88 protein-coding genes, 1 tRNA gene, 1 other RNA gene and 5 pseudogenes are annotated in these 108778 nt (G+C 71.1%); 53 read left to right on the forward strand and 42 right to left on the reverse strand.

Annotated features, from left to right (window positions below):
- Positions 1–37: 37 nt before the first annotated feature.
- Complete coding sequence (locus R6Y94_RS39460) at positions 38–232, reverse strand: CsbD family protein (RefSeq protein ID WP_318401968.1); 195 nt, start codon at positions 230–232, stop codon at positions 38–40.
- Between the two features lie 172 nt (positions 233–404).
- On the opposite strand from R6Y94_RS39460, the gene R6Y94_RS39465 reads away from it, so the two are divergent.
- On the forward strand, positions 405–2111 hold the full coding sequence (locus R6Y94_RS39465) for an SMI1/KNR4 family protein (protein ID WP_318401970.1): 1707 nt from the start codon (positions 405–407) through the stop codon (positions 2109–2111).
- A gap of 26 nt (positions 2112–2137) precedes the next feature.
- Here R6Y94_RS39465 and R6Y94_RS39470 read toward each other — a convergent pair whose 3' ends face one another.
- The 7 genes from R6Y94_RS39470 to R6Y94_RS39500 all read right to left on the reverse strand — a co-directional run bounded on the left by R6Y94_RS39470 (position 2138) and on the right by R6Y94_RS39500 (position 11855).
- Positions 2138–2914 (reverse strand): ABC transporter permease, encoded by a 777-nt coding sequence (locus tag R6Y94_RS39470; protein WP_318401972.1) that lies wholly within the window; start codon positions 2912–2914, stop codon positions 2138–2140.
- Positions 2915–3133: 219 nt separating this feature from the next.
- Positions 3134–3868: a cellulose binding domain-containing protein gene (locus tag R6Y94_RS39475; protein WP_318401974.1), complete on the reverse strand. Its 735-nt coding sequence runs from the start codon at positions 3866–3868 to the stop codon at positions 3134–3136.
- 71 nt (positions 3869–3939) lie between these two features.
- Positions 3940–4323, reverse strand: coding sequence for a DUF742 domain-containing protein (locus tag R6Y94_RS39480; protein ID WP_318401975.1), 384 nt, complete (start codon positions 4321–4323; stop codon positions 3940–3942).
- 6 nt (positions 4324–4329) lie between these two features.
- Entirely contained in the window at positions 4330–4737 is a 408-nt protein-coding gene (locus R6Y94_RS39485) for a roadblock/LC7 domain-containing protein (RefSeq protein WP_318401977.1), read from the reverse strand.
- On the reverse strand, positions 4721–6928 hold the full coding sequence (locus R6Y94_RS39490) for a nitrate- and nitrite sensing domain-containing protein (RefSeq protein WP_318401978.1): 2208 nt from the start codon (positions 6926–6928) through the stop codon (positions 4721–4723). Before R6Y94_RS39490 ends, R6Y94_RS39485 begins: the two co-directional genes overlap by 17 nt.
- Positions 6929–7818: 890 nt before the next feature.
- Positions 7819–10446 (reverse strand): helix-turn-helix transcriptional regulator, encoded by a 2628-nt coding sequence (locus R6Y94_RS39495; protein ID WP_318401980.1) that lies wholly within the window; start codon positions 10444–10446, stop codon positions 7819–7821.
- On the reverse strand, positions 10443–11855 hold the full coding sequence (locus R6Y94_RS39500) for an Hsp70 family protein (RefSeq protein WP_318401982.1): 1413 nt from the start codon (positions 11853–11855) through the stop codon (positions 10443–10445). Before R6Y94_RS39500 ends, R6Y94_RS39495 begins: the two co-directional genes overlap by 4 nt.
- Positions 11856–12291: 436 nt before the next feature.
- Between R6Y94_RS39500 and R6Y94_RS39505 the strand changes: the two genes are divergently transcribed.
- From R6Y94_RS39505 to R6Y94_RS39515, 3 genes are all read left to right on the forward strand, one after another.
- Entirely contained in the window at positions 12292–13203 is a 912-nt protein-coding gene (locus R6Y94_RS39505; protein WP_318401983.1) for an IniB N-terminal domain-containing protein, read from the forward strand.
- A 104-nt stretch (positions 13204–13307) separates the two neighbouring features.
- Positions 13308–15386: a GTPase gene (locus tag R6Y94_RS39510; protein ID WP_318402101.1), complete on the forward strand. Its 2079-nt coding sequence runs from the start codon at positions 13308–13310 to the stop codon at positions 15384–15386.
- Entirely contained in the window at positions 15383–16948 is a 1566-nt protein-coding gene (locus R6Y94_RS39515; protein ID WP_318401985.1) for a hypothetical protein, read from the forward strand. The genes R6Y94_RS39510 and R6Y94_RS39515 overlap by 4 nt, the downstream gene beginning before the upstream one ends.
- A 99-nt stretch (positions 16949–17047) precedes the next feature.
- Here the strand turns inward: R6Y94_RS39515 and R6Y94_RS39520 are convergent, their stop codons facing one another.
- Genes R6Y94_RS39520 through R6Y94_RS39530 form a run of 3 tightly spaced genes read right to left on the reverse strand, consistent with a single transcriptional unit; the run spans position 17048 to position 18241 of the window.
- Positions 17048–17242 (reverse strand): DUF397 domain-containing protein, encoded by a 195-nt coding sequence (locus R6Y94_RS39520; RefSeq protein ID WP_318401987.1) that lies wholly within the window; start codon positions 17240–17242, stop codon positions 17048–17050.
- A 19-nt stretch (positions 17243–17261) separates the two neighbouring features.
- Positions 17262–17453 (reverse strand): DUF397 domain-containing protein, encoded by a 192-nt coding sequence (locus R6Y94_RS39525; RefSeq protein ID WP_318401988.1) that lies wholly within the window; start codon positions 17451–17453, stop codon positions 17262–17264.
- The gene (locus R6Y94_RS39530) at positions 17450–18241 is read right to left on the reverse strand and encodes a helix-turn-helix transcriptional regulator (RefSeq protein WP_318401990.1); all 792 of its coding nucleotides are present in this window, start codon (positions 18239–18241) and stop codon (positions 17450–17452) included. The genes R6Y94_RS39525 and R6Y94_RS39530 overlap by 4 nt, the downstream gene beginning before the upstream one ends.
- Positions 18242–18604: 363 nt before the next feature.
- Between R6Y94_RS39530 and R6Y94_RS39535 the strand changes: the two genes are divergently transcribed.
- Together R6Y94_RS39535 and R6Y94_RS39540 are read left to right on the forward strand one after the other, a co-directional pair.
- Positions 18605–18838, forward strand: coding sequence for a hypothetical protein (locus tag R6Y94_RS39535; RefSeq protein ID WP_318401991.1), 234 nt, complete (start codon positions 18605–18607; stop codon positions 18836–18838).
- Positions 18839–18841: 3 nt separating this feature from the next.
- On the forward strand, positions 18842–19126 hold the full coding sequence (locus tag R6Y94_RS39540; RefSeq protein ID WP_318401993.1) for a flavin reductase: 285 nt from the start codon (positions 18842–18844) through the stop codon (positions 19124–19126).
- A gap of 114 nt (positions 19127–19240) precedes the next feature.
- On the opposite strand, the gene R6Y94_RS39545 is transcribed toward R6Y94_RS39540, so the two are convergent.
- The 3 genes from R6Y94_RS39545 to R6Y94_RS39555 form a co-directional block, all read right to left on the reverse strand.
- Positions 19241–20248, reverse strand: a complete 1008-nt coding sequence (locus tag R6Y94_RS39545; RefSeq protein ID WP_318401994.1) for a hypothetical protein — start codon at positions 20246–20248, stop codon at positions 19241–19243.
- A 69-nt stretch (positions 20249–20317) separates the two neighbouring features.
- A complete protein-coding gene (locus R6Y94_RS39550; protein WP_318401996.1) occupies positions 20318–20749 on the reverse strand; it encodes a type VII secretion target in 432 nt (143 codons plus the stop codon).
- Between the two features lie 81 nt (positions 20750–20830).
- Positions 20831–22030 carry a hypothetical protein gene (locus R6Y94_RS39555; RefSeq protein ID WP_318401998.1) on the reverse strand — a complete coding sequence of 400 codons (1200 nt, stop codon included), beginning with the start codon at positions 22028–22030 and terminating at the stop codon, positions 20831–20833.
- A gap of 119 nt (positions 22031–22149) precedes the next feature.
- Here R6Y94_RS39555 and R6Y94_RS39560 point away from each other — a divergent pair, with 119 nt between their 5' ends.
- Positions 22150–22731, forward strand: coding sequence for a hypothetical protein (locus tag R6Y94_RS39560; protein ID WP_318401999.1), 582 nt, complete (start codon positions 22150–22152; stop codon positions 22729–22731).
- A gap of 71 nt (positions 22732–22802) precedes the next feature.
- On the opposite strand, the gene argS is transcribed toward R6Y94_RS39560, so the two are convergent.
- The 3 genes and pseudogenes from argS to R6Y94_RS39575 form a co-directional block, all read right to left on the reverse strand.
- Positions 22803–24524 carry an arginine--tRNA ligase gene (argS, locus tag R6Y94_RS39565; RefSeq protein ID WP_318402001.1) on the reverse strand — a complete coding sequence of 574 codons (1722 nt, stop codon included), beginning with the start codon at positions 24522–24524 and terminating at the stop codon, positions 22803–22805.
- Positions 24525–24874: 350 nt separating this feature from the next.
- Positions 24875–25336: a hypothetical protein gene (locus tag R6Y94_RS39570; protein ID WP_318402111.1), complete on the reverse strand. Its 462-nt coding sequence runs from the start codon at positions 25334–25336 to the stop codon at positions 24875–24877.
- Between the two features lie 66 nt (positions 25337–25402).
- Positions 25403–25498, reverse strand: a pseudogene (locus tag R6Y94_RS39575) (transposase); the annotation flags it as partial.
- Positions 25499–25534: 36 nt separating this feature from the next.
- On the opposite strand from R6Y94_RS39575, the gene R6Y94_RS39580 reads away from it, so the two are divergent.
- The 11 genes from R6Y94_RS39580 (at position 25535) to ahcY (ending at position 37969) form a co-directional block, all read left to right on the forward strand.
- Entirely contained in the window at positions 25535–26068 is a 534-nt protein-coding gene (locus R6Y94_RS39580; RefSeq protein ID WP_318402002.1) for a DinB family protein, read from the forward strand.
- 139 nt (positions 26069–26207) lie between these two features.
- Entirely contained in the window at positions 26208–26942 is a 735-nt protein-coding gene (locus tag R6Y94_RS39585) for a MerR family transcriptional regulator (protein WP_318402004.1), read from the forward strand.
- 87 nt (positions 26943–27029) lie between these two features.
- Complete coding sequence (locus R6Y94_RS39590) at positions 27030–28493, forward strand: aldehyde dehydrogenase family protein (protein WP_318402005.1); 1464 nt, start codon at positions 27030–27032, stop codon at positions 28491–28493.
- Positions 28487–29197: a deoxyribonuclease V gene (gene nfi / locus R6Y94_RS39595; RefSeq protein ID WP_412102986.1), complete on the forward strand. Its 711-nt coding sequence runs from the start codon at positions 28487–28489 to the stop codon at positions 29195–29197. The genes R6Y94_RS39590 and nfi overlap by 7 nt, the downstream gene beginning before the upstream one ends.
- 154 nt (positions 29198–29351) lie before the next feature.
- Complete coding sequence (locus R6Y94_RS39600) at positions 29352–30734, forward strand: hypothetical protein (protein ID WP_318402008.1); 1383 nt, start codon at positions 29352–29354, stop codon at positions 30732–30734.
- Positions 30735–31020: 286 nt separating this feature from the next.
- Positions 31021–32406 (forward strand): phosphomannomutase/phosphoglucomutase, encoded by a 1386-nt coding sequence (locus R6Y94_RS39605; protein ID WP_318402010.1) that lies wholly within the window; start codon positions 31021–31023, stop codon positions 32404–32406.
- A 68-nt stretch (positions 32407–32474) separates the two neighbouring features.
- The gene (locus tag R6Y94_RS39610) at positions 32475–32693 is read left to right on the forward strand and encodes a Trm112 family protein (protein WP_318402012.1); all 219 of its coding nucleotides are present in this window, start codon (positions 32475–32477) and stop codon (positions 32691–32693) included.
- The gene (locus R6Y94_RS39615; RefSeq protein WP_318402014.1) at positions 32690–33883 is read left to right on the forward strand and encodes an SIS domain-containing protein; all 1194 of its coding nucleotides are present in this window, start codon (positions 32690–32692) and stop codon (positions 33881–33883) included. Before R6Y94_RS39610 ends, R6Y94_RS39615 begins: the two co-directional genes overlap by 4 nt.
- A gap of 67 nt (positions 33884–33950) precedes the next feature.
- On the forward strand, positions 33951–34922 hold the full coding sequence (locus R6Y94_RS39620) for a cation diffusion facilitator family transporter (RefSeq protein WP_318402016.1): 972 nt from the start codon (positions 33951–33953) through the stop codon (positions 34920–34922).
- A 3-nt stretch (positions 34923–34925) separates the two neighbouring features.
- Positions 34926–36101, forward strand: a complete 1176-nt coding sequence (gene manA / locus R6Y94_RS39625; RefSeq protein ID WP_318402018.1) for a mannose-6-phosphate isomerase, class I — start codon at positions 34926–34928, stop codon at positions 36099–36101.
- Positions 36102–36469: 368 nt separating this feature from the next.
- Complete coding sequence (gene ahcY / locus R6Y94_RS39630) at positions 36470–37969, forward strand: adenosylhomocysteinase (protein ID WP_318402019.1); 1500 nt, start codon at positions 36470–36472, stop codon at positions 37967–37969.
- 69 nt (positions 37970–38038) lie between these two features.
- On the opposite strand, the gene R6Y94_RS39635 is transcribed toward ahcY, so the two are convergent.
- Both R6Y94_RS39635 and R6Y94_RS39640 read right to left on the reverse strand, forming a co-directional pair.
- The gene (locus R6Y94_RS39635) at positions 38039–38182 is read right to left on the reverse strand and encodes a hypothetical protein (protein ID WP_318402021.1); all 144 of its coding nucleotides are present in this window, start codon (positions 38180–38182) and stop codon (positions 38039–38041) included.
- Positions 38179–39198 carry an RDD family protein gene (locus R6Y94_RS39640; RefSeq protein WP_318402022.1) on the reverse strand — a complete coding sequence of 340 codons (1020 nt, stop codon included), beginning with the start codon at positions 39196–39198 and terminating at the stop codon, positions 38179–38181. The genes R6Y94_RS39635 and R6Y94_RS39640 overlap by 4 nt, the downstream gene beginning before the upstream one ends.
- Positions 39199–39240: 42 nt before the next feature.
- Between R6Y94_RS39640 and R6Y94_RS39645 the strand changes: the two genes are divergently transcribed.
- On the forward strand, positions 39241–40203 hold the full coding sequence (locus tag R6Y94_RS39645; RefSeq protein WP_318402024.1) for a stage II sporulation protein M: 963 nt from the start codon (positions 39241–39243) through the stop codon (positions 40201–40203).
- Between the two features lie 192 nt (positions 40204–40395).
- On the opposite strand, the gene R6Y94_RS39650 is transcribed toward R6Y94_RS39645, so the two are convergent.
- From R6Y94_RS39650 to R6Y94_RS39670, 5 genes are all read right to left on the reverse strand, one after another.
- The gene (locus R6Y94_RS39650; protein WP_318402026.1) at positions 40396–40836 is read right to left on the reverse strand and encodes a hypothetical protein; all 441 of its coding nucleotides are present in this window, start codon (positions 40834–40836) and stop codon (positions 40396–40398) included.
- A complete protein-coding gene (locus tag R6Y94_RS39655) occupies positions 40820–41497 on the reverse strand; it encodes a hypothetical protein (protein WP_318402028.1) in 678 nt (225 codons plus the stop codon). Before R6Y94_RS39655 ends, R6Y94_RS39650 begins: the two co-directional genes overlap by 17 nt.
- Positions 41497–41754, reverse strand: a complete 258-nt coding sequence (locus R6Y94_RS39660) for a hypothetical protein (protein ID WP_318402030.1) — start codon at positions 41752–41754, stop codon at positions 41497–41499. Before R6Y94_RS39660 ends, R6Y94_RS39655 begins: the two co-directional genes overlap by 1 nt.
- A gap of 21 nt (positions 41755–41775) precedes the next feature.
- Entirely contained in the window at positions 41776–42039 is a 264-nt protein-coding gene (locus R6Y94_RS39665) for a hypothetical protein (protein ID WP_318402031.1), read from the reverse strand.
- A gap of 149 nt (positions 42040–42188) precedes the next feature.
- On the reverse strand, positions 42189–42419 hold the full coding sequence (locus R6Y94_RS39670; protein WP_318402033.1) for a winged helix-turn-helix domain-containing protein: 231 nt from the start codon (positions 42417–42419) through the stop codon (positions 42189–42191).
- 311 nt (positions 42420–42730) lie between these two features.
- On the opposite strand from R6Y94_RS39670, the gene R6Y94_RS39675 reads away from it, so the two are divergent.
- The 3 genes from R6Y94_RS39675 to R6Y94_RS39685 are packed head-to-tail and all read left to right on the forward strand — an operon-like array spanning position 42731 to position 45506.
- Positions 42731–43048, forward strand: a complete 318-nt coding sequence (locus tag R6Y94_RS39675; protein WP_412102987.1) for a DivIVA domain-containing protein — start codon at positions 42731–42733, stop codon at positions 43046–43048.
- Positions 43048–43302, forward strand: coding sequence for a hypothetical protein (locus tag R6Y94_RS39680; protein ID WP_318402034.1), 255 nt, complete (start codon positions 43048–43050; stop codon positions 43300–43302). The genes R6Y94_RS39675 and R6Y94_RS39680 overlap by 1 nt, the downstream gene beginning before the upstream one ends.
- Entirely contained in the window at positions 43299–45506 is a 2208-nt protein-coding gene (locus R6Y94_RS39685; RefSeq protein WP_318402036.1) for a hypothetical protein, read from the forward strand. The genes R6Y94_RS39680 and R6Y94_RS39685 overlap by 4 nt, the downstream gene beginning before the upstream one ends.
- A 66-nt stretch (positions 45507–45572) precedes the next feature.
- Here R6Y94_RS39685 and R6Y94_RS39690 read toward each other — a convergent pair whose 3' ends face one another.
- The 5 genes from R6Y94_RS39690 to R6Y94_RS39710 are packed head-to-tail and all read right to left on the reverse strand — an operon-like array spanning position 45573 to position 50935.
- On the reverse strand, positions 45573–46883 hold the full coding sequence (locus tag R6Y94_RS39690) for a DUF58 domain-containing protein (RefSeq protein ID WP_318402038.1): 1311 nt from the start codon (positions 46881–46883) through the stop codon (positions 45573–45575).
- On the reverse strand, positions 46880–47860 hold the full coding sequence (locus tag R6Y94_RS39695; RefSeq protein ID WP_318402106.1) for a MoxR family ATPase: 981 nt from the start codon (positions 47858–47860) through the stop codon (positions 46880–46882). The genes R6Y94_RS39690 and R6Y94_RS39695 overlap by 4 nt, the downstream gene beginning before the upstream one ends.
- Before the next feature lie 50 nt (positions 47861–47910).
- The gene (locus R6Y94_RS39700; protein ID WP_318402039.1) at positions 47911–49395 is read right to left on the reverse strand and encodes a DUF4350 domain-containing protein; all 1485 of its coding nucleotides are present in this window, start codon (positions 49393–49395) and stop codon (positions 47911–47913) included.
- Positions 49392–50093: a DUF4129 domain-containing protein gene (locus R6Y94_RS39705; protein WP_318402041.1), complete on the reverse strand. Its 702-nt coding sequence runs from the start codon at positions 50091–50093 to the stop codon at positions 49392–49394. The genes R6Y94_RS39700 and R6Y94_RS39705 overlap by 4 nt, the downstream gene beginning before the upstream one ends.
- A complete protein-coding gene (locus tag R6Y94_RS39710) occupies positions 50090–50935 on the reverse strand; it encodes a hypothetical protein (RefSeq protein ID WP_318402043.1) in 846 nt (281 codons plus the stop codon). The genes R6Y94_RS39705 and R6Y94_RS39710 overlap by 4 nt, the downstream gene beginning before the upstream one ends.
- A gap of 272 nt (positions 50936–51207) precedes the next feature.
- On the opposite strand from R6Y94_RS39710, the gene mtrA reads away from it, so the two are divergent.
- The 5 genes and pseudogenes from mtrA to hpf all read left to right on the forward strand — a co-directional run bounded on the left by mtrA (position 51208) and on the right by hpf (position 57440).
- Positions 51208–51897, forward strand: a complete 690-nt coding sequence (gene mtrA, locus R6Y94_RS39715; RefSeq protein ID WP_101369873.1) for an MtrAB system response regulator MtrA — start codon at positions 51208–51210, stop codon at positions 51895–51897.
- Between the two features lie 25 nt (positions 51898–51922).
- Positions 51923–53665: pseudogene (mtrB, locus tag R6Y94_RS39720) on the forward strand (MtrAB system histidine kinase MtrB); the annotation flags it as partial.
- 214 nt (positions 53666–53879) lie between these two features.
- Positions 53880–55697 carry an LpqB family beta-propeller domain-containing protein gene (locus R6Y94_RS39725; RefSeq protein ID WP_318402045.1) on the forward strand — a complete coding sequence of 606 codons (1818 nt, stop codon included), beginning with the start codon at positions 53880–53882 and terminating at the stop codon, positions 55695–55697.
- Between the two features lie 20 nt (positions 55698–55717).
- Entirely contained in the window at positions 55718–56428 is a 711-nt protein-coding gene (locus R6Y94_RS39730; protein ID WP_318402107.1) for a ComF family protein, read from the forward strand.
- Positions 56429–56786: 358 nt separating this feature from the next.
- On the forward strand, positions 56787–57440 hold the full coding sequence (gene hpf / locus R6Y94_RS39735) for a ribosome hibernation-promoting factor, HPF/YfiA family (protein ID WP_318402047.1): 654 nt from the start codon (positions 56787–56789) through the stop codon (positions 57438–57440).
- Positions 57441–57600: 160 nt separating this feature from the next.
- Here the strand turns inward: hpf and R6Y94_RS39740 are convergent, their stop codons facing one another.
- Positions 57601–58842, reverse strand: a complete 1242-nt coding sequence (locus R6Y94_RS39740; RefSeq protein ID WP_318402048.1) for a GNAT family N-acetyltransferase — start codon at positions 58840–58842, stop codon at positions 57601–57603.
- A gap of 171 nt (positions 58843–59013) precedes the next feature.
- Between R6Y94_RS39740 and secA the strand changes: the two genes are divergently transcribed.
- Positions 59014–61872, forward strand: coding sequence for a preprotein translocase subunit SecA (secA, locus tag R6Y94_RS39745; protein WP_318402050.1), 2859 nt, complete (start codon positions 59014–59016; stop codon positions 61870–61872).
- Between the two features lie 287 nt (positions 61873–62159).
- Here the strand turns inward: secA and R6Y94_RS39750 are convergent, their stop codons facing one another.
- The 3 genes from R6Y94_RS39750 to R6Y94_RS39760 form a co-directional block, all read right to left on the reverse strand.
- A complete protein-coding gene (locus R6Y94_RS39750; RefSeq protein WP_318402052.1) occupies positions 62160–62894 on the reverse strand; it encodes an Rv3235 family protein in 735 nt (244 codons plus the stop codon).
- 353 nt (positions 62895–63247) lie between these two features.
- Positions 63248–63475 (reverse strand): helix-turn-helix domain-containing protein, encoded by a 228-nt coding sequence (locus R6Y94_RS39755; RefSeq protein WP_318402053.1) that lies wholly within the window; start codon positions 63473–63475, stop codon positions 63248–63250.
- Positions 63476–63503: 28 nt separating this feature from the next.
- Positions 63504–63698 (reverse strand): hypothetical protein, encoded by a 195-nt coding sequence (locus tag R6Y94_RS39760; protein ID WP_318402055.1) that lies wholly within the window; start codon positions 63696–63698, stop codon positions 63504–63506.
- A gap of 253 nt (positions 63699–63951) precedes the next feature.
- Between R6Y94_RS39760 and R6Y94_RS39765 the strand changes: the two genes are divergently transcribed.
- Positions 63952–64464, forward strand: coding sequence for a DUF6912 family protein (locus R6Y94_RS39765; RefSeq protein WP_318402057.1), 513 nt, complete (start codon positions 63952–63954; stop codon positions 64462–64464).
- A 272-nt stretch (positions 64465–64736) separates the two neighbouring features.
- On the opposite strand, the pseudogene R6Y94_RS39770 reads toward R6Y94_RS39765, so the two are convergent.
- Positions 64737–65744: pseudogene (locus R6Y94_RS39770) on the reverse strand (hypothetical protein); the annotation flags it as partial.
- A 379-nt stretch (positions 65745–66123) separates the two neighbouring features.
- On the opposite strand from R6Y94_RS39770, the gene pruA reads away from it, so the two are divergent.
- The 9 genes from pruA to R6Y94_RS39815 all read left to right on the forward strand — a co-directional run bounded on the left by pruA (position 66124) and on the right by R6Y94_RS39815 (position 75579).
- Positions 66124–67752 carry an L-glutamate gamma-semialdehyde dehydrogenase gene (gene pruA / locus R6Y94_RS39775; RefSeq protein WP_318402058.1) on the forward strand — a complete coding sequence of 543 codons (1629 nt, stop codon included), beginning with the start codon at positions 66124–66126 and terminating at the stop codon, positions 67750–67752.
- A 363-nt stretch (positions 67753–68115) separates the two neighbouring features.
- A complete protein-coding gene (locus R6Y94_RS39780; protein ID WP_318402060.1) occupies positions 68116–69684 on the forward strand; it encodes a protein kinase domain-containing protein in 1569 nt (522 codons plus the stop codon).
- A 424-nt stretch (positions 69685–70108) separates the two neighbouring features.
- Complete coding sequence (locus tag R6Y94_RS39785) at positions 70109–70621, forward strand: PadR family transcriptional regulator (protein ID WP_318402062.1); 513 nt, start codon at positions 70109–70111, stop codon at positions 70619–70621.
- Positions 70622–70719: 98 nt separating this feature from the next.
- Positions 70720–71841 (forward strand): peptide chain release factor 2, encoded by a 1122-nt coding sequence (prfB, locus tag R6Y94_RS39790; RefSeq protein ID WP_318402063.1) that lies wholly within the window; start codon positions 70720–70722, stop codon positions 71839–71841.
- A 164-nt stretch (positions 71842–72005) separates the two neighbouring features.
- Entirely contained in the window at positions 72006–72686 is a 681-nt protein-coding gene (ftsE, locus tag R6Y94_RS39795) for a cell division ATP-binding protein FtsE (protein ID WP_318402065.1), read from the forward strand.
- Positions 72687–72787: 101 nt separating this feature from the next.
- The gene (gene ftsX / locus R6Y94_RS39800; protein ID WP_318402067.1) at positions 72788–73663 is read left to right on the forward strand and encodes a permease-like cell division protein FtsX; all 876 of its coding nucleotides are present in this window, start codon (positions 72788–72790) and stop codon (positions 73661–73663) included.
- Between the two features lie 135 nt (positions 73664–73798).
- Positions 73799–74275: an SsrA-binding protein SmpB gene (gene smpB, locus R6Y94_RS39805; protein WP_318402069.1), complete on the forward strand. Its 477-nt coding sequence runs from the start codon at positions 73799–73801 to the stop codon at positions 74273–74275.
- 205 nt (positions 74276–74480) lie between these two features.
- Positions 74481–74856: a transfer-messenger RNA gene (ssrA, locus tag R6Y94_RS39810) on the forward strand.
- Positions 74857–75072: 216 nt separating this feature from the next.
- Positions 75073–75579 (forward strand): hypothetical protein, encoded by a 507-nt coding sequence (locus tag R6Y94_RS39815; protein ID WP_318402071.1) that lies wholly within the window; start codon positions 75073–75075, stop codon positions 75577–75579.
- A gap of 69 nt (positions 75580–75648) precedes the next feature.
- Here R6Y94_RS39815 and R6Y94_RS39820 read toward each other — a convergent pair whose 3' ends face one another.
- Positions 75649–76452, reverse strand: coding sequence for an S-methyl-5'-thioadenosine phosphorylase (locus R6Y94_RS39820; protein ID WP_318402072.1), 804 nt, complete (start codon positions 76450–76452; stop codon positions 75649–75651).
- A 115-nt stretch (positions 76453–76567) separates the two neighbouring features.
- Between R6Y94_RS39820 and R6Y94_RS39825 the strand changes: the two genes are divergently transcribed.
- From R6Y94_RS39825 to R6Y94_RS39855, 7 genes are all read left to right on the forward strand, one after another.
- Positions 76568–76705, forward strand: a complete 138-nt coding sequence (locus tag R6Y94_RS39825) for a hypothetical protein (protein ID WP_318402074.1) — start codon at positions 76568–76570, stop codon at positions 76703–76705.
- A gap of 11 nt (positions 76706–76716) precedes the next feature.
- Complete coding sequence (locus R6Y94_RS39830; RefSeq protein ID WP_318402109.1) at positions 76717–77307, forward strand: YqgE/AlgH family protein; 591 nt, start codon at positions 76717–76719, stop codon at positions 77305–77307.
- 94 nt (positions 77308–77401) lie between these two features.
- Positions 77402–77474, forward strand: a tRNA-Ala gene (locus R6Y94_RS39835).
- 1413 nt (positions 77475–78887) lie between these two features.
- Positions 78888–84098, forward strand: a complete 5211-nt coding sequence (locus R6Y94_RS39840) for a LamG-like jellyroll fold domain-containing protein (protein WP_318402076.1) — start codon at positions 78888–78890, stop codon at positions 84096–84098.
- On the forward strand, positions 84047–85213 hold the full coding sequence (locus tag R6Y94_RS39845; RefSeq protein ID WP_318402078.1) for a carboxypeptidase-like regulatory domain-containing protein: 1167 nt from the start codon (positions 84047–84049) through the stop codon (positions 85211–85213). Before R6Y94_RS39840 ends, R6Y94_RS39845 begins: the two co-directional genes overlap by 52 nt.
- Positions 85214–85564: 351 nt before the next feature.
- Positions 85565–91603, forward strand: a complete 6039-nt coding sequence (locus R6Y94_RS39850) for an RHS repeat-associated core domain-containing protein (protein ID WP_318402079.1) — start codon at positions 85565–85567, stop codon at positions 91601–91603.
- Between the two features lie 148 nt (positions 91604–91751).
- Positions 91752–92981: a hypothetical protein gene (locus R6Y94_RS39855; RefSeq protein WP_318402081.1), complete on the forward strand. Its 1230-nt coding sequence runs from the start codon at positions 91752–91754 to the stop codon at positions 92979–92981.
- Between the two features lie 1677 nt (positions 92982–94658).
- Here R6Y94_RS39855 and R6Y94_RS39860 read toward each other — a convergent pair.
- Positions 94659–95195, reverse strand: a complete 537-nt coding sequence (locus tag R6Y94_RS39860) for a helix-turn-helix domain-containing protein (protein WP_318402083.1) — start codon at positions 95193–95195, stop codon at positions 94659–94661.
- A gap of 56 nt (positions 95196–95251) precedes the next feature.
- On the opposite strand from R6Y94_RS39860, the gene R6Y94_RS39865 reads away from it, so the two are divergent.
- From R6Y94_RS39865 to R6Y94_RS39880, 4 genes are all read left to right on the forward strand, one after another.
- Positions 95252–96784 carry an MFS transporter gene (locus R6Y94_RS39865; protein WP_318402084.1) on the forward strand — a complete coding sequence of 511 codons (1533 nt, stop codon included), beginning with the start codon at positions 95252–95254 and terminating at the stop codon, positions 96782–96784.
- A gap of 122 nt (positions 96785–96906) precedes the next feature.
- Positions 96907–97611 carry an SDR family oxidoreductase gene (locus tag R6Y94_RS39870; RefSeq protein WP_318402086.1) on the forward strand — a complete coding sequence of 235 codons (705 nt, stop codon included), beginning with the start codon at positions 96907–96909 and terminating at the stop codon, positions 97609–97611.
- Positions 97608–98090, forward strand: coding sequence for a PaaI family thioesterase (locus tag R6Y94_RS39875; RefSeq protein WP_318402088.1), 483 nt, complete (start codon positions 97608–97610; stop codon positions 98088–98090). Before R6Y94_RS39870 ends, R6Y94_RS39875 begins: the two co-directional genes overlap by 4 nt.
- Before the next feature lie 351 nt (positions 98091–98441).
- Entirely contained in the window at positions 98442–98915 is a 474-nt protein-coding gene (locus R6Y94_RS39880) for a MarR family winged helix-turn-helix transcriptional regulator (RefSeq protein ID WP_318402090.1), read from the forward strand.
- Positions 98916–99022: 107 nt separating this feature from the next.
- Here R6Y94_RS39880 and R6Y94_RS39885 read toward each other — a convergent pair.
- A pseudogene (locus R6Y94_RS39885) lies at positions 99023–99429 on the reverse strand (helix-turn-helix domain-containing protein); the annotation flags it as partial.
- A gap of 269 nt (positions 99430–99698) precedes the next feature.
- Here R6Y94_RS39885 and R6Y94_RS39890 point away from each other — a divergent pair.
- Positions 99699–100229 (forward strand): YceI family protein, encoded by a 531-nt coding sequence (locus tag R6Y94_RS39890; protein ID WP_318402091.1) that lies wholly within the window; start codon positions 99699–99701, stop codon positions 100227–100229.
- Positions 100230–100407: 178 nt separating this feature from the next.
- A complete protein-coding gene (locus R6Y94_RS39895) occupies positions 100408–101370 on the forward strand; it encodes an MBL fold metallo-hydrolase (protein ID WP_318402093.1) in 963 nt (320 codons plus the stop codon).
- Between the two features lie 324 nt (positions 101371–101694).
- Here R6Y94_RS39895 and R6Y94_RS39900 read toward each other — a convergent pair whose 3' ends face one another.
- The 5 genes and pseudogenes from R6Y94_RS39900 to R6Y94_RS39920 all read right to left on the reverse strand — a co-directional run bounded on the left by R6Y94_RS39900 (position 101695) and on the right by R6Y94_RS39920 (position 106284).
- Positions 101695–102549: an enoyl-CoA hydratase/isomerase family protein gene (locus tag R6Y94_RS39900; RefSeq protein ID WP_318402094.1), complete on the reverse strand. Its 855-nt coding sequence runs from the start codon at positions 102547–102549 to the stop codon at positions 101695–101697.
- A gap of 18 nt (positions 102550–102567) precedes the next feature.
- Positions 102568–103574, reverse strand: a pseudogene (locus tag R6Y94_RS39905) (thiolase family protein).
- A gap of 62 nt (positions 103575–103636) precedes the next feature.
- Positions 103637–104608 (reverse strand): alpha/beta hydrolase, encoded by a 972-nt coding sequence (locus R6Y94_RS39910; RefSeq protein ID WP_318402096.1) that lies wholly within the window; start codon positions 104606–104608, stop codon positions 103637–103639.
- 24 nt (positions 104609–104632) lie between these two features.
- Positions 104633–105478, reverse strand: a complete 846-nt coding sequence (locus R6Y94_RS39915; protein WP_318402098.1) for an MBL fold metallo-hydrolase — start codon at positions 105476–105478, stop codon at positions 104633–104635.
- Positions 105479–105558: 80 nt separating this feature from the next.
- A complete protein-coding gene (locus R6Y94_RS39920; RefSeq protein ID WP_318402100.1) occupies positions 105559–106284 on the reverse strand; it encodes a hypothetical protein in 726 nt (241 codons plus the stop codon).
- Positions 106285–106869: 585 nt separating this feature from the next.
- Between R6Y94_RS39920 and R6Y94_RS39925 the strand changes: the two genes are divergently transcribed.
- Together R6Y94_RS39925 and R6Y94_RS39930 are read left to right on the forward strand one after the other, a co-directional pair.
- Positions 106870–107328 carry a GNAT family protein gene (locus R6Y94_RS39925; RefSeq protein WP_318396684.1) on the forward strand — a complete coding sequence of 153 codons (459 nt, stop codon included), beginning with the start codon at positions 106870–106872 and terminating at the stop codon, positions 107326–107328.
- Between the two features lie 186 nt (positions 107329–107514).
- Positions 107515–108753: an IS701 family transposase gene (locus tag R6Y94_RS39930; RefSeq protein ID WP_318396683.1), complete on the forward strand. Its 1239-nt coding sequence runs from the start codon at positions 107515–107517 to the stop codon at positions 108751–108753.
- Positions 108754–108778: the final 25 nt, after the last annotated feature.

The raw sequence follows: 108778 nt of genomic DNA on the forward strand, positions 1-108778 counted from the left end.
GGGTCGAGGCATCCACCACCCGGGTCCGGGCTGGAACTCAGGGCCGGAACGCGTCCCGGGTGTCCCGCGCGGCGTCGCCCACGTGGTCACCGGCCTGCTTGACGTTCGCCTCGGTCTGCTCGGTGGCGCCCTCGGCGCGAAGCCGCTCGTTGCCGGTCGCCTCGCCGGCCTTCTCCTTGGCCGCTCCGGCCACTTCCTCGATCTTGTGCCGGATCTTGTCTCCCATGCCCATCGTGTCCTCCAGTTTCTCGCCGAGGTGCTCTCCGCACCTCGCCGACTCCTAAGTGCCCGCCGGTGTCCCGAGCGAAACGGGCGCGGGTGCCCTGGCGGCACTGCCGGCTGGCCCGAGCGGTCCCCGCGTACCGGGCGGTTCGGTAGGCTGCGGGCGACCTGGGGAGGCGTCGATGTCCTGGCCGGACGGTGGACCGTGGGTGGTCGCCACGACCTCGTCGACCACGAGTTGGGCCGTGGCCACCGCAGCCCTCTGCGCGGTGTCGACGGCCCGGGCGGCCGTGCTCCGGATCGTCGACGACGGTTCCGACGTACCGCCCGCACCGCTGCGGGACAACCTTGCCAGCTACCTCGAAATACGCGCCGGTGCCGTCGACCCGGTACGCGTGGACGACCTGGTCGGGCTCGTCGGGGCGCTGTCGCGTACCCATGGGCTGGTCCTGGTGACCGGGGCGCCCGGTCTCGTCGTACCGCTGGGTCGCGCTGGCTGGACCCTCGCGGACCTGGCCCGGGCGCTCGGCGCTCCGGTGGTGCTCGTCGCCGACCTGGGGCCCGACGCGGCCAACCACACCACGCTGGCCCTCGACGTCCTCGCCGGACGAGATCTCACCGGTGCGGTCGTCGCGGTCGGCGACGGTGACGAACTCGCCGGCCTGCCGGTCGGGCTGGCCGGCCGGATTCCGGCGGACGCGGCCGACCGGGCGGAGGCGCTCCGGGCGGAGGCGCTCCGGGCGGCGGCCCCGGGCTGGCTCGATCCGCTGCTGCACGCCGGCCGCCGCCCGACCCCGGCGCCGTCCGGGGGCGCACCACCAGCCACGCCGCCCACCGACCCTGCCGAGCGGTCGGCCGCTGGTGCCACGTCGGCTGCTGGGGCGGCGCCGTCGGCCGGCGGGTCGGGGCAGCCGCCGTCGGCCGGCGGGTCGGCGGAACGTTCGGCTGTCGGGGCGGAGCCGTCGGACAGCGGGACGGCGGCCGGTGCGGGGCCGGGGTCCGGTGCGGGGCCGGGGAGGCCGAGCCGCATCGTGGCGGAGCCGATGGGGCACCGCGCGGCCCGGACGCCCGTCCGGCGGACGGTCAGCGGCAAGCGGGTGCTGGTCGTCCTGCTGGTGGTCTTCCTCGCCTCGGTGCTGCTGCTCTGCGGCCTGACCCTCGTCGCACCGACCGATCCGGTGGTGACCCAACGGATCACCACGATCCAGGAGATGCCGAACGAGGCAGGGCCGACCGCCCGGCTGCCGATGCCGGTCCGGACCTCGACCCCGGCCCGGCCTCCGTCCCTCGCCGCCTGCGCCCGGCCCGCCGGAAAGGTGGTCGGCACCGTGCCGGACGCGGCGACCACGGCCCGGGTCGACGCCGCCTGGCTGCGCATCGAGCGCTGGCTGGCCCGGCACGCCCCGCGCAGCCGGGCCGGACTGCGCCCGCCGGCCGCACCGGCCCGGATCGCCGCGCTCCAGGCCCGGATGTCGGTGGCGTTCCCCGCCGACCTGGTCGCCTCGCTGCGCCGGCACGACGGGGCGGACAACTTCGATCTCCCACCCTTCTACCGGCCGCTGCGGCTCGACCAGATTGCCGCCGACTGGGCGGTGAACTGCAAGGTCCGGGTCGACGTGTCGATGGACGACCATTGGTGGCACCCGTCCTTCGTACCGTTCGCGTCGGCCGGTGACGGCGGAAGCCTGCTGGTCGACCAGCGGCCCGGTGGGCACGGCCGGGTCGGCGAGTTCTATCCCGAGGACGGCACCGGCTTCGACGGCTGGCCAGCCTCGGTCACCGAACTGCTGGTCGGAGTGGCGAAGTCGCTGGAGACCGGCGAGCCGTACTCCGGGCGGTACCGTCCGACCGTCGACGCCGAGGGCCGGCTCGACTGGACGATCGGATAGCGGCCTGACGGCGGGATGCCGTCGGGTCAGTGACGGGTCGGGGCGGAGCCGGCCGGTTGCGGGGCGGTGGTCAACCGGTGCCGGGCGACCAGTTCGACGGCTCCGGCGATGGCGATCGCCTCAACGGCGAGCAATGCGACGAGGATGAGCAACTGGGTCGCGCCGGCCTGCACCGGGCTCGCACCGCCGAGCAGTACGCCGACGAAAGCGCCGGGCAGCGTGACGAGTCCGACCGTACGGGTCTGGTCGAGGGCCGGCACCAGGGCCTGACCGGCCGAGGTCCGGCACACCTCCATCGCGGCGTCCCGGTCGGAGAAACCGAGGGCGAGCCCCGCCTCGTACTCGCCGTGCCGGGTGCGCAACTCGTCCAGGGCGCGCCGGCCGGCCAGGCTGGTCGCGGTCATCGCACCGCCGATCAGGATCCCGGCCGTGGGCAGTACGGCCAGCGGTGTCGGCGGTACGGCGCCGGTGCTGACGAGCAGGGTCAGCGCCGGGGCGACGCCGAGGCCGATGGGGAACAGGGTGACCCAGCCGGTACGTCCACCGGTCACCCGGCGGGCGGAGGTGCCGGCCGCGACCACGTACATCACGACGACGAAGAGCAGCGTGGACCACCAGGAGCGGAGGACCAGGACGATGATTGCGGAGACCGCCGCGAGCTGGATCGCGGCCCGGCCGGAGGCCGTCAGTACCGCCCGGCCCGGGCCGAGCCCTGCCCAGCCGACGACCCCGGCGCCGAGCAGTGCCAGCGCCGCCAGGACGACGAAGAAGGCCGGCCCGAGGTTGATCGAGGTCTGATCCATGACCCGGATTGTGGCCACCACGACGGCGGGCCGCATCCGGGCGGGGGCAGCCGGCCCGATGATCGCCGCCGGCCGAGGTTGCGGCTGCCGTCCCGCCACGACCGCTGGGTGGCGGCTATGCATGCTGGCGGGTGGCTGTGCGGGTTGCCGGCTGGCTGTGCGGGTCGCCGGGGGCGGCTGCGCGTGTTGCCGGGGGTGGCTAGGCCTGCTGGCGTGCGGCTACGCCTCGCAGGGGCGGTTGTTGATCGTGCATGCCGTCGGCTCCCCGTCGATCAGCGCGCCGTCGACCCGGAAGCGCACCTGCACCGAGCCGCGTGCCGGCACCCGACTGGTCGCCTGATCCGGGACGAAGGTCCAGGTGGCGCCCTCGCGGCTGGCCTGGGCGCCGTCCACTGCGGCGACGGACTGGGTCGTCCGGGGCAGCGTGATGACGAGCCGCCAGCCGCTGGCCGGAGCCGGACCGGGGTTGGTGATGGTCACCGAGGCGGTGTAGTTGAGCAGCGTGACGTCCTCGGTCGCGTACCGGGCGGCCAGGGTCGGCGGGGGAGCCGGTGACGGGGACGCGGAGCGTTCCGGCCTGCTCCGGGTCCCGTCCCGGGGCGGCGTCGGCGACGGGGGCAGCGGTGAGGAGGCGGGTGGAGTCGCGCTGCCACTGGCACCGTCCGTCCCGCCCCCGGCGTCCACCTCGATCTCGGCGGAGGGCGGCGGCGCCACACCCAGCGGCGCGAACTGGTCCGGCGTCCGGAGCAGGGTGACGACGAGGAACCCGGTGCCGATGACCATGGCCAGCGCCGCCACGACGATCACGCCCGCCACCACCCGGTCGCTCCGGCGAGCCGGCAGCAGCCCGACCACCCGGCGGACCAGGGCACGTATCGCCGCCACCCCGGCGAGCAGCACGTCGAGGATGGCGACCGGCAGGGTACGCGCCGGACGTTGTCGAACTTTGCGCACGTGACTTCCCTTTCGCTGCACGGATGGCGACGCCCCCGCCGCCCCCGCCCGTCAGACCCGGGCCGAGCGGATCAGAGCGCCCGCAACCCGGCGAGCACAGCCTCCAGCAGATCCTCCGAGGGCGCGTCCAGCACCGGTGGCTCGTGGGTGTCGATCAGTCCCGCGTCCAGCAGATCACCGAGTAGCACCCGTACGGTGCCGACCGGCAGGTCCAGCGCGGCCGCAATCTCCGCCACCGAGAGCGGCCGGCGACAACTGGCGAGGATCTCGGACTGTTCCGGCGTCAGGTCGGCGCGCTGCGGCACCGGCCAGCGGGCCACTACCAGAGAGATCAGATCGAACTGTCCCCGAATCGGCTGGGTCCTGCCCCGCGTCATCGCGTAGGGGCGGACCACCGGCCCGGCGTCCTGGTCGTACCAGGCGTCGTCGTGCCGACCTCCTGCACCGGTGCGCACCGCGCGTCACCCTCCGGTCAGGTCATCGGCCGGTACCGGGAAGGTGGGCAGGTGCGAGTCCGCCCGGCCGGCCGCCAGCGCCACCTCGTACGCCATCTCGTCGACGTCGGCGTCCCCGGCGAACCGGACGGCGAGGATCGCGCCACCCCGGGTCGCGGCCACGAACAGGAAGGCCCGATGCATCTGCACGATGACCTGCCGTACTCCACCGGGGCCGGAATATCGGGCGGCGGCCTGGGCCAGCGCCTGCAACCCGGCGACCACACTGGAGAGCTGGTCGGCGAGTTCGCCGCCGACCCCCCGGGAGACCCCGAGCAGCAGCCCGTCGGGGGAGAGCGCCACGGCGTGCTCGGCCGCCGAGACCCGGTCCACGAATTCGTCGAGTATCCGGACCAGGTTATCCGTCGTGACCACTGCGTGAGTCACCTGTCGTCCTCTCGCTGCTCTCGGTTTGGTCGTCGGTGGGTGCCGGGAGCGCTACCGGCAGCTCCATCGTCGCCGACCAGTCAGTTTCGGCATGCCGGACGGGCACGCCGTTCGGAGCGGAGCCGGCGGTCCGGCTGGGGGTGCCGACCGGGGCGTCCGGATCCGGACGGCGGATCCGGACCGGCAGAGCCGGGGCGGCCCCAGGTCGGAGCGCACCAGTCGGCTGTCCGACGGCGGTGTCGGTCGGCCGCCCCGATGCGGTGGTGGTGCCCGGGGCAGGCGTCGGTTCGGGCTCGGATGTCTCGACCAGCAGCGTAGCCGGCACCAGCACGATCGCGGCCGTCCCGCCCCGAGGCCCGGCCGTCAATTCGACGGTGACGCCGTGCCGGCGGGCGAGCCGGCCGATCACGTACATCCCGACCGCGCCGTTGAGCGGCCCGGTGTTGGGCGTGTCCCGGATCAACTCGTTGACGGCATCCAGTTCGGCGGGGCCCCGGCCGACGCCGTCGTCACTGACGATGATCGCCCGACCGCCGTCGCGTACCTCGCCGGCGATCCGGACCGTGGTGGTCGGGGCCGAGCCGGAGAGCGCGGCCTCGATGATCTCGGCCAGCAGGTGGATCAGGTCGGGTAGGGCCCGCCCGGCGACCGCCCCCGACCAGTTGGGGGCCACCAGTACCCGTGGATAGTCGGACACCTCGGCCACCGCACCCCGTACGACGTCGACCAGCGGCACTGGCCGCCGCCAGCGCCGGCCCGGCGTACCTCCGGAGAGGCTGATGAGCTGTTCCACGTTGCGCCGGATCCGGGTGGCGAGGTGGTCGAGCCGGAACAGTTCGGCCAGTTCCTCGGTGTCGGTCTCCCGCCGCTCCATCGCGTCGAGCAGGCCGATCTGCCGGTGCAGCAGGCTCTGGTTCTCCCGGGTCAACCAGGCGTTGACCTCGCGGGCCCGCTGGTGCGCGGCGAGTCGGGCCGAGATCTGCGCGGCGCGTTCGGCCACCCGCTCGGTCTCCGCCTGCCGCCGTCCGGTCTGCGCCACGAGCTGCTCCCGCTGGCTGGCGAGCCGCTTGCGTTGGACGGCCAGCTCGGCGGCCCGGCCGGTCAGCTCGGCGGCCCGGTTCCGCTGGGTGGCCAGCTCCGCCGCGAGGTCGTCCCGGGCACTGCTCAGCGTGGTGTTCTCGCTGTCCAGCTCGTCCAGCCGGGCGGCGATCCGCCGGGTGCCGCGCACGGTCAGTACGGCGGCTGCCACCAGCACCACCAGGCCGAGGCCACCGACCAGGCCGGCCCGGACGATCACCCCGGCCGCGCCCTGGGTGGCCCGGTCGACGCTGTCCCGTACTCCGATCGCGACCAGGGTCCGCAGCTCGGACAGGGCCGGTTCGGTCGCCGCCTGCCAGCGGGCGGGCGGGACTGGTGGGCTTCCGCCGTCCCAGTCGGCATCCAGCAGTTCCGTCTCGGCGGCGTGCAGGGTCGCGAAGACCGGACCGGTGACCAGCCGCTCGTAGTCGGCCCGCTCCGCCCCGGGCAGTCCGGCCCCCGCCTCGGCCCGGGCGAACCGGGCCACCGCGACGAGGTCCGCGAGCCGGGTGTGCTCCGCCCCGGTCAACCGGGGTGCGGCGAGCGCCCCGGCCACCAGGGCGTCCTCCCGGGAGAGCAGCTCGGCGGCGCGGGACAGCGCGAGGAGCGTACGGGTCTCCTCGATCAGGTCACTCTGCCGGCTGGCCCACTGCGAGCCGTACACGGCGAAGCCGGCGTCGATGATGTTTCCGTACGACGCGGCGGCGCTGGCCCGGTCGACCCGGCCGCCGTCGACGTCGTCGCGGAGCGGCCGGAGGTCGTCCAGCCGCCGCACCAGTTCCGCCGCCCGCTCCCGCACCGCGCCGACGGTGGCCAGCCGGAGATCCGTCCGGTCGGTGAACCGCCGCAGCGCCCCGACCGCCGCGTCGGTGCGGGTGCGCTGTTCGAGCAGAGCGGCCCGGTGCCGGCCCGGTGCGGCCAGTGCGACCACGCTGAGCCGGCGTTCCGCCTGAAGGCCGAGGATCAGCGCGTCGGTCGGCTGGCCGAGCTGGGTGCCGAGGGTCCGGACCGCGAGTAGGTCCATCGCGTCCCGGGCGGTCAGGAAGGTGGCGTAGCCCCAGAGCACGGTCAGCACGACCAGCAGGGCGGCGCCCTTGGCCACGATCCGGGTGGGTGCCGACCCGACCGGCGACCCCGGCGACCCGGTCTCGCCGCCCTCGACCGGCCCGGACGCGGTCTCGCTCCGTACCTGCGCGGCTTCGTCCCTTACCTGTCCGGCTTCGTTCCTATCCGGCCGGGAGCCGCTGCGTACCGGCCCGGACGCGGTCTCGCTCCGCGCTGGCCCGGGGTTCCCGCGCCCCGGACCGGGGTCGGTCCGCCCGGGCGGACCGCCGGGCCCGGAGCCGGGCCTACCTCCGGGTACCTGCCGCTTCGCCGGCCCGGCCGGACCGGCCGGCTGTTCCCCCGGCCTGGCCCGGTTGCCAGGCTCCGCGGAGTTCCGCGCCCGACCGCCCGGCTGTTCGGGGTGTCGTGCCTGGTTGCCGGGCTGTTCGGGGTGCCGTGGCCGGCCGCCGGACTGACCTGCCGGCCGTGGCCGGCCGCCGGGCTGTTCCGTGGACCGGGCCCGATCGGCCGGCTGTTCCCCCCGCCGCGTCCGGTCGGCAGGTTGCTCGGTGGGGCGTACCGGGGTGCGGGGCCGTGCCGCCGGCTGTCCGGCGGGGCGTTCGGGGTTGCCGGGCCGTGCCGCCGGCTGTTCGGTGGGGCGCGCCCCGTTGCCGGGTTGCTCCGCTGGCCCTGGCCGGTTCGGCCGTTGGTCGGCTGGTCGGGCTCGCTCGGGCCGTTGGTCGGCCGCTCGGGTCGGGTCGGGCCGTTGGTCGGCTGGTCGGGCTCGCTCGGGCCGTTGGTCGGCCGCTCGGGCCGGGTCGGGCCGCTGCTCCGCCGGGTCCGAGCGGTCGATCGGGCCGTCCACCGCCGCGGCGTCCGCCGGGGTACGGATCGGACCCCCTCGCCGGAGTCCGGAGCCGAATGCCGCCATCCGGCGCGCCGCCCCCTTCACCGTGCCGCCCGCTGGGGCCACGGGGAGCCGGCCGGCCGGCCGCCGGAGCGCTCCTCGACGATGGTCCGCAGTCGGGCCAGCAGCTCGCCGCGATTGGCACAGTTCAGCCGCTGCCGCATCCGGGCCACGTGATGTTCGACGGTCTTCGCCGAGATGAACAACCGGTCGCCGATCTGCTTGTACGTCAGGCCGCCCAGCACAAGCTCGGCGACCTCCCGCTCCCGTTCACTGAGCCGGTTCTCGGCCGGTACGGCGATGGCGTCCGCCACCTGGGTGGCTGCACCACCCGCCGGTCGGGTACCGCTCTTGGCCCCGGCCGGCCGGCCCTGGAGCATCCGGGCACAGTCCAGCAGGGTGGTCATCGCCTTGCGGTCAGAGGTGCGGATCGCGGCCTGACCGGCGAGCCGGGCACCGTCCCAGCAGAGTCCGATGCCGTGCAGGCCCCGGGCGGCGGCCTCCACCCGCACCGGGTCGACGGCGCCGCGCAGCACCTCGACCCAGCTCTGCCCGGCGGCGGCCACCACGGAGGCGTACCGGGTGTGCCCGGTGGTGGCGGCCAGCGCGGCGACGTGCTCGTCCGCCACCGCCGGCCGGTCGGCAAGGATCGCGGCGTGCAGGCAGCTCCAGTGCAGCGGTGTTGTCCACAGTGGTGGGTCGCCCAGCCGGGCCAGCAGGCTCCGGGCCTCACCCAGATATGGGGCGAGCCGGTCCAGTTCGCCGAGCCGGGCGGCGGCGATGGCGAACTCGCCGAGCGGGAGCAGGGTGAACAGGTCCACCGGGTGGCGTACGACGGCCTCCCGGGCACGTTCCCAGCCGCGTTGCAGGGCCGGCAGGTCGCTGTTGCGGCGGGCGGTGCCGAGTTCCAGCGCGGCGGCGAAGATCAGGTCGCGGGACTCCAGCGGTACCGGGCCGGCGGTGACCGCCGCCGAGAGCGCGGCGGCCTCGGTGGCCCGCCCCCGGACCATCAGCAGCCAGGCCTGGAGCAGCCGGTGTCGACGGGCGGTCAGGGCCGCGCCGAGCCCGGCGGCGGCGGCCCGGTCCAACGCCCGCTCGCCGATGTCCAGCTCACCGGAGTGCAGGGCCACCAGCGCGGCCAGCGCAGCCGGGGTCTCGGGCAGCAGCACCGACCGGCCGGCCGGTTCGAGCAGCGCGGACGCCTGCACCAGGGTGGAGAGCGCCGCGGTCGGCGGTCCGGAGAGCGTCTCCTTCAGCCCTCGGGCCATCAGCAGCGCCGCGCTGGCGAGCAGCGTCGGCGGGCCGTCCGTGGGTGGATCGGCGAGGACCTTGTCGAGCTGGTCGACCCGGCCGGCACCGGCCGCGCCGAGCGCCGCGAACGCCAGCGACGACGGGGTGCCCGACCAGCGGTACAGCTCGACCGCACGATCCGGGTGGCCCCGGTGCACCAGCGCGGTCGCGGCGACCGCCGCCCCGTCGGCCCGGTCCGGCGAGTCCGGCGTGGCGATCAGCCGGTCGGCCAGCCGCAGCGCGGAGTCGAGGTCGGCGGAGAGTGCCGCCGCCATCGCCCGGCGGGCCGCCACCGGCCGTCCGGCCGCCGCGGCGACCGCGAAGAGCCGGGCGGCCAGCGCCGGGTCGTCGCCCAGCGCCTCGTCACCGGCGGCCTCCGCGACGCCGGCCGGGCAACTGCCGCCGAAGCCGCCGTCGAGCATCGACCGGACCAGCGGAAGTACCCGGCCGCCACGCTGCAGTTGCAGCTCTGCCAGGCGCTGCCAGACCGCGGCCCGCTGGCTCGCCGGGCTCAGCGCGGCGATGGCGCGCCGGACGATCGGGGCGAGCCGGTCGTCCGGCCCGAGCAGCCCGGCGGCCCGGGCCGCGGCCAGCAACTCGTCGAGTTCGTCCGGGTGCCGGGAGAGCAGCGCGCCGAGCAGGTCGGTGGGGAGCGCCGGGCCGGCCGCCATCGCGAGCAGCAGCCGGCGTACCTCGATGTCCAGGCTCTCCAGCTCGGGAGCGAACTGGAGCAGTACCGACCGGGGGATCTCCAGGGTCGGCGCAGGGCGCTCGGCACCGGCGGGCGGCCGCTCCGCGCGGGCGGCCCGGCGGTCGGCCGGGCGCAGCGCCCGGGCCAGCCATTCGACGAATCGGGGTACGCCAGCGGTCTGCTCCTGCACCAGTCGCGCGATTCCCGGCGGCACCGTCGAGCCGTGCACGGTGCCGAGGTACGTCGCGGTGCGCGCCTCGGTGAACGGGCCGGGCAGCACCGGCGGCCCGCCCCGGTGCAGTACCTCGGCCAGTTCGGCCAGCCCGGTCGGGCGGGGCCAGGGCCGGAAGGCGACCGCCAGCCGGGTCCGACCGGTCTCGGCCAGCCGGCGCAGTTCCGCCAGGGCGGTGGCGTCGAGCAGGTGGGCGTCGTCGACCAGTACGACGGGGTCGGGGTCAGCGGGTTCGGTCAGCTCCCGCCAGGAGTCCAGCACCGGTACGCCGGCCTGCTGGTAGCCGCGGCGCAGCCGGGCCAGTACGGCCGTCTTGCCGTGCCCGCCCGCCGCCTGTACGGCGGTGCAGAGCGGCGCCTGCGGGTCGGCTTCGACCCGGTTCAGGAAGGCGGTGGTCTGCTCGTCCAGCACGAGCGGGGGGTCGGTGTCCGTACGCGGCGTCAAGGCGGTCCTCACCGGCCCCACCCGTCCGGGGCGGCGACGGCCAGCGGGTCCGTCCCGGCGGCCGTGCCGAGCAGCACGCCGAGCGCGATCACCAGCACGGCCAGGCCGATCACCATGCTGTCGCGGCCGGACGCGAGGCGGGACAGCGCCCGCATCGGCAGCTCCAGCGGAGTGATCCGGATCGGGGGCCGGGGCGGCAGTGGGGCCTGGTCCTCGTCGTACCGGCCGGATTCGCGGCCGTCGCCGGAGCGGCCGCGCTGCCGGCGGGCCGGTGGTTCGCCGCGCCGGGCGCCGGGTCGGGGCGGTCGCATCACTGGCGGGCGCGGTGGCGGCCGGTTGCCCCGCTGCCGGTCCAGCAGTTGGCCGCCGGCCACGGCGGCACCGGCCGCGACGGTGAGCTGCGGGTCGGCCTCGACCTCGACGGGTACCGGGAACCGGGCCGCGAGCAGCTCGCGCACCAGCGGGATCCGGGCCGAGCCGCCGGCCAGCAGCACGCCGTCGAGCTGGTGCGGTGCCAGGCCGCAGGACCGGACGGTACGGGTCAGCTCGTCCACGGTCAGTGTGACGGCGGGCCGGATCAGGTCTTCGAACTCGGCCCGGCGTACCGGAACCCGGGTCTGCCGGCCGGGCAGCCGGACCAGTACGTCTGCGGAGTCGGCGACGGTCAGTTCCGCCTTGGCTCGGCGACACTCCCGGCGCAGCCCGAGCAGGGCCTGCCGGACCAGCGGGTCGGTCGGGTCGGCGAGTTCCTTGGCCAGGCTGGCGCGGACGTGTTCGACCAGTGCCTCGTCGAAGTCGGCTCCGGCGGGTGGTTCGGCGTCGGCCAGCCCGCCACGCAGGTCGAAGCCGAGCGGCTGGGCCCGGTCGACGACGGCGGTGGAGTAGGTGTGCCCGCCGAGGGTGTAGACGGCGAGGGTACGGCCGGAGAAGCCGTGCGCGGCGTGGCTGGCGGCGGCGAGTACCGGAGCCGGCAGCAGGGCGACGTCGGCGAGTCCGACGTCCCAGAGCGCCTCGCCGAGCAGGTGCCGCCGGTAGTCGCCCCAGCTCGCCGGATGGCTGAGCACGATCCACTCGGGACGCTCGCGCTCCTGGTCCATCACCCGCTCGACCACCCACATCGCGAGCATGGCGGTGAGCGCCTGCGCCGAGCACGCCTCGTCACCGACCAGCAGCGGTACGTCGTCGCCGATCCGGTTCACGAAGGCACGCGCGATCCAGCCGCTGTCGACCGGCCCGTCGTACTCGTCGGGGTCGGCGACGGTGATCGACCGGTTGCTCGACATCAGCAGGACGGACGGCACGGAACAGCCCGTCGGCCCGAGCCGGACGGGTTCGGGGGGATCCCAGTTGCTACCCCGGAGCCGGGCGACAGCGGCAGCCGTGGTGGTGCTGCCGATATCGATTCCGAGGACGTAGGGCATCCGATCATTCCTTCACCGCGAGTCATCACCCCAGGACGGCGCGTACCATGTCGCGGCCTCACCTGGGGACGGCCCCTGGGCGGCTGGGATCGCCCGGTGGGCCGTTAGGGAGTCATCTTTTCGTACCAGAGATCTATCCGCCATCGGGACCCTAACTCTGCCGGAACGCATCCCCTATGCCCCTAACGCAGATCTAAGGCACGGCCCTAGCGAACGGGCCGCCGAACCCCGGCGCCGTCCCCGATGTCCGGTCGGGTCGATCCGGTCTACCGTCTGCTGCAGACATCCGGCGGCGGCGCAACGCAGCGCGCCGCCGCCGGAGGCTCCACCTGCGCCACCGCAGACGGGCCCGCTCCCACCGGATGCGGATCCGTCGCCGCCACGACACCGCACCGGACCCCGCGCCGGGCGGGGACCGCACCGAGGAGACCGGCACATGGGCTCGCCCCAGACACTGCACGACTTCGTGCTGAACCTGCTGACCAATCCGGACGCCCGCTCGGCCTTCGAGATCGACCCGGAGGGGACGCTGCGCGACGCCGGACTGGCCGACATCAGCGTCGCGGACGTCCAGGACGTGGTGCCGCTGGTGGTGGACTACGCGCCGGTCCAGGGCCTCACCGCGCTGGCGCCGGTCGGCGACGACCTGGGCCTCGGCCAGTTCCAGCTCGACCCGAGCGGCGTCATCGGCCAGTTGCAGAGCGTCGCCACGCAGCTCGGCGTCTCCACGCACTCGCCGGGTTCGGACGTCAACGCGGCGACGCTGGGCGCGATCAGTGTCGCGCCGGGCGCGCTCAACGGCGTGCTGCCGGGGCTCGGTACCGACCAGCTCTCCGACCCGCTGGGTCTGGTCGACCCGCTGGTGCCGACCGGTGTGGACGTCGCCGACACCCTCGACGCCGAGGTGGTCGACCCGGTGCTCACCGACAGCACCGGCGCGGTCGGCACCAACGACGGCCCGGTCGGGAACACCGTGGACGGCGGCCAGATCGGTCTGGTCGACTTCGCCGGTGACACCGTGCAGGGCACGCTGGACGACGTCACCGGGCTGGTCGACTCGCTCGGTGTCCGCGGCGTGTCGGACACGGTCGGCGGGGTGACCGACACCGTCGGCGGGGTGACCGACACGGTGACCGGGGTCGGCGACGCGCTGGACCTCGGACCGCTCAGCTCGACCGGGACGCCGGCACTCGACGACACCACCTCGACGGTGACCGGCCTGACCGACAGCCTCGGCAGCACTCTCAGTGACACCACCTCGGGTGTCATCGGTGGCAGCGGCCATGCCGGAGACGTAGACGCCTCCACCTCCGGCGGCCTCCTGGGAATCGCGGACGACCTTCTCTGAGCGCGGGAAGTCCGTGAGGCCCACCGAAGGCCGGACCGTGGTCCCACGGTCCGGCCTTCGGTCCTCTTGATAATTCCGGCGCAACCGGCACACTTGGTGCGGTGATGGCGCCCATCTGGCTTGACGTACTCGACGAGATCGTGCGGGTCTCCGGCGCGCACGGTCGGGGCGACCTGATCTCGTGGCTTCGGCTCCGGCGGGCCCAACTGCTGGACCCGAGGCTGCGGGTGCTGATCGTGGGCGAACCCAAACAGGGCAAGAGTCAACTCGTCAACGCGCTGCTCAACGCCTCGGTCTGCCCCGTGGGAGACGGGGTCAGCACCACCATCCCGACCGTGGTCGGGCACGCCGAGACGCCGACCGCCGCCCTGGTCTGGAGCCCGCCGCAGGCACCGGACCAGCCGGCGCGGCGGCCGGCGGACGGTCAGGATCCGGAGCGGCCGACGGCCCGGCGACGCGCCCCGCAGGGGCCACCGGAGCGGACCGGCCCGGCGGGTCCGGCCAACGCTCCGGTGTCCGGTGCGCGTCCCGGCACGGCAGTACCCGGCCCGGCACAGCGGCTCGCCCTGCCGATCGAGCAGATCGTGGCCCGGATCAGCGGTCGCAGCGGCGGGATCGGGGACCTACCGGCCGGCTCGGCCGCCGCCGGAGCGGCCGGCGGTGGGCGTACGGTCACCGGTGGCGGGACCGTGGGGCGCCGGCCGGGTGGTGGGCTGGAGCACGCCGAGATCGGCATCCCTCGGGCATTGCTCGCCTCGGGACTCGTCCTCGTCGACACGCCCGGAGCGGACGGCACCGACCCTGGGCGGGCGATCAGTCCGGCCGCCACGCCGAGCCAGGCCGACCTGGTGCTGCTGGTCTCGGACGTGACCCGGGAACTCTCGGTCGCCGAGCTGAACCTGCTGCTGCACATCGCCCGGTCGCATGCCAACCTGGCCGTGGTGCAGAGCAAGATCGACATGGTGCCGCACTGGCGTACCGTGGTCGAGCGCAACCGGCAGCACCTGGCCGACGCGGGCGTACCGGCGGCGCTGATCCCGGTCTCCGCGACACTGCGGTTGCAGGCCGCCCGGAGCAACGACAAGCAGCTCAACGCCGAGTCGCACTTCCCCGAGCTGATCAACAGGATCAAGCGCGACCAGGCCGGCAAGGCCGACGCGCTGGCCCGGGCGGCGGTGGCGCTGAGCGCCCGGACCGTCATCGAGCAGCTCGCGGCGCCGATCCGCGCCGAACTGGTGGTGTCGAAGGAGGCTGCCGTCGAGCAGTCCGGCCCGATCTCGAAACTGCACGCGGCCCAGCGCGAGGTGGACGAGCTGCGCCGCTGCTCGGTGCGCTGGCAGAACACCCTGAACGACGAGATGGCCGACCTGATCTCCGACGTGGAATACGACCTGCGCGACCGTACCCGGCAGATCCTGCGCAAGGTGGACGAGGCGTTCGACAAGGCCGACCCGCTGACCGGCTGGGACACCTTCCAGGAGTGGCTGACCGAAAACCTCACCGACGCGGCCGAGGCCAACTACGCGTGGCTGGCCGAGCGCTGCGGCTGGATCGCCAACCGGGTCGCCAGCCAGTTCGACCGGTACGGCTTCGACGCGTTGCCGAGCTGGTCGGTACGGGTACCGGAGAACCTCAGCGACCGGATCCAGATCATGGAGCAGCCCACCGTGGAGAAGTTCACCCGGACGCAGAAGCTGGTCACCGGGCTGCGCGGCTCGTACGGCGGCGTGCTGATGTTCGGCCTGGCCACCACGCTGGCCGGGATGCCGCTGATCAACCCGATCTCGCTCGGCGCCGGTGCGCTGTTCGGCGGCAAGAGCGTCCGTGACGAGGGAAAGTCGCTGCTGAAACGCCGGCAGGCGGCGGTCAAGACGGCAACCCAGCGGCATGTCGACGACTTCTTCCTCCGGCTGAGCAAGGACTGCAAGGACACCGCCCGGCAGGTGCAGCGGATGCTCCGGGACCACTTCACCGGGCTGACCGAGGAATTGCAGGAGGGCATCGTACGGTCGTTCCGGAGCGCCAAGCAGGCGGCCGAGGCCGATGCGGCCGAACGCGACCAGCGGCAGCGCCGGCTCGCGCTGGAGATGAAGCGACTGGCCGACCTCTACGAGAAGGCCCAGGCGCTGACCGGCGCGCAGTCCCTCGGCACCGGGCGCACCGGATTGGAGCCCGGGCCGTGAGCGCGAGCCGGGTCGGCCGGCTGGACGAGGCTGCCTGGGGGTTGGTGCACGAGGCGCTGGAGGTCTACGGCAACGACCCCCGGGCGGTGGAGCAGTTGCACCGGCAGTTCGCCCGGTTCGAGGAGCCGCTGCGGATCGCCGTGGCCGGCCCGTGGCGTTCCGGCAAGTCGACGCTGGTCAACGCCGTGATGGGCGAGGCGGTCGCCCCGGTCGAGGTGGCCGACGGCCGCCAGGTCTTCACCTGGTACGAGGACGGGCCGGAGCCCCGGGTCACCGCGTACCCGACCGGGGGTGCGCCCCGGGACCTCGCGGTGACCCGTACCGCAAGCGGGATGCGGGTGGATCTTGGTGGCGGGCGCTGGGACCAGGTCGACGACATCGTGGTGCAGTGGCCGACCCGGGCGCTGCGGCACGCCGTACTGATCGACACCCCGGCGGTCAGCCACCGGGCCGACGGCACCCGGACGGCCGGCGAGGAGACCCCGGCCGGCAACGGGCGGCTGGCGCTCGGGGCGGGGCCGACCGCCGGTGGGGACGCCGAACTGGTCGACGGGCCCGGTGGCGGCGCGGCGACCGTGCAGCGGATCGTCCGCGAGGCGGACGCCGTGCTCTATCTGAGCCGGGACGGCAGCGGGGACGACCTGCGGCCGTTCCAGACGGCGCAGCCGGGCTCGGTGGCCCGGGCCGCGCCGGTGAACGTACTCCTGGTGCTGTCCAGGGTGGACGAACTCGCCGGCGGTCGGGTCGACGCGCTGCTCACGGCCCGGCAGCTCGCCCGCCGGCACCGTCGCGACCCCCGGGTCAGCGCGCACTGCCTGAGCGTGGTCGCGCTCGGCGGGCTCGTCGCGCTCGCCGGCCGGATGCTGAGCGAGTCGGAGTACGCCGCGCTCGCCGCGCTGGCCGGGCTGCCCCGGGCGGAAACCGATCGGCTGCTGCTCTCCACCGACCGGTTCCTCGCCGCCGACCTCCCGATCCCGCTCGACGTGGAAACCCGGCGCCGGCTCCTCGACCGGCTCGGCATCTTCGGGGTACGCCTGTCGGCCACGCTGGTCCGGACCGGCTCCGACAGCCGGGCCCGGCTCGCCGCCGAGCTGGTCCGGCGCAGTGGCCTGACCGAGCTGCGCGAGTCGATGACCCGGTATTTCGTGGACCGCGCCCCGGTGCTCAAGTCCCGGGCGGTACTGATGGCCCTGGAGTCGCTGCTCCGGGCCGAGCCCCGGCCGGGCGCGACGGAGCTGCTGGCCCGGCTGGAGCAGGTGCTGGCCGGCGCGCACGAGTTCCGCGAGCTGCGGCTCTCGGCCGCGCTGCTCGGCGGTCAGCTCCGGTTCGACCCCGAGTTGTCGGCCGAGGCGAACCGGCTGATCGGCGGGGACGGTGCGAGTTTGGCGGCCCGGCTCGGCGTCGAGCACGACGCCACCGCGGACGAGCTGTGGGCGCGCGGCTCGGCGGCGGTACGCCGCTGGCAGGACCTGGCCGAGGATCCGCTGCGCGGCGTCGACCAGCGCCGCGCCGCCCGGATCGTGGTACGAAGCTGCGAAGGCATGCTCGCCGAGATCTCCTGACCCGTACGCGTACCGTCTCATCTGGACGTGCAAGCGGCGACGCCCCACCGCCCGGTTTCGTCCGGGGGCAGGGCGCTCGTCGTGTCCCTGTCGGCAGTGCTAGGGACGACGGTGGGTGACCTCGCCGACGAAGGCGCGCCAGGCGGTCGGGGCGAAGGCGAGCACGGGGCCGCTCGCGTCTTTGCTGTCTCGCACGGCGACGATGCCGGGGAGGTTGCGGGCGACCTCGACGCAGTCTCCGCCGTTGGTGCTGCTGCGTGTGCTCTTGCGCCATTCGGCGCCGGTCAGGTTCATAGCTGCTCCATTCGTGGCGCTACGAACGCCGGGTGACCTCGCCGACGAAGGCGCGCCAGGCGGTTGGCGCGAAGGCGAGCACGGGGCCGGTCACGTCCTTGCTGTCTCGCACGGCGACGATGCCGGGGAGGTTGCGGGCGACCTCGACGCAGTTCCCGCCGTTGGGGCTGCTACGGGTGCTCTTGCGCCATTCGGCGCCGGTCAGGTTCATAGCTGTTCCATCACCCTCGTGATCAACTCGGTTGACTGCGGGACTGCCAGCGCACCGCCCCGGATGGCGTCCCACGCTCGACGCAACTGCAACACGTCGGCTGGTTGCTCGAGAACCTTCCCGTGCAACTGGCTGTCGATGTAGCCCACGTCTACGTTGCTCGCCAGGGTCGCCAATACGAACGGCCCGCTGAGCCCAAGGTACGCCCCGACGTTGTCGGGTACTACCTGTATCTGCACCAGGGGAGTGGTGCCCAGCTTGAGCAGGCGCGCCAACTGTTCCCGCATCGCCTCGCGCCCGCCGATGACCCGGCGGATGACGGATTCGTCCACGATCGCGATGACCTGCGGCGGATCGTCGCGGGTGAGGATGGACTGCCGGTCCAGCCGTTCCGTTACTTTCTGCTGTAGCTGCTCGGCGGTGAGTAGTCCAGCGCCGAGCACTGCGCGGGCGTAAGCCTCGGTCTGGAAAAGGCCCGGCAGCACGGCGTTCTCGAACGATCGCAGGGCGACCGCCTCGCGCTCGTGGTCGATCCATTCGCGCAGCCAGGTTGGCACGCCGAGGGTGATCACGAGGCGTTCGTACACGCCGCCCGTCTTCAGCGCACGGTCGGCGCCGACGATGAAGTCCATCGTCAGTGCGCGAGTCCGGTTCTCGACGGCACTCACGTGGGTGGCGGAAAAGTTCGCCGCCCGCCCGAACGCCTCCTGTGTCATCTTGGCCGCCTGCCTTCCTCGGCGGATCTCGACAACGATGAAGGCGGCCAGTGGTTCCGGTACTTCGATCATCAGGATTCCCCAGAAGATAGATCAATTACTCACGGCTCTTCAACGCCATTCAGGCGCCCCGGAAATCTGCCAGCGTCATCCATAGACGCGCGACGTGTTCCCAGCGTAGGGCCTGTACGTCCAAGGTGGAACAAGGCAATTCCGCTCCGTTTCCGCCCACTTGGCAGGGACGGAAATGCCGACGGGTGCGGCGCCCGGAACGAGCAGACCGAGACGCCGCCTCGGCCAATTCCACCGATGGGAGACAGCATGAGACTCGGTCGCGGGACGAAGCCGTATCATCACCGGAACTGGCGCCGGTTTTGGCGGTACTGCCGTTGTGGCCTCCGCTGGCGGTGCCCGGACTCCGTCGACCTGGTGCCGATGCCGTACGCACCGATGGTGCCGCCGTTGACCAGCGCGGCGTACCGGGCCGTTCTGCGCGCCAGAACCCCGGTGCCATCGGGCCGGGACGCACTGCCCTCGCCGGTCCGGTTCCGGGCGAACAACCGCCGTCCCACCTGGGATGCGCCGACCCGCCCCTACCTGGGAAACGGCCGTGCGGGGGCACTGACCCCGGCACAGGCTGCGCGTGCCCGGCACGGGGAGCGGGTGTGACCGGTGATCGGGCCGCAGGAGCGTTGGTACCGCGCCATGCGGCGGAGGCAACGCCAGTACCCGCCCGGCCGGCACCTCCCGGCGCAGGCGTACCACTGCCGGACCTGCTCCGACCCCTGGCCCTGCCCACCGGCACGGCTGTCCCTGCTGATCGGCTTCCGGGGTGACCGGGTGGGACTGATGATGTACCTCGCCGCGCACCTTGCCCGGGCCCTGGAAGCGCTACCCGACACGCATCCGGCGCTGATTACCGGCCAGATTCTCTACTGGGTTCCCCGCCGCCGCTGACCGCCTCGTCACCCGACCGGCCCGCTCCGGTTCGCCGTCTTTCCCTTCGGTGAACCGGAGCGGGCCCCGGCATGGCGCGGCGCCTGCCGGTGGCGCTTACCTACCTCGTCTCGGTCAGTCGTGCGGGCGCAGCGAGCCGTCGGTGATCTCGCCGGGCCGGGCGGAGCTGATCGCGGGCTCCGGCACGGTGAGTGGACCCGTCCCGGTGCGGGCGTCCCCGATGGCGTCGAGGAGGTTCTTCAGCGCCTGCTCGACCTTCCGCTCCTCCTCGATCATGTCGCCGTCCATCTTGGACATGGCCTCGGAGACCTTGACGGCGACTTCCTGCGCCGTCGGGGCGCTCAGCTCGTTGGTCTTCGGCGGATCGGGGACCAGGCCCTGGGAGATGGTGCTGCCCATGATCAGCACAGCGCCGGCGACCGCGATGCCGCCCGTACCGATCGTCAGGGCGGTACCGGCCGCGATCCCGACCAGGGTTCCCCAGGTGAAGCTCTTCGGGTCCTTGCCGTTGTTCAGGGTCTGCACCGCCTGGATCGACTTGTCGAGCAGTTCGAGCACGCCCTTGCGGTACCGGATGTAGAGGATCTTGTTGCATTCGAGCTGCTCGCGTACGACCTTCGCGACGGCGGCCTGGTTGACCGACGCGGTCTGCAACGGGGTGAGGAAGTTGTCGATGAAGTTGACCTGGAGGTCGCCCTGCCACTGGCTCATGTCGGTGCGGACGTCGTTGATCCGGGACAGCGCCGGGCTGGCACCGCTGAAGTTGCCTGCGTCGTCCTGGCTGCCCTCGAACGAACTCTCGATCGTACGCAGCGCGGTGATCATCCCGTTCGTGGCGTCCGGGTCGGGCTCCAGGTACTTCTCGAAGGCCGGCTCGACCCACTCGTAGTACTCGTTGCGGACGGTGTTCCGGTATCCCTCGATCTCCTCGGGCGGGATCGGCGAGTGCGGAGACTCGGGGTGCGTTTGCGCCCATTCGAGGTCCACGGCCTTACGCCAGGACTCGATGTCGTCGAGCGTCTGCCGGATCAGTTCCTGCTTCAGTTGGGCGGCCTTCTCCCGGACCGTGCCCTTGTACGTCCCGCCGGCCAGGTCGGCCGGCGTGTCAACTTGGCTGCTCACTGCTGACGCTCCTTCAACTGCCCCCGTGCGGGCCGTCGGCTTCCAGGTCGAGGTCTGCGGTTGTCCGGGTCAGCCCTGGTAGGGCTCGCCGGGGTGGTCGTCGGCGCCCTCGGCGGGCGGGTTCGACGCCGGGTTGTTCGGGTCGTGGTTCGCCGGGTCGGCCAGGTACTGCGACAGGGCGTCGGCGCTGGCCATGTCGGCGTCGACGTACGCCTGCCGGGCCATCCGGAGCGCCTCGGCCGCGTTCAGGACCGTTCCGCCGGTCTGGGTGTACATCCGTTGCATCTCGTCCCGGAGGGCCCCCCAGGCGGCTGCTCCGGCGCTGGACATGATGGTGCCGCCCGGCCCGGTCGGGGTGTTGGCCCGGAACCCGCCACCGTCGTCGCCGGTCGCGCCGCCGAGGGCGCGGCTGGCGTCGTAGTAGACGTCCGCGATCCGGGGAAGGTGCACGTCGGACACTCGCCAGAGGTGGTACAGGTCCCCACCGACGATCTCTGCCATCAAGGCTCCTTCGGCTGCTGCTGTGCTATTTCGGACCAGGCCGGCGGCCCGGGTGGGTCGCGCGGCGGACGTCGGGCCCCCTCAGCGGGCTCGTCGTCGTCTGATCAGCCAGCCGGCGATCACGACGAGGACGGCAGCGGCGGCCGCGAACGGCCACCACGGCACCGACGATCCGGCTTCCGGACTCTCCGGGCCGGGCGAGGCCGGCCGGAACGAGTACACCCGGTGGCCGGCGTTGTCGACGAGGTAGCCGACGCCGGAGGCGGCCACCGCCACCGGTCCGAGCACCGGACCCTCGGCCGCGTCGAGCGCGGCGACGGTGTCGAGGTCGGCACCGGTGCCGAGCCGCAGGAGCGTCCGGGCCGACTGGTCGAGGACGTAGACCTGGTCACCGACGGCGGTGATCGCGGCGATGTTGTTCAGCGGTGCCTCCGGCGGCGGCCAGCTCGCCGCCTCGGAAAGCTCCCACCTGGCGCCGTCGGGCTGGTCCGGCAGCGTGACCGTGCCGAGTTGCCCGCCGTGCAGCCGGTGCACCACGAGCCCGTCGGCGATCCAGACGACGCCTCGGGCGTCCACCGCCAGGCTCCCCGGGCTCGGCACCGGGATCGCGGTGGCGGCTCCGCCCGCGGCGGTGAGCTGGCTGTTCCCGTTTCCCGCCACGGTGTCGATGGTGCCGTCCGGCGCGACCGCCCGGACGCGGTGGTTGCGGATATCCCCGATGTAGACGGTGCCGTCGGGCGCCACGGCGAGCCCGCCGAGCTGGCCGAAGGACGCCCGGGGTGCGGGCCCTCCGTCGCCGATCGGCCCCGGCACACCGGTGCCGGCGAGCACCGACATCCGGCCGTCCGGGGTGAGCCGGAACACCCGGGCCAGGCCGGCGTCGGCGACGTAGAGCGCATTGTCGGGGCCGATCGCCAGGCCCTGCGGCAACGCCAGGTCCACGTCCGTGCCGGACGTCCCGTCCGGCACCGCTGTGCCCGGGATGCCGGCCCGACCGGTGCCGGCGACGGTCGAGATGGTGCCGTCCGGGGCGACCGCCCGGACCCGACGGTTGCCGCCGTCGCTGATGTAGACGGTGCCGTCGGCGGCCACCGCCACGCCGCCCGGATGGTCGAGCGAGGCCGCCGAGGCCGGACCGGCGTCCCCGGTCGAGCCGGCCGTTCCGGTGCCCGCGAACACGTCGAGGTCGATCTCCCCGCCGTACGCCGGAGGGGGCGGGACCAGGGCGACCCCGATCACGAGCGCGGCGAGCGGCACGACGACCCGACGTTGCGAAAGCATGGAGCTTTGTCTACCACAGCGCACCAACTGGTCGAATCACCGATTCGGGACCGTTATGGTTGCGCCGCCACACCCTTGGCCAAGAGAATCGCCACACCCTCGCCCCGGAAAGGAGCGACATGCCCTCCATCGGTGAGTACCTCGACAACATGGTCGTCACGGTGGACTCCCCGGACGAGCGCATCCGGGCACGCGTCTCCAACTACCACGACGTGGAAATCAGCTTCGCGCCCGGCGCCTTCGACCAGTACGACGAGGAGCACCTCAGCCACCAGCTCGGCCGGCTGGGGCTGACCACCTGGGTGGCCTACCATCGGGCGCGGTCCGAGGCCTACCGGGTGTCCCAGGGGCTCAGCTCCGACGAACTCGCCGACGCGGAGCGGCCCAGTGACGATCCGTACCGGCGGCAGTACGAGACGGAGCTCAACGCCATCGAGGGCGAAGGTGTCTCGGCCGGCGGTGCGGTGCGGGTCCGTACCTACGGGCTGATGCAGTGGAACGTCGACATCGAGCCCGGCAGCATCCAGCGGCTCGGTGAGACCGCCTTCCTGGCCGAGTTGCACTCCGCGATGAAGTCCCTGCTCAGTGATCGGGAGGTGAAGATCATCACTCTCAAGTCGGAGTACTTCGACATCGGCATTCCCCGGCGGTGGCGGGAGCTGATGACCGAGCTGCGCGCCCGTAACCGCCACCGCCGCTGACCCGCGACGGCGGACCGGGCCCGTCCCGCCACTGCAGTGGAGCGGTGGGACGGACGACCCGGCAGCCGACGTCACATCCTCTCCGGTGCGGCTATGCCGAGCAGGTGCAGGCCCTGCCGGAGTACCCGGGCGGTGAGGTCGCAGAGGACGAGCCGGCTCTCCCGGACGGCCGGCTCGGCCCGGAGCACGGGACAGCTCTCGAAGAAGCCGCTGAACGCGACCGCGACCGCATACAGGTGACCGGCGAGGCGGTGGAATTCCAGGGTCCGTTCCACGGCGCCGACGACCGCGCCGAAGCCGAGCAGTTCGAGCGCGAGTGCCCGCTCGGCCGGCTCGACGACGAGAATCGGCACGCCGTTCTGCGGCGCCGTCCGGCCGGCCCGGCGGAAGATGGACCGGATCCGCGCGTGCGCGTACTGGAGGTAGGGGGCGGTGTTACCGGAGAGGGCGAGCATCCGATCCCAGTCGAAGACGTAGTCCCGGGTCCGGTCCACGGAGAGGTCCGCGTACTTCACCGCTCCGATGCCGATCGCCCGGCCCAGCTCGGCTGCCGCAGCGGTTTCGAGGTTCGGGTTCTTCTGCCGGGCCAGCGCCGCCGCCCGGGCCAACGCCTCGTCGAGCAGGTCGACCAGCTTCACCGAGTCGCCGGCCCGGCTGGCCAGCTTCCGGCCGTCCGCCCCGAGGACCAGCCCGAAGCCGACGTGTTCGGCCCGGGCCGGTGGCCGCAGCCAGCCCGCCTGCCGGGCGACCGCGTACACCATCTCGAAGTGCTGCCGCTGCGGGAGCCCGACGACGTAGAGCAGCCGGGTGGCGCCGAGCTCCCGGGTCCGGTACCGGAGCGCGGCGAGGTCGGTGGCGGCATAGCCGTACCCGCCGTCCCGCTTGCGCACGATGAGCGGCACCGGCTCGCCGTCCCGGCCGGGAAAGCCGGGCGGGAAGGCGCAGGCCGCGTCGCCGCTTTCGACGAGCAGGCCGCGCTGGTCCAGTTCGTCGGTGATCGGGCCGAGCATCGGGTTGTAGTGACTCTCGCCGACGAAGTCCGCCCGGGTCAGCAGCACGTCGAGCCGGTCGTAGACGGCCAGGAAGTACGACTCCGACTCGGCGACCAGCAGCCGCCACAGCCGCAGCGTCGACTCGTCCCCGCCCTGGAGCGCGACCACCCGCTCCCGGGCCCGCCGCCGGAACGCCTCGTCGGCGTCGAACTTGGCCCGGGCACCCTTGTAGAACGAGTCCAGGTCACCGATCGACAGCTCCTCAGCGGCGGTGGACTCACCGAGGTCGGCCAGGTGCTCGATCAGCATCCCGAACGGGGTACCCCAGTCACCCAGGTGGTTGGCCCGGACGACCCGGTGCCCGAGCCATTCCAGCAGCCGGGCGGTGGCGTCGCCGATGATGGTCGACCGGAGGTGGCCGACGTGCATCTCCTTGGCCACGTTCGGCGCCGAGTAGTCCACCACCACCGTCTCCGGGTCGGTCGCGGTCGGCACGCCGAGCCGGGGATCGGCGGCGATCCTCGACAGCAGCGTGCCGAGCAGGTCGTCCGCCACCGTCAGGTTGACGAATCCGGGCCCGGAGACCGCCACCGCCGAGCAGAGGTCGGCCAGCGCGGCCCGCTCGACCACCTCGGCGGCGATCTCCCGGGGTGCCCGGCCGAGCCGGCGGGCCAGCGAGAGCGCCGCCTCGGCCTGGAAGTCGGCGTGCCGGGAGCGCCGGACCACCGGATCCACCGGGCCGCCGGCCACGGCCGCGAACGACCGGGCCAGCCGGTCGGTGAGCAGACTTTCGAGATTCATCCCGGGTACGTCTCTCTCGCTCCGATCCGTTGCCGGACCGATGGGGGCGGAGCGGACTGATCGACGTACCGGAAGTACCGGCGGATCGGTCCGCCGGTCGTGAACAGGGCTGGTCAGCTCAGGCGGCCTCGGCGGGCTCGGGAACGAGCCACCAAACGCCGTCGGTCCAGGGCCGGGGACGACCCGGGCGAGGGCACCAGCCGACCGGAGAGGTCGGGGTACGCCGAAGCGGCAGGACTGGCCACGGGGGCAGGTTAGCCGGAATGCCGGTCCCGACGCACGGGATTTCCAGGGTCCGGCGGTGGGTTCCGGTCCGTCCGCTGCTCCGGTGTCAAAGCCACATGCCAGAGTCAACTGACCTGTTGCGTCTGGAGGCGTAGGGCACCGGTCGTGTGTTTGCGGCCGTTTTCGCCGACCGACTTCACCAGCGGGGAGGTGAGCAGGAAGGCCAACGCCTGCCGATCAACCACCATCGTGAGTTGCGGAAAGAGCCGGAACCGCGTCTGCACCTTGGCGCCGTCGTAGGGCTTCAGTGCCCGGATGAGTTCGTCCTGCGCCTGGGCGACGGCCCGCAACCGGCGTTCGTCGTCCGATGGCGGGGGAGTCTGACCGTCCGGCCACTGCAGAGTGACGATGACTCCCAGCGTGCCGCCTTCGGGCACCTTCGCCAGCAATGGATGGCTCGGACTCGGCGTGCCCGACGACGCACCCGTGACCGGCCCGGCGGTGGGCGGGGCACCGTCCGAGCAGCCTGCGGCTGCCAAGGCCGGTGTCAGCAGAAACAGGACGGCCACCAAGTATCGTCGCGCCACCCGATCCTCCTTCGAAGAGTGATGCCCCGCTGGGACGCTGCCAACATCTCCAAGGTTCCCGCCCACCAGCACGTGCCGCGTCGCCTGCTCGTTCGGGAAATGCCCACGATCCCGGACGGCTCTGCGGATACGGTCGTTGCCACTCTCGATCGCGTTCGTGGACAAGGCCCATGAATCACTCAGGCTAGCCTCGCCGGTATGTCCGCACCGCCCGAGCGCCGGCCGGCGACTCTCGACGATCCGCCGGTCGACGTCTCCGACCCGCACGAACTGCTGCTGCGTTACCTGGACTGGTACCGGGAGGCGTTGCTGCGCAAGCTCGACGGGCTCACCGAGCCGGAACTCCGCGCCCCGGTCGGGCCGCTCGGCTGGTCGCCGCTCGGACTGGTCAAGCATCTCGGCTGGGTGGAGCGGCGGTGGATGCGCTGGGGGTTCGCCGCCGAGGACGTGCTGGCGTACCCGTCCGAGGACGACGAGGCGGAGTGGCGGGTACCGGCCGACGAGTCCGTCGGGGACGTGCTGGCGGCCTACCACGACGAGGTACGCCGGTCCCGGGCCCTGGCCGCCTCCGCCGACCTGGCCGAGCCGGCCCGGCTCGGCGGGCGGTTCCGCGCCGCCGCGCAGGCGCCGTCGCTCGGCCGCATCCTCTTCCACCTGTTCCAGGAGTACGCCCGGCACGTCGGCCACCTCGACATCGCCCGGGAACTACTCGACGGCACCGTCGGCGAGTAGCCAGCCGGCCGGGCACCTGGTCCTCCAACGCCGCTCCGAACCACCTTGAGGGTTGCGGCGAGACTTCGGCTTATCCTGGGCAGATGCGCCTGACAACCCTCAACTCGGCGGTCCCGGCTCGGGGCGGCGGGACGGCGCGGTGAGCCGGTCGGGGCGGAGACTGCGTCCCGTCGATCTGGCCCGGCTCGCCGGCATCTCCACCCAGCAGGTCCGCAACTATCTCGACGCCGGGGTGCTGCCCCCGGCGCCCCGGAGCGCCTCGGGATACCGCCAGTTCGACGAGCGGCACCGCCAGGCGCTGCTGACCTACCGGGCGCTGGCCCGGGGGTACGGCTGGGAGACGGCTCGCTCGATCATGCACGCGGTGCACGCCGGGGACCTGCCGTCCGCCCTCGCGCTGGTCGACGCCAGCCATGCCGGGCTGCACGAGGAGCGCCGCTCGCTCGCCGAGACCGCTGCGGCGCTGGAGGCGGTCGCCGAGCAGGAGACCGAGTCGGCAATGCCCCGGCTGACGCTGCGGATCGGCGAGTTGGCGGCCCGGCTGGGCGTGCGTACGTCGGCGCTGCGGGTCTGGGAGGCCGCCGGACTACTGACACCGGAGCGGGAACGGGGCACCGGGTACCGCCGGTTCGGCCCGGCCGAGATCCGGGACGCCCAGATGATCAGCATGCTCCGGCGGAGCCGCTACCTGCTGCCGCAGATCCGGCCGATCCTCGACGGTCTCCACCGCACCGGGAGTACGGCCGCGCTCCGGGCCGCCGTGGCGCGCCGCCGGCTGGAGCTGACCGAGCGGGCCACCGCGATGCTCGAAGGGTCCAGCCGGCTGCACGACTACCTGAGCACCGCACCCGGCGAGGGAGACGGCGTGCCGTGACCCGTCGACCACCTGAGCAGCGTGCCGGGCGAGGGAGACGGCGAGCGGTGACCCGTCGGCCGGTATCGGAGCGCTAGGCTGCCGGGCGTGGAATCCGTGCCGTTCCTCCTTGCCGGCCGGCCGGCCCGGGGCGCCGATCCGCTCGTGGTCCGGCATCCGTACGACGGTCGCGAGATCGGCCGGACCAGCCACGCCGACCCGGACCAGATCGAGGCGGCGGTGGTCGCCGCCGCCGAGGTGGCCGACCGGGCCGCCGCGCTACCGGCACACGTCCGGGCCCGAGCCCTGGACCACGTGTCGCACCGGCTCGCCGAGCGGGCCGAGGAGGTCGCCCGGCTGATCACCGCCGAGAGCGGCAAGCCGGTCAGATGGGCGAGGGCCGAGGTGGCCCGCGCGGTCGCCACCTTCCGGTGGGGCGCCGAGGAGGCCCGGCGCTGGTCCGGCGAGATGCAGCGGCTGGACACCGAGCCGGCCGGGGAGGGCAGGATCGCCCTGGTACGCCGGCTGCCCCGGGGGCCGGTGCTCGGCATCACGCCGTTCAACTTCCCGCTGAACCTGGTCGCCCACAAGGTCGCCCCCGCGCTCGCGGTCGGAGCGCCGATCGTGGTCAAGCCGGCCCCGGCGACCCCGCTGACCGCGCTGCTCCTCGGCGAACTGCTGGCCGAGGTGACCGAGCCTTACGGGCCGGGGAGCGGCCTGCCGGCCGGGATGTGCTCGGTGCTGCCGCTGCCGAACGACCGGGCCGGTGAACTGGTCCGGGACCCCCGGCTTCCGGTGGTGTCGTTCACCGGTTCCGGGCCGGTCGGCGCGGCGATCCGGCAGGCGGTGCCGGGCAAGCACGTCACGCTGGAGCTGGGCGGCAACGCCGCCGCGGTGGTCTGCGCGGACTGGGCCAGCGCCGACGACTTCGACCACGCCGCGCGGCGGATCGCCGCCTTCGGCAACTACCAGGCCGGGCAGAGCTGCATCGCGGTGCAGCGGGTCTTCGTGCACGAGTGGCTGCTCGACGGCTTCCTGCCCCGGCTGGTCGCGGCGGTCGCCGCGCTGCGTACCGGAGATCCGGCCGACGAGGCGACCGACGTCGGGCCGCTGATCGACGAGGCCGCCGCCCGGCGCGTGGAGAGCTGGGTCGACGAGGCGGTCGCGGCCGGGGCCACCGTCGAGCTGGGCGGTCGTCGCGAGGGCCCGAACTACACCCCGACGGTGCTGACCGGGGTGCCGCCGGGCAGCCGGGTCAACACCGAGGAGGTCTTCGGACCGGTCCTGGTGGTGGCGCCGGTGCCGGACGACGCGGCCGCGTTCGCCGCCGTCAACGACTCGGCGTACGGGTTGCAGGCCGGGATCTTCACGCACAGTCTCCAGACCGCGTTCGCCGCGTACCGGACGCTCCGGGTCGGTGGGGTGATCGTCGGCGACGTGCCGTCGTACCGGGCCGACCAGATGCCCTACGGCGGGGTGAAGGGCAGCGGCGTCGGCCGGGAGGGGGTACGCAGCGCGATGGAGGACTACACCGAGCCCCGGGTGATGGTGCTGAGCGGGATCGAGTGGTAGCCCCACCACCGGAACTGTCCACCGTCTCCGCCACGATCGAGACCCCGGGCACGGTCGCCGAGGCGGAGGCGGTGCAGGACCGGCTGCGCCCGCTGGTGGACCTGGCCGGGCCGGGGCCGACCGCCCCCCGCACGGTGGCCGGGCTCGACGTGGCGTACGCCGAGGACGGTGACCGGCTCGCCGCCGCGGTGACCGTGCTGGACCCGACCACCCTGGCCGTACTCGACACGGCGGTGGCCACCGGCCGGGCCGCCTTCGACTACGTACCCGGGCTGTTCGCCTTCCGGGAGCTGCCCGCCCTGCTCACCGCGCTCGCCCGGCTGGCCGTCGAGCCGGAGCTGCTGGTCTGCGACGGGCACGGGCTCGCCCACCCGCGCCGGTTCGGGCTCGCCTGCCACCTGGGCGTGCTCACCGACCGTCCGGCGATCGGGGTCGGCAAGACCCCGCTGGTCGGGACGTGGGCCGGGCCGGAGCGGCGGCGCGGGTCCTGGGCGCCGCTGGTCGACGGCACGGAGCAGGTCGGCCGGGTGCTGCGTACCCAGGACGGCGTCAAACCGGTCTTCGTCTCGGTCGGGCACCGGATGGACCTGGACAACGCCTGCGCCCAGGTGCTCCGGCTCACCCCGCGGTACCGGTTGCCGGAGACGACCCGGCAGGCAGACCGGCTCTGTCGGGCCGAACTACGCAAATACGCCGGGGTGTAACGGCGGGGGCGTCCGGTCGCTTCTGGTTGCAGGAAGGTTCCTTCCGACCAGGCCGGAGGATTCGGCGCGGCGCGGGCCGGGCATGAGAGAAGTCGGCTGCCGGTCCAGCGGTAGCCTGTGCCCCGGATCTTGGACTGCGACGAGCGAGGTGATCATGTCGGTGCGGCGTGGCGCGACCTGGCTGGGAACCGTCGGCCTGCTGGTCGGCACGACGGTGTCAATCGCCGCCGCCCCGGCCGTGGCCGAGGGCGAGTCGGTGCGCGTCCGCGCGCCGAACTCGATCAGCGCGGGCGGCTCGCCGGGGTCGGTGACGGTGAACGTCTCGATGCGCAGCGGCGGCTGCGTCAGCGTCCGTACCGTGCTCGCGGTACACCTGCCGGGACTGACCGCCGACCGGGTGGAGGTGCAGGTCGCCGCCGATGGTGGCTGGCGCCGGGTGTCGGTATCGGACGCGGCGAGCGGGCTGGTCGTCACGGACCGGACCGCACCGGACAAGCCCGAACTCTGCGCGAGGAAGAGCGTGTCGAGCCGGTACCGGGTGAACCTGGCCGGAGGTGCGCCTGCGGGCCGGGTGACCCTGCTGGCCGAGGCGTACACGGCGGGCGGCCGGCTGCTCGGCCGGGACACCGACTCGGCCCGGATGACCGGCCGGACCGGGAAGGCCCCGGATTCGGCGCGTACCCCCGCCTTGGTGATCCCGTCGGCGACCGCGCAGGCCACCGAGGAGCCGGCTGCGGAGGCGACCCAGGACGTGGCCGCCGCCCTGCCGACGCAGCCGGTCGCCGCCGATGAGTCCGGCGGGTCGTCGCTCGGGCTGGGCGGCATGGTGATGGTGGTCGGCGTGGTGATGGTCGGCATCGGGATCGCCCTGATGGTGCTGCTGATCCGGCGGGGCCGGGCGGAGCGGCGCCGAGCGGCCGGTGCGTCGGCGGCCGGTGCGGATCCGACCGCCCGGATCGTCCTGCTCGGTGCGGAGCCGACCACCCGGATCGCGCCGGCCGGTGCGGATCCGACGGCCCGGATCGCGCCGGTGGGTCCGGTCTTCCGTGGCGGTGCGGGGATGCCCGGCGCCGGGCAGGTCAGCCCGGCCGGTGCGGACCCGTCGGCCCGGATCGCGCCGGTGGGTCCGGTCTTCCGCAGCGGTAGGGGGATGCCCGGCGTCGGGCAGGTCAGCCCGGCCGGACCGTTGCCCGGTGCCGGGCCGGTCGACGGGGTCGGGCCGGAGCGAGGCGGGCGGCCGGGGGTACCGCCGGTGGTGGGTGACCAGACGCTGATCCTGCCCGCCGCCGGGTCGACGTCGCCGCGCCCGGCCGGGGCGACGCCGCCCCGGCAGCCCGGGATGTTTCCGCCGCGCACAACGCCGCCGTACACAACGCCGCCGGCCCGGCCTGGCTCCGTGGCCCCCGGTGACGTGCCGCCGGCCCAGCCGGCTGCCGCGCCGCCCCGACCGGACGGAACCGTCCCTCCGGAGCAGCCCTCGGCCGGCGGACCGGACGCCACCCTGATCCTGCCGCCGGCCCGGCGGCCTCAGCAGTAGCCGGATCCGCCGGCCGGGCGTGTCGGGGTCGTCACGGCCTGCCGAGCAGGGCGGACGGCACCTGTTCGGCGGGCGTGTCGGGGTCGTCACGGCCTGCCGAGCAGGGCGGACGGCACCTGTTCGGCGGGCGTGTCGGGGTCGTCACGGCCTGCCGAGCAGGTCACGGCCTGCCGAGCAGGGCGGACGGCACCTGTTCGTTGCCGGCAGATCGCCTTGGGGCGGGGCGTGCCGTCCGGCTCCGATACGCTCAGGCCGTTGACCGAGTGTCCGGCTGAGGGGCGAGATCTTGTCTGATTTGTCCGCTATCGTCAAGGCGTACGACGTCCGGGGCACCGTTCCCGGCCAGTGGGACGAGCGGGCCGCCGAGGCGTTGGGGGCGGCCTTCGCGCAGCTTCTCCGTACCTCCGGAGAGCCGGCCGGGACCGTAGCCGTCGCCCACGACATGCGGGACTCGTCGCCGGGCCTCGCCGCCGCCTTCACCGGGGGGGTCCGGTCCGAGGGGCTCGGCGTGCTCCATCTCGGCCTCGGCAGCACCGACCTGCTCTACTACGCCTCCGGCAGCCTCGGCCTGCCCGGCGCGATGTTCACCGCCAGCCACAATCCGGCCGCCTACAACGGCATCAAGATGTGCCGGTCCGGCGCCAGGCCGATCGGCCAGGACACCGGGCTGGCCGAGCTGCGCGACCGGGCCCAGGCACTGCTGGACAAGGGCGAGACGCGGCCGGCGGACGAGCCGCTGCCGCCGATCGAGCACCGGGACCTGCTGCCCGCGTACGCCGCCCACCTGCGCACCCTGGTCGACCTGACCGGGATCCGGCCGCTCAAGGTGGTGATCGACGCGGGCAACGGCATGGGCGGGCACACCGCTCCAGCCGTGCTCGGCGACGCCGTCCTGCCGGCGCTGCCGCTTTCGATCGTGCCGCTCTACTTCGAACTCGACGGCTCGTTCCCCAACCACGAGGCGAACCCGCTGGACCCGGCGAACCTGGTCGACCTCCAGGCGGCCGTACGCGAGCACCACGCCGACCTCGGGCTTGCCTTCGACGGCGACGCGGATCGCTGCTTCGTGGTCGACGAGCGGGGCGAACCGGTCTCGCCGTCGGCGATCACCGCCCTGGTGGCGGTACGCGAGCTGGCCAAGCATCCCGGCGCGGCGATCATCCACAACCTGATCACGTCGAGTGCGGTGCCGGAGATCGTCCGGGAGCACGGCGGTGAGCCGGTGCGCAGCCGGGTCGGCCACTCGTTCATCAAGGCCGAGATGGCCCGCACCAACGCGGCCTTCGGCGGCGAGCACTCGGCGCACTACTACTTCCGGGACTTCTGGTTCGCCGATACCGGAATGCTCGCCGCGATGCACCTGCTGGCGGCGCTCGGCGAGCAGGGCGGCCCGCTCTCCGACCTGGCCCGGGCGTACCAGCGGTACGCCGCCTCCGGCGAGATCAACTCGACGGTACCCGACCAGCGGGCCAAGGTCGCCGAGGTCCGGTCGGCCTACCCGGACGCCGAGGCCGACGAGCTGGACGGGCTCACCCTGCGCTTCCCCGACGGCGCCTGGGTCAACCTGCGCCCGTCCAACACCGAGCCGCTGCTCCGGCTGAACGTCGAGGCGCCCACCCCGGACCGGATGGTGGCACTCCGCGACGAGGTGCTCGGTCTGGTTCGCCGATAAGATCCATCGCGCTGGTCGGAGACCCGCCGTACCCGACCTACCGCACGAGGAGTGGAAGGAGCCGCACGGTGGCCCTCGACCCGCAGTTGCTGGAGATCCTGGCCTGCCCGGACACCCATCACGCACCGCTGGACTACGATCCGGCGGCGCAGACCCTGACCTGCACCGAGTGCGCGCGGATCTTCGAGGTGCGCGACGACGTGCCGGTGCTGCTGCTGGACGAGGCGCGCGGCGGCCCGGTGGCCGACTCGGACGCGACCCCCGGCGGCACCGCGGACCAGCGATGATGGACGGTACGGCCGGTCTGCGCGGTCGCCCGGTCCCCGACGAGGCGCTGCTCGACGACGTCGCCGCGATGGACAAGAACGACCCCGGTGGGATGCTCCGGCACACCGCCGCGGCCGGTGCTCAGGTGCGGGAGTCCGCCGCGCTGGCCGCCGAGGCCAACCTCGGGGTGCTGGCGGACGAGGGGCGCCCCCGGGCGGTCGTGATCGCCGGCATCGGCACCGCCGCGCGTACCGGTGAGGTGCTGGCCACCGTCGCCGGCCCGCGCTGCCCGGTCCCGGTGATCCAGCACCGCAGTGCCGGGGTGCCCGGCTGGGTGGGCGCGGCGGACGTGGTCATCGCGGTCAGCGCCTCCGGCCGCAGCCCCGAGGCGCTCGGCGCGGCCGAGGCCGCCGCCCGGCGCGGGGCCCGGCTGGTCGCGGTCGGTGCGCCGGACTCGCAGCTCCAGTCGGTGGCCGAGGGCGCCCGGGCGCCGTTCGTCCCGGTGCCCCGCCGGGCGCCGGCCCGGGCCAGCCTCTGGGCGCTCACCGTGCCGGTACTGCTCGCCGCCCGTGCGCTCGGCCTGGTCAAGGTGAACGAGGCGGACCTGGCCGAGACGGCGGCCCGGCTGGACGCGGAGGCCGACCGGTGCCGCCCGTCGGCCGAGTCCTTCGTCAACCCGGCCAAGTCGCTGGCGCTGGGCCTGGCCGGCTCGGTGCCGATCGTCTGGGGTTCGTCGCCGCTGGCCACGGTCGCGGCCCGGCGGTTCGGCGACACCCTCTCGGCGAACGCCCGCTACCCGGTGGTGGCCGGCGCGCTCGGCGAGGCGGGGCGGGGCCGGGTCGGCCTGCTCGACGGCGTGTTCGGCGGCCTCGGCGAGTCCAGCCGGGACATCTTCGCCGATCCGGAGGAGGAGGCGACCGGCACCCGGCTGCGGCTGGTGCTGCTCCGCGACGGCGGCCTGAACGCCGACGAGGACACCGACGAGCCGCTGGTGGTGGAGGAGCGGCGGGCCGAGGCCGTGCAGACCCTCGCCGAGCGGCGCGGGGTGCGCTGCGACGTGGTGACCGCCGAGGGCGGATCGGCGCTGGAGCGGCTCGCCTCGCTGACCGCGGTGCCCGACTTCGCCTCGATCTACCTGGCGCTGGCGCACGGCCTGGACCCGATGGCCGTACCGGCGATCACCGAGATGAAGGAGCTGTCGAACCCGTGACCGAGCAGATCACCCGGGCTGGTGCCACCGTGGCCCAGGCTCCGGCCGACGCGGCGGAGGACCGGTCGTGAGCGCGAGTGGCGGCACAAAGGCGATCGTCGCGGCCCTGCTGGCCAACCTGGGCATCGCGGTCACCAAGTTCGTCGCGTTCGGGCTGAGCGGCTCGTCGTCGATGCTCGCCGAGTCGATCCACTCGGTGGCCGACTCCGGCAACCAGGCGCTGCTGCTGCTCGGCGGGCGCCGAGCGCGGCGCCGGGCCACCCCGCAACACCCCTTCGGGTACGGCCGCGAGCGCTACATCTACGCGTTCATCGTCTCCATCGTGCTGTTCAGCGTCGGTGGCCTCTTCGCGCTCTACGAGGCGTACCACAAGTGGCACGAGCAGCGGGAGCACGGTCCGTACGGCATCGAGAGCTGGCAGTGGTTGCCGGTGGTCGTACTGGTGGTCGCGATCATCCTGGAGTCGTTCTCGTTCCGGACCGCGATCGTCGAGTCGAACGCGATCCGGGGCAAGGCGTCCTGGCGGGAGTTCGTCCGCCGGGCGAAGGCCCCGGAGCTGCCGGTGGTGCTGCTGGAGGACCTGGGCGCGCTGCTCGGCCTGGTCTTCGCCCTGATCGGCGTCTCGATGACCCTGATCACCGACAACGGCTACTGGGACGCGGCCGGCACCGCGGCGATCGGCATCCTGCTGGTGGCCATCGCGGTCATCCTGGCGCTGGAGACCAAGAGCCTGCTGGTCGGCGAGGGCGCCAGCGCGGAGGACGTCCAGCGGATCGAGCAGGCGATCACCTCGGGTTCCGAGGTCGAGCGGATCATCCACATGAAGACCCTGCACCTGGGCCCGGAGGAGCTGCTGGTCGCGGCGAAGGTCGCGGTGCGGCCGTACGCCACGGCGGCCGAGCTGGCCGAGGGGATCAACTCGGTCGAGGCGCGGATCCGCAACTCCGTACCGATCGCCCGGGTGATCTACCTGGAGCCGGACATCTACCGCAACGCGGAGCAGCCCCCGGACGGGGTACCGGAACTCAAGGGGGCCTGAGCAGTGGAGCCGCTGCACGGTCGGATCCGCGACTACGCATGGGGGTCGCGGACCGTCCTCGCCCAGTTGCAGGGCCGTCCGGTGCCGAGCGAGGGTCCGGAGGCGGAGCTGTGGCTGGGCGCCCACCCCGGCGACCCGAGCACACTGCACCGGGGCGGGGCACCGCTGAGTCTGGTCGACGCGTTCGCCGAGGATCCGGGGCGCTGGCTCGGCGCCGAGGTGATCGACCGGTTCGGCCAGCGGCTGCCGTTCCTGCTCAAGGTGCTGGCCCCGGAGGCGCCGCTGTCGTTGCAGGCGCACCCGGACGCCGAGCAGGCCCGGGCCGGGTACGCGGCCGAGACGACCGACCCCGAGCTGACCCACCGCAACTACGTCGACCCGTACCACAAGCCGGAGATGCTTGTCGCGGTCTCGCCGTTCCAGGCGCTGTGCGGGTTCCGCGATCCGAAGAACTCGGCGGACCTGCTCGACGCGTTCGGGCTGGCCGGGCTCGATCCGGTGGTCGCCGCGCTGCGGACCGGCCCGGACGGACTGCCGGACGCGGTGCGTACCCTGCTCACCTGGCCGTCGTCGGAGCGGGCCGCGCTGGTCGCGGCGGTGGTCGCGGCGGAGGTCGGCGAGCAGTTCGCCGCCTCGGCCGAGCTGGCCCGCGAGCTGGCCCGCCGCTATCCGGCGGATCCGGGCGTGCTGGTCGCGCTGCTGCTCAACCACGTCAGCCTGGCTCCGGGCGAGGCGATCTGGATGCCGGCCGGCAACCTGCACGCCTACCTCTACGGTGCCGGGGTGGAGATCCTGGCGGCCAGCGACAATGTGCTGCGCGGCGGGCTGACCCCGAAGCACGTGGACGTGCGCGAACTGCTGCGGGTGCTCCGCTTCGAGGTGCTCGCCGACCCGGTGGTCAGTCCGGTTCCGGTGGCTCCCGGCGTGGTCACCTGGCCGGTGCCGGTGGACGACTTCGCCCTGCACGGCGTACGCCTCGACGAGCGGGTCGGGTCGGCCCGGCTCGAACTCCGGGGCCCCCGGATCGCGCTCTGCCTGGCCGGCGAGGTCACCGTGGCGGACGGCGCCGGGTCGGCGCTGCTCGGGCCCGGCGCGGCGGCGATCGGCCGGGCCGACGGCGGTCCGCTGACCGTCAGCGGCGACGGGGAACTCTACGTCGCCTCGGTCGGGCTTTCCTGAGCCCTGCCGGCCGCTCGTCGGTCGGCCCACATACGAGTCCCCGCAAAACGGAAATTTGCGGATCGACTTGACACCAATCTTGCTCGGTGTGACGCTATGAGTACGCAGCGTTATCGCGACGCAGGTCCGAGACACGCGCGGGGGAACCAAACCGGGGGGATGCGCGGGGCGGCCGGAGACTGGGTGGAAGTCTGCCCGGGACCGACCGCCCCGCGCGCTGTCCGCCGTCACCGGAGGATGTCCCGCCCGGTTCGGGCCGCCGTCGACCGACCCGTACTGTCCGGATTGCGACCCGACCGGAGTCCGCCGCGGTACGGCCGGGGCGTAACGTGGAGGGTCGCGCCGCAGACCGTACGACAGGAGTCTTCATGACCAGCACTCTCCCGGCACCCGCGGGTGGTTCGTCCGCCGCGCCCCGGCCCGGCACTGTCGCCGAGGGCGACTACAAGGTGGCGGACCTCTCCCTTGCCGAGTTCGGGCGCAAGGAGATCCGACTCGCCGAGCACGAGATGCCCGGCCTGATGTCGATCCGTCGCGAATACGCCGCCGAGCAGCCGCTGCGCGGTGCCCGGATCACCGGCTCGCTGCACATGACGATCCAGACCGCGGTGCTCATCGAGACCCTGGTGGCGCTCGGCGCCCAGGTCCGGTGGGCCTCGTGCAACATCTTCTCCACCCAGGACCACGCGGCCGCCGCCATCGTGGTCGGGCCGGACGGCACTCCCGACGCCCCGTCCGGGGTACCGGTCTACGCCTGGAAGGGCGAGTCGCTCGAAGAGTACTGGTGGTGCACCGAGCAGGTGCTGCTCTGGCCGGACGGCCAGGGGCCGAACATGATCCTCGACGACGGTGGCGACGCCACCCTGCTGGTGCACCGGGGCGCCCAGTTCGAGGGCGCCGGTGCGGTGCCTCCGGTGGAGAGCGCCGACTCCGAGGAGTACGCGGTCATCCTCGACCTGCTGCACCGCTCGCTCGCCGAGGACGACCGGCGCTGGACCCGGGTCGCCGCCGGCATCAAGGGCGTGACCGAGGAGACCACCACCGGCGTGCACCGGCTCTACGAGATGCAGCAGAACGGCACGCTGCTCTTCCCGGCCATCAACGTCAACGACTCGGTGACCAAGAGCAAGTTCGACAACAAGTACGGCTGCCGCCACTCGCTGATCGACGGCATCAACCGGGCCACCGACGTGCTGATCGGCGGCAAGACCGCGGTCGTGCTCGGCTACGGCGACGTCGGCAAGGGTTGCGCCGAGTCGCTGCGCGGCCAGGGCGCCCGGGTCATCGTCACCGAGGTCGACCCGATCTGCGCGCTCCAGGCCGCGATGGACGGCTACCAGGTCTCCACCCTGGACGACGTGGTGGAGACCGCCGACATCTTCATCACCGCGACCGGCTGCTTCGACGTCATCCGCAACGACCACATGGCCCGGATGAAGCACCAGGCGATCGTCGGCAACATCGGCCACTTCGACAACGAGATCGACATGGCCGGGCTGGCCAAGCGCTCCGACGTGCAGCGGATCAACATCAAGCCGCAGGTGGACGTCTGGCAGTTCGACGACGGCCACTCGATCATCGTGCTCTCCGAGGGCCGGCTGCTGAACCTCGGCAACGCCACCGGGCACCCGAGCTTCGTGATGTCGAACTCGTTCGCCAACCAGACGATCGCGCAGATCGAACTCTTCACCAAGACGGAGGAGTACCCGGTCGGCGTCTACACCCTGCCGAAGCACCTGGACGAGAAGGTCGCCCGGCTGCACCTGGACGCGCTCGGCGCCAAGCTGACCGAGCTGACCAAGGAGCAGGCCGGCTACCTCGGCATCCCGGTGGAGGGCCCGTACAAGCCGGAGCACTACCGCTACTGAGCACCGACCGTCGAGCCCGGGCCGGCAGCCTGCCGGTCCGGGCTCGTTCGTTCGGCCGGTCGGGCCGGGTCACCCGCGCCGGGGCCGGACCCAGGTCCACACGCAGTAGCCGAGCCAGGCGATCGCGACCGCCGTGGCGAGCGGCCGGAGCCGCAGCGCGTTCAGCGCGATCACCACCGCCAGGACCAGCAGCCAGGGCAGGAACGCCTTCACCGGGCCGACCCGTTCGGCGTGCCGGAACCGGTGGCCACCACGGCCTGCGCCATCGCGGGCTGCGGCACCGCTGACTGTGCCAGCGCCGGGGCCGCCGGCCGGACCGGCGCGAACCCCGGAACCTCGACGGCCGGCGCGGCGAGTTCCGGCCAGAGGGTCGAGGTCACCGATCGGGTACCCACCAGCCGTTGCCGGGCCCGCATGTGCCGCTCGGCCAGTACGGCGGCCAGGTAGGCCCATTCGGGCAGCCCCGGTGGGGGCGGTGGGGAGGTCACTGCCGCCACCTCCGCCCAGAGTGACCGGGTCAGCCGCCGCCGGGCGTCCCGGGTCAGCGTCGAGGTGCGACTGAGCAGTTGGCGTACGGCCAGCGCCAGGCCGTCGTCCAGCCGGGTCAGGTCCAGGGCGGCCGCCCAGCCGGCCAGCGGCGGGACCATGGTCGGGACGTAGCCGGTGCCGGCCGGACTCCGGTCGTGGATGACCAGGGTGCCGGCGGCCAGGTCGCCGAGCCGCCGTCCCCGGGGGTCGGTGAGCATCACGGTCACCCCCACCGCCCAGGTCAGCAGCGGCAGTACCAGACCGGGCCACTCCACCGCCACGCCGACCAGGCTGCGGGTCAGCGCCTGCCGGAAACCGACCCGGCCGCCGTCGGCGCGTACCACCCGCAGCCCGACGGCGAGCTTGCCGACCGTACGACCGGAGTTGAGGGTCTCGCATGCCACCGGATAGCCGACGAGGATCAGCACCACGCCGACGGTCTGCAACCCGCGCAGGGCCGCCCCGTCCAGGAGGCCGGGGCCGACCAACGAGCTGAGCAGGATCCCCGCGCAGCTCAGCAGGATCACCGCCAGGGTGATCTGCACCAGGACGTCGACGAGCAGCGCCAGCACCCGGGAACCGAGCCGCGCGGCCCGGATGTCCAGCTCGACCGCTTCCCCGCTGACCAGTCCGGCGTCCGCGCCGTACCCGCCGGGCGGCGCCGGCCGGCCCGGTACGGACCTCGGTGTTTGCGCTGTCACGTGGACAGTGAACACTATGCTCGCGAACCCTGGGGGACTGAGTTGGATCTCGACGCGTACGCGGCGGAACACGACCGGGAATGGCGGCGGCTGGCCGAGCTGACCGGGCGGTACCGGCTCGGCGCCGACGAGGCCGACGAGCTGATCGCGCTCTACCAGCGGGTCACCACGCACCTGTCGGTGGTACGCAGCCGGTCGCCCGATCCGGTGCTGGTCGCCCGGCTCTCCCAACTGGTGCTGGCCGCCCGGGGCCGGCTCGCCGGCCGGTCCGGTTTCTCCTGGGCCGCCGTCGGCCGCTTCTTCTCCACCGGCTTTCCGCTGGCGGTCTACCGGGCCTGGCCGTGGTGGACGGCGGTCGGCGTCGGGTTCGTCCTGGTCGCGGGCTTTCTGATGTACTGGACCGCCGCGCATCCGGAGACCGCCGCTGCGCTGATCGGCGAGGAGGCGGCGGCCGAGGCGTTCGAGGCCCGGTTCGTCGGCTACTACAGCGAATACTCGGCACCGAGCTTCGCCTTCCAGTTGTGGACCCACAACGCCTGGATCGCCGCCCGCTGCCTCGCCTCCGGCATCCTGGTGCTGCCGGTGCTCTACCTGCTCTGGCAGAACGCCCTCAACATCGGCGTGACCGGTGGGGTGCTCGCCGCCTACGACCGTACCGACGTCTTCTTCAGCATGATCACACCGCACGGCCTGCTGGAGCTGACCGGCATCTTCGTGGCGGCCGGTGTCGGCCTGCGGATCGGCTGGGCGTGGATCGCGCCGCCGCCCGACCTGACCCGGGGCCAGGCGGTGGCCCGGGCCGGCCGCTCCGGCGTCCTGGTCGCGGTCGGCCTGGTGGGGCTCTTCGCGGTCGCCGGCCTCATCGAGGCGTTCGTCACCCCGGCGGCGGTACCCACCGGGGTCCGGGTCGGGATCGGCGTGCTCGCCTGGCTCGGTTTCCTCGGGTACGTCTGCTACTTCGGCCGCCGCGCGGCCAACGCCACCCAGGAAACCATCCGGGCCTGACCCGGTCGGGCGGACTGGAGCCGAGACGGGGCGGCACTGGGCTCGGCCATCTGGCTGGTGCTGGGGCGACCAGCGCCTGGAGCGGGGCCGGCGGGCCGGAGCTGAGGCGGAATGGCGGGCCGGAGAGGCGGAGCTGACCGGGCGGACCGGGTAAGAGACCCATGGCCCTACCAGGAAGCGTCCGGGGAGCTGTCACGATCCGCTCGCCTGCTCCTCTGCGATCTCCTTAGCTTCGGCGAGCAGATTGTCTATATCCTCGTCGGTCAGGTCTTCGTTAGCGAGGATCTTGTACGTTGCAAGGGTTTGGATACGGCCCATTGCTTCTGGCGCCACATTGAGCTGTACCGACTCATCGAAGACCGCTCTGATCAGTGACTCTGCGCTTGGTGCGTCGATCGGGGACGCGTCATCAACCGTCTCGGCGCGGAGGTCGGCGACGAATCGGATCACCTTGGCTTCGTCGTACTTGCCCTGGAAACGTCGTTCGACGGCGAGGAAGAAGAGTGCGCTGAGGAAGGGGGGCCAGCCGTCCCAGCCCTCGGCATCAAGCTTCTCTTCGTATCGATCGTTGGCCTCGAAGTCTTTCCGAATCAGGGTCCGAGCGAATTCGATGACATCACTCTTGATCGCCATCTTGCTTCCTTCTGTTGAGCCGTTTCTTGATGTAGTCGATGCCAGCCCGGCCGACCAAGGCCGCCCCGAGGGCAGTGACGACGAGTGCGGCGACCGCCTCGTGTGCGGGCGGGGAATGTGCAGGAGCGGGCTTCGAGGGGGCGGTGGTGGCTGTCGACGAAGGGGCACTGCCAGTAGGCGGGCGCTCGCCCTTGATCTGCTTCAAGGCGATCTTGGTGCCTTCCTCAACCGCTTTCGCGGTCTCGGTGGCGCCATCCTTGATATCATCGGCCCGGGATGCCGCGCGGTCCAAAAAGCCGGTTGCCCGCCTGCGTCGGGCCATCGCATCCGAAACCACCCGTTCGCCCTCCGGAATTGCCTCGGGCGCCGATGAGCGCGGTGGCACGGTTCCGGGTGCGATGATATTTATGTACGTGCTGAAGTGCTCGGCAGCCTCCGACAACAGTCGTGCAGTCTTGCCGGCTTTCTCGGCGGCGGTCCGGGAATCCGCAACCGCCTTACGCATCAACTGGTCTGCGGTGCCTTGAGACACCTCGGTGTACGCGGCTCGGGCCTGCTCGGCTTCCTTTTGAGCGCGGGCGGCGCCTACGGCAGCCTCGTCGATGATCCCCAGGACGGTGCGAAACCGGGCGACGACATCCCCCATGGATACATTGGCCATCAGAGCTTGGACCCGTATTCCTCGGCGGCAGATGCGCCAGAGTGGAGCAGGCCGGCGACCCGAGACGCCTCTTTCATCGCCTCCTTGAGCTTGCCCAGACCCTCTTCGGTCTCGGGATGGGCACTATCGTGGGTTGTCGCGGCGGCCGATGTGTGAGCCTGCTCGATCCGGGCCTGCACTTCCTGGATAAGCTCGATGCCATCCTTGGCAGCCTTGCCACCTTGGTTGATGGTCGCTCTGACCTGCCGAATGTCCACGGGAGCTTCGTCAGACGCTGATCAGCCGAGGACGCCGACGTATTCGCGGGCGGCGGCTGCACTGCCCTGGATGGACGTGGCTGCCTCGGCGAGGCGCTGCTTGCTCTGCTCGGCGCGCTGGATCGCTTCGGCGATCTTGGGGTGGTTGGTGCCGGCGGCCACAACTCTGAGTCGGTTGAGCACCTGTTCGGTGTGCTCGGCGGCTGAGCGGATCTGGTTGAGTGTGGCGTTGCCCTGCTCGGCGGCCAGAAGCAGCGCTGCTTTGACTTCCTCGATGCTGGCCATACGATTCTCCCCGATTGCCGACTGCCGTCCGGATAAGTCACGACGCAGCGCCGACGTAGCCAGTCCTACGCCATCACACCTGCGTGGCCGACCGAACACTATCCGAGAGCATCGAGGAGTGCAGCCCTGCCCGGTGCTTCCTTCGTGGACTACCGCCCGGCCTGCTCCGGCTTCGCTACGAAGACGCCCTTGCCCTGGTGCCCGTAGACGAGCCCTTCGGCCTTCAAAATGACGATCGCCATGTGGACGGCGTTGTTGCCCACGCCGTACTTGGCTTGGAGTTGCGCGGTCGAGGGCAGCTTGTCACCGGGACCGAGCACACCAGACTTGATCTGGTCGCGCAGGTCATCGGCGACACGCTGGTAGTTCGGCGTGACCATGTGTGCGTCTCCCTAGGTAGCACGCCGATTCGATCACGCAAGCTCGCTGGCTTCAACTACTTGCACTTATCGCGGTAACCGCGATAAGTTCTCCTGCGAGTGATCCCTAGGTAGCACTTTGTGATCACCATCCACCGGGGCGGCCAGCTTGTATGGGTTGTCCGTCCCGGCCCCGGGTCACGCCCTGCTGGCGTACGGCGCCTCCGGCTGCGTCGGTGGGGCGGGGTGGCGCCGGCCTGACAGCAACAGGGGATCCGGGCCGGTGTCACCCATCCACGTCCTGTTCCTGCTCCGGAAAGGTTGGTGGTGTCGTGTGGGTTCTCCCTCGGCGGCTGTTCCGGCGTGACCGGAGGCCGCCCCGGCGACTCGGCCGGTCGTACCGGTCGGCGGCGTATCGGCCGCTCCTGCCGTCGCAGGTCAGGTTGCGCCGGTTCACCCCGGTCGGCTTGACCGGGCGGGGAGTCGACCCGGTCGAGGTGACAGCCTTCCTCGACCAGGTCGCCAGTGACCTGGCCAGGGCCTACAACGAACTGGCGACCGTGCGGGAGCAGAATGCCCGGATCAAGGACGCGTTGCGGCGGTGGCAGTCCCGGCAGGTGACGACGGCCCACGAGCTGGCGGATCGCTGATGGCCGATCGTTACGTCGTACACGTGCCCTTCACGGCGCCGGACCCGGACGCTGCCCGGCAGGCGGCCCGGATGCTGGCCCGGACTCTCGGCCGGCTGCCGCAGGTCGACCAGGCCGAGGCGACCGTCTCGGCCGAGGACGACCAGGCGGTGCAGTCCCGGCTCTTCTGCGACCGGCTCCTCGCCGCCGGCAGGCGCTGTGCGCTGCGCGCCGAACACGAGGTGCCGTGCGCGGGTGTGGAGCTGGACCGATGACCGGGGAGGTCGATCGCGACGCCGGAACCGGGTCTCCCGATCCCGACAGCGGTCCGCCGGTGTTGGACTGCCCCGCCTGTGACCGGCTCACCTTCACCCTCGCCGCCTGCCCCTGCACCAGCGGCGGTGACCGGATGCTCGTTGACGTCGGGCAGTGGGGGAACGGGGAGGCATACAGGGACTGCCAGCTCTGTCAGGGAGTCGGCACAATGCCGCAACCCTGCCACCGCTGCCGGCAGGCCGGGCGGCTGCGCGCCCAACTCGTCCTGACCATGGCGAATGTCGACACCGGGGCGGTGGCCTCGGCGAACGTCGTACCCGGAGTGGTGGAACCGGCGCGGTGGCCGGGCGACGGCGGAAGCTGGCATCTGCCGCTGACGTCGCTGCTGCGCGAACTGGCTGCCGCCGTCGGCGCCGGCTCCTGGACCGAGGCGCGCAACCCGCCCGGGTCCCCGGACGGGCCGCTGCTGCTGCCGTCCCGCTGGCGCCCGGACCTGCCGCCGGAGACCCGGGCCGCGCTGGAGGCGGAGGCGATCGCGTCGCACTGTCACGACGCCTGGCAGTTTTTCCTCGGCCGCACCGTCGCCGAGTCACCGCCCGAGCCCGCCCGCGACCTGGCCCGGCGCTGCCGGCTCGCCGACCTGCTCCGCCTCGACCTGGTGCTGGAGGCCCGCCGCCGCCACGCCGCCGCCGACCTCACCTGGCATCTCCGCTACGAGGTGCCGGGCGGGCCGGTCCCGACCGGCGGGTGCGGCGGCGCAGACGATCTGGCCGGGGCGATCGTCGCCACCGGCGACCTCGACGCGTTCTACGACCTTCAGGCGCGCGGCCGGACCGCCCCGGCCCACCACGTCACCGTTGGCGACCGGCCGCCGGCCGACCCCCCAGCCGTCGACCTGGACCAGATCGAACGGCGGATGCTCGCCGACTGCACCGACCTGCACACCGGCGCCCCGACCGCCGGGGCGCAAGCCATCTGGCGGGATGGCCGCTGGTGGCACACCAGTCTGCGGATCACCGACACCGCCGAGATGTTCAGCGAACGGGACACCGGGCAGATCTACCGCTACGAGACCAGCATTCTGCGGCGCGGTTGGCAGCCGCCGGCACCGTCGTGGCAGGGATCACCCGTCCCGTACGTCGACTGCCCCAACTGCGATCCGCACAGTCGGCTCCGCCGCTGCGACTGTGTCCTGTTCACCGGGCGGGCCGACCCGGACTGCCCGAAGTGCTCCGGCGCCGGTCGCAGCCCGTCGGCGCTGCCCTGTGACACCTGCCGGGACAGCCACCGCCTCTATTGGGGCCTGACCGTCACGCTCACCGACCTGGCCGGCCGGGTCGTCCACCTGCACTGGCAGGTCTACCGGCACGGCTGGCGGGCCGACGACCTCACCTGGCACGGCGACGAGCACGCCTGGCGGGCCGGTGAGCAGGGCTGGCGTGCCGGCGGCCAGCTCTCGGCGCCGCACGTGGCGGCCCAACCCGGCGGGAAGCCGGTGCACCAGCTCCCCGACCCGTTCCGGCTGGCGACCTGGGCCGGCTTCTTCGGGGTACGTCCGGACGACCTCACCGAACTCGACGGTGGCGGCGAAGTCCACCACGACCTGCGCAAGGGCATCGTTACCCTGCCGCACCCCGACGCCGACCCGCTCACCGAATACCTGCACCAGGCGTCCCGGGGCCAGCCCGGCGCCCGGCTGTTCGTGCTGGCCCGCCGGCCCGACGTGCCATCCCTGGCCCACCTGGTCCGGCTCGTCCTCGGACTACGCCTCACCGTCACGGTCACCCTCGTCGACCACATCGACAATGCCGGAGACCTCCGGCTCGTCCAGGGCGAAGGCTGGGACGTCGACGTCGAGCCGCCGGGGCTGCCGGTCGCCCCGGACACGCTGCCCGCCCGGCCCACCCCAGAGGCCGCCATCGCCCGCTGCCTCGAATTCCTCGACCTTGCCGTGGCCCGTCGCGTCCCCGACGACCCCACCCAGCCCATCCCGGTGCCGCAGACCCCGACCCCGTTTGTCGTCGACGATCCCGCACCGCTGATCCGCCGGCTCGCCCGGCACCACGCCGGTCAGCCGGTCGCCGTGCACTACGACGGCCGCGCCTGCCGACTCCTGCTGTGCGAGCGCGACGGCGTCCGCCAGCTCTGCACCGCGCCGACCCTCCCGGCCGCCCTCACCGCCCTCGGCATCGACGGGAGCTGATTTCGCTCCGCTTGAGAGATCCCCTGGCCGCGCCCAGGCCGTCCGGGAAAGGCGGGCCGACCTTCCTCAGAGCTGGCCGAGGGCCTTGAGCCGGAGGTAGGTGTCGGTGACCATCGGCGCCAGCCGGTCGGCCGGGGCGTCGACCACGGTCACCCCGTGCCGGGCCAGCGCCGCGCGTACCCGGTCCCGGTCGGCCAGCGCCCGCCAGGCCGCGGCCGCCGCGTACGCGTCCTGCACCGTTTCCGGGGCGCGGGTGGTGAGATCGGTCAGCATCGGGTCGTGCACCGATGCCACGATCACCCGGTGCCGGGTCGCCAGCCGGGGCAGCACCGGCAGCAGTCCCTCGCCGAGGGCGCCCGGCTCCAGGGCGGTGAAGAGCACCACCACGGAGCGTCGGCGCTCCCGCCGGAGGATCTCTCCGGCGACCAGTTCGAAGTCGGTCTCCACCAGGGCCGGCTGGAGCGGGGCGAGCGCGTCGACCATCCGGGCCAGCAGCGTCGACTGGGCGCCGCCGGTCAGCGCGAGCCGGACGGCGCTGTCCACGGCCAGCAGGTCGACCCGGTCACCGGCCCGGGCGGCCAGCGCGGCCAGCAGCAGGGCGGCGTCGATGGCGGCGTCCAGCCGGGGCTCGTCGCCGACCCGTACCGCCGAGGTGCGTCCGGTGTCGAGTACGCAGACCACCCGCCGGTCGCGCTCCGGGCGCCAGGTCCGGACCAGTACGTCGGCCCGCCGGGCACTGGCCCGCCAGTCGACCGAGCGCACGTCGTCGCCGACCACGTACTCGCGCAGGGTGTCGAACTCGGTGCCCTGGCCCCGGCCCCGGGCCACCTCGGTGCCGTCGATGACCCGCAACCGGGCCAGCTTCTCCGGCAGGTGCCGGCGGGACTCGAACCGGGGCAGCACCCGCAGGGTCCACGGTGGCGTCGCCGGCCGTTCCCTCCGCTGCCGGAACGCCAGCCCCAACGGTCCGTACGAGCGCAGGGTCAGCCGCAGCGCCGGCCGGTCGCCACGCCGGGTCGGGGTCAGCCGGCTGGGCAGTTCCACCCGGGCACCTGGCTCGACGCGTACCGTCGGGGCGCCGGGGAAGTCGAACCGGGCCCCGGCCGACGGCACCCAGGCGTCCCGGACCAGCCCGCGCAGCGGCCGGCCCGAGGTGTTGTGCAGCCGCACCGAGACGGTGGCGGTGTCGCCGAGCCGGACCCCCCGGTCACCGTCCCGGCTCGCCTCGATCGCGCCCGGCGGGGCGGCCAGCCGCCAGTCCAGTACGGTCAGCGCCAGCACCAGCCCGGACATCAGCACCACGCCCAGCCACGGCGCGGGCCAGAGCGGCAGGGTCAGCGCGCCCGCACCGAGCAGGATCGCCGCCCGTCCCGTCATCGTGGCGTCGGCACGGTGCCGAGCACCGCGTCCAGCACCGACCGGGTGGTGACGCCCTCGAGTTCGGCCTCCGGCCGCAGCCGCAGCCGGTGCCGCAGCGTCGGCCGGGCGATCGCCTTGACGTCGTCCGGGGTGACGTGGTCGCGCCCGGCCAGCCAGGCCCAGGCCTTCGCGGTGACCAGCAGCGCGATGGCGCCCCGGGGCGAGGCGCCGAGTTCCAGCGCGGGCGCCGTCCGGGTGGCCCGGCACAGGTCCACGATGTAGCCGAGCACACTCTCGGCGACGCCGACCCGGCTGACCGCCGTCCGGGCCTGCGCCAGGTCGGCCGGGCTGGCCACCGGGCGTACCCCGGCGGCGGTCAGCTCGCGCGGGTCGAAGCCGGCGTGGTGCGCCCGGAGTACGCCCAACTCCTCGTCCCGGTTCGGCAGCGGCATCGTCAGGTGCAGCAGGAACCGGTCGAGCTGCGCCTCGGGCAGCGGATAGGTGCCTTCGTACTCGACCGGGTTCTGGGTGGCGGCCACGATGAACGGGTCCGGCAGCGGGCGCCGGTTTCCCTCCACCGAGACCTGCCGCTCCTCCATCACCTCCAGCAGCGCGGCCTGGGTCTTCGGCGGCGTCCGGTTGATCTCGTCGGCGAGCAGCAGGTTGGTGAAGACCGGCCCCTCCCGGAAGGTGAAGGCGGCGGTGCGCGGGTCGAAGATGAGCGAGCCGGTGACGTCGCCGGGCATCAGGTCGGGGGTGAACTGGAGCCGCTTGGAGTCCAGGTCGAGGGCGGCCGCGATGGTCCGCACCAGCAGGGTCTTGGCCACCCCCGGTACGCCCTCCAGCAGCACGTGCCCCCGGCAGAGCAGGGCGATCACCATCCCGGTGACGACGGCGTCCTGCCCGACGACCGCCTTGGCGACCTCGGTCCGCAGCCGGTGCAGGGCGGCGCGCGCCTCGTCGGCCTCCACCGGGGTGCCGGCCTGGGCCGGCACGGGGTACGGCGCGGCGGCGTAGCGCGGGTCGGTGGTTCCGGCGGATCGGGTCACCAGGCTTCTCCTTCGCTGGGGCGGTCGTGCCGGGGCTGGCCGGGCGGGGTGGTGCCGGGGGAGGCGGCCAGGTCGTCGAGCGCCCGGGCCAGGTCGAGCAACTCCTGGTTGCTCTCCGGGGCCGGCCCGTAGAGCAGGTCGTGCACCTCGGCGGCGCCCCGACCGGTACGCGCCGCCACGGCGGCGGCCAGCTCGTCCGGCCCGGCGTCGGACGGTACGCCGCGGGACTGGGTCAGCCGGTGCAGCGCCGCCGCCCGCAACGTCCCGGCCGCCGGCCCGTACGCCCGGGCCCGCTGGTAGAGCCGGCCGCGGCCCAGCACCGTCTCGGCGGACGGGACGGTCACCGGCAGCGGCTCGGCGACCGGTGGGCCGAGCCGGCGGGCCCGCCAGAGCACCACCAGCAGCAGGGCCAGGGCAAGCTGCGCCAGCAGGGCCCAGAACCAGGGCGGGAAGGCGTCCCAGAGCGGATTGCGCCGCTCGGGCGGGGCCGCCTGGTCGTCCTGCCCGGGCCCCGGCTGCGGCCGGCCCTCGTACTCCCGGGTGCCGTCGCCCTCCTCGGGCTCGCCGTCGGAGTACGTCCCGGCGTCGTCGGGCGTCGATGTCCACGGTTCCAGTTCGCCGTCGCGGTGGTACGGCGGTGGTGGCTCCGGTCCGGCCAGGTCGAGCCAGACGACCCGGTCGTGGGTGCCGAGCAGCCCGGTGGCCAGCGCGGCGTTGCCCCGTTCGGCTATCCGGTCGTTCCGGAACGGGTCGCTGGCGCCGATCACGACGACCTCGCTGCCGCGCCGCTCCGTCCGGACCAGCCCGGCCGAGTAGCAGTAGTCGGTGCTGTCGTCCAGCTCGGGCGGGCTGGCGTACCGCTGCAGCAGTGCGGCGGCCCGCCCGGCCCTCGTTGCCTCGGGCAGTGCGCAGGGCCGGCCGTCGGCGTCGGCCTCGACCGCACCGGCGGCCCACCGCCGGCCGGCGACGGTCAGCGGCAGCTCGGCGGCGTCCAGCACCCGCTGCGGCGGGTCGACCAGCACCACCCGGGCGCGGTCGGCGGGCTCGGCGAGGTACGGCAGGTACAGCGGATGCACCAGCCCCGGCGAGGGGACGAAGAGGGTGAACCCCCGGCTGGTCGCCTGGATCAGGGCCTGGCGGGTACTGGTGAACCGTTCGACGGTGACGCCCTCGGCGCGCAGCCGGTCGGCGAGCCGGCTCCCGCCCTCGTCGTCGGCGTTGACCGGGGAGAGGAAGCCGGGTGAGCCGGGGCCGGGCTGGTCGACCGCCCGGGTGATCCCGGTGACGACGAGCAGCACGGCGACGACACCGAGCGGGATCGCGATCCGGTGCCATCGACGCCGTCGGCGGGTACGCGCCTTTCCCGGAGCCGGCGATCTGTCCGATGTGGACGCCCCGGCGCCGCGGCCCCGCTCGTCGGCCGGTGCGGGCGTTTCCGGTGCGGGCGTTTCCGGTGCGGGCGGGTCCGGGGCAGCGGTCATCTGCGGGCCGTCCCGTTCTGACTCGTCTCCCGGGCCATCGGGTCGTGGCTCATCTCCGGATGATCGCGTCCTGGCCCCTCTCCGGGCCATCCCGTCGTCGGTGCCGGACGGTCTCCGTCGGCGAGGGCCCGGCCCACGGCGAGGGTCCGGCCCAGTTCCGTGGCGAGCACGCGCATCCGGTCGTCGTGCTCGCGCCGGGCGGGACGCTCGGCGTACCAGAGGTCGGAGAAGACCCGGCCGGCCTCGGAGAGCGGGCGGTCCACCTCGGGACGCTTCCCGGCGGCCGCCGCCGCGAGTTCGGTGACGGTGAGCCCCGGCCGGTGCTCCAGCACCCCGCGGTCGACCAGTTCCCGGACCATCCCCCGGAACCGCTCGCGGGCCGCCTCGGCGTACCGGCCCTCGGCGGCCAACCGGTCGGCGAGGGCGACCAGCGTCCCGGCCGGTAGGTCCGGCAGCTCCGGATCCTCGGCCGCCGTCTCCGGTTCGGGCTCGGGGGCCGGCGCAGGACGGGGTTGCCGCCGTCGCCGCCACCGGTACAGGCGCCAGCGCGGCAGCCGGCGGGGCACCCAGGCCGGGTAGTGGAACCAGCCGAGCGCGACCAGCACGGCGGCCAGCACCAGGAGCAGCGCGACCAGGGAGAGCGGCAGGCGGTCGCCGAGCGCGGCCGTCGTCTCGGTCCACCAGCGGCTGAAGCTCACCGTCGGCCCGCCATCGGGGTGAGCACCGGCGCTCCGGTCTGGCGGGCCCGGTTGACGACGATGTCCAGCCCTTCGGTGCGGATCCTCGCCTCCAGGTAGACCACCGCGTCGACACAGGCGAGCGCGGGATAGGCGACGCTGTTGACCAGCACCCAGACCGCGATGCCGACCGGCAGTTGCCACTCCGGCGCGAGCAGTCCGGCCGAGTTCAGGCCGGTGACGGCCCCGACGGCGAGCCCGATCCGCAACAGCCACCAGACGAGATAGCCGAGCAGCCGTACCGCCGCGGCGCGGCCGCTGGTGCGCAGGGCGAGCGTGGCGGAGCGCCACAGCGCCCGGAACGGCCCGAACCGGTCCAGCACGATCGCCGGGGCCACGGAGCCGAGCAGTGCGAACCCGACCGCCCAGAGCGGCATGACCAGGGACGCGACGAACATCACCGCCCCGGCCAGCAGGGCGACGAGCAGCGTCGCCGGGAGCCGGGCACCGCCCGGGCGCAGCAGCCGGCGGACCGGGGCGGCGGGATCGAGCAGGACCGTACCGGCCGCCCGGGCGGTCAGGTTGCCGAGCAGCGCGATGATCACCCCTTCGCAGGCGGCGCCGACGGCCAGCAGGAACCAGTACGCCGGCAGCTCGTCCAGCCTCGGCAGGTAGGCGGGCGGGGTGACCTCGGCGACCAACCGCAGCGGGTGCAGCAGGAGCTGTTCCAGCGCGGCCAGCACCAGGGCGACCGGCACCAGCACCCGGGCGTGGTCGCGGAGCAGCAGGACCGCCGAGTCGATCAGCTCACCGACGGTGAGCGGCCGCAGCGGCAGTACGGCGGTCGGGCCGGCGTCGGGCAAACGTACTCCTGGCGGGCATCGGGGGAGGCGGGGGAACGCGCCGCAGCAGTCATGGTGTCACGCCGGCTCATCCCGGACGGAGCCGCTCGGCCGGTTCCCACGTCACGGTTCGGTGTGCGCCGCCGGGGGCGGATCAGCGGCGGTCCATCCCTGGTGCCAGGCGGTTGACCAGGGTAAGCTACTGCGCCTCGTGGCCAGGGAAGGGCCGGCGGTACGCCGCGCCGGGAGGCGCGGGGACCACGCCGTGGAAAAGAGGGTGGAATATTAGTGTCATGAGAGCCCGGGTACTGGTCGTCGACGATGACCCCGCGCTGGCCGAGATGCTCGGCATCGTGCTGCGTAGCGAGGGGTTCCTGCCCTCGTTCGTCGCCGACGGAGAACGGGCACTGGCCGCGTTCCGGGAGAATCGGCCCGACATCGTCCTGCTCGACCTGATGCTGCCCGGGATGAGCGGCATCGACGTGGCCCGGGCGATCCGCTCCGAGTCGGGCATCCCGATCGTGATGTTGACCGCCAAGAGCGACACCGTCGACGTGGTCCTCGGGCTGGAGTCGGGCGCGGACGACTACGTGGTCAAGCCGTTCAAGCCCAAGGAGCTGGTCGCCCGGATGCGGGCCCGGCTGCGCCGGGGCGAGGACGCCGCGCCGGAGCTGCTGACCATCGGTCCGCCCGGCAACCAGATCAACATCGACGTGCCGGCGCACACCGTCAGCCGGGACGGCGAAGAGGTCAAACTGACCCCGCTGGAGTTCGACCTGCTGGTGGCGCTGGCCCGCAAGCCGCGTCAGGTCTTCACCCGGGAGGTCCTGCTGGAGCAGGTCTGGGGCTACCGGCACGCCGCCGACACCCGGCTGGTCAACGTGCACGTCCAGCGGCTCCGCGCCAAGATCGAGCCGGATCCGGAGCGACCCGAGGTGATCCTCACGGTGCGGGGAGTCGGCTACAAGGCGGGCACCGGATAGCCTGGGGTGCACTGTGGCCCGCACCCTGACCTCCTCGTCCGCCCTCCTCGCCCGTACCGCCGCGACCGGGCGGCGGCTCCGGCGCGCCAGCTCGGCCCGGGCGGCGAGGGCGGTCACCGGCCTGCACCGCACCTGGCGGCGCTCGCTCCAGGTGCGGGTCGTCACGATCACGCTGGTGGCGTCGAGCCTGCTGGTCGGCGGGTTCGCCTATCTGGTTGCCGACAACATCACCGAGATCGTGCTGGACAACGCCACCAGCGACGTCAAGACCCGGCTCGAGGACGGCCAGGAGTACGCCTCCGAGCAGCTCAGCAACCACACCACCGTCGCCGAGCAGGGGGTGCGGGCCACCCTGGAGAACACCGTCAACTACCTGGCCGGCGGAGATCCGGCCCAGCTCGGCGGCGTGGTGGTGTCGCTGCGGGTCACCGGCGTCGCGCCGGCCACCTCGCCCCAGGTCGACATCGACGGCATCCTGACCCCGGGGCTGGAGGACGCGGTCCGGGGCGGCGACATCGCGCACCAGTTCCGCACCGGCGACCTCTTCGACAAGGGGCCGACGAAATACCTGGTCTACGGCTCGCCGGTGCCGACCCAGCTCGGTCAGGTCGAGCTCTACTACTTCGTACCGCTGACCCGGTGGGACCAGATCGCGGACGGCTCCCGGGCCACCGTGCTGGCCACCGGGTTCGCCCTGGTCGTCCTGCTCGGGCTGCTCTCCGGGCTGGTGACCCGGCTGGTGGTCAATCCGGTACGGGTCGCCGCCCGCACCGCCCAGCGGCTCTCGGCGGGGCTGCTCGACCAGCGGATGGTGGTCAACGGCGAGGACGACCTGGCGATGCTCGCCTCGTCGTTCAACCAGATGGCGACCAACCTGCAACGCCAGATCGTCCGGCTGGAGGAGATGTCCCGGCTGCAACGGCGGTTCACCTCGGACGTCTCGCACGAACTGCGTACGCCGCTCACCACCGTACGGATGGCGGCCGACCTGATCTACGCAGAGCGGGACGACTTCGACCCGGCGGTCACCCGTACCGCCGAGCTGCTGCACGCCGAGCTGGACCGGTTCGAGGACCTGCTCACCGACCTGCTGGAGATCAGCCGGTTCGACGCCGGGTTCGCCATGCTGGACGCCGAGCCCACCGACCTGGTGCCGGTGGTGCACCGGGTGGCCGACCGGCTGGAGTCGCTCGCCAGTCGCTGCGGTACGCCGCTGCGGGTCACCGTGCCGGAGACTCCGGTGATCGCCGAGGTCGACCCGCGCCGGGTGGAGCGGATCCTGCGCAACCTGGTCGGCAACGCGGTGGAGCACGGTGCCGGGAAACCGGTGGCGGTGGTGCTGGCGGCGGACGAGACCGCGGTGGCGATCACGGTCCGGGACCACGGCGTGGGGCTGAAGCCCGGCGAGGAGAAGTTGGTCTTCAACCGGTTCTGGCGGGCCGACCCGTCGCGGGCCCGGCAGACCGGTGGTACCGGGCTCGGTCTCTCCATCAGCCTGGAGGACGCCCGGCTGCACGGCGGCTGGCTGGAGGCGTGGGGCGCGCCGGGAGAGGGAGCCCAGTTCCGGCTGACCCTGCCGGCCCGGGCCGGTGACCGGCTGACCTCGTCGCCGTTGCGGCTGGTGCCGGCCGACGCGCCGCTGGGGGGTACGGACGGCCTCGGCTGGACCGTCCCGACCCCGGTCGGCGGCGCAACCGCCGCGGCGCCGCCCGGCGTGGACCGTCCCGGTGCCGCCGCCGGTCCGACCCCGGCCGACGGTCCGGTCGCGCCGGCGAACGGCCCGGTCGTGCCCGCTCAGGGTCCGGTCCTGCTCGCGGGCGGGCCGGTCGTGTCGGGCGAGGGTCCGGGTGCGTCGGATGACGGGGCGACGGGTCCTCCCGGCGGGCCGGCCGGGGCGGCGGCCCCGGACGAGGCCGTCGATCCGGTACCGGGCGGGCTGGCCGGTCCGAGGACCCCGGCCGACGCCGAGCGGAGGTGACCAGATGAGCCGGCGCGGCATCGCGCTCGGGGCCGTGGTGGTGCTGCTCTCCGGGCTGGCCGCCTGTGGTATCCCGGGCGAGAGCGACGTGCGGATCGACGGCAGGGGGCCGGTGGCCGACACCGCTCCGGCGGACCACCCGGCGGCGCGGCCGCCCGACCGTACCGCGAGCGGCAGCGACCCGGAGGCGTTCGCCAAGAACTTCCTCACCGCTGCGGCCGGCGAGCCGGGCGAGGCGTACCAGCGGGTCAACGAGTACATCCGGGACGGCGCGCAGTTCGAGCCGGACGACAAGGGCGACGTCAACGTCGTCCGGGTCGACGTCGACGGTGGCGGGATCGAGGTCACCCAGGACAAGGACGGCACCAGTCTGGTGACGGTCGAGGTCCAGCAGATCGGAGTGCTCCGGGCCAACGGCTCGATCGGCGAGCCGGTGCAGCGTGACACGGAGTATTCCTTCAAGATCGGTGCCGCGCCGACCGACCCGGGGACGGGCGGCGGGCTGTGGGTGCTCGACCCACCGTCCGTGCTGCTGATGATCGATGATGCCCTACGGGACTACTACGAGGAACACACCATCTACTTCTGGAACGCCGACTACACCTCCCTGGTGCCGGACCTGCGCTACCTGCCGCGTACGGTGCCGGTGCAGCGGCGCGCCACCGAGGTACTCAACTGGCTGATCGGTGGCCCGGCGGAGTGGCTCAAGTCGGCCGTCGCGCTGCCCGAGGGCACCAGTTCGGTGGGTAACGTGCCGGCGCCGCCGGAGGAGGGGGGCCGGCTGGAGATCAACCTCGCGGTCAAGGCCGGCGCGCTGGAGACCAAGCTCGACCTGGAGAAGCTCTTCACCCAGATCGTCTGGTCCCTGCAGAAGAACCAGTTGCTCGACAACGAGCTGGAACTGAAGATCCAGAACCAGTCCAAGATGATCGAGGTCGCCGCCGACTACCGGCGGGACCACCCGCTCTACCAGCTCGATGGTGCCGCCGCCCGGTACGGCGTGTTCGCCGGCCGGATCTATCCGTTGACCAGCCCGGGCGAACCGAAGCCGGTGCCGATTCCCGCCCCGGAAAACCACGACGTCGTCACCGCCGGGGTCAGCCGCAACGGCGACGACATCGCGGTCGCACTGGTTGTCCGGGACGGCCAGTCCTTCCGGCTGCGTACCGGCATCGGTCCGGGGGTGGCGACCAGCCTGCTGACCAGCCAGGAGAAGTACGACGACCTCAGCCGTCCGGTCTGGCTGAAGGAGGCGGGGATCGGCGGACCGATCGGGTTGGTCGTCGCGCAGGGCAAGCTCCACACCTTCACCGCCGGAAATCCCCGACTGACCCGGGTCTCCTTCTCCGGTGCGGATTTCGGCGCGACGGCGGTGGCGGCGTCGATGGACGGCAACCGGATCGCCTTCGTCTCCGGCGGCCGGCTCTACGTCGCCGGGGTACGCCCGGTCGACGGTGGGTTGAACGTCGAGCCGGCCCGCCAGGTGGCCACCTCGCTGCACTCGCTGAGCGCGGTGGACTGGTTCGGCGAGAACCTGCTCGTGGTGGCCGGGGTGGACAGCGAGGACGCCAAGGCGATCAACCGGATCAACGTGGACGGCGCGGTGGAGTCGCGGCAGATCAGGTACGTCAGCGCCGCCCCCGTCGAGGCGCTGGCCGCCGACCCCACCGCCCTGGAGGCACCGCCGCTACCCCTGACGTACGAGGCGAACGAGGTCGCCTTCGTCTCCGACACGATCATCACCCGAAGCCAGATCGCGCCCGGTGCGGGCGAGCCGCCGCCCAACGTGAACTCGGCCACCGCGTCCTTCTACCTCTACTGACCTGTCCGGGGGCGCGCGTGGTGCTGGCGGGGGTCTGGGCCGAGCTGACCGATCTGGTGCTGCCGGCCGAGTGCGCGGGCTGCCGTGCCGAGCGGCTGCCGCTGCGCCAAGGCGCCTGCCCGGCCTGTGCCGCCGCCCTGCGGGCACTGCGTCCGACCCGGGTACGCCCCACCCCGGCACCGCCGGACCTGCCGGACTGCGTGGCACTCGGCAGCTACCAGGGCGCGCTGCGGGAGTCGCTGCTCGGGTACAAGGAACGGGGTCGGCACGGCCTGGCCCGGCCGCTGGGCAGGCTGCTCGCGGAGGTGGTGGCGGAGGCAGTCGGCGAGCGCCGGCCGGTGCTGCTGGTGCCGGTGCCGACGACCGCGCGGGCGGTACGGGCCCGGCACGGCGACCATCTGCGCCGGCTGGCCCGGCACTGCGCCGCCCGGCTGCGGGCCGCCGGCTGGCCGGTCGCGACGGCTCAGCCGCTGCGTGCGGTGCCCCGGCCCGACTCCGCGACGCTGGACAGCGCTGGCCGGGCCGCGGCAGCCCGGGACGCGTTCCGGCTTCGGGCCGGCCGGTCGCGGGCGGTCCGCCGGATCGCCGCCGGCCGGGCGGTGGTGCTGCTGGACGACATCGTGACCACCGGGGTCACGCTGGCCGCGGTGGCCAGACGGCTGGAGAGCGCCGGCATTCCGGTGTACGCGGCGGCGGTGCTGGCCGCCACCGTCCGGCGCGGACACGGATAACTGAATCTTTTTCATCCTGGACCGCGCGGCGCTCACGAACCCGCGCCCGATCCTGCGGTCCGGCGGACCGCAGGGGAGGTTGAAAAAGGTTCACTCTGCGTGCCACTACATTCACTCCGTCGTGCACAGCCTGCAAATCTTCTCGAATTGGTCTTGGTGACCGGGGTGACTGACGCGTCGATTGGGGTTAGCGTCTTATTTACCGGGGGTATGAAGGGTGTTCCACCGCCCCGCGGACGCACGTGGAGGGAGGCATCGCCGTTGTTCTCGATCCGGTCAAGCCGAATGGACACTCCAGGGGCGGGCTGACCGGGATTTTTGTTTCCGCAGACTCTCCGATGGCGCAGGGAGGTCACGCATGGATCTCGTGGTCAAGGGTCGAAACGTCGAGGTGCCGGATCATTACCGAGTGCACGTAGCCGAGAAGCTCACCAAGATCGAGCGCTACGACCACAAGCTTATTCGGATCGACGTGGAACTCTTTCACGAACGCAATCCGCGACAGTCCGATCACTGCCAGCGAATAGAGATTACCTGCATCTCCCGGGGACCCGTGGTCCGTGCGGAGGCGTGCGCGAAGGACTTCTACAGTGCCCTCGACGCGGCGATCTCGAAGCTCGACACGAGACTGCGCCGGGCCGCCGACCGGCGTCGCGTACACCGTGGCCGGCATGCCCCGGTCTCCGTCGCCGCCGCCACCGCCCGGCTGCCGGTCGTCGATGCCGGCGACTCGGCGCTGGCCACCCTCACCGCCCCCGCACCCGTGAGGTCGAACGGCAACCGCCGTGCGGTTTCCGAACCTGAGTTCGACGAGTACGACGACGCGCAGCCCTGGCACATCGCCCGGGAGAAGCTGCACCCGGCTGAGCCGATGACGGTCGACGACGCGCTGTTCCAGATGGAACTCGTCGGCCACGACTTCTACCTGTTCCTGGACAAGGAGTCCAGCCGCCCCAGCGTCGTCTACCGGCGCAAGGGCTACGACTACGGCATCATCGCCCTGGCCGGCTGATCCCCTGCGGTGTCCCACCGGACCCGGGACGCCCCCGGGGCCGGTGGGTACGACCGTGCCCGCCCGGTCCGCCTTCGGCGTCGACCGCCGAGCGCGATGCCGTCGCACGGGCGTGCCGGCCGGACCGTCGCACGGGCGTGCCGGCCCGCCGGCCCGCCGGTCAGCCGTCGACTCTGGGTCGCTCGGGGTCTGCGGAGAGCCCGAGGTCGGCGGGGAGCAGGGCGCCGATCCAGGCGTCGACCCGGTTGCCCCGGTGGTTGAGGGCGTGCCGTGCGGTGCCCTCGAAGGTGAAGCCGGCCTTCTCCACGGCCCGGCGCGAGGCGGTGTTGCCCACGTTGGCCCGCCACTCGATCCTGGCCAGGTTCAGGGTGGTGAAACCCCAGGCGGAGACGGCCGCGATCGCCGCCGGGCAGTAGCCACGGCCGCGCACCCGCGGGGCGACCAGGTAACCCAGGTCACCGACCAGGGGATCGGCCGGGGAGATCCGCAGTTCCATCACCCCGGCGTACCGGTCGGACCCGTCGGCGATCGCGAAGACCGCGCCGGTGCCCCGACGCCAGACCGTCGGGCCGTGCTCGTGCACGAAGAACTCCGCGTCCGACCGCTGGTACGGGTCCGGCACGGTGGTCCAGCGGATGCTCTCGGGGTCGCGGCAGGCGTGCACGATCGCGTCCAGGTCGGGCTCGTGCAGCGGGCGGAGCCGCAGTTCCGTACCATCGGCGGCCCGGGCGAAGAGCACCGGTTGGGGCGCGGCGAAGACGGCCGCCCGGCGTGCCTGGAGCGAGCCGCTGCCGGCCGGGCCGCCCGCCGGTCGCCCGTCGTCCGGCTGGTCCGGGTCGGTGCCGGCCAGGTCGTCGGGCAACAGCGAGCCGATCCAGCCATCCCGGGTACCGCGCCGATGCGGGTCGGCGAGCCGGAGCCGTCCGTCGACCTGGAAACCGGCCCGCAGCGCGACCAGCCGGGACGCCTGGTTGCCGACCTCGGCCTGCCAGATGATCCGGCGTAGCCCCAACTCCGCGAAGGCCCACCGGCTGACCGCACGGGTGGCCCGGACGGCCACGGCCCGGCCCCGGGCCCAGGGGGCGGTCCAGTAGCCGACCTCCCCGGACCGGAGCACCGAATCGATGGTGATCAGCCCGCAGGAGGCGAGGAGTTCGCCGGTGACACCGTCGCAGACCGCGAAGGGCGCTCCGGACCCGGTCGACCAGGCCTGCGGAGCCCGCTTGGTCACGAAGTCGATCGCGTCCTCCAGCCGGTACGGGCTGGGCACGCTGGTCCAGCGCTGGATGTCCGGATCCTGGCACGCCCGGCGTACGTCCTCGGCGTCCTCGGCCCGCCACGGCCGGAGCAGCAGCCCCGCCTCGACGATCTCGACCCCGTCCGGCCGGCTGTTCTGGTTCATCGGGTCATCGTGCCGGAGGGTTCGCCCTGGGCGTAACCGGATTTACCGGCCCTCAAGGCTGCTATCGGACAGAATGTCCGCTTCGTTGAACCGGAGGGGCGGCGCGACTGACGATTGGGCCGGTGATGCGCCTACGATGGTTCGGCAGACTGTCTAGGGGAGCGTTGATCCGTGTCGATTCTGGAAAAGGTCCTCCGCGCGGGCGAGGGGCGCATGGTGCGCCGGCTCAAGGCGATCGCCGCTGCCGTCAACTCGATCGAGGACGACTACGTCAACCTCACCGACGAGGAGCTGCGGGCGCTCACCGACCAGTTCCGGGAGCGGCTGGCCGACGGCGAAACCCTCGACGACCTGCTGCCCGAGGCGTTCGCCACGGCACGCGAGGCGGCCTCGCGGGTGCTCGGCCAGCGGCACTACGACGTGCAGGTCATGGGTGGCGCGGCGCTGCACTTCGGCAACATCGCCGAGATGAAGACCGGTGAGGGCAAGACCCTGACCTCGGTGCTGCCGGCCTACCTCAACGCGCTGTCCGGCAAGGGCGTGCACATCGTCACGGTGAACGACTACCTCGCCGAGCGGGACGCGGCCTGGATGGGGCGGGTGCACGAGTTCCTCGGCCTGAGCGTCGGGGTGATCCTGCCGAACCGGCCGGCCGCCGAGCACCGGGCCGCGTACGAGGCGGACATCACCTACGGCACCAACAACGAGTTCGGGTTCGACTACCTCCGGGACAACATGGCCTGGAGCCGGGAGGACCTGGTCCAGCGCGGGCACAACTTCGCGATCGTCGACGAGGTCGACTCGATCCTGATCGACGAGGCCCGGACGCCGCTGATCATCTCCGGCCCGGCCGAGCACTCCGCCCGGTGGTACACGGAGTTCGCCGGGGTGGTGGCCCGGCTCCAGCCCGGCAAGGACGGCGAGGGCGACTACGAGGTCGACTACGCCAAGCGGACCATCGCGGTGACCGAGCGCGGCGTCGCCAAGGTGGAGGACCGGCTCGGCATCGACAACCTCTACGAGTCGGTGAACACCCCGCTGGTCGGTTACCTGAACAACGCGATCAAAGCCAAGGAGCTCTACAAGCGCGACAAGGACTACATCGTCAACGAGGGCGAGGTCCTGATCGTCGACGAGTTCACCGGCCGCATCCTGCACGGCCGCCGCTACAACGAGGGCATGCACCAGGCGATCGAGGCCAAGGAAGGCGTCGAGATCAAGCAGGAGAACCAGACTCTTGCCACGATCACCCTGCAGAACTACTTCCGGCTCTACAACAAGCTCTCCGGCATGACCGGTACGGCCCAGACCGAGGCCGGCGAGTTCAACAAGGTCTACAAGGTCGGCGTGGTGACCATCCCGACGCACCGCCCGATGGTCCGGCTCGACCGACCGGACGTGATCTACAAGACCGAGCGGGCCAAGTTCAACGCGGTCGTCGAGGACATCGCCGAGCGGCACGCCCTCGGCCAGCCGGTGCTGGTCGGCACGGTCTCGGTGGAGAACTCCGAGGTGCTGTCCCAACTCCTGCGTCGCCGGGGTATCCCGCACGCCGTCCTCAACGCGAAGTTCCACGCCAAGGAGGCGGAGATCATCGCGCAGGCCGGGCGCAAGGGCGGGGTCACGGTGGCCACCAACATGGCCGGCCGGGGTACCGACATCCTGCTCGGCGGCAACCCCGAATACCTGGCCAACACCGAGCTGCGGCAGCGCGGGCTCGACCCGGTGGAGCACGGCGACGACTACGCCAAGGCGCTCGAGGAGATCCTTCCGCGCTGGAAGGAAGCGTGCGACGCCGAGGCCGAGGAGGTCTCCTCGGTCGGCGGCCTCTACGTGCTCGGCACCGAGCGGCACGAATCCCGGCGGATCGACAACCAGCTCCGCGGTCGGTCCGGCCGGCAGGGTGACCCGGGCGAGTCCCGGTTCTACCTCTCGTTGCAGGACGAACTGATGAAACGGTTCCGGGCCGGCGCCGTCGAGGCCGTGATGGAGCGGTTCAACATCCCGGAGGACGTCCCCATCGAGTCCAAGATGGTGACCCGGCAGATCAAGAGCGCCCAGGCCCAGATCGAGGGCCAGAACGCCGAGATCCGCAAGAACGTCCTCAAGTACGACGAGGTGATGAACAAGCAGCGCCAGGTGGTCTACGCCGAGCGCAAGCGCGTACTCAACGGCGAGGACCTGAACGACCAGATCCAGCACATGATCGAGGACGTGGTGACGGCGTACGTCACCGGGGCGACCTCGGACGGCTACGCCGAGGACTGGGATCTCGACCAGCTCTGGTCCAGCCTCAAGCAGCTCTACCCGATCGGCGTCACCATCGACGACATCGTCGAGGAGTCCGGCGGCGAGCGGAACACCCTGGACGCCGACTTCCTGCTGGAGCAGCTCAAGCAGGACGCCTTCGCGGCGTACCAGCGCCGCGAGGAGGAACTCGGCAGCGAGGCGATGCGCCAGTTGGAGCGGATGGTGCTGCTCCAGGTCATCGACCGCAAGTGGCGCGAGCACCTCTACGAGATGGACTACCTCCAGGAGGGCATCAGCCTCCGCGCCTACGCCCAGCGCGACCCGGTGGTGGAATACCAGCGCGAGGGCTTCGACATGTTCGCCACCATGATGGACGGGATCAAGGAGGAGACGGTCGGCTTCCTCTACAACCTGGAGGTCCAGGTCGAGGAGACGAAGCCGGCTCCGGCCGACTCCGGTCCGGCGCCGATGCCGATGCCGGCGGACCCGCCGGTCGAGATCCGGGCCAAGGGCCTGGGCCGGGTGCCCCGGACCCAGGGTCTCCAGTACTCGGCGCCGACCATCGACGGCGAGGCTCCGGCGACCGGTGGAGTGGCGGTCGAGCGCCCGCAGCCCCAGGCACCGGCGCTCGGCGTGGGCGGCCCGCCGCCGCCCTCGGCGTCCCGGCGGTCCGCTCAGGGCCAGGCGGTCGGTGCCAACGCTCCGTCCCGGAACGCCCCCTGCCCCTGTGGCTCGGGCCGGAAGTACAAGCGCTGCCACGGGGCGCCCGGCGCCGCCTGATCGTCCCGGTGCCCCTGACCGCCGTCCGGTGGTCGGGGGCACCGCTGTCTCCGGAACGGGCGGACGTCGACCCCGGCGGTGAACCTCGGCGCCGCACCATCGTTTGAACCCGGTCCCTGGCACCGGTCCCTGGCACCGGTCCCTGGCACCGGTCCCCGGCACCGGTCCCCGGCACCGGTCCCCGGCACCGCTCTCCGGCACCGGTCCCCGGCACCGCTCTCCGGCACCGGTGCCCGACCCGACGGGCTGGCCAGCCGACGAGACGGTCGCGGTGCAGCCTGGCACTGTCAGAGCAGGGCGACAGCGGTGCCGACCCAGCTTCCCCGGCGCCGTTCGATCCGGAACGCCATCGCCCAGGTACGGCCGGCGACGCCGACCACAGCGGCCGCCTCGACGACCCCGGGACGCGGTTCACAGACCCTCAGCCGGCGCAGCCGTACGGTGTGGACCGGCTGGCCGGGCCGGCGTCGGCCGCAGACCCGGCTCGTGGCGGAGGCGAGTTGCGCGACCATGGCGGCGGCGTCGGGCGGACTGGCGAGGGCCCGTACGTGCCAGGCCGGCCGGTAGCCGTTGACGATCTCCAGGCAGGTGTCCAGGAACCGCTTCGCCGCCCGCTTCGCCTCGGGCGTGGCGCCGGCCACGGCGTCCGCGACCGGCGGACCGGCGGTGGCCCGGGAGGTGCCTGGATCCGGTAGGGCGGTGGCCCGGGAGGTGCCTGGATCCGGTAGGGCGGTGGCCCGGGAGGTGCTTGGACCGGGCCGGACACCCGGGGTGGCCGGCCGATCGGTGGGTCGGGTCGGGCTCGTCGGCACGGCGGCCGAGCGGGCGCTCCGGCCGGGGTGGGGGCGCTCGGCGACGGCCGACCGGAACCGTTCGACGGCGGGCGGGACGCCCCCGGACGAGGGTGCCAACTCGACCCAGGTCTCCGGGACGCATTCGTCGTCGAAGGGCGGATCAAGGGGCGGCACGGGGCGCAGGCGCACGGTGGGCCGGACAGGCGGCCGGGCGCGGGCGAGGGGCATCCTCACTCCCTTCTTGATCTTGCGTTTGCTTTCGTTTGCCTCCGACAGGCTAATTTCTAGCCGATGTACTCTCCGTCGTCAATGGCTCCACGGCCGATTGGTGGGCCGGTGGCGGACGCCGCTGCCTGCCCCACCGCCCCGAGACCGGAGACCGTGCCGGACGGTGGGTGCGAAGCCGATCGCCGTCCGGCCCGGCCACAGCCCTGCAGTACGGCGGTGGGAGGTGCGGCGACGGGCCATCGGGCCATGGGCGCGACGAGGTCTCCGTCCCATCGAGGCGGCTCGGAAAGGAGTGGGTGGTCGGACGGACGTTAGCCGAGCGGTCTGACACCCGCTGCGAAGCGGGACGGCGACTACTCGGGGAGACGCTCCACCAGCGGATTGCCGGCCACCCACTCGGCGGTCTCGGCGTACTTACGCTGGATGTACTCCTCCAGGCGGGCACGCTCCACCCGCCACTGGCCCCGACCGCCGATTTTGATCGCCGGCAGTTCACCGCTACGCACCATGTGGTAGACCTGCGAGTCCGAGACGTTCAGCTCGGCGGCGACGTCGGACAAGAGCAGGAACCTGGGTTCCACGGAGAACTCCCGGTAGTCGGTGGCTGCCTTAGTTTGCCACCGACTGCGGTGTCGTCGCCTCCGCCGTCAGGTCCCGCCCCGGCAGCGTACTGGAGTAGACCACGCTGGTGACCGAGCCGAGCCCGGCGATCCGATCCCGGACCTGCACGCCGCGCTCGACACCGGTGAGCCCGGCTTCGTCCTGCTGGAAACCCGGGACCTGGCCGCCTGAGGGCAGGGACACAGCAGGTCAAGGAGATGATCGGCGGCATCGAGTACGGATCCGGGAGGGCTTCCCGGTGGCCGGGGCCGACCCGGTGACCCGGGCCGTCGACCCGCTGACCGCCGCGGTGCGGTCGCCCTGAGCGGCGCGACCCGATCCGGGGTCCGCTGCCGCTCGGCGTGCCGCCGGTGTACTACCGTCGCGGGTGAACGGAGCGACGCCGCAGCCCGGACCGGGCGCCGTCGCGGGCCGGCGTCGAGCGGGGGAGACCTACGTGCCAGAGCAGCTCGTCCGGGTGTACGTCCCGGCCACCCTGCCGATGCTCGCCGAGTTGCGCCAGGAGGGCTGGTTCATGACGGCCCAGGGGCACGCGGTCACCCCCGAACTGCGCGAGTGGTACGCCGAGGGCGACGAGGAGGAGCTGGAGTACGTCGCCTTCACCCGGGCCGCCCAGGAGGCGCTGCGACTGCTCCGGGCCGATCCCGGGGCGGCCCGGCGCCGGGTCGTCGTCGCCGTGGACCTGCCGCCCGGGGCGGTGCACCGGGGCGACCCCGAACTCGGCTCCAGCACCGTGCGGCTGGGCGGACGGATCGGGATCGACGCGGTCGCCGCGATCCACCTGGACGGTGTCGACGCGACCGACGACGTCGAGGCCGCCGTCGACGTGGTCGAGCAGGCACTGGCCGGCGACCCGGACGCGCAGTTCACCGTGGACAGCGCCGAGGACCACGAGCTGGAGTGGTACGACCCCTCGGAACTCGACTCGCTCTCCGGCGCCACCGGCTGACCGAGCCCGGTGACGCCGGTCGCCATCGATGACTCAGGGCGCCCCGGCCGCGAGTCTGGGCGCGGGTGGGGTCAGCGGCCGGCGACCGGCTCCGGACGGTCCGCCGGCTCGCGGTCGTCCCCCTCGTCAGTGTCGGCGTCGGCGCCGTCCGTGGCCGGCGTGCCCGGTCGGGCAGACCCCGCCGTCGGGTCCCCGTCCGGAGCGTCCGGGTCTCCGTCCGGAGCGTCGTCCTCGACCCGGTCCGCCGGCTGGTCGCCCTCGGCGCCGTCCTGGTCGGAGTCCCGCGGGCCGGGTGGCGTACCGGTCGCCTCCTCGGCCGGCCGGAGCGTACGGCCGAAGGCGATGATCGCGGTGAGCGAGCCGAGGAAGAGCACCAGCAGAGCGTGGTTGATCCGGGAGCCGCCGAGCAGGCTCTGCGCGGCCCGGTCCGCCTCGCTGACCGCTCCGGCCAGCCGGAGCACTTCGGCCCCGGCCGTGCGGGTCAGCACCTCGGCGGTGAGCAGCAGCAGGCCCGGCCCGGCGCCGGCGATCAGGTACGCCGGCCAGCGCGGTGACGGCACCGGGCCGGTGGCCCGCTCGACGGCTCGCCGCCCGGCGATCCGCAGGTAGCAGAATGCCAGCAGCCCGGCGGCCAGCCCGCTGGCCAGCGAGGAGGTCCGGGAGAACCAGCGGAAGGCGGTGAGCTGCGACGCCTGGGTGTCGCCGGAGCCGTAGAGGTTGAGCACCGGGTCCTGGAAGTAGCTCAGCGCGAAGCCGACCGCGAAGACCGCCAGCCCGGCGGCGACCACGGCGGCCACCACCAGCGTGTTGCGCAGCGCTCCGGCGATCCCGCCGACCGTGGCGGCCGCCGCGGTGGTGCCGGCGAGGACCATGATCGCCGGACCCCCGCCGTAGCTGAGCGTCACCACCAGTGCCGAGAGGAAGCCGGTGGCGAGGCCGGCGACCAGCGACACGAGGAATCGGGGAGTGCTGCGCCACACCCCGAGCCGGGTCATCAGGTTTCCCAGGACCAGGCTGACCGCGGCACCGCTGACCAGGCTCGCCGAGATGACCCCGGGCAGGGCGTACGCCGCCGAGGTGATCGCCATCGAGGTGATGCCGGAGGAGGAGATCTCGGCCTTCGCAGACCAGAGCATCGCGGCCAGCCAGCCCAGGGCGAGCAGCGCGAGGACGACCGCGCCGGGCGCCGGTACCAGGGACGGGGCGGCCGTCACCGGTGCCTCCGGTTCGACCGGTTGGTCGGGAGCCGAGGTCGCGGTCGTGCCGGACTCTTTCGTCATCATCTCCCCTTCAGCAGGTGGCCGGCCGTGGCGGCGGGGCGGCGACGGGGGCTGCGGTGGCGTGGCCCAGTCGACGGTCCCTCAGCGTACGCGGGCCCGTCGGAGTGGTGGCCCGTGCCGGTACCGACGGGACGGAACGAACCTCTGCGGCGGGCGGCGCTGCCCGGGAAGTACCGGACGGGTGATGATCCGGTACGGCTGCCGCCGTGGTCGCCCACCGGCGAGCGGGTTGGTGGCGGTAACCATGTAAGGATTGGCGCAGGTCCCGCCCCCGTACCCCCGGCATCCTCCGGGGCACGGGGTCGAGGTGCCCGGCCGACCGGTCGGCACCAGCGGGTCCGGTTTCGCCGTCGCTGTCGAGATCGCCCAGGAGAATCCCATGGACGCCGTTCTCTCCGTACCCGAGCCGCGCAACGAGCCGGTCCGCGACTACGCGCCCGGCAGCGCCGAGCGGGCCAGCCTGCAACGCCGGCTCGGCGAGCTGGCAGCCGAACGGCTCGAACTGCCGATGACGATCGGCGGTACGCAACGGATGGGCGCGGGTGCCGCGATCGACGTCGTAGCGCCGCACCGGCACCAGCATGTGCTGGGGGTCACCCACAACGCAACCAACGCGGATGCGCAGGCGGCGGTGACGGCTGCGAAGCAAGCCGCCCCGATGTGGCGTGATTTGTCCTTCGCTGACCGTGCCGCCGTTTTCCTCCGGGCCGCCGACCTGCTCGCCGGACCCTGGCGAGACACCCTGAACGCGGCGACGATGCTCGGCCAGTCCAAGACGGCGATCCAGGCCGAGATCGACTCCGCCTGTGAGCTGATCGACTTCCTGCGCTTCAACGTCGCCTTCGCCCGCAAGCTCCTTGCCGAGCAGCCGCTGTCGTCGAGCGGGGTGTGGAACCGGTTCGACCACCGGCCGCTGGAGGGCTTCGTCTACGCCGTCACGCCGTTCAACTTCACCGCGATCGCCGGCAACCTGCCGGCCGCGCCCGCGCTGGTCGGCAACACGGTGGTCTGGAAGCCGGCACCGACCCAGCAGTTCGCGGCACACTTCACGATGCGGCTCTTCGAGGCGGCCGGCCTGCCACCCGGCGTGATCAACATGGTCACCGGGGACGGCATCGCGGTCTCGGAGGTCACCCTCGCCGACCCCGACCTGGCCGGCATCCACTTCACCGGGTCGACGAAGGTGTTCCAGAAGCTGTGGCAGGGCGTCGGCGAGAACATCGCGAACTACCGGGGCTACCCCCGGCTGGTCGGCGAGACCGGCGGCAAGGACTTCGTGGTCGCGCACCCGAGCGCCGACGTGGACGCACTGCACACCGCGCTGATCCGCGGGGCGTACGAGTACCAGGGGCAGAAGTGCTCGGCCGCGTCCCGGGCGTACGTGCCCCGCTCGCTCTGGGAGGGCGGCCTGCGGGACCGGCTGGCCGCCACCGCCGACGGGCTGGCGTACGGCGACGTCACCGACTTCACCAACTTCGGCGGTGCGGTGATCGACGCCAAGGCGTTCGCCCGGCACACCGCCGCACTCGACATGATCTCCGGTGACCCCGCCTGCCGGATCGTGGCCGGCGGCACCGCCGACGACTCCGTCGGCTGGTTCGTCCGGCCGACCCTCTTCGAGTGCGACGACCCCGGGCACAAGTCGTTCACCACCGAGTACTTCGGGCCGATCCTCGGGGTGCACGTCTACGAGGACGCGCGGTTCGAGGAGGCGGTGCGGCAGGCCGAGTCGGTCGCCCCGTACGCCCTGACCGGCTCGATCTTCGCGACCGACCGCCGAGTGGTCGACTGGGCCACCGAGACCCTGCGGTACGCGGCCGGCAACTTCTACATCAACGACAAGCCGACCGGTGCGGTGGTCGGGCAGCAGCCGTTCGGCGGTGCCCGGGCGAGTGGTACCAACGACAAGGCCGGCTCCTGGCACAACCTGGCCCGGTGGATGTCGCCGCGCACCGTGAAGGAGACCTTCGCCCCGCCGACCGACCACCGCTACCCGCACATGGGCTGACCCCCCGTTCGCGACTCCTGGCGGTCATGGGTTGATCGACCCTTCCCGACTACGGCGTCCCGGCTCAGGTCGATCGGGCCGGCGGCGGTCGACGGGAGTCGGGCCGCGATCCGGCTCCTGCTCGGACACCCGGGGCCCGGCACATCGCCGGGCCCCGGTTCCGTCGCGGGTCTGGCCGGGTGTCGGGTCCCGGGTTCGTGCCAGCCGTCCCGTCCGGCGTCCCCGGTTCGTGCCAGCCCGGCCAGCGCCGGCTCGCCACCCGATCTGATCGACCTAGCGTCACTCCCGGACAGCGGAAGGTGACCATTCGTCAGCCGGCGACGGTGGGACGGACGGCGACCCGGGGTCAGGGGAGGGCATGTGATGGATTCGGTGCTGTACGACCGCTACCGGCTCACCCGGGAGGTCGCCGCCGGCGCGACCGGGGTCGTCTGGCGGGCCGTCGACCTGCGCGACGGCGAGCCGGTGGCGGTCAAGATGCTGCGCCCGCTGGCCGCGAGCCGGCCGGACCTGGTGGCCGCGTTCGTCGCCGAGACGGAGATTGTCGTCGGCCTCGACCACCCGTGCCTGGTACGCCCCCGCGACGTACTCGGGGACGGGCGGGACCGGGTGCTGGTGATGGAACTGGTCGAGGGGGAGGACCTGCGCCGGCGGCTGCGCCGCACCGGACCGGTCCCGCCGGCGATCGCGGCCGAGGTGGCGGCACAACTCGCCGGTGCGCTGGCCTACCTGCACGGCCGGGACATCGTGCACGGCGACGTCAAACCGGGCAACCTCGTCGTGCCGGCCGACGGCGGCCTGGTCCGGCTGGTCGACTTCGGCGCGGCCCGCCGGGTGGGTGCCGGACCGGCCTGGCCGAACACCCAGGCCACTCCCGAGTACGTGGCACCGGAGGTGGTCGACGGTGCCGCACCCAGTCCGGCCAGCGACGTGTACGCGCTCGGCATCGTGCTCTTCGAACTGGTCAGCGGGCGTAGCCCGTTTCGGGGCGGGCCGCCGGCCGAGATACTCGACCGGCACCGGTATTGCCGTCCCGTGCCGCCGTCCGGCCTGCCGCCGGTGGTCTGGCAGTTCGTCGAGGACTGCCTGGCGGCCGATCCGGCCGACCGCCCCGACGCGGCACGGGCCGCCGTCCGGCTACGGGGCCTGGAGCCGGCGCTGGACGGCTTGGCCGCGCTGCCCCGGCCCGCCGCCAACCAGGTCACCTGGTGGCCCCGGGCCGCCGGCACGGCCACCGGGACAGCCCCGGTCGGCCGCTCGCCGGCCCCGGCCGCCGCCCGCGCCCCCTGCCGGCCGGACACTTCCGTACTCGCCGGACGGGGCTGGTCCGGTGCGGTCGACACTGTTGCGTCGCCCGGCCCGGCGGCGGTGCCGGATCTCGGCCGGTGCCGCCGGTCACCCGCTGCGGCCGTGCTGGTGGGTGCCGGTGCGATCGTCACCGCCGCAGTGCTGGCTGCCCTGCCGACCGGTGCCGGGACGGTGCCCGATCGGCACCGGGGAGCCGTCCCCGTCGCACCGAGTCTGGTGGGATCGGCGCCGGACGGTGCCGGGTCGCCGGCCGGCAGCCTGCCGCCGACGTTCGGTGCCGGGCCGACGCGTACCGGCCACGGGGTGCCGTCGGCCGGTCCGACCGGGGCGGTCGACGGCGAGCCGGCACCGGGTGGGACGGTCCCGGTACCCGGCGACACCCGGAGACCCGGGGACCCGGACGCGCCGGAGAGCGGCCAGGATCCGCTGGTCGGTCCCGAGGAGCCGGGTACGACGCCGCCCGGCGAGCCCGAGGCCCGGCTGGAGCGGTCCGGGTCGGAGCCGACCTGCCCCCGTTCGCCGAACCGCCCGCCCCCGGCGAGGACCGGCCAGGCGTACGGCAGGATGCTGTCCAGCCTCGACGGCCCGGACCGGTGCGGGTGCCTGCCCTGTGCCGGTCGCTGAGCCACCCATCGGTGGAGCGGACGGCCAGACGGCGCCTTCCGGCAAAAGCCCACATAAGCGATGAAAGTTGACTAACCTCCGCAATTGACACTTGCCCCGGCCGAGGTGCGGCTGGCTGTCGACCGGGCAGCGCGCGGGAGCGGGCTCCAGGGGTACCCGATCCCGCCGGACCGCCGGAGTTGACGGCCCCGACCACCGACGGTGATCGGACCCGCGCGGTGCGGCCGCCGGGGTGGCGCCGGGACGGGGCCGCCGGGGCGGTACGGGGCCGTCGGGTGGTCGGCTCCGCCGTGCCCGGCGAGCCCCGATTCATCGATCGTCCTCATCCGACTGTCGTCCCAGAACAGTGCACAATGGAGACGACGAACCAGCGGATAGTGCCAAATCCTGGACGCGGCGCCGGCAAAGTGGCAGCGTGGAGGGCATGGCGGATGTTGCAATCAATCCCACCGCGGCAGCCCTGCTCGGGCTGCTCCACGAAGGACCGATGACAGGCGGCCAGCTGATGGCCGCCGCCGAGCGGCGTTTGGCGCCGTACTGGTCGATGACCCGCAGCCAGGTCTACCGGGAGTTGCCGGCGTTGGCCGAGCAGGGACTGGTCCGGCTCGGCAAGCCCGGCCCCCGGTCCAGCCAGCCGTACGCGATCACGGCGGCCGGGAAACGGACGTTCTCCCGCTGGCTCACCGAGACGCCGGGGCGGGACACGGTGCGTAACCCGACCGCACTCCGGGTGGCCTTCGGCCCTCAGCACTCGGCCACCCAGTTGCGCACCCTGGTGAGCAGCGCCAACGAGTACCACACCGAGGCGCTCGCGGCAGCCCGGGAGCAGGCCCGGGACGCCAAGAAGGCCGGTGACTCGTACGGTGCCGCCGCCCTGGAGTTCGCGGTGGCGTACCACAGGGCTGCCTTGTCCTGGCTGAAGAGCGCCCCGGTCTGATCCGGATCCGGCCCGGCCGGCCGGTCCGGCGGACGCGCCGAAGCGCAACGCTCCCGGCGACGACCCGGTCCCGCGGACGACCAGTACTCTTGACTGTCGTGACCGCTGTCGAATACGCCGACCAACTCAAGGATCTTGACGCTACGCTCCGCAACATCGAGGCCGTCCTCGATGTCGATCGCTTGCGTCAGGCCAAGGCGGAACTGGAGGAGGCGGCCTCCGCGCCGGACCTGTGGGACGACCAGGCCCGCGCGCAGGAGGTGACCTCCAAGCTTTCGTACGTCAACGGGGAGATCGCCAAGCTGGAGAGCCTGCGCGGTCGGCTCGACGACGCCCGGGTGTTGCTGGAACTCGCCGAGGCGGAGGCCGACGCGGGGGTGCTCGGCGAGGTCGCCACGGAGATCGGCGGGCTGACCAAGGCCATCCAGGAGATGGAGGTTCGCACCCTGCTGTCCGGGGAGTACGACTCCCGGGAGGCGCTGGTGGCGATCCGGGCGGGCGCCGGTGGCGTGGACGCGGCCGACTTCGCCGAGATGCTGCTCCGGATGTACCTGCGCTGGGCCGAGCGGCACGGCTACCCGACCGAGGTCTACGAGACGTCGTACGCCGAGGAGGCGGGCCTGAAGTCGGCCACCTTCGCGGTCAAGGTCCCGTACGCGTACGGGACGCTCAGTGTCGAGGCCGGAACGCACCGGCTGGTCCGGATCAGCCCGTTCGACAACCAGGGGCGCCGGCAGACCAGCTTCGCCGGGGTAGAGGTGCTGCCAGTCACCGAACAGACGGACCATATCGACATTCCGGAAAACGAGCTGCGGGTCGACGTCTACCGTTCGTCAGGGCCGGGTGGACAGAGCGTGAACACCACGGACTCGGCGGTGCGGATCACGCACATCCCGACCGGCATCGTGGTCACCTGCCAGAACGAGAAGTCCCAACTCCAGAACAAGGCGTCCGCGCTGCGCGTGCTCCAGGCCCGGCTGCTGGAGCGGAAGCGCCAGGAGGAGCAGGCCAAACTGGAGGGCCTGAAGACCGACGCGGCCGGGTCGTGGGGGGACCAGATGCGGTCGTACGTCCTGCACCCGTATCAGATGGTGAAGGATCTGCGTACGGAGCAGGAGACGGGCAACCCGGCTTCGGTGTTCGACGGTGATTTGGACGGATTTATCGAGGCTGGCATCCGCTGGCGGAAGCAGCGCCAGCTTGCCGGTGACGCGGCGTGAACACGGCTCGCGTCCATGTCGCTGCGGTGCGTCGACATCGGTGATCGTTTCCATGTGCGGGGCGTGAGGACCGCCGGACGCAGTGCAGTTTCGCGATAAATGTGGCTCGGACAGGCCGGGCTCCGGGCTTGGCCTTTTCGTTACGACGCGTAGACTCACCACCCGTGATTCAGCTTGAGCAAGTGACGAAGACGTACCCGAAGGCGTCCCGGCCGTCGCTCGACAGCGTGTCGGTCTCGATCGAGAAGGGTGAGTTCGTCTTCTTCATCGGTCCCTCCGGTTCCGGCAAGTCGACAATCATCAAGCTGCTGCTGCACGAGGTGACACCCAACAAGGGCCGGGTGATGGTCAACAGCAAGGACGTCACCTCGATGCGCTCCTGGAAGATCCCGAACTTCCGGCGCTCGATCGGCTGCGTCTTCCAGGACTTCCGGCTGCTGCCCAACCGCACCGCGTACGAGAACGTCGCGTTCGCCCTCGAGGTCATCGGCAAGACCAAGGCGGTCGCCCGCCGGGTCGTGCCCGAGGTGCTGGAGCTGGTCGGGCTCGGCGGCAAGGAACACCGCTACCCGCACGAACTCTCCGGCGGTGAGCAGCAGCGCGTCGCGGTGGCACGGGCCTTCGTCAACCGGCCGCTGATCCTGCTGGCCGACGAGCCGACCGGAAACCTCGACCCGGACACCTCGATCGAGATCATGCGCCTGCTGGACCGGATCAACCGCACCGGTACCACGGTCGTGATGGTCACCCACGACTCCAATATCGTCAACCAGATGCGCCGTCGTGTCATCGAGATCGAGAGTGGTCGCATCGTGCGTGACCAGGCCCGGGGCGTCTACGGCTGACCTGCCCCGTCGTGCCGCCGCGGCCAGCCCTCGGTCGCGCCCGGCACCGGCCCTGAATCGACGACGAACGACTCCTGCGGAGATCCGGAAGGAACCCCCCGATGCGCTTGAAATACGTCCTGTCCGAGGTGTTGGTCGGGCTGTGGCGCAACGTGACCATGACCATCGCGATGATCATCACGATGGCGGTCTCACTCACCATGCTCGGCGCGAGTGGCCTGATGTACCTCCAGGTCGACGCCATGAAAGACGCGTACTACAAGGACATCGAGGTGTCGATCTTCCTCGTCGCGGGCGTGACGGAGGAGCAGCGCACCCAGTTGCAGACCGACCTGGAGGGCGACCCGCTCGTCCGGGAGGTCAAGTACGAGTCCAAGCAGGAGGCGTACGAACGCTTCCAGAAGCTGTTCGCGGATTCACCCGACCTGGTCAAGGCGGTGCAGGCGGACAAGCTTCCCGAGTCGTTCCGGGTCAACCTCGTCGACCCGGAGCAGTACCAGAAGATCTTCGACACCTACAAGGGCCGCGAGGGCATCGACGACATCATCGACCAGCGCCGACTGCTCGAACAGATCTTCAACATCCTCGGCGCGATCCAGAACATGGCGCTGGTCTCGGCCTCGGTGATGGCGATCGCCGCGCTGCTGCTGGTCGCGAACACCATCCAGGTGGCCGCCTACAGCAAGCGCCGTGAGGTCGCGGTGATGAAGCTGGTCGGTGCCTCCAACTGGTTCATCCAGGCACCGTTCGTGCTGGAGGCCGTGGTGGCCGGCCTGCTCGGCGCGATCATCGGGTTCGGCGCGCTCGTGCTGGGCAAGATCTTCCTGCTCGACGGCTCGCTGCGGGATCTGACCGACCTGCTCACACCGATCGAGTGGAGCACGGTGCTGCTGATGTTCCCGTTCATGGCCGGGGTCGGTGGCCTGGTCAGCGCGGTCACCGCCTGGGTGACGCTGCGGTTCTACCTGAGGGTCTAGCTCTCCGCCGCGGTCGCGGCTGTCGATCAACCCCAGGGCCCCTGGCGCGCGTGAAAAGCGCGAGCCAGGGGCCCTGTGTCGCGAGGTAGCATTGCGCGGTTGTCCACGGGTACGACGAGGAAGGGGTGTGTGCCGATGCCACGGGAGAAGGGGCGGAAGGTCGTCGCCTCCAACCGCAAGGCGCGGCACGACTACGCCATCCTCGACACCTACGAGGCGGGGATGGCGCTGACCGGCACCGAGGTCAAGTCGCTGCGCGCCGGCCGGGCGTCCCTGGTCGACGCCTTCGCCCAGGAGCGGGACGGCGAAATCTACCTGCACGGCATGCACATCCCGGAGTACGCCCAGGGGACGTGGACCAACCACGAACCCCGGCGTACCCGCAAACTGCTGCTCAACCGCCAGGAGATCAGCCGGCTGATCGGCAAGCTGAAGGAGAGCGGCCTGACCCTGGTGCCGCTCTCGGTCTACTTCTCGGACGGCTGGGCCAAGGTCGAGATCGGCCTGGCCAAGGGCAAGAAGTCATACGACAAGCGGCAGGATCTGGCCAAGCGCGACGCCGAACGGGAGATCTCCCGGATCGCCGGCCGGCGTGGCAAGGGCATGGGCTGACCGGCTCGTCCTGCCGTCCGGCCGTCCCGGCCCCGGAGTCGCATCTGGGACGGCTGTGATGCATGTTACCGCCGATCGTCCGTTCGAGCGGTGTGGCGGGGCGGTATCTGGAATGAAGTCGGCGGGGCGAGGCGTTAGGCTTGGGGTAGCCGCCGACAGGCGGTGCGGAAACTCCACCGGTCCGCGTCCGGACCAGTGGGACACAGGGGGTGACTGGTTTCGACTTCGTACGTTAAGGCAGGGGAAGCGAGCCGAGGAAGCCGACGTCGTCTCGAGAATCGTTCGTCGGAAACCAATAAGCGCCAAGCAGAATCGCGCTGACTTCGCTCTCGCCGCCTGAGGCGGGTAGCAAGTCTGTCGGCCTGGGAGTGCCTTCGACCCAGTTAGCCGGCATCAGCTAGGAGGCTGGCCAACCGGACCCGGTCGCGGGGTCTGTGCGGCGAGATTAATCAGCGACTGGGCCCGTCACACCGACTCGCTCGCGTGATCGGAGGGGCCGAGTAGAGGCATAGCGAGCTGCGCTCGGAGAAGCCCTGGCAAGGCGACGAAGGACCCGGGTTCGATTCCCGGCACCTCCACGACATCGGCGGCGTCCCGATCCGGAAGGACCGGGGCGCCGCCTTCTGCACGTCTGACCGCCCCGACGGACTCGCAGCCGTCGCCGTGGCTGGTGGGGCCACTGCGTCCGATGGGACGTACGGGACAAATGAGCCGGGCCGCAAGGGTCGACAGCGGTGCACGGTGGGCCGCACCATCGGGTTACGTTTCCGGTAGGTGCCGCTCTGCGGGAGGTGGTCATGCCGACCGACCCGAACCAGCACCAACTATCGATCTCCGTGCCGTCCGCGCCGCCGTCGCCGGCAACGCCGACCGGGTCGACGACGGCACGGACGGCCCGACGGCGCCGGGCCGCACTGCTGGGCGAGATCCACCTCCTCAAGCAGGCGATCGCCGCACCGACCCGGGATCCCGGCTGGCGACCCCGGGTCCGGTCCAGCCTGGGTGGACTGCGAGGCGCTCTCGCCGAGCACGTGGTGAGTACCGAGGGACCCGACGGGCTCTACGCCGAACTGCTGGACCACGCGCCACGACTGGCTCGGGGCGTACACGTGCTGATCCGGGAACACGCGGCGGTGGTCGCCACGATGGCCGCGCTGCAACGTCGGGTCGACCTGCCGGAGATCGGCGTGACCGAACTCCGGAACCGGGCCACCGATCTGCTCCGGGAACTGTCCCGGCACCGGCAGCGCGGCGCGGACCTGGTCTACGAGGCGTACCAGACGGACATCGGCGGGGAGACCTGACCGGACCTCCACACCAGCCGCGCCCGTGCGCAGGACAGCTTGATGCCGTCGAGGCTGTGTCGGCCGTGCTCAGGGCAGGTCGATCGGCAGCTTGATGCCGTCGAGGCTGTGCGGGCACGGGCAGTCGCGGTCGCTGGAGAGCCGGCCGACCGCGTCGAGCAACACCTCGCGCAGCCGCGCGGTGTTCTCGCCGAAGACCCGGAACACCTCCTCCTGGGTCACCGCGTGCCCACCCTCCACTCCGGCGTCGAGATCGGTGACGAGCGCTACGGCGGTGTAGCAGAGCGCCAGCTCGCGGGCGAGTACCGCCTCCGGGTGCCCGGTCATGTTGATGACCGCGCCACCGATCGCGGAGAACCAGCGCGACTCGGCCCGGGTGGAGAACCTGGGCCCCTCCACCACCACCATCGTGCCGCCGTCCTGCGCCTCGATCCCGTGCGCGGCCGTGGCGGCCAGCACGGTGTCCCGGCCTCGTGGGCAGTACGGGTCGGCGAACGAGACGTGCACCGCGCCCCGGTCGTAGTAGGTCTCTGCGCGGCCACTCGTCCGGTCGATGAGCTGGTCCGGAATCACGAACGTCCCCGGGCCGAGTTCCGGCCGCAGCCCGCCGACCGCGCAGGGGGCGAGAACCTGGCGTACGCCTAGCGACCGCAACGCCCACAGGTTCGCCCGGTAGGGAATCAGATGCGGTGGAAACCGGTGGTCGCGTCCGTGCCGAGGCAGGAAGGCGATGGTACGACCCGCCACCTGCGCCACCGTGATCGGATCGGACGGCGGCCCGTACGGCGTCTCGACCCGGTGCTCGGTGGCCTCCTCAAGCAGGGCGTAGAGCCCGGATCCGCCGATCACCGCGAGTTCCGCCTGCGGACCCATGCCCCCGCCTCTCCTGCTCAGCGCTCATCCGGGCTGCCAATTGTCGTCAAAGCGCTCTGTGGACTAGCCCTACAGACCTTAACCAGCACCAGTGCCGCAAGCTATGGTGCGTGGCATGGCGTTTACTGCGCGCAGGATCACCATCGATCCTGCGGATCCGGCGAGGCCGGTGAAGGGCCGGGTCGTGGTGACCGACGACGAGACGCGGCGGCGGTCCGGGGAGTGGTTCCTGGTCCTCGGGCCGGCCGAGTAGCGGTGGCTGGCGTGTTCGGCGAGGGGCAGGCGATCGGGGGACGGTCGATGGAGTCGATGACCGGGCAGTTGCTGGTCGCGACTCCTGCGCTGAAGGACCCGAACTTCGACCGGACCGTGGTGCTGCTGGTCGCCCACGAGGCGGGCGGTGCACTCGGGGTGGTGCTCAACCGGGCCACCGAGGTACCGGTCTCCGAGGTGCTCGGCGCCTGGGGCGGACTGGCCCGGGACCCGGCGGTGCTCTTCGAGGGCGGTCCGGTGCAGCCGGAGTCGGCGATCTGCCTGGCCCGGATGCGTACCCCGACCCAGCGGGTGAAGGGCATCCACCAGGTCACCGGGGCGGTCGGCACGGTGGACCTCTCGGTCGACCCGGACCGGCTCCGAGATTCCGTCACCGGGATACGCGTCTTCGCCGGCTATTCGGGCTGGTCCCCAGGGCAGGTCGAGGAGGAGGTCGCCCGGGGCTCGTGGTTCGTCCTGGACGCGCTGCCCGGCGACGCGTTCATGGAGCGCCCCGACGACCTGTGGCCGATGGTGCTCCGCCGGCAGGGCGGGATCATGGCGGCGGTCGCGCACTTCCCGCCGGACGTACTGCTCAACTGACCCAGGGCGGCACGGTAGCCCCTCGGATGACCCGGGCCGCGAGGGTGTGTACTATTGCGCGGGTGCCTGGGAGACCGGGCAGGCAGTAAAGCAAGGGGCCGTGGCGCAGCTGGTAGCGCACCACACTGGCAGTGTGGGGGTCAGGGGTTCGAGTCCCCTCGGCTCCACCTTGTGTTTGTGCAGGTGAATCGGCATCAGTCATCGACTGGCGCCGATTCTCTGTGATCTTGTGGTCACAGCCATGGGCACGCAGCGCCCCACACTACGCCTCGGCGACCAGTGTTGAAGCGTCCGAAGAAATCGCCTCTGACCAGGGATTGTTTCTGCTCCTCGGGCTGTCCGGGATGCCTGGGCCGAAATGTGGGGCGCAAAACCGTGTAGTACGGCGGTGCCGGCCCGTATCGCTACGTACGGATCGGTCGCCGGGTTACCCGCTCGACGCCTGTCCCCGAGAGGGACATCCCCGGCGGGTGATAGCCGGGGCCCAACAGCCGCCGACAGCGCCGTCTCAATCCAGAACTGTCGGAGGTTGTTGAAAATCTAGGTCTTTGATCGATGCGGATTCAGTGTCTGCTGCGCCCGCCGTGCGCGGATCGCAACTGCGTGGCTTCGGGGTGGTTCTTGCGAGCCTGGAGGGATGCTGCGCCCGGTGCTCGCGCCAGGCGAGGATCGCAACTGCCTGGTGCGCCGTACGTACCGGCTCGACCAGTCCGGGCCCTACGCGGCACTCGCGGACACCGGCGGCCCGCCACAGAGACCTCATGGCTCGGTCGAACCTGGCGTCGTCGGTTGGGCCGAGGGCCAGCATCAGTTCGTAGAACCCGCCCGCCCAGTTCTCGGCGTGGCTCATGTCGTCCGCGCTTGCCATCGCACCAAGATTCACGATTCCGCAACCCCTGTCATCTGGGTTTCCCAGCACTCCCTCGGTACGTGCGCTGGCTGCAAGACGTACGCCGGTACCAGCCCTCAACGGTGTCCCGCCGGCTGTCGATCGTGGTTGGTTCTACCGGGGCTGCGTCATCGACGCCATCTCGAGCGCTCGCCAGCCGACTACGTCCGCCGACCCACCGTGCCGGCCAAGTCACCGACCCTCGGACTGGAGGCACCTACAGTTCGAAGCCCTGATCACCACCGCCCGATCGCCCGACGCGTCGGTGATGTGACCTTCATCACTTGGTGAGAGGCCGAATCACACTATACATACGGACATGTCCCACCTGAAGGTGACGCTGCCATCGCTTTTGGTATCCCACCAATGTGGACAAGTATGTCTGCATCAAGATCTTTCGATTCTAGATATCGATGGACGTCGCCAATATGATGTGACCTGATCACTACTTTCCGTAGCCTTCGGGGGAGGCTGCATGTCCGGCGATCGTGTACGTCGTGGGTCGGGGAACGTTGTACGTCGGAGCCGTTTCGTACCGATCGCGCTCTCAGTCGCCGCGCTGATCGGTTCGATACTGGTGGTTCCGGCAGCACCCGCCACGGCACGGACGCCCGCGCCGACACCCTCATGCACGGACGCTCAACCGGACTTCGCAGCCGCCCGGGCGATGGTGGAGATGTGCAACCGGCGGGTGGAGGTCCTGTCGGAACGGACGGAATTCTCCCAGAACTACCTGAACGTCGATGGCTCCCGGACTGTCGAGGAGAGCATCGAACCGGTACGAGTACGCAAGGGCGGCTCCTGGGTACCGGTCGACACGACGCTGAAGGTGACCGAACGAGGTGTCGTTCCCCGGGCGACGGTGCTGCCGATGGTGTTCTCCGCCGGCGGGGTTGGGCATCTGGCCCGCCTGACCCATCAAGGTCGAGAGCTGGGTATGACCTGGCCCGCCGCACTCCCCGTGCCGGTGGTCAGGGGTGACACGGCGACCTACCCCGAGGTACTGCCCGGCGTGGACCTTCGAGTCACCGCACACGCGCAGGGGTTCAGCGAGCTGTTGGTCGTTCGTACCCGGGATGCCGCGACGAACCCCAATTTGACGTCGCTCCGATTCGGCCTGTCGACCAAGGGGGTCGCGGTCTCGACAGCCGAAGGAGGCGGCCTCGTCGCCGTGGACGCCGCAGGGCGCACGGTGTTCGCGGCGCCGGCCCCCCTGATGTGGGACTCCTCCAGGACCGACGGATCGTCAACGGTCGAGCCGGCTCCCGACGAAATCGGCGATCGGTCCCAACCGAAGACCAAGCCGGCCCGGGGTGCAGCGGCGCGGACTCCGAGCGAGGACGACGAGCCCCGGAATGGAGTAGGCACCGCGGTGATGCCAGTCCGGGTCGACGGCAATACCCTGACGATCACGCCGAACCGGAACTTGCTGACCGCCCCAGACACCGTGCTGCCGATCTACATCGACCCGTCCTGGACGGGCAACATCTCGGGTAACGCCTGGACCTCGGTGTGGAGCAAGCACAAGTCGAGTTCGTTCTGGAAGAACTCGACGGCGCTGAACAACGGCTCGACACACGGCTCGGCTGGCGCGGGACGCACCGAGGACTGCTCCGGATGCGCCGACCACATCGTCCGGTCGTTGTTTACGATGAACACCTCCGTGGTCCGCGGCAAGCAGATCATCGATGCCAAGTTCCGGGTGGAGCAGAAGCACTCCTGGACCTGTAACCCCAAGTCGAACGCGAAACTGTGGCTTACCGGAGGCATATCGTCAGGCACGACGTGGAATAACCAGCCGTACTGGGACGGCAAGTACACGGCGCAGAGTGCGGCGAATCGCAAGGTCGGTTCGGCGCACGGCTGCGCTGGTCCGGGCACTGTCGAGTTCAACGCGACCGCGATGGTGACCCGAGCCGCAGCCAACAACTGGTCGACCCTGACAGTGGGGTTGCGTGCCGCCAGCGAGGGCACGCTCAGTCAGTGGAAGCGCTTCAACCACGCTTCCCCGAAGCTGGCCATCACCTACAACACGGCACCCGTCGCGCCGAGTAACCGGCTGTCGGACGGGAAGGCCTGCGCGACCGGCGCGAGCCGTCCCTACGTTCGGACGTTGACGCCGACCCTCGCTGCCAAGCAAACCGACCCTGACAACGACCAGGGGCTGACCACCTGGTTCTACTGGTGGCAGGCGGGCCAGAGCCGTACTACCTCGAACCGGGTCTCACAGGCTGCCGGCAACAACACGACAGTGTCGAGGCCGATCCCGGCGAGCCGACTTGTCGATGGGCAGAGCTACGTGTGGCAGGCTCAGACGCTGGATCCGCGCACCGCCGGAGCCTGGTCCGCCACCTGCGAGTTCACGGTCGACGTGACGCCGCCGGCGGAGCCCTCCTCGGTGACCTCGGCAGACTACCCGCCAGACTCACCGACTACGCCCGGGCAAGGCGGAGTCGGTATCGGCGGCGAGTTTGCCATCGCGGCCCCAGCCAGTGGGAACGCCGAGGTCGCCGGCTACGCCTGGACGTTGGACAGCGGTCAGCAGCCGTCGGCGGCGAACCAAATCTCCGCATCCGGCTCGCAGCCCGTGACGGTCAGCTATCGACCGGTTCGGGACGGGGTACACACGCTGCGGGTATGGACCAAGGACCGGGCAGGGTGGTACTCGCCGGACCCCTACCTCTATACCTTCAAGGTAAGGGCCGGCGCGGGGCCCGCCGCCGCCTGGACGTTCGACGAGGGCAGCGGTCCCGCCACGGACGCCAGCGGACACGGCAACACGCTCACACTGTCGGCGAACGCGAGCCGCGTCCCGGGGCGCGGCGGCGTGGGGTACGCGGTTGAACTGAACGGCGCCGCGCACGGCTCGACCACCGGGCCGGTGTCAACGACAGATCCGGTCACCGAGGCGTCGATGCCGGTCCGGACCGACTCGAGCTACACCGTCGCCGCCTGGGTCCGGGCGCCGAGTACGACCGGCGTGACCGGTTTCCGTACCGCAGTCGCCGCCGACGCTACCCGTCAATCCCCATTCATGCTCGGCTACAGCGCAGACACCAACAGATGGCGGTTCAGCGTCAGCACCGCCGACCTGGACGACAGCGGGCTCTATCACGCATCCTCCGACGCGGCACCCGTCGCCGGGCGCTGGACCCATCTGGCCGGTGTCTACGACGCGGCCAACAGACAGGTCCGGCTCTACGTCAACGGCACGCTCCAGACGACCACCGCCACGACACCGAGCACCTTCAACACGAGCGGACCACTCACCATCGGCAGACGGATGTGGAACGGCACAGCCGACGGCTATTTCACCGGCGCCGTCGACGACCTGCGGTTCTACAACTACGTCGTGAATTCGTCCGAACTGCTGCCATTACCACTGCCGCTGCTGCCGACGATCACCCTGCTTCCCGGTGACACGGCGCCGGTCGGCGGCACTGCCACCGCGATCATCGGGTCCGGCGACGACACCAACATCTCGTCGTACCGGTACAGCATCGGTTCCGACACCCTGAACCAGACGGCCACTCCCGCAGCCGCCGGAGGCCCGGTGACTGTAGCCCTGCCGACCGGGACGGCCGGGACCGTCAGCATCTACGCCGTCGCCGTCGACGGCAACGGCCGGCAGTCCCCGGTCGCGGCCCAGGCCCGGCTGACTGTGACACAACCGGCGACCCTGACCGGGTTCGTCACCGACACCGAGTTCACCCCGTTGCCGGGAGCGGTGGTGACCGTCGGCTCGACCGGGCGCTCGGCGGTCGTGGCCCCGGACGGCTCGTACACGGTGACCGGCTTCAACGCCGGCGTCCACACGGTCCGGGCGACGTATGGCGGCGTGTGCGGCCTGGAGGCGGTCGCCGACAACGTCGAAATCGCCGGCGAGACGATGCTGGATCTGATGCTGGCCCCGGTGACCGACCGGCTGGGCTACACCTGTGCGGCGCAGCCGACTGCGTTCCAGGCAGCCGACCAGACGGTAGTGACGCTGACCGGAGACAACGCGGTCGCCCAGGTGGGACTGCCGTTCGCGTTCCCGTTCTACGGCCAGACCTACCGGTCGGCCTGGCTCGACACGAACGGACTGGTGTCGTTCACCGACCCGGGCGGCTCGCATCCGTACACCGGCACGGAGCTGCCGGCACCCGCCGCACCGAACGCCCTGGTGGCGCCCTTCTGGGACGACCTGGTGGTGGACGCGGCGGCGAGCGTGCGGACCGCGACCACCGGTACCGGGCCGGACATGCGCTTCGTGATCGAATGGCGCAACGTGCACCGCAAGGCGTCGGCGGCGCAGCGGCTGTCGTTCGAGGTCATCCTGGCCGCGGACGGCACAGTGACAACCAACTACGACGGCTTGGACAACGAGGCCGAGCGCGGTGCGCAGGCGGCGGTCGGGATCGAGGCGCCGGCCGGCGAGGACGGCCTGCGGTACTCCGCAGGTGAGGCGGTACTCGCGAGCGGTCAGGCGGTGGTGTTCGACCACCCGGAGGCGGGCAGCCCCATTGAGGTCTACGACCTGTCGGGTTCGCTGGTCAACGCCGCCGGTGCGCCGGTGGTCGGAGCCACGGTCCGGCTCGACCCATCGGGCCTGGCGGCGACGACCGGTGCCGGCGGGGCCTGGCGGTTCGACGACCTGGTGGCGGATAGCTACACCGTCGCCGCGAGCGTGGGTACCCGGTGCCCCACGGTCGCCGCCGTCCAGGTGGAACTGACTGCGGACGTCGTGCAGAATCTACGGCTCGGGCCGGACTACGGCCAGCTGGGCTATGCCTGCTCGGTAGGCGCGTCCGGGTACGTGGCGGCGTCGACCGTGTTCAACCTGACCGGCGACGACGCCACCGCCCCGATCACCCTGCCGTTCCCGGTCATGATGCATGGCCGCAGTTACTCGTCCGGTTTCGTCCACACCAACGGCTTGGTGAGCTTCGGCCCGACGGTGGGAACCAACCTCTGGAACAACCTGAGCATGCCGAACACCTCGGCGCCGAACGCCGTGGTGGCGCCGTTCTGGGATGACCTCGTGATCGACGGTCAGGCCAGCATCCGTACCCAGGTGTCCGGAACTGCGCCCAACCGATCGCTCGTCATCGAGTGGCGGAACGTGTTGATCTACGACTTCGCGCCTGACCGGGTGACATTCGAGGTGGCATTCCACGAGGACGGCCGGATCGTCTTCCACTACGGCGCCATGGACACCCCGTGGAAGCACGGCGGGGCTGCCACCGTCGGAATCGAGAGCGCATCGGGCAGGGTCGCCGCCCAGTACTCGCACCACGAGGCCGCGCTCACGCCGAACTCGTCCATCACCTATACCCCGGCCCCGGCCGGCACGATCAGTGGCACGGTGACCACAGCGGTCACCTCCACGCCGCTGGCCGGGCGGACCGTGACGTTGAGCCCCGGCGGCGCGACCGCCACGACGGGCGCGGACGGTGGTTACCAGTTCACCTCGCTGCCGGTCGGCGAATACTCGGTGCAGGTGTCGACGGGGGACAACCGTTGCGCGGGCCAGCATGCCGCGGAGTCCGTCAGCCACACCGGCGGGGTGTCGGACGTGGATCTCTCGGTCATGGTCGACGGGGACGAGTTCGGTTACAAGTGCACCACCGGCGCACAGGCGTTCATTTCCGGCAATGTCGTCGAGGACTGGTCCGGGGCCGACACGGTCTGGCCGAAGAATCCGCCGTTCCCTGTGAAGTTGTACGGCAACACCTACACCTCGGCGTGGATCAGCGCCAACGGCCTGATCACCTTCCGTGATCCGATGTACTTCGGCTGGATCGGCTACACACCCAGCGCTATCCCGTCGCCGACGGCGGAGGCGTACCCAACGCGGCGGTCTATCCCATGTGGGACGACTGGGTCGTCGACGCCCAGGCCCGGATCGCCACCCGGGTAAGCGGCTCCGCGCCGAACCGGCAGTGGGTGGTGGAGTGGCGCAACGTACACCACGCCGCCGACCCGACGGCACGGGTCACCTTCGAGGTGATCTTCAACGAGGGCGGCGAGGTCACCTTCGCCTACGCCGACATCAACGCCGCGAATTCGCGGGAGCGCGGCTCCGGCGCGCTCGTGGGCATCGAGAACGCCTCTGGAACAATCGGCTTCCAGTACGCCTTCAACGAGCAGGTACTGGCCAGCGGCCAGGGCGTCCACTTCGCGCCCAACCCGCCCGGCACCGGCACGATCGCCGGCACGGTCACCTGCCAGGGCAGTCCCGTCGCCGACGCCACCGTTGCCGTGGCTGGCCAGTCCACCACGACCGGCGCCGACGGCACGTACCAGGTCGGTGACGTCACGGCCGGTACGTACGCGGTCGTCACCAGCATGCCATCGGGTCAGCCCTGCCGTGGATCCCAGGTCGGGCAGGCCACGGTCGGCACTAACACGGAGGTCACGCTCGATTTCGCGGTGGCGGCCACTCCCGCCGGAGCCGGCTACCTCCTGGCCGAGCAGGCGGTGCCGTACGTGCCGGCAGACACCACCGTGCTGCCGCTGACCGGCGACGACGCGTACCGGCAGGTTAATCTGCCGTTCCCGGTCACGCTGTACGGCCAGTCGTACGGCACCGGGTGGGTGGACACCAACGGACTCGTCTCGTTGATCGACCCCGGTGAACCCTCGCCCGATGCCTGGCCGATCCCCTCACCGGAGAGCCCGGAGGAGCCGAACGCGGCGGTCTACCCGTTCTGGCACGACTGGGTGGTCGACCAAACCGCCAGCGTGCGGACCGCGACCCGGGGAACAGCGCCGAGCCGGCAGTTTGTCGTCGAGTGGCGTGACGTGCACTCCTACGAGGATCCCACCACCCGGATCACCTTCCAGGTGATCTTCGACGAGGCCGGTGGCTACTCCTTCGCCTACGCCGACAACGACGGCACCTACCTGGAGCTCGGCGGCGGCGCCACCATCGGCATCGAGAACGCCGACGGCACCGTCGCGCTGCAGTACACCTACCGCCAACCGGTACTCCATCCCGGCCTGGGCCTGCGAATCAGCCCGGTCGGTCCCTGACACCGCCCGACCCCGCCGACCGCGCGCTCCCGGAGGTTCTCGGTGCAGTCAATCCTGCCGTCAGCTCTGCTCCGTACCGCAAGACACGTATCCGCCCGAACCGTCGGTCGGGCCGGTCGCGCCAGGGCCGTCCTCGCCATCGTTGTGCTCGTCCTGGGCCTAGCGCAGGGAACGGCCCGGGCCGAGCCGAGCCCGGAGTACACGGCGCCGGCGGCCCAGCCCGACAAGCCGGTACCGGTGACCCGGGTGGCGCCGGCCCGACCGCCCGCGACGGCCCCGATGCCGGACGGGACGAGGAAGCCTGCGCCGGCTTGGCCGACGCCGGGTAGTGCCGAGACGTCGGTCCCCCGGGTGCCGGTCCAGGCGCGCGCGGACGAGGCCGGCAACGCGCAGGCGCGGGCAGGTGCGCTGCCGGTGCTGGTCGGGGCGCCGCGGATCGCAGACCGGGGCCCGGCGCCGGCCAGGGTACGGGTGCAGGTGCTGGATCGGAACAGCACCGAGCGGGCCGGCGTGCGGGGCGTGTTGTTGCGGGTCGGCCGCGCCGACGCCGACGTACGGGCCGCAGCGGTCGACATCACCATCGACTACCGTCAGTTCCGCACCGCGTACGGCGCGGATTGGGCGTCGCGGCTGCGGCTGACCCTAGTACCGGAATGCATGCTGGCGGCGCCCCGGCAGAAGTGTGCCGCAATCACGCCACTACCGTCACGTAACGATCCGCGGGCCGGCACGGTGGCCGCCACCGTGCCGTTGCCGGCCGGTTCTGCCGGTGTGACCGCTCCGTCCGCCCTGATCGCGGTATCGGCGGCATCCACCGGCCCGGCAGGGAGTTTCGCCGCCACCTCGCTTCAACCCTCGTCGACCTGGACCGCCGGCGGCAGTTCCGGCGACTTCACCTGGTCCTACCCGATGCGAGTGCCGCCGGCCCCGGGTGGGCCAGTGCCGACCGTGGGCCTGGCCTACTCCGCCCAGTCGGTGGACGGTCGGCACGCTGCCTCCAACAACCAGCCCTCCTGGCTGGGCGAGGGGTTCGAGACGACCGCCGGCGGGTTCATCGAGCGGCGCTACGAGGGCTGCGCCGAGGACATGGAGGACGACGCCAACAACACCAAGAAGACCGGTGACCTGTGCTGGGCGACGGACAACGCCGTCCTGTCCCTCGGGGGCCACTCCGGCGACCTGATCTACAACGCCGCGACGGACCGATGGCGGCTGCGTAACGACGACGGCTCCCGGGTGCAGCGGCACACCGGCGCGAGTAACGGCGACAACAACGGCGAGTACTGGGTGGTGACCACCGGCGACGGGGTGCAGTACTGGTTCGGCAAGCACCGGCTGCCGGGCTGGAGCAGCGGCGAACCGGTCACGAACTCGACCTGGACCGTCCCGGTGTACGGCAACCACGTCAACGAACCGTGCCATGCGACGGCCTTTGCCAACTCGAGTTGCCACCAGGCGTGGCGGTGGAACCTCGACTACGTCGTCGACCGGCACGGCAACTCCGCCTCCTACTGGTACCAGACCGAGACGAACAAGTATGCCCGCAACGTCGACTCCGACGACGTCGTCAGCTACGTCCGCGGCGGCTACCTCGACCGCATCGACTACGCCACCCGCCGTACCGGCGACGTCGACAGCATTTTCACCAGCGACGCACCGGCCCGGGTCGACTTCGACGTCGACGACCGGTGCCTGTCCGGCTGCGGCACGCACGACGAGTCGCACTGGCCCGACACACCCTGGGACCAGGAATGCACCGAGTCGACGTGTGAGACATTCAGCCCGACGTTCTGGTCCACCAAACGTCTGAAGACGGTGACCACGCGGATCCGCAACGGCACGGACTATCGCGACGTCGAGCGGTGGACGCTCACCCACACCTTCCCGGACCCGGGCGACGGCACCCGGGCCGGCCTGTGGTTGTCGAAGCTGTCCCACACCGGTCTGGTCGGCACCGCGGTCAACGTCCCGGACGTCGAGTTCGCCGGAGTGCAGCGGGAGAATCGGGTCGACACGATCGACTTCGCGGCGGCGATGAACTGGTGGCGGATCTCGCAGATCCGGTACGAGACGGGAGGCACGCTCAGCGTCCTGTACAGCGACCCGGACTGTGTGGCGGGCACCCGGGTGCCGTCCGAGCCGGCCTCGAACACGCTGCTGTGCTATCCGGTGCGCTGGACACCGGAAGGGTACGACGACCCGGTCGTCGACTATTTCCACAAGTACCTCGTCACCACCGTCTACCAGGCGGACAACACCGGCGGTGCGCCGCCGAACGGCAGCCCGCCCACCGTGACGACCTACCGGTACCTGGGCGACCCGGCCTGGCACTACAGCGACGACGACGGTCTGATCGAGAAGAAGGACAAGACCTGGTCCGTGTGGCGCGGCTACGCGAAGGTCGCCGTCATCACGGGCGATGCCGGCGAGCAGACGTACCAGGAGACGACCTATTTCCGCGGTATGCATGGTGACCGGGCCGCCTCCGGAACCCGTACCGTCCCGGTCACCGGTACCGGGGTGCCCACCGTGAACGATGAGGACGCCTACGCCGGCATGACCCGGGAGACCACGGTCTTCGACGGCCCCGGCGGCGCGGTCGTCTCCAAGCAGGTTCACGAGCCATGGCAGTCGCCTCCCACCGCCTCCCGAACCGTCAACGGCGATGCCGTGCACGCCCGTTACACCGGTACCCTCGCCAGCCACGAACGCACCACCCTCGACGGGGGACGTGGCGAGCGGGTCCGGACGATCCGCAACACATTGGACGCCTACGGGATGCCGACCGCGGTCGACGACTCGGGCGACACCGCCGTCACCGGCGACGAGATCTGCACGCGGTCCACCTACGAGCCACGGAACACCAACGACTGGCTGCTGATGTTCAGCCATCGGGTCCGGTCATTCGCGCTGCCGTGTAGGGCAGCTGGGGACGACGCCGAACTGACCGACTCCGACCTGATCTCGGACACCCGCACCACCTACGACAACCAAGCCCACGGCACCGCACCCACCGAAGGCCTGGTCACGAAGACCGAGAACGCGAACGCGTGGAACGCGGGCAACCCCGATTACGACCAGGTCAGCCGAGCCGCCTACGACGCACAGGGCCGCATCACGAACTCGTGGGACGCGCTGGACAACGAGATCACCACCGTCTACGAACCGGCCGGCCTCGGACTGGTCACCCAGACGGTCGTCACCAACCCGCTCGATCACGTGACAACCACCACCATCGAGCCCGCCTGGGGCGTACCCACCAGTATCACCGACCCGAACGGCAAGCGTACGGAGACCGGCTACGACGGCCTGGGCCGGCTGACCGCGGTCTGGGAAGCGGGACGGGACAAGAACACGCAGACCGCGAACACGAAGTACAGCTACCTCCTCCGCAACGACGCGCCCAGCGTGGTCAGCACCCACACGCTCAACGCGGCCGGCAACTACCTGGACACCCACACCCTTTACGACGGGTTGCTGCGTCCACGCCAGACGCAGTCATGGTCCGCCTCCGGCGGGCGCCTGCTCACGGACACCTTCTACGACACGGCGGGCCGGTCGGTCCGTACCCACGGTGCCTACCACGCCGCCGGCGCCCCAGGCACCGAGCTGACCACCGCCACCGACTGGCAGGACATAGCGAACCAGACCACGACCGAGTACGACGGCACGGGCCGACCGACCGCCGAAATCTTCCACTCCTACAGCGAGGAGCGCTGGCGGACCAGCCGATCCTTCGGCGGAGATCGAACCGACGTGACACCTCCGGCCGGCGGCACCGCCGCCTCGACCGTCACCGACGCGCACGGCCGCACCGTGGCCGTCCGTCAATACCACGCCAGCACTCCCACCGGCACGTACGACGCCACGAGCTACTCCTACAACCGCAAGGGCCAACTCGCCGAGGTGACCGACGCGGCCGGCAACGCCTGGTCCTACACCTACGACGTGCGGGGCCGACAGGTCACTGCGGCCGATCCGGACAAGGGGCTCACCACGAGCGGATACGACGTCGGTGGACGGCTGACCTCGACCGTCGACGCCCGCAATGTCCGGCTCACCTACACCTACGACGCGCTCAACCGGCGCACCGCGGTGCAGCAGCCCGGCGTGGGGACCAGGGCGCGTTGGACCTACGACACCATCGCCAAGGGCCACCTCTACCAGTCGGTTCGGTTCGTCGGCACCGCCAGCTACACCACGCGGATAACCGCGTACGACGACGCCTATCGTCCGACCGACCAGTCCGTGATCATTCCCGCCACGGAGACCGGTCTCGCCGGCACCTACACGTTCGGCACCTCGTACAACGCCGACGGCACCATCGCCGCCCGGAACTATCCAGCCACCGCCGGCCTGCCGGCCGAGTCCGTCTCGTACGTGTACGACGAGACGACGGGCATGCCGGTCAGGGCGAACAGCAACTTCAACAACACCGCTCTCAGCTATGTCTCCCAGACCGGCTACAACGCTCTCGGGCAGGTCACCACGCTCCAGCTTTACACCGGAGTGCACACTGGGCTCGGGGCGCGGGTTGACCAGACGTTCACCCACGAACTCGGTACCGGCCGGCTCACTGCGGTCCGCACCGACCGGCAGTCCGTCTCGCCGTTCACCGTGGCGAACACCGAGTACGAATACGACGACGCCGGCAACATCACTCGGGTCAGCGACGTGGCCACGGGTGACCATCAGTGCTTCGAGTACGACCACCTGCGCAGGCTCAATCAGGCATGGACGCCCACCTCCGGCACCTGTGACACCCCGAGCACCGCGCGGGTGGGCGGTCCCGCTCCGTACTGGCAGTCGTGGACCTACGACGTCACAGGTAACCGGCTGAGCCAAAACGATCATGCCACCTCCGCCGGCGGCATGAGTCGGCGGGTCGATTACACCTATCCCGACGCCGGATCTGCGCGACCGCATGCGGTCACCGGACGGACGACCACGATCGGCGCCAGCGCGACCACCGTCGGCTACGCGTACGATCTCGCCGGCAACACCCTGACCCGGCCCTCGGCTGCGGGCACCCAGACGCTGACCTGGGATCCGGAGGGGCATCTGGCCAACAGTGTCGATTCGACCGGCACTACGGAATACATCTACGACGCCGACGGCAACCGGCTGATCCGGCGCGATCCGAGTGGCAGGACGCTCTACCTCCCCGGCCAGGAACTGCGTTACACCACCGCAACCGACACTGTGGCCTGCACTCGCTACTACACCTACCGCAACGCCACGATCGCGTCCCGCACCACGGCCGGGCTGACCTGGCTGTCCGCAGACCATCAGGGGACCGCGACGGTCGCTATCGACGCCGCGACCCAGCAGGCCACGATCCGTCGGCAGACACCCTTCGGGGAGTCCCGCGGCGGGACGCCGCTCTGGCCGAACAGCAAGGGCTTTGTCGGTGGCATCAGAGACAACACCGGGCTGACCCATCTCGGGGCCCGGGAGTACGACCCCGACATCGGCCGATTCATCTCCGTCGACCCGGTGCAGGACCTGAACGATCCTCAGCAGTGGAACGCGTACGCCTACTCGAACAACTCGCCGGTCACACTCTCCGACCCGGACGGGCTCAAGCCGCTGATTGGCAACAGTGGCTGGGACGAGCCGTCGCTGTTCGACGACGGGGGCTACAAGCTCACGAACAAGGGCGGCAAGTGGACTACCGAGAAGATCCGTTCGAGTAAGTGGTTCGACTATTATCGGAACACCGTCATACCGCCGAAGGATGTGAAGTTCGACCCCGTATACGGGTGGGATGTCAAAGAAACAACGCTGTTCGGTGCGGCGACGGTGTACGACAAAGACGGGAATCTGATCGCCAGCGACGACAATTTCCGGAGCGGTGGCGGCACGCTCGATGGCGAGACCAGCCGGTGGGACAAACACGTCGAGCCCCGGGTCGTCAAGTGGTACGAGTCAGCCGGCGTCCTCAAGCCGGGCAGCACGCTCTATATCACGGTGAATGAGCCAGGGCGCGAATCCTGCACGCAGTGCGCTCCCCTGCTGCGAAAGACCGCCGATCGGCTCGGCATTAGGGTCGTCTACGAAGCGCCGGGCGCCGCGCCCGTGGTCTATGGGGAGAACCATGCGAAAGCGCCGCTCAAGGGCGCCCCGGCCGCACCGAAGCGTCCCCTCAAGTCGACAACGCCGAAGGTGCAGCCCGCACCGCCCGCCGGACTGTTCGACGAACCTTCCGGAAAGCCCGGCGGGGCACCGCCGAAGGGCCCCAGCGGCAACGTCGGACGCGGCATCGGTGGCGCGGCGGGCGTGGTCGGAGTCGGCGCCGACATATATTTCTTCGGCAGGTACGGTCCCTGTGGCCTGATGCCAGTCGACATTCCCCAATGCAGGCCTCCGCTGCCGGGCAGTACGGCATAGCGGCTCGGCCGTAACCGCCACGCTCGGGGTGTGGGTGCAGATCGCTCGATCGATCGGCACCCACTCTGTCGACGTTATCGGCGTGGGCACACGAGCATCGACGCAGCGAGCCGTGGGAAGGAATTTCGTCGATGTTACGATCTCACACATGCCCGAACCGACTGTTGAACTGGACAGGATCGACTGGTCATCTTTGATCGATTCCTACGGCCGACCAGCGGTGGAGGTGCCGCACCTGTTGCGGAGCGTATGGTCGGCCGACCCGCAGGTGCGACGGAGCGCGTACGAGCAACTCATAGGCCGGCTGGTCCATCAGGGTTCGTCCTGTCCGGCTGCCCTCGCCGCCGTACCGTTCCTGATCGATCTGGTTGCCGATTCGCAAGCTCCGGACCGGTTCGCCGCGTGCCAGGTGCTGACTGCGGTGGCTATCGGCGACGAGACCGGCTGGCTGACCGACTCCCCGGATCCGGTCGCGATGCGGCGGGAGGTGGCCCGCACCGCTGTCCTGAGCGTCGCGGAACTCGAACGGGAGCGGGCAGCCTGGGCCGCTGCAGGGCGTACCGAACACGAACGGCGGATGCGAGCCATAGCGGTGGCCGGCGACGACGTGGAGGCGCGGCGCGCGGAGGCCCAGCAGGAATTGGCCGCGTACGACGCGGTCCGGGTGGGCGTGCCAGTTTACGCGGCCGCGCTGCAGTCGCCCTTTCTGGCCGTACGGTTGTACGCCGCGCATCTGCTGGCCTGGTTTCCGGAGGAGCGCGAGATCGCGGTACCTGCGCTCACCCGGCTCATCGTTGAGGAACAGAAGCCTGTTGTGGCTGCCACCGCCTGCCTCTCGGCCAGTCTCTGCGCCAGCCCGGACGACCGGTTGCTGATCGACGCACTCACCGCTCGCCGAACCGACGGGGACCGCATGGTGTGCTCGGCTGCCGTGATCGGCCTCGCCCGCGTGGTGTCGCATCCCGACCGGGGCCTCATCGAGGACCTGTACGAGTCCCTGCTCGACACTGCGGAGCCAGAACCGCTCCTGCCGTTCCAGGACGGTGATCTGTCTGCCATGGCCGCCTTCGCGGCCCGCCACCTCGGCGGCGACAGCGCGCAGGACCGGGTCGACGTGATCGCCAAGCGGCTTGAGGCCCGGCGTGACCTCGACCCACTCACGCAGGTGCGGGCGTTGCTGGACGCGGCGTTTCCCTCCGGACCGATTCCCGACGGCACCGCGTTCGAGGATCTTGCTTCGTGGCAGCACAGAGCGGTCCTCGCCGTGTGGCAGAGCCGTGCCCTCGACGGGGGACCGATGGTGTCGATGACGCTCGGCCGGTTCAACCTGCCGACGACGAAGAATGAGCTCCGGGTCTGGTGCGGACTACCACGCTGAGGCGGCAGGCCAGAGACCGGAGGATCACCTGCGGCCGAGTGCCGACCTGCTCGGTGTGCAGCTTGACCTTCAGATTGATTCAGGATGCCTGTACCGTGCCAAAACTTGTTATACCTGGGTGACCTGGTGTTGTGAAGATCGTTTCAGGCTGCCCGCTGTTTCTCGTTGATCACCCGTGAGTCGTCGTCGGTGTCGTTTGCCGGGACGATGCGGTACATGGGGCGGTCGGACGCTGCACTGGGTCGACCCGACTGATGTCACTCATCGAGCCGTGGGCGTTGTCGGGGGCAGATTGGGAGCAGGTCCGCACTCCCGCGGTCAGTTCCCAAGTCCTACGGCTCTCTGTCGCTCGATCGGGTGAGGTGCAGAAGAGCTTGGTACGCCTCGAGCGGCAGCCGTGCCGCCACTGGCTGCGCGAGCACACCGATCCCGCCGACACGATCCTCTGCCTGGGGATCGACGCGAGTGAGCGAGCCACACCGACGCCATCGAGCCAGACCGGCGGCCCTGGCCCGTGCGGTTCCCGATGTGGGAGGATCGCAACGTTTGGCGGCAAAACGCGGCGGGTGCACGGAACAGCGCGCTGCGCCCTGTGTTGGCAGAGCCCCGGCATCATCGTCGCTCAGGATCAACATCAGATCTTCCCGATGGTCGTTTCCTCACCACGACCGTGGAGGTGACTCATTCTGGCCGGGCAGCCTCGTATCCGTGGTGGCAGGTGCCCCGGCCCGCTTGGCTGCATCGGTGGAGAGCGGGCTTGCGCGGACAGGTCTGGACGGTGCCGCATGACGGCTCCCACACTGGCCGTGGTCACGACCGTGGTCACACATCAAGATCAAAGGCCTGTCCTTTGCTGACATTCGGTAGCAGTTGGCGTCATTGACGCCGGGGAATTTTTCCTGCTTGACGTATGCATCGGCATCGCGCGGCATGGCGTGACAGAATTGTTACCAGACTGGCAGTGTAGGGGTCAGGGGTTCGAGTCCCCTCGGCTCCACCCAAAACCGCAGGCCAGCGGCATTTGCAAGCGATGCTTGTGAATGCTGCTGGCCTCGCGTATCACATCGTCTCACGACATGGAGCCCGTTCCTCTCGGATGGGCCTACCTCGGTGGTCGGAGTATGCCGGAGCAGCCGCAAGCCTTGCTTTTCTCCCGGAGCAACTTCCCTGGTGGTAGTGGCTGCGTCAGCCCGTTGGCCCGTCCGGCTCGTCGAAGTTTGCCGGGTCGGAGACCGTCGGCGAGGCACCGCACCACATCGAATGTGTGCTGAGCATGCGCGCTTTCCGCCCCTGCCTGAGCTGCCGTTTGGGGGTGCCGACGCCTGTGATGCGCTGAGTTGGCTGCCGTGCACGACGAAGCAAGTAGGGCAGGCCCGTCACACGGAATGGGGCACTGGCTGCCGGTTTCCGGGCGCGACGATCCACGGGGCCGGAGACAGCGGATCACCTCAGCGGTGCCTTGAGCGGCGCCCTGTTCGAGTTGTCCAATGCCGGGCCGGAGGCTCGGTCGCGTTTCGAGGGCCGTGTTGCAGAGCCTGCTGGCGGATCCCGGGCAGAATGTCCGCGGCGCCGGTGCTCGAGACATGCGGGGGCGCCACCCCAGACGCCGTTCTCACCGTCCGCATTTGCGCCATGCCGATCACGATAGAACCGACCCGTTTACTGCGTGCCTCCTGGTCACAACCCTCCGGAGGCGGTGACGTAGGCCTCGTCCTTCAGGCGCACAGCCGCCTGGTCGAGCGGCACTTCGTGGCCCTTGGCGCACATGACGTTGGCTGAAAGCGGCGCCTCGCAGTCGCGATGAACGAGCTCGACGCCGGTGCGGTGGTCGTCGCCGAGTAGTTCTCCCCACTGGATCAGGGCAACGACGATCGGGAAGAGCTCGCGCCCGCGCTCGGTGAGAACGTACTCGTCTCGGGTGCGCTTGCCGGTCTCTTGGTAGGGGCGCCGGTCGACAATGCCGTTGGCGTACAGCTGCTTGAGTCGCCCGGCAACGACGGCCTCGCTCAAGCCCGTGCGTCGGGCCAGCTCGTCGAACTTCGTGCCCCCGTAGAAGAGTTCGCGGACCACCAGCATCGCGGAGCGCGTGCCGATCAGATCGAGCGAGCGCTCGATCCGGCACCAGCCCTTCGCCGCCCACTCGTCACGCTCGGAGAAAGCACCCAGACGCTCAAGGACGTCGGAGGGCTCGGCCTGTCCCTCACCGTGGTTCATGGCACCATCCTACCTCTGGCTTTGCTCATCCCAAGTCAGAGTGTAGGGTGCTGGCTATGGTTTCCACTAGCCAGGATCGTGGTGGGCCGGCTGCGCCACCCTCCGTAGCGAACAGGTGGCCGAGCCTGTTCGTGGTCTGCATTGGCGTGATGATGGCCTTCATCAACGCCTCGTCGACCATCGGGGCGCTCGCCTCGATCCAGGACGACCTCCATGTCTCGGGCGGCACCCTGGTGTGGGTCACCAGCTCGTTCACGCTCGCGTTGGTGAGTCTGGTGATGTCGGCCGGGACGTTCGGCGAGCTCTACGGTCGCCGCCTCACCTATCTCGTCGGCGTTGTGCTCTTCGCCGTCGGCAGCGTGACAGCGTTCGCGGCCGACGGCCCGGGGGTGTTGATCACAGGTCAGGCGATCATGGGCGTCGGCGCGGCAGCGATCCTGCCGTCCGGCCTGGCGATTGTGAGCACGAGCTTCCACGACCCCCGCGAACGCACCGGTGCGATCAGCATCTGGGCGAGCTGCGCTGGACTCGGCCTGGCGATCGGGCCCCTCGTTGCCGGCTTCCTGCTGGACCACTTCTCGTGGCACAGCGTCTACCTCACCAATGTCGTCCTCGGCGTCATTGCGATCGTGCTCACCTTGCTGGTCCTGAAGGAGAGCAAGCACCCATCACGGCAACTCGATCCGCTCGGCGTCGTCCTGGGAACGATCACGGTCGCGGCGGCGACGTACGCGATCATCGAGGGCGGCGCAAGTGGGTACAGTGAGCCGCTCATCGTCGTGGCCTACGTGATAGCCGCCGTCGGTGCGATCGCCTTCCTGCGGGTCGAGTCGACGCACCATGACCCGATGCTCGATCTGAGCCTGTTCCGTAGCGCGTCCTTCACCACGGTGATGCTGGTCGGCGCCGCCGCGATGTTCGGCTTCGTCGGGATCGCGCTGCTCAGCGTCCTCCACCTAGAACGGGTCGCCGGTCACGACGCACTCGGAGCTGGCGTGCGACTGATGCCGATGATGGTCACCTACGTCGTATTCAGCGCCATCGCCGCCCGGATCGTGCGGTCCGTCGGCTTCACCGTCACCCTGACCGCCGGACTTGTACTGATGGGCCTGGGGGCACTCTCGCTGCTGTGGAACGGCGCGGACGACGGTTACTCCCACATGTGGCCAGGCCTGGCACTGGCCGGCATCGGCAGCGCACTACTCGTGTCACCGTCGACTGCCGCAGCCGTAAACAGCGTCAGCCCTCTTCAAGCGGGCATGGCGTCGGCAACAGTGAACCTGTTTCGCCAGCTCGGCTCGATGCTCGGCCCAGCCGTCCTCGGCACCATCGCCACCAGCCGCTTCCCCGCACTACTGGCCGACGATCTCGGTGGCGACGGCCTACCTGCTGACCGTGCCACGTCAGTCGCCACCGCCATCAGCCACGGCCAGGCGCCGACAGTCGATGACACAACGCTCGAGTTACTCGGCCACGCCGTGCCCGACGCCTTCTCCGCGGCCTTGCACGGCGGACTGCTCACCGGCGGCATCGTCCTGCTCGTCGTCGCAGTCCTCGCCGCGCTCTTCGTACGCCACCGCCACCCCTGAAAGGAACCCATCGATGACCGCCCTGCTCAACGACCTCGAAGAGACCGGCGGCCGCCACGGCCTCCAGGTCATGTGCGAAGCCGGCGACCTCGCCAACACCACCATCATCGAAAGGACCTGACGTGCCCTCCCTCAATGGAGCCGTCGTGCTCATCACCGGGGCCAACGGCGGCCTCGGCACCCACTTCGTCCACCAGGCCCTCGAACGGGGTGCCGCCAAGGTGTACGCTGCCGCACGCAACCCGCGGGACTGGAACGACGGCCGCATCATCCCCCTCGTCCTGGACGTGACGTCGCCAGAGTCCATCGCGACGGCGGCCGACATCGCCAACGACGTGACCGTCGTCATCAACAACGCCGGCGCCTCGAACGGCTCCAGCGTGCTCGGCGACCTAGCTGCGGTACGCGAGTTGTTCGAGACCAACTTCTGGGGCGCACTCGCCGTGACCAACGCATTCTCCCCTGCGCTCAAGACCTCGCGGGGCACCGTACTTAACGTGCTGTCCGTCCTGAGTTGGCTCGGGATCGGCGACGCCTACAGCGCGACCAAGGCGGCCCTCTGGCAGGCGACCAACACACAGCGCATCAAGCTCGCCCCCGCAGGCGTGCACGTCGCCGGGTTGCATCTCGGTTACGCCGACACTCCCATGGCCAAGAGAGTCGACGCCCCCAAGCTCGACCCGGCCGACGTCGTCCGCTCGGCGTACGACGGGATCGAAGCCGGCAGCTACGAGATCCTCGCCGACGAGCTCAGCGGCCAGGTGAAGGCCGGACTTGCCGCGCCCATCGAAGCGCTCTACCCGCAGCTTGCAGGAGCCCGCGCATGACCCGAGAACGTGCATACACGTGGGAAGACCCCAAGATCTTCGTTGACGCCGCCGCCGGGCTCAGCGGACTCGACTTTCTCAACAAGATCGGCAACGGAGAACTCCCACTCGTTCCAGCCGGCGCCACCACCAACATCCTGCCCGTCGCCGTAGGAGATGGCTGGGCGGAGTTCGAGCTGCAACCCGCCGAGTGGCACTACAACCCCATCGGATCAGTCCACGGCGGCATGCTGGCAGGGCTCGCTGACTCCGCTTTGGGTTGCGCGGTGCACACCAAGCTGCCGGCCGGCGTGGGCTACACCTCACTCGACCTGACCATCAAGTTCACGCGTGCCGCGAACCTCGACAGCGGAAAGCTCGTGTGCCGTGGCGAAGTGGTGACCATCGGTAGACGCGCCGCCACCGCCGAAGCGCGTATCGTCGATGGCAAGGGACGCGTTGTGGCGCACGCCGTCGCGACCTGCTTGCTTATCGGTTGACCCTGCTCGCCGCGAACGGCGTCGGCCGTTCGCCGAGCCACTGGAGAATCGGGGCTACGCGGACAACCCGACACACCTACATGGCGTGACGGCTCTTCGAAGACCCGCTGTCCAGCGGGTAGGTACTGGCAGGCCGATGCCAGGCAGGCGAACGTAACCGTCCGGATCAGCGGTGACGCCGGGTTGAGCCCGGACGGCGCCGTGAGCGAACGGAGGGTCCGTCGCCAGCGGGGTCCAACAGAGCTGGCGTCGCGGGCGCGCGGTGGGGTGCCGAAGCCCAACCGGTCGATGCAACCCACCGACGTCCGATAGTTGCGCTCGGACGCAACTACGGCACGATAGACTGTTCCGGTGACCGCCCCGGTGCCCGGCCTAGACGCCGACGAGGAAATGCTCTGGCGATCCCTGGTCGAGGTGCTCATCAGGCTGCCTCGCGTACTAGACGAGCAGTTCAACCGGGAGATCAACATGAGCATGACAGAGTACTCGTTGCTCGTCGCACTCTCCGAGGCGCCAGATGGCGAACTTCGCATGGGCGACCTGGCTACCGCGACCGCGTTGTCGCGCAGCAGGATCAGCCGTGTCGTCGATGACATGGTCCGTCGATCATTGATAAAGCGTCGTAAATCCGGGCAAGATGGTCGAAGTTCGCTTGCGGGCATCACCCCGGAGGGCCTGGATAGGCTCGCCGCGGCATACCCGGGCCATCTCGCCCGGGTCCGGTCGCTGGTCCTCGACCATGTCACCAGGACCGAGATGCGAGTGATGACCCAGGCGCTGGGCCGCGTGTTGACGGCGTTACGTGAGTCATCCGACAACGACTAGGTGTACTGCACTGCACAGGGAGGTTGGTCAACCTGATGATGGGTGGCCGCCGATGGCGGTGTGGGGTCGGTGGTGATTGTAGCGATGTAGGAAGGCGGGTAGGGCTTTCCTGTGTGCGTTCTCTGAGGTGTAGAAGCGGGCGAGGGCCCGGCCGTGGGTCGTGGTGCGGTAAGGCGGTTGATCCGGCACCGGGTCAGCACGGCGTGCACCGTCGAGGCCGGCATGTTCAGTTGGCCGGCGATCTGGACCGGACCGAGACGCTGTTTCTACCGCAGGTGAACGATCTTGCGAACGGTGGCTGCGGTGTCCGCGACGGGCTGCGACGTGGGCGTTATGACCGGTCCGCCATGCCCGCCACACCGTGTTCGACGTACCGGTCGGCCCACCGTTTCGCGGTCGGCCAGGAGACGTCGTAGCGTTCGGCCGCCCGGGCGACCGGCCAGCCCTCGTCCACGATCAAACGCGCCAGACGCAGACGTGCGCGAGGGGTCAGGGCAGCGTTAGCGTGGGACACGAAGGCCTCCTGGTTTGACGGAGCGGTTCCTGGACAGCTCCACTCCACAACCGGAGGCCTTCACCCACCTACGACATCAGATCGTGTCGTCACACGATCTCAACCAACCTCCCTGGGCAGTACAACTTAGCCGCCGCTGCGGGCGATCTGCCACGGCTACCGGCAAGAGATGTCACCCACTAGTTGCTTGCAAACGCAACTAAAAATCTTAATACTGGTGATACCTGGCTCGGCATCAGGCCGCGCCACCACTAGAAGCGGGGCAACTCATGGCAGCACCCCGGCGCCCGGACGTTTCCATACCTGCAGGCGACTACCGCATCGACCCCAGCCTCTCGTCGGTCGAGTTCGTGACCCGTCACTTCTTCAACCTCGGCCGAGTATCCGGCCGCGTCAGCGTGATCGACGGGCAGATCCGTGTCGCTGACCCACTTCGGGAGTCCTTCGTGACCGCGCGGATGGCGGCCAGCAGCTTCAACAGCGGCATCGGCTTGCGGGACTGGCAGGTAAGGTCGCCCTTCTTCCTGCACGCCCGCAAGCATCCGTACATCACCTTCGAGTCCACCGCGCTCGTCCAGGCGGCGCCGGACGTTTGGATGATTCGCGGGCTGCTCACGGCCAGGGGCGGGGCCGCGCCAGTCACCCTGCGTGTCGCCCGGGGTGACTACGCCGACGGCCACGGACTGGCCATCACGGCTGAGGGACGCGTAGACCGCTACGCCCATGGCGTCCGACTGATGAAGGGCTTTGCCGCCCGCCATCTGGACATCTCCGTGACCGTCCATGCCCGGAAGATCTGAGGCCCGGGTAGAAACCCTGCTTCTGTCTGCAAGACCTTGGGAGACTTCGATGACATCCTCTGCAACGTCCGACCGACGTTCTTTCCTGCGCCGGGCCTCCGTCGCGGCCGCGGTACCCGCCACCGCCGGACTGGTTGGCCTCAACCTGACCGGGGACGCCCACGCCGCCCCCCAGGCAGTGGCCACCGATGCCCTGCCGGACTACGCACCCGTCCCCGCTGACGCCTTCGGCCCGGCGGTGAATGAGTCCGGATACTTCGTGGGGCGGGTCCGCGGCGACCTGTACTGGGTCACTGATAGCTTCTATCAGGCGATGTTTCTTACGACCACCGACGGTGTGGTCGTCGTCGACGCACCGCCGACCATCGGCCGGAACCTGCTTCGGGCGATCGAGGAGGTCACGCGAGCTCGCCAGCGACCCGCCCACGTCACTCACCTCATCTACTCGCATTCGCACGCCGACCACATCGGCGCGGCATCGATCTTCGACCGCCGCGTCACCAGGATCGCGCACGCGCGAACCAAGGGGCTGCTCAAGGTGGCCCGGGACCCCAACCGGCCCGTTCCGAACGTGACGTTCGAGGACAGCTACACGCTGCGCGTGGGCGGTGAGCGGATGCAGCTGTCCTACCACGGCCCCAACCACAGCCCGGACAACATCTTCATCCGCGTCCCGTCCGCACAGACGCTGATGGTCGTCGACGTAATCTTCCCCGGCTGGGCGCCGTTCCAGAACCTCGCCGAGTCACAGGACATTCCAGCGTGGATCGCCGCCCACGACACGGTACTGGCCACCCCGTGGCACACCCTGATCGGCGGACACCTCGGCAGGCTCGGAACCCGCGCCGACGTCCTGCTGCAACGAGATTACGTCCAGGAACTGGTCGCCAGCACCCAGGCCGTGATCGGCGCTCTCGACCCCACACCGTTCTTCGTCAAGTACGGCGCCACCGGCAACGCCTGGGCCATTTTCAAGGCGTATCTCGATGCCGCCGCCGGTCAAGCGGCTGCCCCGGTGATCGCCAAGTACACCGGGCGTCTGGCCGCCGCCGACGTCTTCACCACATCGAACGCCGCCGCGCTAGTCAACTCGACTCGGATCGACGCCGGCAACCTCGGCCCGTTCGGCACACACCGGTAGCAGGACCCGAGCCGCTTGCCTCAGGGACGAATGGTGGATCAGACCCACGCATCTCTCCGCAGCTTCAAGGCGCATCTCCTCCCGGGAGGAGATCCCCCAATCGGTGCCGTCTGCCCACCACAGTCCGGCCCTGCTCGACGTCGACAGAGCGATCAGCAGTCGGCTCGCCCCGCGGATCCGCGGGGGTGTCGCCGGCGGAGCCCTCGGTTCCGCCGCTTCGCACCGTGAGCGCCTCGGCCGCGAAGTGGTCGAAGCCGTCGGCTTCACCGGAGGGGTAGCGGTGCACTGGTTCTACCGCAGCCGGTCACGATACGCATGCCGTGCTCACCTCGTTCCGTACAGCGTGGGCAGGTCGAGTTCGGCGGGAGCGAACGAACCACCGGCCTTGACGCGCAGCCGCTGCTGGAGTGCCTTGACCGTGTCGGTCGAGGTCAGTCGGAGGATCGCGTCGAAGCTCTCGCGCAACTCGGCCTCGCTCGGTGGCGGCAGGCGCTTGTCGATGAGCCGCTTCGCGGTGCTCAACGCGGCCGGGTTGAAGCTCGCGATGCGTCGGGCGAGGGCGTCAACGTAGCCGTCCAGTTCCGCGTCGGGCAAGGCTCGGTTGACCAGGCCGTACGTCTCGGCGGTGCGGGCGTCGAAGTCGTCGGCGCTCAGCGCGATCTCCAGCGCCCTGGACCGGCCGACATGCCGCGGCAGCCACTCCAGGCCGCCGCCGCCGGGCACGACGCCGAAGCCGACCTCGATCTGGCCCAGGAGGGCCCGTTCGAGGCTGGCGAAGCGCATGTCGCAGGCGGCGACGAACTCGTTGCCGATGCCCCGGGCACGGCCCCGGACCTTGGCGATGCTGACCACCGGGGCGGCCGTGAGCCAGATGCTGAACGCCGGCCAATGCTCGATGATGTTCTGCGCTCCGGGGATGTCGGGAACCTGGTTGATCGTGGCGAAGTCCATGTGCGCGAAGAAGAAGTCGGGGTTGCCGGACTCGAAGACGACAACGCGGATCTCGTCGCCCTTTGCCTCGATGTACTCCCGCAGCAGGTGGAGTCCGGCGAAGACGGTCGGGTCGAAGAGGTTGAGCGGCGGGTTGTCGATCACGACGAGTAGGTACCCGTCGTCGGGCTGGGACACGTGCACCACGTCGCTGGCGATCAGCGACGGTGCCGCTGGTGTTGTACTCATGGTTGTCCTCCGGTTGGTTCAGGTGTCGAGTCGTCCGATGATGGTGGCGCTCGCAGTGCCGCCGGCCTCGCACATCGTCCGCAGGCCGTAGCGGCCGCCGGTGCGCTCCAGCACGCCCAGCAGAGTGGCGAGGACCTTGGCGGTGGCCGGGATGATGCCGGTGAGCATGTAGATCGGGTCGTCACCGACGACGGTGGCGGTGTGGACACGCGCGCGGGCACGCCAGCCCCGCCGCCGGGCCGTCTCGCTTGTGGTCAGCAGCAGCGCGGCCGAGCCGTCGTTGAGTGGGCTGGAGTTGCCGGCCGTGACGTTCCAGTCGATCTCGCCGAAGCAGCGGAGCCAGCGTTCGTCGGCGAACGCGGTCGGCAGGCCGGCGCGCCGCTGGGCGCTCGTGTCCGGCCGGATCGTCTCGTCCCAGGCGGATTCGGTGCCGGGCACCGGGGCCACTTCGGCGGCGAACCGTCCGGATCGCCACGTCTCGGCCGCCCGGTGGTGGCTCTGGGCGGCGAACTCGTCGAGCCGGGCGCGGGACAGCGTCCACTTCCGGGCGATCAGCTCGGCGCTGACGCCCTGCGGGATCAGACCGCCGGGGTAACGGGCGGCGACCGAAGGGCCGGCCACGTCGGCCCGCACTCCGCCCACGAGCGCGCTGCTGCCGATCGGCACCCGGCTCATGGACTCGATCCCCGAGGCGGTGACGATGTCGTACGCCCCGGCGGCCAACCCCTGGGCGGCGAAGCTGAGCGCCTGCTGGCTGCTGCCACACTGCCGGTCGACCGTCACGCCGGGCACCGACTCCGGCAGCCCAGCGGCCAGCGCGGCGAGCCGGCTGGTGTTGCTGCTCTGCTCGCCGACCTGCGCGACCGCCCCGCCGATCACGTCGTCGATCTCGGCCGGGTCGAGCCCAGGCACCCGGGCCAGCAGGCTGCGCAGCGCGTGGGCGTGCAAGTCAACCGGATGGACCTGGGCGTAGCGGCCGCAGGTCTTGCCCTTGGCCCCGGTGTGCGTACCGCCTCGACGATCATCGCGTCCCGCACCACATTTCCTTGCTCGTTCTCCTTGCTCGTTCGTCGATTCCTGGGTTTGGTCAGCGAAGGAACGCCAGCACCTCGCGGCCGAAGTCCTCGGCGTGCTGGAAGAGGAAGCCATGCCCGGCGTCGCCGTAGATCACGAGCTTCGTGTTCGGTAGCTTCTGCGACATCGCCCAGCTGCCCCAGGGATCGATCATCACGTCGTGCGCGCCGTTGGCGATCAGGATGGGCTGGGCGAGCTCCTCGATGCGGTGCCAGTACCCGCCGAAGGTGGCAACGGCCTGTATCTGCGCGGCGAGCGCCTGCGGGTTCACGCCGGACTTCGCCCCGGCGAGCCGGGTGTCGAGGCGGCGCAGCGATGCCAGTCCGGCCCGCCGGCCGGCTTCGTCGGCCGGGAAGAACAGGTACAGGAAGTCCTCGTCCACGTTCTCGGGCTTGGTAGCGACCTGCCACGTCTGCGCACTCATGCGGGGCATGTTCGGCACAGCGCCGCCCGGCGCGCTCCCGGCTATCACGAGGCGCCGGACCAGTTTGGGCCGCTTCAGCGCGACACCCTGCGAGACGTACCCGCCCAGGGACCAGCCCAGCAGGTCGGCCTCGCCGACGCCGAGCCCGTCGAGGAAGTCGACGACGCCGTCGGCCAGGTCTTCCACGGAAGTCGCCGGCGTGCCGGAGGAATAGCCCAGGCCACGGTTGTCGAAGACGATGACGTCACGCTCTGCGGCCAGGACATCCAGCAGCGCCGGGTCCCAGTAGTCGATGGTGCCCCGGAAACGCAACACCATGACCAGCGGGACGCCGCCGGTCGGACCCATTCGGCGATACGCGTACGTGGCGCTGCCGGTGGTGACGTACCGCGTTTCGACTTTGTCCGCCGCGTAGGTCGTGCTCATTGGCTTGGTCACTTTCGGTCGTGCTGAGACGTAGAGGGCGACGGCGCCGTCCCAGAGGTCGCCGGGGTTGAGCCGGGTGTTGGATCCCAGGGCCGACGGGGCGGAGACGCGGCCGACGGGACTGTCGTCCGTCAACGGTCGAGGGAGTCTCGTGGCCCTTCATCGGTAGAGAGCGAGAGCGCCGCTCCACAACGCGCCGGGGTTGAGCCTGTGGGGGTGACGCTCGACCATGGCGTGGAAGAACTCGATGGCGGATTCGCACTCCGGTAGGAGCTCGTCGACGTCGTCGAGGTACTGGCGGGTCTCGGTGATGATGCGTGTGGCGTCGTCGTCGAGGTCCTTGTTCTTGTGGCCTGTGACGATCCGGTGGGCGTTCAGATCCTCGACGGTGTCGATAGCCTTGCGCCACGCGTCGCGGCCACCGTTGGCAGATTCCGCAAGGTACTGGTGAACGCCGTTGTAGAGGGCGTCGCCGGCGGCGACCAGGCTGAGATGGGGAACGTGCAGGACGGCGGTCCCATCGGTGTCGCTGTGCCCGACCTCGATGATGGCAAGTTCGTGGCGCTCGAGCGGGAGGAAGCCGCCCTTCGCCACCTCTGCGGTAATCGGCACAGCGGGGATCTGGCCCGGCAGAATTTTGTCCCAGTAGACCTCCCGCAAAGCCACATTGCGGTGCATCTGCTCGATGGCGTCCGCGGTTGCGACAACCCGGGCGCCGAAGCGATCGGCGAGGAGGCTTGCGGTGAACCAGTGGTCTCCATGGCCGTGGGTCGCGAAAATGTGTGTGAGGTTCTTGCCGCTTGCCTCGACCCAGTCGCCGACCGCTTGAGCCTGGTCGACGGTCAGTGGCGGATCAACGAGCACTGCGTCCTTCTCGCCGTGAACAAGCACAGTCGACAGCGGCGAGAACACACGTCGGCTCCCATCAGGAACTGGCTCCGGCACCTTGAGCGGGATGGGGTCGGAAACGAAGACGCTGTAATTGAGGTCGTTGTCAACGATCATTGACTCTCCTATAAAGACATTGGCGGCCGGTCCAGAGTTTCCGGTTATCCGACCATCGAAGGGATGGGCCTGGGGCCGCTTCACTCAATGTTGATCTCGGCCAGGTCGATGGAGATGATGATCGGGCCGGCGAGGGGGGTGTTGTCGTCGGCCACGGGAACCACGTAACGGTGTGTGGGAAACACCAGACCCGAGACCGTACGGTGTGCGTCGGTATAGTGGGCGGCGAGTGCCGGCGCCTTGCCCTGGATCTCCACCCGGTAGTCATGGCGGCGCAACAGACCAGAATCGTCGTAGTAGAACGTCTGCTCCGTACTGTGGGTCGCGATATCCGGGGGGAACGTAGCCCGAAGTCGGCGCCACTGTTCCCCGGCTTCACGCCAGGGCTCCACCTCTTCCGTCTGGACGCCCGGGAACGTCAACAAGTACGGCGCGGTGAGATAGTTCCACAACGCATAACCGCCGAAGTACAGTGCGTGCAACTGGTCCCATGCGCTGGTCGGCCCCAGGCCGCCGAACGCGTCGCGTGGGTCGTGTCGTTCGTGCAGCACAGTGCCATCCCGCTCCTCGATGGCGACGCGGCCGGGAGTATAGATGCCTCGGCGGCCACGGTTCGTGAAGTTCGCGAAAACACCGCGCTGCCGCTGCACGTCAAGCGTCAGATCCGTGTTGGCGAAAACGTCTCCTTGTTGACGACTGGGCAATGCCACGCCACCGACGACAGCCTTCGCGTGGATCGTCGTGGCCTGCCGCCACCGGTCCATTCCACCGTGGGCCTGGAAAACCAGGTCGAGGAGATCTCCCATGGGTAAGGCTCACTCTCATCGTCGGAACGCAACGCTGACTTCAGAAGTTAAAAGCTAGCCTGCTGGCGATGGTTTTGTGGAGTCAGGGGGCGATGATGCGACGAAGGTCATGCCCTGGCCCCAGGTTAGATCCCGCGGCCGTGCGGGTTGGCCGGAATGGAGTCGTGAAGGTTCGTCGATGAACGCGGTGACGCTGGTGGTGGACTTGTGGCCTTATGAGCGAATTCGAGACGTCGGCCCGGTATTTGGAGTTCGACATGTGATCGCCCGGGCCATGGTCCGGCTACGGCCGTCGGGTAGCAGGTTGGCCAGGACGTGTTCATCGATGACGGCTCGCCCGCGTGCTACGCGGCCAAGCCGGCGCGTGCACTCTGAGCATCTTCGTGTGCCCATCCGAGTGGAGGTTGACCGTGTGGGTGGTTGATCTTTGTTCGTCAGCTCGTCGTCGCTTGCCGGTGGAAGTCCGGTCCGGGCAACTCCTGCCCGGACCTCACTTCCTCTAGTACTCCAGCAGGAGATCCGTCGCGGCCGTCGGGAACCGGTGGTCGGCTTGACTCCCGTCCGGCCGGTGCATTGACTGTGTCCGTGCGAATCGTGCCCATGACGGCGGAGTACGCGGCCGACATCGTCACCTGGCAGTACCCGGCGCCCTACGACTGCTACGACATGACCGGGGTCGCCCCGGACTTCCTCGTCGATCCCGCCAGCGGTTTCCACGCCTTGGTCGACGACGGCGGGCTGATCGGTTTTCGTTCGTTCGGTCCGGATGGCCGGGTGCCGGGCGGTGTCTACGACGCGGCGGCGCTCGACACCGGCGGAGGGCTGCGGCCGGAGCTCACCGGACGCGGCCTGGGCCGGGAGGCCATCAGAACCGGGCTGGCGTTCGGCGCACGGCAGTTCGCGCCGCAGGTGTTCCGGATGACGATCGCCGCGTTCAACGTCCGCGCGCAGAAGGCGGTGCGATCCCTCGGGTTCGAGGCGGTCGGCCGGTTCGCGGCGTCGACCGACGGCCGGGACTATGACATCTTCACTGGGCCCGCCTGATCGGCGGTTACTCCTCGTCGAGCAGCCCACGGACAGAACCTGGCCTGCGGTGACGGTGTGGTTTTGTCCGTGGACGGCGAGCAGCCACCGTCGAGCCTGAGGTTTGTGAGGACCAATCAGGATGCGGCGGTGGCTGCCGCCTACAGGGTAGATGCTCGGCGATGGTCGCAGCTGTTCGGCGAGTTGATGGACCCGATCGAAGCACGTTTCAGCCGGCCGGAGCCGCGCAGACGGGTCCGGGACTTCGTGGCCGGCCTGTTGGCGCCGTTGCCGACGAAGAACTGTTGGACGATCGCCGAGCACGCAGGCGACGACAACCCGGGCGGGATGCAGGATCTGATCGGCAGGGCCAGCTGGGACGACGCGCTGGTGCGTGCCGACGTCCGAGACTTCGTGACCCGCCGGCTGGGTCACCCGGACGCGGTGCTGGTGATCGACGAGACGGGCGACCTCAAGAAGGGCGTCCACACTGTCGGGGTGCAACGGCAGTATTCCGGCACCGCCGGAAAGATCGAGAACTGCCAGCTCGCGGTGCATCTGACCTATGCCTCACCGCTCGGGCACACCCTGGTCGACGTCGCGCTCTATTTGCCGAAATCGTGGTCCGACGACCCGCAGCGGCGGGCGGAAGCGGGCGTGCCCGAGCATGTCGGGTTCGCCACGAAACCGCAGCTGGCCCGCCGTCTGATCGAGTCGGCGGTGACCGGCGGGCTGCTCTGCCGGTGGGTCACCGGCGACGAGGCCTACGGCGGCGACCCTGCTTTGGCCACGGCGCTACGAGGGCATCGGTTCGGCTACGTCCTGGCCGTCGCCTGCTCGCACCGGGCACCGACCGGCCTCGGTATTCAACGCGCCGACCAGATCGCCGCCGGCCTGCCCGCACATGCCTGGCAACGGATATCGGCAGGCGAGGGCGCGAAAGGGCACCGCTATTACGACTGGGCATTCGTCACCCTGCCCGCGGCCGCCGACCAGCACGCCGGCCATCACTGGCTGCTGATCCGCCGCAACCGCACCAACGGTGAGCTGGCGTTCTACCGCTGCTGGTCACCGCACCTCGTGCCGCTGCACCACCTGGTCACCGTCGCCGGCCGCAGGTGGAGCATCGAGGAATCATTCCAGGCCGCCAAGACCGGACTCGGCCTCGACCAGCATCAGCACCGCCGCTGGAAAGCCTGGCACCGCTGGACAACCCTGGTCATCGCCGCACACGCCTTCCTCGCAGCCGCGACCGCCCTGTGCACCCCGAGCCCACACGGCCTGATCGCGATCACCGTCAACGAGCTACGCCGCCTGTTCCACGCCCTGGTCATCGAACCCGCCCGACGCACCGCCGATGCAATCGCCTGGTCCATCTACCGCCGCAGACACCAAGACGCCGCCAAGACCAGTCACTACGCCAGACAAGCCTTCACCGAACCCTGAAACAGATCTCCTGCTGGAGTACTAG

It is taken from the genome of Plantactinospora sp. KLBMP9567 (assembly GCF_033446045.1).
GTDB lineage: Bacteria > Actinomycetota > Actinomycetes > Mycobacteriales > Micromonosporaceae > Plantactinospora.

Coding starts and splice junctions, on each gene's coding strand:
- R6Y94_RS39460 (WP_318401968.1), bottom strand. CDS start 232: ATGGGCATGGGAGACAAGATCCGGCACAAGATCGAGGAAGTGGCCGGA.
- R6Y94_RS39465 (WP_318401970.1), top strand. CDS start 405: ATGTCCTGGCCGGACGGTGGACCGTGGGTGGTCGCCACGACCTCGTCG.
- R6Y94_RS39470 (WP_318401972.1), bottom strand. CDS start 2,914: ATGGATCAGACCTCGATCAACCTCGGGCCGGCCTTCTTCGTCGTCCTG.
- R6Y94_RS39500 (WP_318401982.1), bottom strand. CDS start 11,855: ATGCCCTACGTCCTCGGAATCGATATCGGCAGCACCACCACGGCTGCC.
- R6Y94_RS39505 (WP_318401983.1), top strand. CDS start 12,292: ATGGGCTCGCCCCAGACACTGCACGACTTCGTGCTGAACCTGCTGACC.
- R6Y94_RS39510 (WP_318402101.1), top strand. CDS start 13,308: ATGGCGCCCATCTGGCTTGACGTACTCGACGAGATCGTGCGGGTCTCC.
- R6Y94_RS39520 (WP_318401987.1), bottom strand. CDS start 17,242: ATGAACCTGACCGGCGCCGAATGGCGCAAGAGCACACGCAGCAGCACC.
- R6Y94_RS39525 (WP_318401988.1), bottom strand. CDS start 17,453: ATGAACCTGACCGGCGCCGAATGGCGCAAGAGCACCCGTAGCAGCCCC.
- R6Y94_RS39530 (WP_318401990.1), bottom strand. CDS start 18,241: ATGATCGAAGTACCGGAACCACTGGCCGCCTTCATCGTTGTCGAGATC.
- R6Y94_RS39535 (WP_318401991.1), top strand. CDS start 18,605: ATGCCGTACGCACCGATGGTGCCGCCGTTGACCAGCGCGGCGTACCGG.
- R6Y94_RS39550 (WP_318401996.1), bottom strand. CDS start 20,749: ATGGCAGAGATCGTCGGTGGGGACCTGTACCACCTCTGGCGAGTGTCC.
- R6Y94_RS39555 (WP_318401998.1), bottom strand. CDS start 22,030: ATGCTTTCGCAACGTCGGGTCGTCGTGCCGCTCGCCGCGCTCGTGATC.
- R6Y94_RS39560 (WP_318401999.1), top strand. CDS start 22,150: ATGCCCTCCATCGGTGAGTACCTCGACAACATGGTCGTCACGGTGGAC.
- argS (WP_318402001.1), bottom strand. CDS start 24,524: ATGAATCTCGAAAGTCTGCTCACCGACCGGCTGGCCCGGTCGTTCGCG.
- R6Y94_RS39580 (WP_318402002.1), top strand. CDS start 25,535: ATGTCCGCACCGCCCGAGCGCCGGCCGGCGACTCTCGACGATCCGCCG.
- R6Y94_RS39600 (WP_318402008.1), top strand. CDS start 29,352: ATGTCGGTGCGGCGTGGCGCGACCTGGCTGGGAACCGTCGGCCTGCTG.
- R6Y94_RS39615 (WP_318402014.1), top strand. CDS start 32,690: ATGATGGACGGTACGGCCGGTCTGCGCGGTCGCCCGGTCCCCGACGAG.
- ahcY (WP_318402019.1), top strand. CDS start 36,470: ATGACCAGCACTCTCCCGGCACCCGCGGGTGGTTCGTCCGCCGCGCCC.
- R6Y94_RS39650 (WP_318402026.1), bottom strand. CDS start 40,836: ATGGCGATCAAGAGTGATGTCATCGAATTCGCTCGGACCCTGATTCGG.
- R6Y94_RS39655 (WP_318402028.1), bottom strand. CDS start 41,497: ATGGCCAATGTATCCATGGGGGATGTCGTCGCCCGGTTTCGCACCGTC.
- R6Y94_RS39665 (WP_318402031.1), bottom strand. CDS start 42,039: ATGGCCAGCATCGAGGAAGTCAAAGCAGCGCTGCTTCTGGCCGCCGAG.
- R6Y94_RS39670 (WP_318402033.1), bottom strand. CDS start 42,419: ATGGTCACGCCGAACTACCAGCGTGTCGCCGATGACCTGCGCGACCAG.
- R6Y94_RS39680 (WP_318402034.1), top strand. CDS start 43,048: ATGGCCGATCGTTACGTCGTACACGTGCCCTTCACGGCGCCGGACCCG.
- R6Y94_RS39685 (WP_318402036.1), top strand. CDS start 43,299: ATGACCGGGGAGGTCGATCGCGACGCCGGAACCGGGTCTCCCGATCCC.
- R6Y94_RS39690 (WP_318402038.1), bottom strand. CDS start 46,883: ATGACGGGACGGGCGGCGATCCTGCTCGGTGCGGGCGCGCTGACCCTG.
- R6Y94_RS39700 (WP_318402039.1), bottom strand. CDS start 49,395: ATGACCGCTGCCCCGGACCCGCCCGCACCGGAAACGCCCGCACCGGAA.
- mtrA (WP_101369873.1), top strand. CDS start 51,208: ATGAGAGCCCGGGTACTGGTCGTCGACGATGACCCCGCGCTGGCCGAG.
- R6Y94_RS39725 (WP_318402045.1), top strand. CDS start 53,880: ATGAGCCGGCGCGGCATCGCGCTCGGGGCCGTGGTGGTGCTGCTCTCC.
- hpf (WP_318402047.1), top strand. CDS start 56,787: ATGGATCTCGTGGTCAAGGGTCGAAACGTCGAGGTGCCGGATCATTAC.
- R6Y94_RS39740 (WP_318402048.1), bottom strand. CDS start 58,842: ATGAACCAGAACAGCCGGCCGGACGGGGTCGAGATCGTCGAGGCGGGG.
- R6Y94_RS39750 (WP_318402052.1), bottom strand. CDS start 62,894: ATGCCCCTCGCCCGCGCCCGGCCGCCTGTCCGGCCCACCGTGCGCCTG.
- pruA (WP_318402058.1), top strand. CDS start 66,124: ATGGACGCCGTTCTCTCCGTACCCGAGCCGCGCAACGAGCCGGTCCGC.
- R6Y94_RS39780 (WP_318402060.1), top strand. CDS start 68,116: ATGGATTCGGTGCTGTACGACCGCTACCGGCTCACCCGGGAGGTCGCC.
- R6Y94_RS39785 (WP_318402062.1), top strand. CDS start 70,109: ATGGCGGATGTTGCAATCAATCCCACCGCGGCAGCCCTGCTCGGGCTG.
- ftsX (WP_318402067.1), top strand. CDS start 72,788: ATGCGCTTGAAATACGTCCTGTCCGAGGTGTTGGTCGGGCTGTGGCGC.
- smpB (WP_318402069.1), top strand. CDS start 73,799: ATGCCACGGGAGAAGGGGCGGAAGGTCGTCGCCTCCAACCGCAAGGCG.
- R6Y94_RS39815 (WP_318402071.1), top strand. CDS start 75,073: ATGCCGACCGACCCGAACCAGCACCAACTATCGATCTCCGTGCCGTCC.
- R6Y94_RS39820 (WP_318402072.1), bottom strand. CDS start 76,452: ATGGGTCCGCAGGCGGAACTCGCGGTGATCGGCGGATCCGGGCTCTAC.
- R6Y94_RS39825 (WP_318402074.1), top strand. CDS start 76,568: ATGGCGTTTACTGCGCGCAGGATCACCATCGATCCTGCGGATCCGGCG.
- R6Y94_RS39845 (WP_318402078.1), top strand. CDS start 84,047: ATGTGGGACGACTGGGTCGTCGACGCCCAGGCCCGGATCGCCACCCGG.
- R6Y94_RS39855 (WP_318402081.1), top strand. CDS start 91,752: ATGCCCGAACCGACTGTTGAACTGGACAGGATCGACTGGTCATCTTTG.
- R6Y94_RS39860 (WP_318402083.1), bottom strand. CDS start 95,195: ATGAACCACGGTGAGGGACAGGCCGAGCCCTCCGACGTCCTTGAGCGT.
- R6Y94_RS39865 (WP_318402084.1), top strand. CDS start 95,252: ATGGTTTCCACTAGCCAGGATCGTGGTGGGCCGGCTGCGCCACCCTCC.
- R6Y94_RS39875 (WP_318402088.1), top strand. CDS start 97,608: ATGACCCGAGAACGTGCATACACGTGGGAAGACCCCAAGATCTTCGTT.
- R6Y94_RS39890 (WP_318402091.1), top strand. CDS start 99,699: ATGGCAGCACCCCGGCGCCCGGACGTTTCCATACCTGCAGGCGACTAC.
- R6Y94_RS39900 (WP_318402094.1), bottom strand. CDS start 102,549: ATGAGTACAACACCAGCGGCACCGTCGCTGATCGCCAGCGACGTGGTG.
- R6Y94_RS39915 (WP_318402098.1), bottom strand. CDS start 105,478: ATGATCGTTGACAACGACCTCAATTACAGCGTCTTCGTTTCCGACCCC.
- R6Y94_RS39920 (WP_318402100.1), bottom strand. CDS start 106,284: ATGGGAGATCTCCTCGACCTGGTTTTCCAGGCCCACGGTGGAATGGAC.
- R6Y94_RS39930 (WP_318396683.1), top strand. CDS start 107,515: ATGGACCCGATCGAAGCACGTTTCAGCCGGCCGGAGCCGCGCAGACGG.